Source organism: Mesorhizobium sp. M0601 (assembly GCF_040320845.1).
Taxonomy (GTDB): domain Bacteria; phylum Pseudomonadota; class Alphaproteobacteria; order Rhizobiales; family Rhizobiaceae; genus Mesorhizobium.
Map to the genome: position 1 here is coordinate 1 of NZ_JAMYQK010000002.1, position 113,978 is coordinate 113,978.

At 63.3% G+C, this 113,978-nt stretch carries 103 protein-coding genes, 1 tRNA gene, 1 other RNA gene and 1 pseudogene (1 of these 106 running past the window's edge); 36 read left to right on the forward strand and 70 right to left on the reverse strand.

Features of this window, described 5'->3' with window-relative positions:
- Nucleotides 1–86: 86 nt before the first annotated feature.
- Nucleotides 87–416: pseudogene (locus NKI41_RS02505) on the forward strand (GNAT family N-acetyltransferase); the annotation flags it as partial.
- Between the two features lie 64 nt (nt 417–480).
- On the opposite strand, the gene NKI41_RS02510 reads toward NKI41_RS02505, so the two are convergent.
- Entirely contained in the window at nt 481–1,482 is a 1,002-nt protein-coding gene (locus NKI41_RS02510) for a 2-hydroxyacid dehydrogenase (protein ID WP_352470076.1), read from the reverse strand.
- A 156-nt stretch (nt 1,483–1,638) separates the two neighbouring features.
- Between NKI41_RS02510 and NKI41_RS02515 the strand changes: the two genes are divergently transcribed.
- Nucleotides 1,639–2,196: an SH3 domain-containing protein gene (locus tag NKI41_RS02515; protein ID WP_352681227.1), complete on the forward strand. Its 558-nt coding sequence runs from the start codon at nt 1,639–1,641 to the stop codon at nt 2,194–2,196.
- A 78-nt stretch (nt 2,197–2,274) separates the two neighbouring features.
- On the opposite strand, the gene NKI41_RS02520 is transcribed toward NKI41_RS02515, so the two are convergent.
- Complete coding sequence (locus tag NKI41_RS02520) at nt 2,275–2,634, reverse strand: DUF4260 domain-containing protein (RefSeq protein ID WP_352680480.1); 360 nt, start codon at nt 2,632–2,634, stop codon at nt 2,275–2,277.
- 9 nt (nt 2,635–2,643) lie between these two features.
- The gene (gene irrA / locus NKI41_RS02525; protein ID WP_023676913.1) at nt 2,644–3,075 is read right to left on the reverse strand and encodes an iron response transcriptional regulator IrrA; all 432 of its coding nucleotides are present in this window, start codon (nt 3,073–3,075) and stop codon (nt 2,644–2,646) included.
- A gap of 240 nt (nt 3,076–3,315) precedes the next feature.
- On the opposite strand from irrA, the gene fabA reads away from it, so the two are divergent.
- From fabA to fabI, 3 genes are all read left to right on the forward strand, one after another.
- Nucleotides 3,316–3,834: a 3-hydroxyacyl-[acyl-carrier-protein] dehydratase FabA gene (gene fabA, locus NKI41_RS02530; RefSeq protein ID WP_352470073.1), complete on the forward strand. Its 519-nt coding sequence runs from the start codon at nt 3,316–3,318 to the stop codon at nt 3,832–3,834.
- Nucleotides 3,835–3,954: 120 nt separating this feature from the next.
- Nucleotides 3,955–5,175 carry a beta-ketoacyl-ACP synthase I gene (fabB, locus tag NKI41_RS02535; RefSeq protein ID WP_023676911.1) on the forward strand — a complete coding sequence of 407 codons (1,221 nt, stop codon included), beginning with the start codon at nt 3,955–3,957 and terminating at the stop codon, nt 5,173–5,175.
- A 13-nt stretch (nt 5,176–5,188) separates the two neighbouring features.
- Nucleotides 5,189–6,001 carry an enoyl-ACP reductase FabI gene (fabI, locus tag NKI41_RS02540; protein ID WP_352613887.1) on the forward strand — a complete coding sequence of 271 codons (813 nt, stop codon included), beginning with the start codon at nt 5,189–5,191 and terminating at the stop codon, nt 5,999–6,001.
- A 36-nt stretch (nt 6,002–6,037) separates the two neighbouring features.
- Here fabI and NKI41_RS02545 read toward each other — a convergent pair whose 3' ends face one another.
- The 11 genes from NKI41_RS02545 to rimP all read right to left on the reverse strand — a co-directional run bounded on the left by NKI41_RS02545 (nt 6,038) and on the right by rimP (nt 18,990).
- Nucleotides 6,038–7,051: a class I SAM-dependent methyltransferase gene (locus NKI41_RS02545; RefSeq protein ID WP_352455121.1), complete on the reverse strand. Its 1,014-nt coding sequence runs from the start codon at nt 7,049–7,051 to the stop codon at nt 6,038–6,040.
- Nucleotides 7,052–7,140: 89 nt separating this feature from the next.
- On the reverse strand, nt 7,141–9,288 hold the full coding sequence (gene pnp / locus NKI41_RS02550) for a polyribonucleotide nucleotidyltransferase (RefSeq protein ID WP_352681230.1): 2,148 nt from the start codon (nt 9,286–9,288) through the stop codon (nt 7,141–7,143).
- 408 nt (nt 9,289–9,696) lie between these two features.
- Complete coding sequence (rpsO, locus tag NKI41_RS02555; protein ID WP_280940423.1) at nt 9,697–10,008, reverse strand: 30S ribosomal protein S15; 312 nt, start codon at nt 10,006–10,008, stop codon at nt 9,697–9,699.
- A gap of 140 nt (nt 10,009–10,148) precedes the next feature.
- The gene (gene corA / locus NKI41_RS02560; RefSeq protein ID WP_352681232.1) at nt 10,149–11,243 is read right to left on the reverse strand and encodes a magnesium/cobalt transporter CorA; all 1,095 of its coding nucleotides are present in this window, start codon (nt 11,241–11,243) and stop codon (nt 10,149–10,151) included.
- A gap of 146 nt (nt 11,244–11,389) precedes the next feature.
- Nucleotides 11,390–12,343, reverse strand: coding sequence for a tRNA pseudouridine(55) synthase TruB (gene truB, locus NKI41_RS02565; protein WP_352681234.1), 954 nt, complete (start codon nt 12,341–12,343; stop codon nt 11,390–11,392).
- On the reverse strand, nt 12,343–12,768 hold the full coding sequence (gene rbfA / locus NKI41_RS02570; RefSeq protein WP_352681236.1) for a 30S ribosome-binding factor RbfA: 426 nt from the start codon (nt 12,766–12,768) through the stop codon (nt 12,343–12,345). Before rbfA ends, truB begins: the two co-directional genes overlap by 1 nt.
- A 104-nt stretch (nt 12,769–12,872) precedes the next feature.
- Nucleotides 12,873–13,445 (reverse strand): hypothetical protein, encoded by a 573-nt coding sequence (locus NKI41_RS02575; RefSeq protein ID WP_352681238.1) that lies wholly within the window; start codon nt 13,443–13,445, stop codon nt 12,873–12,875.
- Between the two features lie 16 nt (nt 13,446–13,461).
- On the reverse strand, nt 13,462–16,029 hold the full coding sequence (gene infB, locus NKI41_RS02580) for a translation initiation factor IF-2 (protein ID WP_352613882.1): 2,568 nt from the start codon (nt 16,027–16,029) through the stop codon (nt 13,462–13,464).
- Nucleotides 16,026–16,676 (reverse strand): RNA-binding protein, encoded by a 651-nt coding sequence (locus NKI41_RS02585; protein WP_352681240.1) that lies wholly within the window; start codon nt 16,674–16,676, stop codon nt 16,026–16,028. Before NKI41_RS02585 ends, infB begins: the two co-directional genes overlap by 4 nt.
- A gap of 38 nt (nt 16,677–16,714) precedes the next feature.
- Nucleotides 16,715–18,310, reverse strand: a complete 1,596-nt coding sequence (gene nusA / locus NKI41_RS02590) for a transcription termination factor NusA (RefSeq protein WP_352681242.1) — start codon at nt 18,308–18,310, stop codon at nt 16,715–16,717.
- Nucleotides 18,311–18,357: 47 nt separating this feature from the next.
- A complete protein-coding gene (rimP, locus tag NKI41_RS02595; RefSeq protein WP_023676900.1) occupies nt 18,358–18,990 on the reverse strand; it encodes a ribosome maturation factor RimP in 633 nt (210 codons plus the stop codon).
- A gap of 281 nt (nt 18,991–19,271) precedes the next feature.
- On the opposite strand from rimP, the gene NKI41_RS02600 reads away from it, so the two are divergent.
- Nucleotides 19,272–19,436, forward strand: coding sequence for a hypothetical protein (locus tag NKI41_RS02600; RefSeq protein WP_352448601.1), 165 nt, complete (start codon nt 19,272–19,274; stop codon nt 19,434–19,436).
- Between the two features lie 60 nt (nt 19,437–19,496).
- Here NKI41_RS02600 and trmB read toward each other — a convergent pair whose 3' ends face one another.
- From trmB to NKI41_RS02690, 18 genes are all read right to left on the reverse strand, one after another.
- Nucleotides 19,497–20,198, reverse strand: a complete 702-nt coding sequence (gene trmB, locus NKI41_RS02605; protein ID WP_352448600.1) for a tRNA (guanine(46)-N(7))-methyltransferase TrmB — start codon at nt 20,196–20,198, stop codon at nt 19,497–19,499.
- An 11-nt stretch (nt 20,199–20,209) separates the two neighbouring features.
- Nucleotides 20,210–21,499 (reverse strand): methionine adenosyltransferase, encoded by a 1,290-nt coding sequence (gene metK, locus NKI41_RS02610; protein WP_023676896.1) that lies wholly within the window; start codon nt 21,497–21,499, stop codon nt 20,210–20,212.
- Nucleotides 21,500–21,828: 329 nt separating this feature from the next.
- A complete protein-coding gene (locus NKI41_RS02615) occupies nt 21,829–22,248 on the reverse strand; it encodes a helix-turn-helix domain-containing protein (RefSeq protein ID WP_023676895.1) in 420 nt (139 codons plus the stop codon).
- Nucleotides 22,249–22,385: 137 nt separating this feature from the next.
- Nucleotides 22,386–23,972, reverse strand: coding sequence for an apolipoprotein N-acyltransferase (lnt, locus tag NKI41_RS02620; RefSeq protein ID WP_352681244.1), 1,587 nt, complete (start codon nt 23,970–23,972; stop codon nt 22,386–22,388).
- A gap of 87 nt (nt 23,973–24,059) precedes the next feature.
- On the reverse strand, nt 24,060–24,530 hold the full coding sequence (locus NKI41_RS02625) for a VOC family protein (protein WP_352681246.1): 471 nt from the start codon (nt 24,528–24,530) through the stop codon (nt 24,060–24,062).
- Nucleotides 24,531–24,547: 17 nt separating this feature from the next.
- Nucleotides 24,548–25,621: a hemolysin family protein gene (locus tag NKI41_RS02630; protein WP_352681248.1), complete on the reverse strand. Its 1,074-nt coding sequence runs from the start codon at nt 25,619–25,621 to the stop codon at nt 24,548–24,550.
- A gap of 28 nt (nt 25,622–25,649) precedes the next feature.
- A complete protein-coding gene (ybeY, locus tag NKI41_RS02635) occupies nt 25,650–26,147 on the reverse strand; it encodes an rRNA maturation RNase YbeY (RefSeq protein WP_352470060.1) in 498 nt (165 codons plus the stop codon).
- 17 nt (nt 26,148–26,164) lie between these two features.
- On the reverse strand, nt 26,165–27,214 hold the full coding sequence (locus tag NKI41_RS02640) for a PhoH family protein (protein WP_352541253.1): 1,050 nt from the start codon (nt 27,212–27,214) through the stop codon (nt 26,165–26,167).
- Between the two features lie 26 nt (nt 27,215–27,240).
- A complete protein-coding gene (miaB, locus tag NKI41_RS02645; protein ID WP_352681250.1) occupies nt 27,241–28,650 on the reverse strand; it encodes a tRNA (N6-isopentenyl adenosine(37)-C2)-methylthiotransferase MiaB in 1,410 nt (469 codons plus the stop codon).
- Nucleotides 28,651–28,713: 63 nt separating this feature from the next.
- Nucleotides 28,714–29,514: a lyso-ornithine lipid O-acyltransferase gene (gene olsA, locus NKI41_RS02650; RefSeq protein WP_352613878.1), complete on the reverse strand. Its 801-nt coding sequence runs from the start codon at nt 29,512–29,514 to the stop codon at nt 28,714–28,716.
- 21 nt (nt 29,515–29,535) lie between these two features.
- Nucleotides 29,536–30,030, reverse strand: a complete 495-nt coding sequence (gene rimI / locus NKI41_RS02655) for a ribosomal protein S18-alanine N-acetyltransferase (RefSeq protein WP_352470057.1) — start codon at nt 30,028–30,030, stop codon at nt 29,536–29,538.
- Nucleotides 30,030–30,722, reverse strand: a complete 693-nt coding sequence (tsaB, locus tag NKI41_RS02660; protein ID WP_352681252.1) for a tRNA (adenosine(37)-N6)-threonylcarbamoyltransferase complex dimerization subunit type 1 TsaB — start codon at nt 30,720–30,722, stop codon at nt 30,030–30,032. Before tsaB ends, rimI begins: the two co-directional genes overlap by 1 nt.
- Nucleotides 30,723–30,881: 159 nt before the next feature.
- Nucleotides 30,882–31,988 (reverse strand): DUF1513 domain-containing protein, encoded by a 1,107-nt coding sequence (locus NKI41_RS02665; protein ID WP_352470055.1) that lies wholly within the window; start codon nt 31,986–31,988, stop codon nt 30,882–30,884.
- Nucleotides 31,989–31,990: 2 nt separating this feature from the next.
- Nucleotides 31,991–33,064 carry an imelysin family protein gene (locus NKI41_RS02670; RefSeq protein WP_352681254.1) on the reverse strand — a complete coding sequence of 358 codons (1,074 nt, stop codon included), beginning with the start codon at nt 33,062–33,064 and terminating at the stop codon, nt 31,991–31,993.
- Complete coding sequence (locus NKI41_RS02675) at nt 33,064–34,671, reverse strand: di-heme oxidoreductase family protein (RefSeq protein ID WP_352681256.1); 1,608 nt, start codon at nt 34,669–34,671, stop codon at nt 33,064–33,066. The genes NKI41_RS02670 and NKI41_RS02675 overlap by 1 nt, the downstream gene beginning before the upstream one ends.
- A 12-nt stretch (nt 34,672–34,683) precedes the next feature.
- The gene (gene bfr / locus NKI41_RS02680; protein ID WP_023676883.1) at nt 34,684–35,169 is read right to left on the reverse strand and encodes a bacterioferritin; all 486 of its coding nucleotides are present in this window, start codon (nt 35,167–35,169) and stop codon (nt 34,684–34,686) included.
- On the reverse strand, nt 35,135–35,446 hold the full coding sequence (locus NKI41_RS02685) for a (2Fe-2S)-binding protein (RefSeq protein WP_023676882.1): 312 nt from the start codon (nt 35,444–35,446) through the stop codon (nt 35,135–35,137). Before NKI41_RS02685 ends, bfr begins: the two co-directional genes overlap by 35 nt.
- Before the next feature lie 56 nt (nt 35,447–35,502).
- Nucleotides 35,503–36,795, reverse strand: a complete 1,293-nt coding sequence (locus NKI41_RS02690) for an imelysin family protein (RefSeq protein WP_502901194.1) — start codon at nt 36,793–36,795, stop codon at nt 35,503–35,505.
- Nucleotides 36,796–37,218: 423 nt separating this feature from the next.
- On the opposite strand from NKI41_RS02690, the gene NKI41_RS02695 reads away from it, so the two are divergent.
- Nucleotides 37,219–38,472 carry an NAD(P)/FAD-dependent oxidoreductase gene (locus tag NKI41_RS02695; RefSeq protein WP_352681258.1) on the forward strand — a complete coding sequence of 418 codons (1,254 nt, stop codon included), beginning with the start codon at nt 37,219–37,221 and terminating at the stop codon, nt 38,470–38,472.
- Between the two features lie 9 nt (nt 38,473–38,481).
- Here NKI41_RS02695 and NKI41_RS02700 read toward each other — a convergent pair whose 3' ends face one another.
- The 12 genes from NKI41_RS02700 to ffs all read right to left on the reverse strand — a co-directional run bounded on the left by NKI41_RS02700 (nt 38,482) and on the right by ffs (nt 51,467).
- Entirely contained in the window at nt 38,482–39,759 is a 1,278-nt protein-coding gene (locus NKI41_RS02700) for a 4-aminobutyrate--2-oxoglutarate transaminase (RefSeq protein WP_352681260.1), read from the reverse strand.
- Nucleotides 39,760–40,113: 354 nt separating this feature from the next.
- On the reverse strand, nt 40,114–40,863 hold the full coding sequence (locus NKI41_RS02705) for an ABC transporter ATP-binding protein (RefSeq protein WP_352470049.1): 750 nt from the start codon (nt 40,861–40,863) through the stop codon (nt 40,114–40,116).
- Entirely contained in the window at nt 40,860–41,693 is an 834-nt protein-coding gene (locus NKI41_RS02710; RefSeq protein ID WP_352681262.1) for an ABC transporter ATP-binding protein, read from the reverse strand. Before NKI41_RS02710 ends, NKI41_RS02705 begins: the two co-directional genes overlap by 4 nt.
- Nucleotides 41,694–41,703: 10 nt before the next feature.
- Entirely contained in the window at nt 41,704–42,624 is a 921-nt protein-coding gene (nikC, locus tag NKI41_RS02715; protein ID WP_352448584.1) for a nickel transporter permease, read from the reverse strand.
- Between the two features lie 13 nt (nt 42,625–42,637).
- The gene (locus NKI41_RS02720) at nt 42,638–43,705 is read right to left on the reverse strand and encodes an ABC transporter permease (protein ID WP_352681264.1); all 1,068 of its coding nucleotides are present in this window, start codon (nt 43,703–43,705) and stop codon (nt 42,638–42,640) included.
- Nucleotides 43,706–43,736: 31 nt separating this feature from the next.
- The gene (locus NKI41_RS02725; RefSeq protein WP_352681266.1) at nt 43,737–45,380 is read right to left on the reverse strand and encodes an ABC transporter substrate-binding protein; all 1,644 of its coding nucleotides are present in this window, start codon (nt 45,378–45,380) and stop codon (nt 43,737–43,739) included.
- Nucleotides 45,381–45,581: 201 nt separating this feature from the next.
- Entirely contained in the window at nt 45,582–46,859 is a 1,278-nt protein-coding gene (locus NKI41_RS02730) for a lytic murein transglycosylase (RefSeq protein WP_352681268.1), read from the reverse strand.
- A gap of 138 nt (nt 46,860–46,997) precedes the next feature.
- Nucleotides 46,998–47,603, reverse strand: a complete 606-nt coding sequence (gene recR / locus NKI41_RS02735) for a recombination mediator RecR (RefSeq protein WP_023676872.1) — start codon at nt 47,601–47,603, stop codon at nt 46,998–47,000.
- A 241-nt stretch (nt 47,604–47,844) separates the two neighbouring features.
- Entirely contained in the window at nt 47,845–48,783 is a 939-nt protein-coding gene (locus tag NKI41_RS02740; RefSeq protein WP_352470045.1) for a cell wall hydrolase, read from the reverse strand.
- Nucleotides 48,784–49,072: 289 nt separating this feature from the next.
- Nucleotides 49,073–49,396, reverse strand: coding sequence for a YbaB/EbfC family nucleoid-associated protein (locus NKI41_RS02745; RefSeq protein ID WP_352470044.1), 324 nt, complete (start codon nt 49,394–49,396; stop codon nt 49,073–49,075).
- Nucleotides 49,397–49,427: 31 nt separating this feature from the next.
- Nucleotides 49,428–51,266 carry a DNA polymerase III subunit gamma/tau gene (locus tag NKI41_RS02750; RefSeq protein ID WP_352681270.1) on the reverse strand — a complete coding sequence of 613 codons (1,839 nt, stop codon included), beginning with the start codon at nt 51,264–51,266 and terminating at the stop codon, nt 49,428–49,430.
- Nucleotides 51,267–51,370: 104 nt separating this feature from the next.
- An RNA gene (gene ffs / locus NKI41_RS02755) (signal recognition particle sRNA small type) lies at nt 51,371–51,467 on the reverse strand.
- A 359-nt stretch (nt 51,468–51,826) separates the two neighbouring features.
- Between ffs and NKI41_RS02760 the strand changes: the two genes are divergently transcribed.
- From NKI41_RS02760 to NKI41_RS02770, 3 genes are read left to right on the forward strand one after another with little or no spacing between them, the layout of a single operon-like run.
- The gene (locus NKI41_RS02760; protein WP_023676868.1) at nt 51,827–52,246 is read left to right on the forward strand and encodes an HIT family protein; all 420 of its coding nucleotides are present in this window, start codon (nt 51,827–51,829) and stop codon (nt 52,244–52,246) included.
- A gap of 38 nt (nt 52,247–52,284) precedes the next feature.
- Nucleotides 52,285–53,226 carry an NAD(+) diphosphatase gene (nudC, locus tag NKI41_RS02765; protein WP_352470042.1) on the forward strand — a complete coding sequence of 314 codons (942 nt, stop codon included), beginning with the start codon at nt 52,285–52,287 and terminating at the stop codon, nt 53,224–53,226.
- Between the two features lie 25 nt (nt 53,227–53,251).
- A complete protein-coding gene (locus tag NKI41_RS02770; RefSeq protein WP_292662251.1) occupies nt 53,252–53,554 on the forward strand; it encodes a Dabb family protein in 303 nt (100 codons plus the stop codon).
- A 17-nt stretch (nt 53,555–53,571) separates the two neighbouring features.
- On the opposite strand, the gene NKI41_RS02775 is transcribed toward NKI41_RS02770, so the two are convergent.
- The 7 genes from NKI41_RS02775 to NKI41_RS02805 form a co-directional block, all read right to left on the reverse strand.
- The gene (locus tag NKI41_RS02775; protein WP_352681272.1) at nt 53,572–54,513 is read right to left on the reverse strand and encodes a 2-hydroxyacid dehydrogenase; all 942 of its coding nucleotides are present in this window, start codon (nt 54,511–54,513) and stop codon (nt 53,572–53,574) included.
- A 95-nt stretch (nt 54,514–54,608) separates the two neighbouring features.
- A complete protein-coding gene (locus NKI41_RS02780; protein ID WP_352681274.1) occupies nt 54,609–56,240 on the reverse strand; it encodes an ABC transporter ATP-binding protein in 1,632 nt (543 codons plus the stop codon).
- A complete protein-coding gene (locus tag NKI41_RS02785) occupies nt 56,237–57,376 on the reverse strand; it encodes an ABC transporter permease (RefSeq protein ID WP_352681276.1) in 1,140 nt (379 codons plus the stop codon). Before NKI41_RS02785 ends, NKI41_RS02780 begins: the two co-directional genes overlap by 4 nt.
- Nucleotides 57,376–58,470 (reverse strand): microcin C ABC transporter permease YejB, encoded by a 1,095-nt coding sequence (locus tag NKI41_RS02790; protein ID WP_352681278.1) that lies wholly within the window; start codon nt 58,468–58,470, stop codon nt 57,376–57,378. The genes NKI41_RS02785 and NKI41_RS02790 overlap by 1 nt, the downstream gene beginning before the upstream one ends.
- Nucleotides 58,471–58,749: 279 nt before the next feature.
- A complete protein-coding gene (locus tag NKI41_RS02795; RefSeq protein WP_352613862.1) occupies nt 58,750–60,618 on the reverse strand; it encodes an extracellular solute-binding protein in 1,869 nt (622 codons plus the stop codon).
- Complete coding sequence (locus tag NKI41_RS02800; protein WP_352681280.1) at nt 60,618–62,501, reverse strand: extracellular solute-binding protein; 1,884 nt, start codon at nt 62,499–62,501, stop codon at nt 60,618–60,620. Before NKI41_RS02800 ends, NKI41_RS02795 begins: the two co-directional genes overlap by 1 nt.
- A 173-nt stretch (nt 62,502–62,674) precedes the next feature.
- Nucleotides 62,675–63,328: a c-type cytochrome gene (locus tag NKI41_RS02805; RefSeq protein WP_352681282.1), complete on the reverse strand. Its 654-nt coding sequence runs from the start codon at nt 63,326–63,328 to the stop codon at nt 62,675–62,677.
- A gap of 192 nt (nt 63,329–63,520) precedes the next feature.
- Between NKI41_RS02805 and NKI41_RS02810 the strand changes: the two genes are divergently transcribed.
- Both NKI41_RS02810 and NKI41_RS02815 read left to right on the forward strand, forming a co-directional pair.
- On the forward strand, nt 63,521–64,249 hold the full coding sequence (locus tag NKI41_RS02810) for a 3-deoxy-manno-octulosonate cytidylyltransferase (RefSeq protein WP_352681284.1): 729 nt from the start codon (nt 63,521–63,523) through the stop codon (nt 64,247–64,249).
- A gap of 30 nt (nt 64,250–64,279) precedes the next feature.
- Nucleotides 64,280–65,143 (forward strand): prephenate dehydratase, encoded by an 864-nt coding sequence (locus tag NKI41_RS02815; protein WP_023717847.1) that lies wholly within the window; start codon nt 64,280–64,282, stop codon nt 65,141–65,143.
- 7 nt (nt 65,144–65,150) lie between these two features.
- On the opposite strand, the gene NKI41_RS02820 is transcribed toward NKI41_RS02815, so the two are convergent.
- Both NKI41_RS02820 and NKI41_RS02825 read right to left on the reverse strand, forming a co-directional pair.
- On the reverse strand, nt 65,151–65,507 hold the full coding sequence (locus NKI41_RS02820) for a hypothetical protein (protein ID WP_352681286.1): 357 nt from the start codon (nt 65,505–65,507) through the stop codon (nt 65,151–65,153).
- Between the two features lie 55 nt (nt 65,508–65,562).
- Nucleotides 65,563–66,507 carry a methyltransferase domain-containing protein gene (locus tag NKI41_RS02825; RefSeq protein WP_352681288.1) on the reverse strand — a complete coding sequence of 315 codons (945 nt, stop codon included), beginning with the start codon at nt 66,505–66,507 and terminating at the stop codon, nt 65,563–65,565.
- A 107-nt stretch (nt 66,508–66,614) separates the two neighbouring features.
- On the opposite strand from NKI41_RS02825, the gene NKI41_RS02830 reads away from it, so the two are divergent.
- Complete coding sequence (locus NKI41_RS02830) at nt 66,615–67,625, forward strand: ligase-associated DNA damage response exonuclease (RefSeq protein WP_352470029.1); 1,011 nt, start codon at nt 66,615–66,617, stop codon at nt 67,623–67,625.
- 73 nt (nt 67,626–67,698) lie between these two features.
- Nucleotides 67,699–69,300: a cisplatin damage response ATP-dependent DNA ligase gene (locus NKI41_RS02835; protein ID WP_352540485.1), complete on the forward strand. Its 1,602-nt coding sequence runs from the start codon at nt 67,699–67,701 to the stop codon at nt 69,298–69,300.
- 99 nt (nt 69,301–69,399) lie between these two features.
- On the opposite strand, the gene NKI41_RS02840 is transcribed toward NKI41_RS02835, so the two are convergent.
- Nucleotides 69,400–70,551: a hypothetical protein gene (locus NKI41_RS02840; protein ID WP_352681291.1), complete on the reverse strand. Its 1,152-nt coding sequence runs from the start codon at nt 70,549–70,551 to the stop codon at nt 69,400–69,402.
- Nucleotides 70,552–70,905: 354 nt separating this feature from the next.
- On the opposite strand from NKI41_RS02840, the gene NKI41_RS02845 reads away from it, so the two are divergent.
- A tRNA-Thr gene (locus NKI41_RS02845) sits at nt 70,906–70,981 on the forward strand.
- Between the two features lie 35 nt (nt 70,982–71,016).
- Here NKI41_RS02845 and NKI41_RS02850 read toward each other — a convergent pair.
- The 3 genes from NKI41_RS02850 to NKI41_RS02860 all read right to left on the reverse strand — a co-directional run bounded on the left by NKI41_RS02850 (nt 71,017) and on the right by NKI41_RS02860 (nt 75,376).
- The gene (locus tag NKI41_RS02850) at nt 71,017–71,637 is read right to left on the reverse strand and encodes a LysE family translocator (RefSeq protein WP_352681293.1); all 621 of its coding nucleotides are present in this window, start codon (nt 71,635–71,637) and stop codon (nt 71,017–71,019) included.
- 108 nt (nt 71,638–71,745) lie between these two features.
- On the reverse strand, nt 71,746–72,423 hold the full coding sequence (locus NKI41_RS02855) for a hypothetical protein (protein ID WP_352681295.1): 678 nt from the start codon (nt 72,421–72,423) through the stop codon (nt 71,746–71,748).
- A 268-nt stretch (nt 72,424–72,691) separates the two neighbouring features.
- Nucleotides 72,692–75,376, reverse strand: a complete 2,685-nt coding sequence (locus NKI41_RS02860; protein ID WP_352681297.1) for an ATP-binding protein — start codon at nt 75,374–75,376, stop codon at nt 72,692–72,694.
- A gap of 330 nt (nt 75,377–75,706) precedes the next feature.
- Between NKI41_RS02860 and NKI41_RS02865 the strand changes: the two genes are divergently transcribed.
- A complete protein-coding gene (locus tag NKI41_RS02865) occupies nt 75,707–75,877 on the forward strand; it encodes a hypothetical protein (RefSeq protein ID WP_352681299.1) in 171 nt (56 codons plus the stop codon).
- A gap of 26 nt (nt 75,878–75,903) precedes the next feature.
- Here NKI41_RS02865 and NKI41_RS02870 read toward each other — a convergent pair whose 3' ends face one another.
- The 5 genes from NKI41_RS02870 to NKI41_RS02890 form a co-directional block, all read right to left on the reverse strand.
- Nucleotides 75,904–77,493 (reverse strand): indolepyruvate oxidoreductase subunit beta family protein, encoded by a 1,590-nt coding sequence (locus tag NKI41_RS02870; RefSeq protein WP_352681301.1) that lies wholly within the window; start codon nt 77,491–77,493, stop codon nt 75,904–75,906.
- Nucleotides 77,486–79,639 (reverse strand): thiamine pyrophosphate-dependent enzyme, encoded by a 2,154-nt coding sequence (locus NKI41_RS02875; protein ID WP_352681303.1) that lies wholly within the window; start codon nt 79,637–79,639, stop codon nt 77,486–77,488. Before NKI41_RS02875 ends, NKI41_RS02870 begins: the two co-directional genes overlap by 8 nt.
- Before the next feature lie 42 nt (nt 79,640–79,681).
- Entirely contained in the window at nt 79,682–80,161 is a 480-nt protein-coding gene (locus tag NKI41_RS02880) for a MarR family winged helix-turn-helix transcriptional regulator (RefSeq protein WP_352455076.1), read from the reverse strand.
- Nucleotides 80,161–81,732 carry a phytoene desaturase family protein gene (locus NKI41_RS02885; protein ID WP_352681305.1) on the reverse strand — a complete coding sequence of 524 codons (1,572 nt, stop codon included), beginning with the start codon at nt 81,730–81,732 and terminating at the stop codon, nt 80,161–80,163. The genes NKI41_RS02880 and NKI41_RS02885 overlap by 1 nt, the downstream gene beginning before the upstream one ends.
- 131 nt (nt 81,733–81,863) lie before the next feature.
- A complete protein-coding gene (locus NKI41_RS02890; protein ID WP_352540480.1) occupies nt 81,864–82,655 on the reverse strand; it encodes a cyclase family protein in 792 nt (263 codons plus the stop codon).
- Between the two features lie 117 nt (nt 82,656–82,772).
- On the opposite strand from NKI41_RS02890, the gene NKI41_RS02895 reads away from it, so the two are divergent.
- From NKI41_RS02895 to NKI41_RS02970, 16 genes are all read left to right on the forward strand, one after another.
- A complete protein-coding gene (locus NKI41_RS02895; RefSeq protein WP_352540479.1) occupies nt 82,773–84,347 on the forward strand; it encodes a phytoene desaturase family protein in 1,575 nt (524 codons plus the stop codon).
- 107 nt (nt 84,348–84,454) lie between these two features.
- On the forward strand, nt 84,455–85,981 hold the full coding sequence (locus NKI41_RS02900; RefSeq protein WP_352681307.1) for an ABC transporter substrate-binding protein: 1,527 nt from the start codon (nt 84,455–84,457) through the stop codon (nt 85,979–85,981).
- 64 nt (nt 85,982–86,045) lie between these two features.
- Nucleotides 86,046–87,053, forward strand: coding sequence for an ABC transporter permease (locus NKI41_RS02905; protein WP_352448553.1), 1,008 nt, complete (start codon nt 86,046–86,048; stop codon nt 87,051–87,053).
- On the forward strand, nt 87,046–87,894 hold the full coding sequence (locus tag NKI41_RS02910; protein WP_352681309.1) for an ABC transporter permease: 849 nt from the start codon (nt 87,046–87,048) through the stop codon (nt 87,892–87,894). Before NKI41_RS02905 ends, NKI41_RS02910 begins: the two co-directional genes overlap by 8 nt.
- Nucleotides 87,891–88,781, forward strand: coding sequence for an ABC transporter ATP-binding protein (locus NKI41_RS02915; protein WP_352681311.1), 891 nt, complete (start codon nt 87,891–87,893; stop codon nt 88,779–88,781). The genes NKI41_RS02910 and NKI41_RS02915 overlap by 4 nt, the downstream gene beginning before the upstream one ends.
- Nucleotides 88,774–89,604, forward strand: a complete 831-nt coding sequence (locus NKI41_RS02920) for an ATP-binding cassette domain-containing protein (RefSeq protein WP_352681313.1) — start codon at nt 88,774–88,776, stop codon at nt 89,602–89,604. Before NKI41_RS02915 ends, NKI41_RS02920 begins: the two co-directional genes overlap by 8 nt.
- A gap of 80 nt (nt 89,605–89,684) precedes the next feature.
- Complete coding sequence (locus tag NKI41_RS02925; RefSeq protein ID WP_352623230.1) at nt 89,685–90,284, forward strand: VOC family protein; 600 nt, start codon at nt 89,685–89,687, stop codon at nt 90,282–90,284.
- A gap of 143 nt (nt 90,285–90,427) precedes the next feature.
- Nucleotides 90,428–92,722: a bifunctional salicylyl-CoA 5-hydroxylase/oxidoreductase gene (locus tag NKI41_RS02930; protein ID WP_352681315.1), complete on the forward strand. Its 2,295-nt coding sequence runs from the start codon at nt 90,428–90,430 to the stop codon at nt 92,720–92,722.
- Nucleotides 92,719–93,492, forward strand: a complete 774-nt coding sequence (locus tag NKI41_RS02935) for an SDR family NAD(P)-dependent oxidoreductase (protein WP_352470008.1) — start codon at nt 92,719–92,721, stop codon at nt 93,490–93,492. Before NKI41_RS02930 ends, NKI41_RS02935 begins: the two co-directional genes overlap by 4 nt.
- Entirely contained in the window at nt 93,486–93,956 is a 471-nt protein-coding gene (locus tag NKI41_RS02940; RefSeq protein ID WP_023676834.1) for a MarR family winged helix-turn-helix transcriptional regulator, read from the forward strand. Before NKI41_RS02935 ends, NKI41_RS02940 begins: the two co-directional genes overlap by 7 nt.
- Entirely contained in the window at nt 93,953–94,765 is an 813-nt protein-coding gene (locus NKI41_RS02945; RefSeq protein ID WP_352681318.1) for an enoyl-CoA hydratase family protein, read from the forward strand. The genes NKI41_RS02940 and NKI41_RS02945 overlap by 4 nt, the downstream gene beginning before the upstream one ends.
- A 218-nt stretch (nt 94,766–94,983) precedes the next feature.
- The gene (locus NKI41_RS02950; RefSeq protein WP_352470006.1) at nt 94,984–96,132 is read left to right on the forward strand and encodes an acyl-CoA dehydrogenase family protein; all 1,149 of its coding nucleotides are present in this window, start codon (nt 94,984–94,986) and stop codon (nt 96,130–96,132) included.
- Nucleotides 96,133–96,203: 71 nt separating this feature from the next.
- On the forward strand, nt 96,204–96,599 hold the full coding sequence (locus NKI41_RS02955) for a RidA family protein (RefSeq protein ID WP_352681321.1): 396 nt from the start codon (nt 96,204–96,206) through the stop codon (nt 96,597–96,599).
- Between the two features lie 177 nt (nt 96,600–96,776).
- Nucleotides 96,777–97,568: an ABC transporter substrate-binding protein gene (locus NKI41_RS02960; RefSeq protein WP_352613846.1), complete on the forward strand. Its 792-nt coding sequence runs from the start codon at nt 96,777–96,779 to the stop codon at nt 97,566–97,568.
- Nucleotides 97,569–97,677: 109 nt separating this feature from the next.
- Entirely contained in the window at nt 97,678–98,352 is a 675-nt protein-coding gene (locus tag NKI41_RS02965) for an amino acid ABC transporter permease (protein WP_292656040.1), read from the forward strand.
- Between the two features lie 29 nt (nt 98,353–98,381).
- Entirely contained in the window at nt 98,382–99,674 is a 1,293-nt protein-coding gene (locus NKI41_RS02970; RefSeq protein ID WP_352681323.1) for a cysteine desulfurase-like protein, read from the forward strand.
- Here the strand turns inward: NKI41_RS02970 and NKI41_RS02975 are convergent.
- Nucleotides 99,605–100,477, reverse strand: a complete 873-nt coding sequence (locus NKI41_RS02975; protein WP_352681325.1) for an NAD(P)H-dependent oxidoreductase — start codon at nt 100,475–100,477, stop codon at nt 99,605–99,607. The two genes, NKI41_RS02970 and NKI41_RS02975, sit on opposite strands and share 70 nt — an antisense overlap.
- A 93-nt stretch (nt 100,478–100,570) precedes the next feature.
- Between NKI41_RS02975 and NKI41_RS02980 the strand changes: the two genes are divergently transcribed.
- Nucleotides 100,571–101,491 carry a LysR family transcriptional regulator gene (locus tag NKI41_RS02980; protein ID WP_352681327.1) on the forward strand — a complete coding sequence of 307 codons (921 nt, stop codon included), beginning with the start codon at nt 100,571–100,573 and terminating at the stop codon, nt 101,489–101,491.
- A gap of 22 nt (nt 101,492–101,513) precedes the next feature.
- Here NKI41_RS02980 and NKI41_RS02985 read toward each other — a convergent pair whose 3' ends face one another.
- From NKI41_RS02985 to NKI41_RS03005, 5 genes are read right to left on the reverse strand one after another with little or no spacing between them, the layout of a single operon-like run.
- Entirely contained in the window at nt 101,514–102,344 is an 831-nt protein-coding gene (locus tag NKI41_RS02985; protein WP_352681329.1) for a dipeptide ABC transporter ATP-binding protein, read from the reverse strand.
- The gene (locus NKI41_RS02990; protein ID WP_023676824.1) at nt 102,341–103,216 is read right to left on the reverse strand and encodes an ABC transporter ATP-binding protein; all 876 of its coding nucleotides are present in this window, start codon (nt 103,214–103,216) and stop codon (nt 102,341–102,343) included. Before NKI41_RS02990 ends, NKI41_RS02985 begins: the two co-directional genes overlap by 4 nt.
- Nucleotides 103,217–103,220: 4 nt before the next feature.
- Nucleotides 103,221–104,138 carry an ABC transporter permease subunit gene (locus NKI41_RS02995; protein ID WP_023676823.1) on the reverse strand — a complete coding sequence of 306 codons (918 nt, stop codon included), beginning with the start codon at nt 104,136–104,138 and terminating at the stop codon, nt 103,221–103,223.
- A 1-nt stretch (nt 104,139) separates the two neighbouring features.
- On the reverse strand, nt 104,140–105,147 hold the full coding sequence (locus NKI41_RS03000) for an ABC transporter permease subunit (protein WP_023676822.1): 1,008 nt from the start codon (nt 105,145–105,147) through the stop codon (nt 104,140–104,142).
- Between the two features lie 58 nt (nt 105,148–105,205).
- Nucleotides 105,206–106,798 carry an ABC transporter substrate-binding protein gene (locus tag NKI41_RS03005; RefSeq protein ID WP_352448537.1) on the reverse strand — a complete coding sequence of 531 codons (1,593 nt, stop codon included), beginning with the start codon at nt 106,796–106,798 and terminating at the stop codon, nt 105,206–105,208.
- Between the two features lie 477 nt (nt 106,799–107,275).
- Here NKI41_RS03005 and NKI41_RS03010 point away from each other — a divergent pair, with 477 nt between their 5' ends.
- Both NKI41_RS03010 and NKI41_RS03015 read left to right on the forward strand, forming a co-directional pair.
- Nucleotides 107,276–109,237: a long-chain fatty acid--CoA ligase gene (locus NKI41_RS03010; RefSeq protein WP_352681331.1), complete on the forward strand. Its 1,962-nt coding sequence runs from the start codon at nt 107,276–107,278 to the stop codon at nt 109,235–109,237.
- Between the two features lie 85 nt (nt 109,238–109,322).
- Nucleotides 109,323–109,979, forward strand: coding sequence for a class I SAM-dependent methyltransferase (locus NKI41_RS03015; RefSeq protein ID WP_352681557.1), 657 nt, complete (start codon nt 109,323–109,325; stop codon nt 109,977–109,979).
- Here the strand turns inward: NKI41_RS03015 and NKI41_RS03020 are convergent.
- Nucleotides 109,963–110,685 (reverse strand): HAD family hydrolase, encoded by a 723-nt coding sequence (locus NKI41_RS03020; RefSeq protein WP_352448533.1) that lies wholly within the window; start codon nt 110,683–110,685, stop codon nt 109,963–109,965. The genes NKI41_RS03015 and NKI41_RS03020 overlap by 17 nt on opposite strands.
- A gap of 5 nt (nt 110,686–110,690) precedes the next feature.
- Complete coding sequence (gene pgi, locus NKI41_RS03025) at nt 110,691–112,334, reverse strand: glucose-6-phosphate isomerase (RefSeq protein ID WP_352613841.1); 1,644 nt, start codon at nt 112,332–112,334, stop codon at nt 110,691–110,693.
- Nucleotides 112,335–112,589: 255 nt separating this feature from the next.
- Here pgi and pdxR point away from each other — a divergent pair, with 255 nt between their 5' ends.
- A protein-coding gene (gene pdxR / locus NKI41_RS03030) for a MocR-like pyridoxine biosynthesis transcription factor PdxR (RefSeq protein WP_023676815.1) crosses the window boundary here: on the forward strand, nt 112,590–113,978 show its 5' portion. The gene runs 105 nt beyond the window's last position; the window shows 1,389 of its 1,494 coding nt (coding positions 1–1,389); the start codon lies at nt 112,590–112,592; the stop codon falls past the right edge of the window.

Below are 113,978 nucleotides of genomic sequence, written 5' to 3' on the forward strand. Positions count from 1 at the left end.
AGGGTTTTTTGTCCCTCTTGATCGCTCTCTTCCAACTCCGGCCCAAGCCGGTCGCCGCTTAGGGGCCGGATTGTTCACGGTCGACTAGAGCGCTGGAGGAGACAGCATTCCTGGCACTGAAGGGAAACGAGATCGTCGGTTGCGTCTTCATCCTGAAGCGCGCAGACGAGCTCTATGTTGGAAAGCTCGCGGTCGAGCCGGTTCTTCAGGGACAAGGCATTGGAAAACAGCTGATGCAGGCCGTCGAAGATCTTGCCCGCAGCCGCAACAGGACCGCCATCGAGCTCCAGACCCGGGTCGAACTGACTGGAAACCACGCTGCCTTCGCCCGCCTCGGCTTTCGCGAAACCGAACGGACAGCACACAAAGGTTACGACCGGCCGACCTCAATCACCATGCGCAAGGTGCTTTTGTAAGCAAACGCTATCCAAAAGCGAGCCGGCAGCTGCCGCGACCAGAATTCGCTGCCACGATGGCCGGTCACGCCCGCAGCGGCAGCACGCGGTCGGGCGGGCGATGACCGTCGAAGAAGGCGCGGATGTTGATGATTACCTTCTCGCCCATGTCGATACGGCCTTCGAGCGTCGCCGAGCCCATATGCGGCAACAGCACGACCTTGCCTTTGTGGGCGAGTTTCAGCAGCTTGCTGTTCAGCGCCGGCTCGTGCTCGTAGACGTCGAGGCCGGCGCCGGCGATCTTGCCGTCATGGATGAGCTTGACCAGCGATTCCTCATCGATGATATCGCCGCGCGCGGTGTTGACTATGTAAGCTGACGGTTGCAGAAGCGCCAGCCGCCGCGCCGAAAGCAGGTGGAAGGTTGCCGGTGTCGATGGACAATTGACCGAGATAATGTCCATGCGGGCGAGCATCTGGTCAAGGCTTTCCCAATACGTGGCTTCCAACTCGTCCTCGATTGCCGGCAGTACGCGGTGGCGGTTGTGGTAGTGGATCGAGAGGCCAAACGCCTTGGCACGCCTGGCGACGGCGGTGCCGATGCGACCCATGCCGACAATGCCGAGCCGTTTGCCCCAAATGCGCCGGCCGAGCATCCAGGTCGGCGACCAGCCCGCCCATTTCTTATCGCCGGTCAGCACGTTGGCGCCTTCGGCCAGCCGCCGCGGTACGGCCAGCATCAGCGCCATGGTCATGTCGGCCGTATCTTCGGTCAGCACGTTCGGCGTGTTGGTCACGGTGATGCCTTTCTTGGCCGCTGCCGCAACGTCGATCTTGTCTACCCCATTGCCGAAATTGGCGATCAGCTTGAGGTTGTCGCCGGCCTGGGCAATCAGCGCCGCGTCGATATTATCGGTGACGGTCGGCACCAGCACATCGGCCTCCTTGACCGCAGCCACCAGTTCCGGCTGCGTCATCGGCCTGTCCTCCACATTCAAGCGGGCGTCGAACAACTCGCGCATGCGGGTCTCGACCGGGTCGGGCAATTTGCGCGTGATGACGACGAGGGGCTTCTTTTTGCCTGCCATTGTTTTCCTCGAACCCGATCTCGTTGAGACCTCTTTAACCAAGAACGGCGAAACTGAGAGCCGATCGCGGTACCGGTCATTCATGTAACAAGCGGTTCCGCCGAAGACAAAGAAAAAGGGGCGAAGGCCGATGGGCCGGTGCCGAAAGGAACGAAAGTGTCTGGTTTCGCGTCGCTCCGCCTGACCCTCAGTGCAGCATTCCTCGGCGCTCTCATCCATAGCCCACTGGTGATGGCGCAAAGTGCCGCCGCACCCGCCCAGAGCATCACGCTCGGACCAAGCGGCTTGCCGCTGCCGCGCTTCGTCAGCCTGAAATCCGGCCGCGTCAACTCGCGCGTTGGGCCGGGCGTCAATTATTCCGTCGACTGGATGTATATGAAGCCAGGCCTGCCGATGGAGATCATCCAGGAGTTCGATACGTGGCGCCGTGTGCGTGATGCCGACGGCTCGGAAGGCTGGATCAATCAGTCGCTGCTTTCGGGCCGTCGCACGGCGATCGTCGCCCCCTGGCAGCGCGGCAAGGACGCTCGCGTCAACCTCCTAGACGACCCGGCAAAAGACGCAGGCGTCATCGCGATCCTCGAACCGGGGGTGATGGGCACGATCAAGACCTGCGATGGCCAGTGGTGCGAAATGACCTTCGACGGCCATACCGGCTGGCTCGCGCAGTCGCTGGTCTGGGGTGCCTATCCCGGCGAAAAGGTCAAGAACTGACTTTCCGAACTGGAGGTTGGCCAGCGCTGCAGCACCGGATCCGGCATTTGTTTCGCTGGTCTTCGGTTCGGGGATGGTTTAGCGGCCGATGCGGCCGAGATGGGTATCCTGGAAACTGCTTGACAGCTTCAAACCATAGCCCAGAGCGCGGTCGATGGCGATGTGGGCGATCCAGATCAGCGCGACAGCTACCGCCATTGCATTGTCAAAGACGCTGCCGACAAGCGCCAGCAGAACGGGCAAGATCAGTATGTGCAAGGCGTTGTAGGCGACCGCCCCGACGCGCGGCCCGGCCATGTAACCCAGCATCGACAGGTCGGGCGCCAGAATGAGCACGGCAAACAGCCACCAGGAAACACCGGCGATCGCATAGAAGACAAGAGCCGCCACCGCGACGGCGACCCATTCGAGCCGGAGCGTCAAATCCAGGAATTTCATAAGTGCCGGTCAGTCGCAGCGTTTCGGACGCAGTCTCACCACTATATCGACATTGGCGATCTCCATGCCCTCCGGCGGCTCCGGCAGGTTGGAAACCGTCACCGGGCCGCTGTCGATATCGAAGATCCTGTTTTCGCCCTCGATATAGAAATGATGGTGATCGGAGGTGTTGGTGTCGAAATAAGTCTTCGATCCCTCGACGGCAAGGATGCGCAGAAGACCGGCCTGGGTAAACTGGTGCAGAGCATTGTAGACGGTGGCCAGAGACACCGGCACGCCGGCGGCAAGCGCCTCCTCGTGCAGTTCCTCGGCCGAAAGATGGCGGTCGCCCTTGGCGAAAAGCAGATCGGCCAGCGCGATGCGCTGGCGTGTCGGCCTCAGACCGGCCTCACGAACCCGCTTGTCCACAGCGACATTATCCTTCCGGCAACCCAGATCCATCTATCCGTCGCGCTCACAGTTCCGCCTCAGACAGGTCCAAAATGGCAGAAATTGAGCATCTGCCGAAACTGGACGTGTCCTGACATATATTCTGTCGACCGAATGCGATCAATAGCGCGCATTGACCCGGGCAGACGGGCAGGTTAAGCGCAAACGCCGGTTTCCGGCCTGAAACAGATTGTGTTAGGAAACCACCGACAAGGGCTCCTTTCGCGCGGGACGATCACGGGGACGAGATTGATGGCGGATCCGAAATCCAGCTACGGTTACGAGGAATTGCTTGCCTGCGCCCGCGGCGAGCTGTTCGGACCGGGAAATGCGCAGTTGCCCTATCCGCCGATGCTGATGTTCGACCGCATCACCGAGATCAGCGAGACCGGCGGTGCGTTCGACAAGGGTTTCATCCGCGCGGAATTCGACATCAAGCCGGATTTGTGGTTTTTCGCCTGCCATTTCATCGGTAATCCGATCATGCCGGGATGCCTGGGCCTGGACGCCATGTGGCAGTTGACGGGGTTCTATCTCGGATGGCTCGGTGAACCCGGCAAGGGGATGGCGCTGTCGACCGGTGAGGTGAGGTTCAAAGGCATGGTCACGCCTTCGGTCAAGAAGGTGGAGTATGGCGTCGACTTCAAGCGCGTGATGCGCGGTCGGCTTGTGCTTGGCATCGCCGATGGCTGGCTGAAGGCAGATGGCGAGCCCATATACGCGGCAACGGATCTGAAGGTCGGTCTGTCCAAGCAATCGGCCGCCGTCTGAACGAAGACCCTGCAGTACGACGTCTTGGACGTCTGATGAACGCTGTAGCACTTTAATTTTGCGCATGGTTCCATTCCGGAAATTGATTTCAGGTTCGGGGTCCGCTGGAAGGAGTTGCGAATGAGACGGGTCGTAGTCACAGGTCTCGGCATCGTGTCGTCGATAGGCAACAATGCCAACGAGGTGCAGACCTCGCTGCACGATGCCAGATCCGGCATCAGCTTCTCCGACTCTTTCGCCGAGCATGGCTTCCGTTGCCGGGTGTGGGGTGCGCCGACGCTGGACCCATCGGGCATGATCGACCGTCGCGCCATGCGCTTCCTGTCGCAGGGTGCTGCCTGGAACCATGTCGCAATGGACCAGGCGATCGCAGACGCCGGCCTCGACGAGGCCGACATCACCAATGAGCGCACCGGTATCGTGATGGGCTCCGGCGGACCGTCGACCCGTGCAATCGTCGAGGCGGCCGAGACCACGATCAAAAACGGCAGCCCCAAGCGGATCGGGCCGTTCGCGGTGCCAAAAGCGATGTCGTCGACCGCGTCGGCGACGCTTGCCACCTGGTTCAAGATCCACGGCGTCAACTATTCGATCTCATCGGCCTGCTCGACGTCTGCGCATTGCATCGGCAATGGCTACGAGCTGATTCAGTGGGGCAAGCAGGACATCGTCTTCGCCGGCGGCCATGAGGATCTCGACTGGACGATGTCGGATCTCTTCGATGCCATGGGCGCCATGTCGTCCAAGTTCAACGACAGGGCGTCGGTCGCCTCACGCGCCTACGACGTCGATCGCGACGGTTTCGTCATTGCCGGCGGCGCCGGCGTGCTGATTCTTGAAGAGCTCGAGCATGCCAAGGCACGCGGCGCCAAGATCTATGCCGAGATCGTCGGCTATGGCGCGACATCGGACGGCTACGACATGGTGGCGCCGTCGGGCGAAGGAGCGGCGCGCTGCATGAAGCAGGCGCTCGCAACGGTGTCCTCGCCGGTCGACTACATCAATACGCACGGCACCTCGACGCCGGTCGGCGACTCCAAGGAAATGGGCGCCATCCGCGAGGTGTTCGGCGAGAAGATGCCTTTCATCACGTCGACCAAATCGTTAACCGGCCATTCTCTGGGCGCCGCCGGCGTGCAGGAATCGATCTACTCGATCCTGATGATGCAAGGCGGGTTCATCGGCGAGAGCGCCCACATTGAGAACCTCGATCCGGAATTCGAGGGCATGCCGATCGTGCGCAAGCGCATCGACGATGCAAGGATCGACACCGTTTTGTCCAATTCGTTCGGTTTCGGTGGCACCAACGCAACGCTGATTTTCCAGCGCTATTCCGCATAAGGATTTGCCGACCATGGACGGATTGATGAAGGGCAAGCGCGGGCTTGTCATGGGTGTTGCCAACGATCATTCGATCGCCTGGGGTATCGCCCGCAAACTGTCCGAACATGGCGCGGACCTCGCCTTCACCTATCAGGGCGAGGCCTTCGGGCGCCGGGTCAAGCCGCTCGCCGAGAAATTGGGCGCATCCCTGGTGGTGCCTTGCGACGTCGAGGACAGCGTGTCGGTCGCCGCGACTTTCGAGACTTTGGGGAAGGCGTGGGGCGGGCTGGATTTCGTCGTCCATGCCATCGGCTTTTCCGACAAGAACGAGCTGAAAGGCCTCTACGCCGACACGAGCCGCGACAACTTCATCCGCACCATGGTGATCTCCTGCTACTCCTTCACCGAGATCGCCCGTCACGCCGCCACATTGATGAAGGATAGCGGTTCGATGGTCACGCTGACCTATGCCGGTTCGGTCCGTGTCATGCCGAACTACAACGTTATGGGTGTCGCCAAGGCGGGGCTGGAGGCCAGCGTCCGTTATCTCGCCAACGACTACGGCCCGCGCGGCATCAGGGTGAACGGCATATCGGCGGGACCGGTACGGACGCTTGCGGGCGCCGGGATTTCCGACGCACGCCACATGTTCTCCTACCAGCAGCGCAACTCGCCGCTACGCCGTACAGTGACGATCGATGAAGTCGGCGGCTCCGCGCTCTATTTGCTGTCCGACCTGTCCTCCGGCGTCACCGGCGAAATCCATTATGTCGATTCCGGCTATCACATCGTTTCCATGCCGACGCTTGACGAATTGAAGCAGACCGACGGCGGGCGGGAATAGCGCGAGCGACGTATCGCCGGCTTGCCCCGCAGGATTTCAGCGTCGCGCCGATAAGACCTTGAACATGCCGTCGCGGGCGAGCTCCGCATGGCTGGAGAAGGCGGCCGCCAGCACCGGTTCGTAGGGAAGCTGGCGGTTTGCCACCATGAACAGCCGGCCGCCGGGCTTCAGCGCCTTGCCTGCCGCGCGGATCATGCCGGCACCGATTTCCGGCTCAGTCGCCCGGCTGCGGTGAAAGGGCGGGTTCATGACGACCACGTCGTAGCGGCGCTCGACCGGTTCGCTCAACAGATCTATCCAGAAGAAACGTGGCTCCACGCCTGTGTTGCCGACATTGGCCTTGGCCGCCTCCAGCGCCTCGAAATCCGCTTCGTAAAGGTCAAGCGCCGATATGCCGGGTGAGCGGGCGGCGACTTCGGCGGCGACATAGCCCCAACCGGCACAGAAGTCCGCAACGCTGCCACGCAGATCGTTGGGCAGATTTTCGACTAGCAGCTTCGATCCGGCATCGATCTTGTCGAAGGAAAACATGCCTGGGGCCGTGCGGAAGCGGTCCTCGACCACCAAGTCCGGATTGGCGGCGCGAAGCGTTGCCGCGGCAACGGTATCGGCCGGCCGGCGAAACCAGAAGGCAATGCCGTGATGCTTCGGCAGGTGGCCTTCGAGCGGCACAAGGGCGCCGACATGCTTGCGCAGGCTGGCGATTCCATCGTCCTTGCTGCCGGCGACGACGATCAACCCGCCTGGTGCTGCGCGTTCGACCGCTTCGGCAACGCGCAACTCGTTTTGGCCGCGATGGCGGCCAGCGAGCACAAATGCCGCGTCGAAAGCCTCGCCTTCGACCTGCGGCGTGACCGCGAAGCCGGACGCCTGCAAGGCGCGAAAGTGCGGCCTGAAGCCTTGGACAAGATGAAGCTTGGCATCAAAACCTTCCGGCAAGCGAAAGCCGGGCTCGGCACCGAGAAAGAGTATGCGTTCATCCTTTCGTGGCAGGGAGACAGCACCGGCCTCGAACGGATGGAAAAGCGTTTTCAGCGGCTCGGCGGACATTCACCACTCTTGAACTGCAAGGCTGTTGTTGAAACGCAAACGGGCGCGACCTTCCGGCGCGCCCGCTTCGATTGCATAGTTAGATCAGCTTAGGCGGCGTTTTCTTCGCCTTCGCTCTTCTTGTCGCGCACGATTTCCTTGCCGGTGGCCTGGTCGACGACCTTCATCGACAGGCGGACCTTGCCGCGCTCGTCGAAGCCCATCAGCTTGACCCAGACCTTGTCGCCTTCCTTGACCACATCGGAGGTCTTGGCGACGCGGTCATTGGCGAGTTGCGAGATGTGGACGAGGCCGTCACGCGGACCGAAGAAATTGACGAAAGCGCCGAAGTCGGCGGTCTTGACGACCGTGCCTTCGTAGATTTCACCGACTTCCGGCTCGGCGACGATGGTGTGTATCCACTTCTTCGCCGCCTCGATCTCCTTGGCATTGGCCGAGGCGATCTTGACGGTGCCGTCGTCCTCGATGTTGATCTTGGCGCCGGTCTTTTCGACGATCTCGCGGATGACCTTGCCGCCCGAGCCGATCACGTCGCGGATCTTGTCGGTCGGGATGTGCATGACCTCGATGCGCGGCGCGAACTCGCCGAGCTCGGCACGTGCGCCGGACAGCGCGTGGGCCATTTCGCCGAGAATGTACTGACGGCCATCCTTGGCCTGGTCGAGGGCGATCTTCATGATCTCCTCGGTGATGCCCTCGATCTTGATGTCCATCTGCAGCGAGGTGATGCCGTAGGCGGTGCCGGCAACCTTGAAGTCCATGTCGCCGAGGTGGTCCTCGTCGCCAAGGATGTCGGAGAGCACGGCGAAGCGCTCGCCTTCCTTGATCAGGCCCATCGCAATGCCGGCGACCGGCTTGGCAAGCGGCACGCCCGCGTCCATCAGAGCCAGCGAGGTGCCGCAGACGGTAGCCATCGACGACGAGCCGTTGGACTCGGTGATCTCCGAAACGACGCGCAACGTATAGGGGAACTGGTCGGCGGTCGGAAGCATCGGCCGGATGGCGCGCCAGGCGAGCTTGCCATGGCCGATTTCGCGGCGGCCCGGCGAACCCATGCGGCCGGTTTCACCGACCGAATAGGGAGGGAAGTTGTAGTGCAGGAGGAACTTCTCCTTGTACATGCCGGTCAACGAATCAACATACTGCTCGTCCTCGCCGGTGCCGAGCGTGGCGACGACCAGCGCCTGGGTCTCGCCGCGAGTGAACAGCGCCGAGCCGTGCGTACGCGGCAGGACGCCGACTTCCGAGACGATCTTGCGGACCGTCTTCAGGTCGCGGCCGTCGATGCGCGAGCCGGTGTCGAGGATGTTCCAGCGCACGACCTTGGCCTGGAGCTCCTTGAACACGGTGCCGATCTGTTCGGACGTGTATTTGGCCTCTTCGCCTTCTGCCGGCGCGAACGCGGCCTTGACCTTCGCCTTGACGGCGTCGACGGCGGCATAGCGCTTCTGCTTGTCGGTGATCTTGTAGGCGTCGCGAAGCTCGCCTTCGACGATCTTGAGCATCTCGGCTTCAAGTGCGGAATAGTCCGGCGCGGTGAAGTCGCGCGGGTCCTTGGCCGCGACTTCAGCCAGCTTGATGATCGCGTCGATCACCGGCTGGAAGCCCCTGTGGCCGAACATGACGGCACCAAGCATAAGGTCCTCGCCGAGTTCCTTGGCTTCGGACTCGACCATCAGCACGGCGTCGGCGGTGCCGGCGACGACCAGGTCGAGCTTCGATTCCTGCATCTCGTCGACATGCGGGTTGAGCACATATTCGCCGTTGATGTAGCCGACACGGGCGCCGCCAACCGGGCCCATGAACGGCACGCCGGACAAGGTCAGGGCGGCGGAGGTGGCGACGATCGACAGGATGTCCGGGTCATTTTCGAGATCGTGCTGGACGACGGTGACGACGATCTGGGTGTCGTTCTTGTAGCCTTCGGCGAAGAGCGGGCGGATCGGGCGGTCGATCAGGCGGGAAACCAGCGTTTCCTTCTCGCTCGGACGGCCTTCACGCTTGAAATAGCCACCCGGGATCTTGCCGGCGGCGTAAGTCTTCTCCTGGTAGTTGACCGTCAGCGGGAAGAAATCGAGGCCGGGTTTCGGCTCTTTCATCGAGACTACGGTGGCGAGAACCTTGGTTTCGCCGTAGGTGGCCAGCACCGCGCCATCAGCCTGACGCGCGATCTTGCCGGTTTCGAGAATGAGCGGACGGCCGCCCCATTCGATTTCGACTTTGTGGTAATTGAACATGTCTTGTCCTTCGTATGCGGAAAGGGCCGCGCCGTTTCAGCGTGCGCGGATGCCCCTTTCCCTTGGCTTCCTTTCTCGGGCAGCCACGGGCAAGACAACGGGAGGCTCGGCTTATTCGGCGCGGTGCCGCACGAGCGTCCTGCAATCCTGCCCCATGACCGTCCATGGGCGGTTTCGAGTAGCCCTCTGCTGTTTCGAAACCGGGTTGGCCAATCGATCCGACTGGCCTTGCGCGTGAACCCGAAAACCAGGTTTTCGGAAAGTATCCTGCGCAAATCTAAACTTCAGAGCGTCCTTTGCGCGTCCAAACCGGTGCGCGGCGCTCTGCTTTCTTCATTGGAGCCTCGGATGATCCGATGCTCCAATGCGCGACCGGCGGGCTCTCGAAAGAACCCGCCGGTCAATTCGTCAACGGCGCAGACCGAGCTTCTCGATCAGCGTCTGATAGCGCGCGTCGTCCTTGCGCTTGAGATAATCAAGCAGGCTGCGGCGCTGGGAAACGAGAGCGAGCAGACCACGGCGGGAATGGTTATCCTTCTTGTGGTCCTTGAAATGATCGGTCAGGTTCTTGATGCGCTCGGAAAGGATGGCCACCTGGACTTCCGGAGACCCGGTATCGCCCTTGGCGGTTGCGAATTCGCCCATCAATTCTTTCTTGCGTTCGGCAGTAATCGACATCGTGTTTTTCCTTGTCTGTTTGAGGAAACGGGACGCCCTCAGCCGGGATGTCGTCCAGCAGGGGCCGGCGCAAGCAACGCGTCAAAGCGCGAGGCTGCGGCGCATATAGTGCAATTCCGACAAAAAGGCCAGCCTAATTCACAAGCCGGCTTTTTGCTGCGTAAACGGGCACTTCCGCCTAGTCAGAGCCATTTCTTCCATTTGAAGTACGCAAAGAGCCCGACCGCCACAAGCGCCATGAAGGCGAGCGACAGCGGATAGCCGTAATAGGCCTTCAGCTCCGGCATGTTCCAGGGCGAGGTGTCGGGGTCGAAATTCATGCCCCATACGCCGACGAGAAAGGTAAGCGGCATGAAGATCACCGAGACGATCGTCAGATAGCTGATGACGTCGTTGGTGCGCGCCTGGCTGAGCGACAAGTGCATCTCGATCAGGCCGGTCAGCATGTCGCGCTGGGTTTCGACCAGTTCGATCAATCGCAGCGAATGATCGAGCGTGTCGTTCAGAAATATCTTGGTTTCGGCCTTCACATAAGAGACGTCATTGCGGATCATGGTCGCCAGCGCGTCGCGCATCGGCCAAAGCACGCCCTTCAGCACATTGGCATCGCGCCGTAATTCATGAAGCTGCCGCATCTGATGCTTGTGCGCCTGGTTCAGCATCTGGTCCTCAATGCTGTCGACCAATTCGCCGGCAGTCTCGATCGGCGGGAAATAGCTGTCGACGATAGCGTCGATCAAGGCATAGGCGAGATAGTCGGCGCCGCGCGAGCGCAAGCGGTTGGGCACCGAGCTTGCGATCCGCTTGCGCACGGGATCGAACGGGTCGCCTTCGCGCTCCTGGAAGGTGACGACGAAGGTCTTGCCGAAGAAGACGGCGATCTGTTCGTAACGGTGCGCGGTGACGTCGTCGATCATCCTGACGACGACAAAGGCGTGGTCCTCGAAGAAATCCACCTTCGGTCGCTGACCGGTGTTGACGACATCTTCCAGCGCCAGCGGATGCAGGTTGAAGATCCGGCCGATCTCCTCGATCAGCTGGATGTTGGCGAGGCCTGTGCAATCGAGCCAGATAACCGGCCAATTGTGGCAATGGGTGTTGACGTCGTCGATGCTGGCATTGTCGATGGTCTTGAACTTTTCGGGCGAGATCAACGTCAGCCTGAGCTCGGAGCGGCGCGCCGCCGGGTCGGCGATCAGCGTGCCCGGCGAAGCCCCGACCGGCGGCCTCCGTGTTTTGAGCGCCGCTCGTTTGTTGACCGTGTCAGCCTTTGCCATGTGCCCCCTCGAGTGCAGCGTCGAACGGCACTACAGCGCAGCGCATCCTTTCGGACGGCAAACGACGCCGTAGGCCTGTTGATTTAGCGCATGATCCTTTCCCAAAATAGAATCCGGTTTGGAGATCATGCGCCGGGCGACAGCTGTTACCCGACAAAGACCCGCTTTGGCTTGAACATGCCTTGCTCGATGGCGCCGATGGCGACCAGCTTGCCGCGCGCGGTGGCGCAGGCCTCCTCAGCTGCAACCGGCGCGTCACGGCCGCGAATGATGACCGGATTGCCGAGGCGGATTTTGGTTGCCGCATCGTCGCTGATCGCAACCTGCGGCAAGCATTCGAGCGCCGCGGCGGTGTCGACCAGAAGTGCATCGATGGTACCGAAGTCGATCGGCGCGTCTGCTGCTTGCGGCTCGCCCTGCTCGCCGAAGCGGGCGGCCTCCAACTCGGCCAAGGTGACGAAATCTTCCTGCGTGAACGGCTCGACCTCGACCCGCCGCAGCTCGGCGATGTGACCAAAGCAGCCAAGGTCGCGCCCCATGTCGCGCGCCAGCGAGCGGACATAGGTGCCCTTGCCGCATTCGACCTCGAAGATGGTGCGATCGGCCATGTGCTCGACCAGATCGAGCCGGCCGATCTCGACCTCGCGTGCCGGAATGTCGATCGTCTCGCCATCGCGGGCAAGGTCGTAGGCGCGCTCGCCGGCGATCTTGATCGCCGAAAATTGCGGCGGCGTCTGCATGATGACGCCGGTATATTTCGAAAGCAGCGCCCGTACGTCGGCTTCCGCCGGACGGCGGTCCGAGCTTTTGGTCGCCGGGCCTTCGAGGTCGTCGGTCGAACGCTCCTCGCCCCAGGCAACCGTGAAGCGGTAGACCTTGGCGCCGTCCTGGACGTATGGCACGGTCTTGGTCGCTTCGCCGAGCGCGATCGGCAGCATGCCGGACGCCAGCGGGTCGAGCGTGCCGGCATGGCCGGCCTTTTCCGCCTGGAACAGCCATTTGATCTTGGAGACGGCTTCAGTCGAGCCCATGCCGACCGGCTTGTCCAGTACCAGCCAGCCCGAGATCGGGCGGCCCTTCTTCTTACCGCGACGCGCCACTATTCGCTGTCCTTCCGGTCGTCTTTGTCTTTGTCGTCGGCGCTGAGATCGCGCGCGACTTCGGGCGAGTGCAGCAATTCGTTGATCTTCTGGAAATTGTCGTAGCTGGTGTCGAGCCGGAAGCGGAATTCCGGCATGTACTTCATCTGCCGCAGCGCGCCGGAGACGCGGCCGCGCACGAACTTCGCATGCTTGTTGAGCGCCTCGATCACCGCCCCGGCACCCTTGGCGCCGAGCGGCGAAACGAAGGCGGTGGCGATCTTGAGATCGGGCGACATGCGCACTTCCGAGACCGAAACCACCGTGTTCTCGATCAGCGGATCGAGGATCTCGCCGCGCTGCAAGGTCTCGGACAGCGCATGGCGCACCTGCTCGCCGACGCGCAGCATGCGCTGGGATGGGCCAGCCGTTGATGGTCTAGGCATGAAAATTCTTCCTTCGCGCGGGTTCGAACCGCCTCAAGCCGCCCACTTAGCGCTGTTGAACTGGCTTGGCTACCCTTGGGAACCTGCGTTAATTGGTCCTCATTCTATGACCGAGCGTCAGCTACCCAGATTTTTATTTTCGCAAGCGCATCGGCGGTAACGACATCTCTCGGGACAAAAACGAAACGGGTGCCGTCGTCAATAACGAAGAATAAATAATCGTGGCTGAGATGCATCCGTTCTATCTTTCGATTCTTTATCGAGCTCTCATCCAAAAACTGGATAATATACCCGTCGAAAATCTTAACTGATTCAGCGATATTGCCAAGCTTCTTATTACCTGCCTTCCTTTTTAAAGGAACCAAAAAACTACGAGCTATTATTATATATATTGTCCCCATAGCAATTGGGGCCAGAGCGTAAATTGTCTCACTGGAAACCACGCCCTTTGCAAGGTACTCCAGCAGAGCGACGGCCAACGCAGATGTCCAGATAATCAAAAGAATTGCGGCTATCAAAATCAGCCAAGCAAGCCCTGTAAGAATCCAACGCCTGGATCGACCATACCTCAGATCGGAAAACGAACGCGCAGCACGTTTAAGCTGCGTATCATTTGTCTGGAAGGTATACTCCCATAGAGGGAACATACCTTCCAAATTTGGAACGTCCTGGCCCATATCGGTGCCAAGCGCTTTATAGTGTCCTGGTCACCATCTCGACGCGGAAGCACTCGATGACGTCACCGACGCGCATGTCCTCGTAGTTCTGGAAGGCCATGCCGCATTCCTGGCCGCCCGGAACTTCCGAAACCTCGTCCTTGAAGCGCTTCAGGGTCTTCAGCGTGCCTTCGTGGATGACGACGTTGTCGCGGATCAGGCGCACGCCCGCACCACGCTCGACCTTGCCTTCGGTGACACGGCAGCCGGCGATCTTGCCGACCTTGGTGATGTCGAAGATCTCGAGGATCTCGGCATTGCCGATGAAGGTCTCGCGACGCTCCGGCGAGAGCAGGCCGGAGAGCGCCGCTTTCACATCATCGACCAGATTGTAGATGATCGAATAGTAGCGGATCTCGATGCCTGCCGCAGCCGCGGCTGCGCGGGCCTGCGCATTGGCGCGAACGTTGAAGCCGATGATCGCAGCCCCCGAAGTTTCCGCCAGCGACACGTCGCTTTCGGTAATGCCGCCAGCCCCCGCATGGACGATGCGGGCGCGCACCTCGTCGGTGCCGAGATTGTCGAGCGCGGCGTTGATCGCCTCGATCGAGCCCTGCACGTCGCCCTTGATGACCAGCGGGAATTCCTTCAATCCGCTGGTCTGCAACTGCGACATCATCTGTTCAAGCGAGCCGCGCTGGCCGGCATGCCTGGCCACCGCCTTCTCACGCGCCAGACGCTGGCGATATTCGGTGATCTCGCGGGCGCGGGCTTCGTTGTTGACCACGGCGAAGCGGTCGCCGGCCTGCGGCGTGCCTTGCAGGCCGAGCACCTCCACCGGCATTGCCGGCGGCGCTTCCTTGACCTGCTCGCCGCGATCATTGACGAGCGCGCGTACCCGGCCCCATTCGTTGCCGGCGACGAGAATGTCGCCCGGCATCAACGTGCCGGTCTGCACCAGCACGGTAGCGACTGGGCCGCGGCCCTTGTCGAGCTGGGCTTCGATGACCACGCCTTCGGCGGTCCGGTCCGGATTGGCCTTCAGGTCGAGGATTTCGGCCTGCAGCAGGATCGCTTCGAGCAACTTGTCGAGATTGATGCCCTTGGTCGCCGACACCTCGACATCCAGCACCTCGCCGCCCATGGATTCGACGAACACCTCGTGGCGCAGCAGTTCCGAACGCACCTTCTGCGGGTCGGCGTCATGCTTGTCGATCTTGTTGATCGCCACAATGATCGGAACGCCGGCCGCCTTGGCGTGATTGATCGATTCGATCGTCTGCGGCATGACGCTGTCGTCAGCTGCCACCACGAGGATGGCGATATCGGTCGCCTGGGCACCGCGGGCACGCATCGCCGTGAAGGCGGCGTGGCCGGGCGTGTCGATGAAGGTAACCTTGTGACCGTTCTTCTCGACCTGATAGGCGCCGATATGCTGGGTAATGCCGCCGGCCTCGCCGGAGACGACGTTGGCATTGCGGATGGCATCGAGCAACGAGGTCTTGCCGTGATCGACATGGCCCATGATCGTTACCACCGGCGGACGCGGCCGCAGGTCCTCGGGACGATCGGCGATGTTGAACAAGCCCTCTTCGATGTCTGACTCGGCGACGCGGCGGACCGTGTGGCCAAATTCGGTGGCGACGAGTTCGGCCGTGTCGGCGTCGATGACGTCACCAGGCTTCAGGATCTGGCCCTGCTTCATGAAGAACTTGACCACGTCGACAGCGCGCTCGGACATGCGCTGCGCCAGCTCCTGGATGGTGATGGTTTCGGGCAGGATCACTTCACGCATGACTTTCTCGCGTGGCTCGTTATGCAACGCGCGCTTGAATTTCTCCTGACGGCGGCGCATCGACGAGAGCGAGCGGGCGCGCGCATCCTCGTCGGAAAGCGCCGAATTCAGCGTCAGCTTGCCGCGGCGGCGGTCTTCCTCGCCCTTGGTCGGTTTGGCCGGACGCGCCACTTCCGGCGTGACCAGACGGCGCACTGGTGCGCCGGCACCGGTCCGCTTCGGTTTGACCTCTTCCTCGTCATCGACTGTTGCCAGTTCGGCGGCGAGCGGCGCACGGCGGCGCGCCTCTTCCTCGGCACGGCGGCGGGATTCGGCCTCGGCTTGCAGCCGTGCCTCTTCCTCGGCCTGACGGCGAGCCGATTCCTCGCGCTCGCGGCGGCGGCGCTCTTCGTCCTCGCTGCGGCGCTTGGCTTCCTCGATGGCGCGCTGGCGATCCTCGACATCGCGGACCTTCGAGCCCTCGAGAGCCCGGCGGCGCGCTTCCATTTCCTGGCGCGACAACTCGTTCAGCACCATGCCGCCGCGTTCGACCGGCGGCGGAGGGGGAGGCGCCTTGGGAGCTTCCTGCACGGCAGGCGCTGCCGCGACCGGCTTCGGCGTGAAGACGGAAACAGGCGCTGCCGCCGGCTCCGGCTTGTCGCCGGGCAGCGAGAACTTGCGCTTCTTGGTCTCGACGACCACCGACTTGGTGCGGCCGTGCGAGAAGTTCTGGCGCACCGTGCCCTGTTCCATACCGGGGCGCTTCAGCGTCAAGGTCTTCTTCGGCGTAACACTCAGCGTCTTGTCGTCGCCCGATTTCGTATCGCTCATTCCATATCCTCTGCGGCATCATCTTCGTCAGCAACGGCCGCAAGCATTGCCAGATCGTCCGGGGAACCGCCCCGATATCGGTCGAGCGCAACCATGCGCTTCTGGACCGCCCTGCCCGCGTCTCCCGCGAGAACGGCAGCATGTATCACATTTGTACCCCCCAATGCCAAGCTCAACTCGGCCTCGGAGAAAAGTTTGTAAGCGCGGATCGCAGGCCCGCCGAGGTGGACGGTTGCCCGTCGCGCCTGGCTTATCTTGCGGACGCCATCGTCGGAAGCCTCGGTCGCGTGGAGCACGAAAAGTGCAAGTCCGCCGCGCACGGCGCTCTCGACCTTGGTCGCTCCGAGCGCTATGGCGCCCGCCTTGCGGGCCAGGCCAAACATGCCCAGAGCGGACCTGGAAAGCAGCGCGTCGACCATGCCGCCAAGATTGGCCGGCACGCTCACCTGCGCCTTAAAAGCACGGGCAAACAGATTTTTGGCCGCTGCCTTTTCTATATGTAGGCGGTCGGCCGTCACCCAGCAACCGCGGCCGGGCAGGTTTCTCTTGATGTCCGGAACGACGGCCGAATCCGGGCCGACGACGAAACGGATCAGTTCATCCGGTTCGGCTTGCCTGCGGGTGACGATGCAGGTGCGATCGTTCATCTCGTCCAAGGGCGGGTTCGGTGCGATGCGGTTTCACCTCACGCACCGACGGTTTCGTCAGCCGGCACGCCCTCGGCGGCAAGCTCGTCTTCGGTGATCCAGCCAGCCTTCAGGCGAGCGGCCAGGACCATCTGCTCGGCATCGGCGCGTGATACGCCGTGGTTGGCGAGCACACCCGGGAATACCTTCGTCTCGCCGTCCTTGCGTTCCTTCCAACCGGTCAGGTCGTCGGCGGCGTAGCCGGCGAAATCCTCGATCGTCTTCACGCCGTCCTCGCCGAGCGTCACCATCATGGCGGTGGTGATGCCGGGGATCTCGCGCAGCTCGTCCTTGACGCCGAGCGCCTTGCGCTTCTCGTCATGCTGGGCTTCGATCTTCTCCAGATATTCGCGGGCGCGGGTCTGGATTTCCGAAGCCGTGTCCTCGTCGAAGCCGTCGATCGACGCGATTTCGCCGGAGTCGACATACGCGACCTCCTCGACGCTGGTGAAGCCTTCGGAAGCGAGCACCTGGCCGACCATCTCGTCGACGTCGAGGGCTTCCATGAACAGCGACGACCGTTCGACGAATTCCTTCTGGCGGCGTTCGCTCTCTTCCTGCTCGGTCAGGATGTCGATATCCCAGCCGGTGAGCTGCGAGGCAAGACGGACGTTCTGGCCGCGGCGGCCGATGGCCAGCGACAGCTGATCGTCGGGAACGACGACCTCGATGCGCTCGGCATCCTCGTCGAGCACGACCTTGGCGACTTCCGCCGGCTGCAATGCATTGACAATGAAGGACGCCGCCGAAGGCGACCAAGGAATGATGTCGATCTTCTCGCCCTGCAATTCACCGACGACCGCCTGGACGCGGCTGCCGCGCATACCGACGCAGGCACCGACCGGATCGATGGAGCTGTCGCGCGAGATGACAGCGATCTTGGCGCGCGAACCCGGATCGCGGGCGACCGACTTGATCTCGATGATGCCGTCGTAGATTTCCGGCACTTCCATGGTGAACAGCTTCGCCATGAACTGCGGATGGGTGCGCGACAGGAAGATCTGCGGGCCGCGCTGTTCGCGGCGCACGTCATAGACATAGGCACGGACGCGATCGCCATACTTGTAGTTTTCGCGCGGAATCAGCTCGTCGCGGCGGATGATCGCTTCGCCGCGGCCGAGATCGACGATGACGTTGCCGTATTCGACGCGCTTGACGGTACCGTTGACGATCTCGCCGATACGGTCCTTGTATTCGTCATATTGCCGGTCGCGCTCGGCCTCGCGCACCTTCTGCACGATGACCTGCTTGGCCGACTGGGCGGCGATGCGGCCAAAATCCATCGGCGGTAGCTGTTCGGCAATGAAATCGCCGAGCTGGGCGTCCGGATTGCGCTCGCGCGCCGAGGAAATGGCAATCTGCGTCGCGTAGTCATCGACCTTCTCGACCACTTCCATCAGCCGCTGCAGCTTCATCTCGCCGGTGTTGGCATTGATGTCGGCGCGGATATTGGTTTCCTGGCCGTAGCGCGAGCGCGCGGCCTTCTGGATCGCATCGGCCATGGCGGCGATGACGATCGACTTGTCGATCGACTTTTCACGCGCGACCGCATCGGCGATCTGCAGCAGTTCAAGCCTGTTGGCGCTTACAACCATCTTCTTTCTCCCGAGCTTGTTGCCGACCTTTACGGCCGGCAGCCCAATCACATTTCCTGTTCGGTTTCGTCTTCCGCACCCTCTGGTGCGTCTTCGGGTTCGCCGCGGCGTTTCCTGGCTTCCTTGCGCGCCCGATTGTCCTTCGACAGCGCATCGCGGATAAGGTCGTCGGTCAGAATCAGCCGCGCTTCGGCAATCGCATCGTAGGGAACACGTACCGTCGGCTCCTCGCCGTAAGCGGCCTTGTCACGCTCGATCAGCACACCGTCCGCGTCGCTTTCGGCGATCTTGCCCTTGAAGCGCTTACGGTCGGCGACGAGAACCGACGTTTCCATCTTCACCAGATGGCCGGTCCAGGCTGCAAAGTCCGATTTGCGGACCAGCGGCCGGTCGATGCCCGGCGACGACACTTCGAGATGATAAGCCTTCTCGATCGGATCATCGACATCGAGCGCCGGCGATACCGCCCGGCTGACCTCTTCACAATCCTCGACCGTCATGGTGCCGTCCTCGCGCTCGGCCATGATCTGCAGCGTCAGCCCGTTCTGGCCCGACAAGTGCACACGTACCAAGCGGAAGCCAATGGCGCGCAGTACCGGCTGAACGATCAGCGCGATGCGCGCATCGATGCCGCTTTCGCGGATGATGCGGTCGTCGCCTTCGCTTGCCGTCACTGTCATTCGGTCCCGTCACTCGATTTCTGTCGGTCGGCAGGTAATAAAAAAGAGCGGGACCGGGTGGACCCACTCTTCGTCATACCGACCAAGAATTTGAAGCTGATATAGACGATCGTGGTCCTCGTTTCAAGCCCGTCCTGCATGACGGCAAGGCTCCGAGTCCGCAGCGCTGCTCCAAATGCATGGCGCCCATGCAGTGATCACCGTTTGAGCACCGGCCACGCACGACTATCTACGTTGCATTGCACAATTGGAGCGCTCACTGCGCTCGAAAGGGTCCCATCATGAACAATCGTGGATTTTTTTCAGCCATAGGCGATGTCTTTAGCGTGTTCGGCAGCGCCGTAGCCGCGTCGCGGGCTGTGGAAAGCGGTCGCAAGCCGCGTGCGCATGATCTGCGCAATCTCGGCATGGAGCCGGCAGCCTTCGACAAGATCCGTCGCTTCTGAGCCAAGTGAGCGCCGAGAGCCTTCGGCCGGCTCGCCTTGTGCTCAGCTCTAATTTCCCGCTTATTTCCGCACGAAGGTGAGATAGGCGGGCCGTCGGCCTTCGCGAATGGCCTTGGCCTCATAGCGCGTCCCCGGCCAGCCATCATAGGGCCGGTGCCAGTCGGCTGCTTCGCTTGCCTGCCACGTGAAGGCGTCGTGCGCCCGGCAATGCAGGAGCGTCCAGTTCACATAGCTATCGATATCGGACGCAAAGTGGAACTTTCCGCCGTGCTTCAGGACGCGCGCGAAGCGGTTGAGATTGACCGGGCTGACGAAGCGCCGCTTCCAGTGCTTCTTCTTCGGCCACGGATCCGGATAGAGAAGGTCAATGCCGTCAAGCGAAGCCTGCGGCAGCCAGTCCAGCAGACGTGTGGCGTCGTCGTCATAGACGCGCAGATTGGCAAGCGGCCGCTCCCGGACCGCCATCATCATCTTGGCCATGCCGTTGACGAAAGGCTCGACGCCGATAAAGCCGGTCGCCTGGCTGGCCGTAGCACGGTGCAGAAGATGTTCGCCGCCGCCAAAACCGATTTCGAGCTGGACAGCCGAAACTTCGGCTTCGAAAAGGCTGCGCAAGTCGGCCGGCGGTTCAACCGTCAGATCGAGCCTGTAGGCGGCGAAGCCGCTCTCCAGCGCCGCTGCCTGTTGTGGTCGAATGGCCTTGCCGCGCCGGCGACCGAAAAAGGCCTCGGTCGCACGGCTTGGCCGGTCCTTCGGATCCATAGGCGCCGCGGTTAGGCGGCGACTGCTTCGGCGACCGGTTCGGCGAGAGCGTCCTTGAGCGCCTTGGCGAGATCGGTCTTCTCCCAGGAGAAGGATCCGTCGCGGCCGGCCTTGCGGCCAAAATGGCCGTAGGACGACGTCTTGGCATAGATCGGCTTGTTGAGATCGAGGTGGCGGCGGATGCCGGACGGCGACAGGTCCATCACGGCGCGCAGTGCACGCTCGAGTTTTGCCTCGTCGACCTTGCCGGTGCCGTGCAGGTCGACGTAGATCGACAGCGGCTGGGCGACACCGATCGCATAGGAAAGCTGGATGGTGCAGCGATCGGCGAGCTTTGCGGCAACCACGTTCTTGGCGAGATAACGCGCCGCATAGGCCGCCGAGCGGTCGACCTTGGTGGTGTCCTTGCCAGAAAAAGCGCCGCCGCCATGAGGCGCAGCCCCGCCATAAGTGTCGACGATGATCTTGCGGCCGGTCAGGCCGGCGTCGCCATCAGGCCCGCCGATGACGAACTTGCCGGTCGGATTGATGTACCAGTTGCAATTGTCGGCAATCTTCAGGTCGCCCAGTGCTTCGCGAATATAGGGCTCGACGACGTTGCGCACCTTCTTCGAATCCCACGTCTCATCGAGATGCTGGGTCGACAGCACGATCTGCGTCACTTCCGCCGCTTTGCCGTCGACATAGCGGACGGTGACCTGGCTCTTGGCATCCGGCCCGAGCCTGCCGGCATCACCGCTGCCTTCATGGCGCGCAGCCGCCAGCAATTCGAGGATCTTGTGGCTGTAATAGATCGGCGCCGGCATCAAGTCCGGGGTTTCGCGGCAGGCATAGCCAAACATGATGCCCTGGTCGCCGGCTCCCTCCTCGCCTTGCCGGTCGGAGGCGTTGTCGACGCCTTGGCCGATATCCGGCGACTGGCCGTGCAGCAGGACCTCGATCTTGGCTGTCTTCCAGTGGAAGCCGGCCTGCTCGTAGCCGATTTCGCGGATCGCCTTGCGAGCGACCGACTTGAACTTGGCCGGGTTGACGATCGGATGGCCGGCCGCATCCTTCAGGACGTTGCCCTCCTTGTCCTTCTTGAGCAGCGTCTCGGGGACGCGCACCTCGCCGGCGATGACAACGCGATTGGTCGTCGCAAGCGTCTCGCAGGCAACGCGGACCTTCCACGGGTCCATGCCGGTCTTTCTGGCTTCGCGATAGACGAGATCGACAATCTCGTCGGAGATGCGGTCGCAGACCTTGTCGGGATGGCCCTCGGCAACAGATTCCGAGGTGAAGAAGTAATTGTGCCGCGTCACGGGTGTCCCCTCTTGAAAAAAATATCGGCAGGCCGCCGATTTTGGCGCGCCAGTTGTTAACGGTGCCGGGCGTCGCTCGTCAAGCCATGCAGCCGTTCTGGCATGAATTTTGACGTTATTATCCTTGCATCCCGAGACGGCGGCAGGGCGCACTGCGATCAGCCCTTGCGCAACAGACTGAGGAAAACGGCTTCCAGGAAGCGAGTCGAGCGAAATCGATCTGCGCTTTAGCGCATCTGCGGAATGAACATCCCTCAATGCGCGCAGCCGCGAGAAATTGCATGCCCAGCTACGACGAGCCCTTCCTTGTTGAACTCTTCACGGGCCAGTCAATCGACTTCGTCGGTGGAAAGCGACTTCACCAACTCGATGATCTTGCGGCGCACTTTCACATCGGCGATCTTGACGAAGGCGCGATTCAGCTGGAGGCCTTCCGGGCTGCCGCAGAATTCGACGGCGGAGGTCATCGAAGCATCCTCGGCAAATCCACGGTTGCCCACGGGCTCCTGACCGGGCGCATCCTCGAAAAAGAAGGCGACGGGGACGCCGAGTATGGAGGCGATTGCCTGCAAACGGCTGGCGCCGACGCGATTGGTGCCCTTTTCGTACTTTTGGATCTGCTGGAACGTTATGCCGAGGTTTTCACCCAGTTTTTCCTGGCTCATTCCCAGCATATTGCGGCGAAGCCGGATGCGGCTTCCGACGTGGATGTCGATCGGATTCGGCTTTTTCTTGTTTTCTTCTGTCATTTTTTCCTCGCCGAATTTTTCCGGCTTTTTCTATTTTGCTGCCCAAACGACGCCGCGGCCCGTGCCCCAACAGAACGACCTTATCGACTTCGAAAATTTTCAGGCGCTTACAGTATGAGTTTCTAATGTGTCGGCTGTCAATTCGCCCGTAGCCTTTGCCTTACGTTCAAAATGCATGCCGCAACGGCAAGCAAAAACATGATCAGCATTCCGTTAATGCGTCGTTGGCCGGAGGAAACGATGGCTTGGTCGGAGATCGGCACACGCACATCGATCGCGCCGCGTGCATCGATTGCCAGCGCGTCGACGATGCGACCGCGCGGGTCGACAACGGCCGAAATGCCGTTATTAGCCGCGCGCAACAGGGGCACCCCATTCTCCACCGCCCGGATCTGCGCCTGCCTGAAGTGCTGGTACGGCCCCGGCGTGTCGCCGAACCAGGCGTCATTGGTGACGTTCACAATAAGCTCGGCTGACGTTGCGTCAACTGCGACCAGATCGGGAAAGATGACCTCATAGCAAATAAACGGCAGCGCCCGGATACCGCCGGGCAGCGCGATCGGATGCCGCTCATTGCCCGCCGCGAAGGTCATTGGACCGGCAACAAGCTGCTCAAGGCCGAAGCGGCCGAGCAGATCGGCGAAAGGCAGGTATTCGCCGAAGGGTACCAGGTGGACCTTGTCGACGGCATCGACGATTTCGCCTTTTTCGTCGATCGCCACCACAGAGTTGTAGTAACGGCTGCCGGCCGCCGAGCCGCCTTCTTCGCGAACGACGCCGGCGACCAGCATCTGGCCATCGCCGAGCATCTCTCCGATCGCAGGCAGGGCATCCGGACGTTCGGTGAACAGAAACGGCACGGAGGTCTCCGGCCACAGGATCAATTGCGGCCTGTCATGGCCGGGTTCCGGCGCCTTGGCCGAAAGCCCCATCATGGTGGCGAAGATGCGGTCACGCACCGAGGTATCCCATTTTTCCGTAAGGTCGACGGCAGGCTGCACGATACGGACGTCAAGGCTGCGGGCGGCCGGCTTTTCGGGGGCGGCGAGCCGGATATAGCCGAAGCCGGCATGGGCGGCGACGAGCACGACAAGCAATGCCGCGCCGAGGCGGAGATGCCGGCGCGCCGCAAGCAGCGCCGGCAGCGCAAAGACGAAGACCGCAAGCGCGTCCATGCCGACCATGCCGGTCACCGAGACGCTCTGCATCAGCAAAGGTACCGGCATCGCCGCATAGCCGACGGCATTCCACGGAAAGCCGGTGAACAGGAAGCCGCGCAGCCATTCCGCCAGCGCAAAGCCGAAGGCGAGCGCGGCGATGCGGCCGATGTCGTTGCTCCACAACAGCCGGGCGACCACGGCGGCGAAACCGTAAAAGAGGGCCAGCGCGAGGGGGATGCCGACCACCGCGAACGGCAAGGCCCAGGCGAAGCTGTCGGCCTCGACCAGAAGCGCCGAGCCGACCCACCAGAGACCGGCAAGAAAGTAGCCGAAACCGAACCACCAGCCGATGGCGAAAGCCGGCAGCAAGCGCCGCAGAAAACCGTCCGAGGCTTCGCCGGTCGCGCCGTCGAGTAGCCACACCAGCAGGGGAAACGAAACGAAACAGACGGCGAAGAAATCGTACGGCGCCTGGGCAAGAACCGCCAGCGCCCCGGCAAGAAACGCCACCAGCGCGCGCCGCCAGCCCCAAAGCAGAATTATCCGGCCGGCCTGGCGCTCCATCTATGCTTCCGAGTCGTGCGAATCAGGAAGCAAGATTTATCAGGCCGCGGGCTTGGCTCCAAACCGGGCGACGTAGTCCGCTCATAGCTATCGATGCCAGCCTTGTATCTTCAGCCCGCCCAGCCGCTCAGCTTCTTCGCGTGGGACAGCGCCGACAGTCTGGGAAAAGGTCCAGACATGGCCTTCAGGATCGCGCGCCCTATACTGCCGTTCACCGTAGAGCTGGTCGGCAGGCTCCTCGACGATCTCGGCTCCCGCCGCCCTTGCACGATCGCAGTGGGCATCTATCCCGTCCTTCAGGCGTACATAGACCGACTGCGTGTTCTTGCCTGCAACTGAAGCCGGGCTGGCTATATGGTCGGCCCATTCGGAATCGACGATGATATAGCCGTCGCCGAACCGCATCTCGGAATGGACGAGCCTGCCATTAGCATCGCTGACCACCATGCTCGGCTCGAAGCCGAAAGCCTTTTCAAGCCATGTCAATGCGGCCCGCGGATTCTGGTAGAAGACACCCGAGCCCAAGGTTGAGTGCTTGAACGGGTCCTCAACCGGCATCGGGCAAGCCGCGTCCTTCAAGCCTGCTCGGTGCGGACGGCGCGGCGGCGGCGCTCGCCCTTCAGGGTCTCGACGATGCGCACGCGCTTGACGCGGCGCGGATCGGCGTCGAGCACATGGAACTCGAAGCCGGGTATGGCCTGCACCACTTCGCCGCGCGCCGGCACCCGGCCAAGCGTGTTGAAGATCATGCCGCCGATCGTGTCGACATATTCGCCGTGCTCGCCGGCGGCGAAATCCTCGCCGATCATCTTGGCGACATCGTCGATCTCGGCCTTGCCGTCGACGATGAAGACGCCTTCACCGGCCTGGGTGATCATCGGCTCGTCTTCGTCGTGCTCGTCCTCGATGTCGCCGACCACCATCTCGACGATGTCCTCGAGCGAGACGAGACCGTCAGTACCGCCATATTCGTCGATGACCAAAGCCATCTGGGTCCGCGTCGTCTGCATCCGCCCCATCAGGTCGGAGGCGAGCATCGACGGCGGCACGAACAGCACCGGTCGGATCAGGTTGAGATCGCCGATGGTGCGCGCCAGATCGACCTGGGCGAGATCGAGAACAGCCGCGACCGGGGTTTTCCTGGTCGTCCTGCCCTTTCTGACGCGGGCGACCTTGGTGATGTGCGCCAGCACGTCGCGGATATGAACCATGCCGCGCGGATCGTCGAGCGTCTCCGAATAGACCGGCATGCGGGAATGGCCGGACTGCTCGAACAGCCCCAGAAGATCACCCAGCTTGGTGGTGATCTCGACCGCCTCGATGTCGGCGCGCGGCACCATGACGTCCTCTACGCGCACTTCGCGCAGGCGCAGGATGTTGTTGAGCATGGCGCGTTCGCCGGGCGAGAAGGATTCTGCATCGCTCGCCGTTTCGGCAAGCGCACCGGCAATCTCCTCGCGCAGGCTGGTGCCGTTGCGGTGCCTGAAAAGCCCGAGCACGCGATCGAACAGGGAAGGACCGGCAGGCGATGCCTCGCTGGCGAAGCTGCCGGTCGTGGTACTCGGACTCGAGCCCTCTTCCGTCGTTTCGGAAGGCTTGATCACACTGCCGGCGTCGGAGCGGGCGGCAGTCTCTGGTTTGTCGTTCATCATCGTCCGGTCAATTGGTCTTTTGTAATTACGTGTAGGGATCGGGAATGGCAAGCCTCGCAAGTGCTGCGCGCTCTGTCGCTTCCATCAGTTCCGCTTCGGCATCCGTTTCGTGATCATAGCCCAGCAAATGCAGCAGGCCATGGATGACGAGATGGGAGATATGGTCCTCGATGGGCTTGTCTTCCAGTGCCGCCTCGCGCGCGACAGTCTCGGCGGCCAGCACGATGTCGCCGAGCATCGGCGGCAGAGGCCCGCCCCTGGCAAACGGAAAAGCCGGAAAAGACAGGACGTTGGTCGGCTTGTCCTTGCCGCGCCAGCCGGCATTGAGCGTACGGATATGGGCATCGTCGGAAAAGACGATGCTGAGCTCGGAACGGCCGTCCGCACCGGTTTCGGCAAAGGCGGCCGAGACGGCACGGTCGACAAGCCGCATCAGCGCCGCCTCGTCAGGCCAGTCGCCCGCCTCGATCGCGATATCGATCTCGACGGGAAGCGGTCCCCCCGCCTTTTGCTCCTCAGCCATGCGGCCGCATAATCGTATCAGCTTTCGACACCCAAGCCCCTGGCCAGCTTGCCGTCACGGTCGTAGGCCTTGACGATCTCGGCGACCAGCGGATGCCTGACGACGTCGCCTTCGTTGAAGCGTACGGTCACCATGCCGGTGACGCCGTCGAGGATTCTCAGCGCCTCGACCAGGCCGGACTTGGTGTTTGGCGGCAGATCGATCTGGGTCGGATCACCGGTGACGATCATGCGCGAGTTCTCGCCGAGCCGGGTCAGGAACATCTTCATCTGCATCGGCGTGGTGTTCTGCGCCTCGTCGAGGATGACGGCAGCGTGCGCCAGCGTACGGCCGCGCATGAATGCCAGCGGCGCGATCTCGATGACCTCAGCAGCAATCGCCCGCTCGACCTTGTCGGCCGGCATCATGTCGTAGAGCGCGTCATAGAGCGGCCGCAGATAGGGATCGACCTTCTCCTTCATGTCACCCGGCAGAAAGCCAAGCCGTTCACCGGCCTCGACCGCGGGGCGCGACAGCACGATCCGTTCGACCATGCCACGTTCGAGCAGCATTGCCGCATGCGCCACCGCCAGATAGGTCTTTCCGGTGCCGGCCGGGCCGATGCCGAAGACGAGTTCCGACCGCTCCAGCGCGCGCATATAGGCGTCCTGGTTGAGCGAGCGGGCATAGATGGTCTTCTTGCGCGTCGATATCTGGGCGGCGGACACCTTGCCCTTGCGCTCCAGCGTCGGCAGCGTCAGCTGGTCGTCGGTGGCGATCGCCATGCGCACGGCGCCGTCGACATCGGACTGGCCGATATCGGTGCCTTTCTGCAGAATGCCGTAAAGATTGTCCAAGGCGCGGCGCGCCTGCTCGGCGGCCGAGGAAGAGCCCTTGATGGTCAATTGGTTGCCACGCGAGCGGATATCGACGCCGAGCTTCTGCTCGAGCCTGGCCAGATTCTCGTCGAACTGGCCGTAAAGGGCGCTGGCAAGCTTGTTATTGTCGAAAGTCAGTACGATGTGCGCGATATCCGAGGCCCCGGAGGGTAGATTCTGGGGCAGGTTCTTGACTTCAGCAGCGCTCAACCGTCTCTCCTCATCTGCCGAGGCCTTCAGGCCAATTCGGCGAACAGGCTGTTGTAGCCCGTCTTCGTGATTCGTACCTGGATAATGTCACCGATTTCGCCGGCCTTTTCATCAACAATAACCGGCTGCAGCCACGGCGAGCGGCCAACCTTCTGGCCGGCCTGGCGGCCAGGCTTTTCGATCAGCGTGTCGATAGTCCTGCCGACCAGGCTTGCGCCGAAATGCTGCTGCTGTTTCAGAAGCAGCGCCTGCAGCCGCTGCAGGCGCTCGTCCTTGACGGCCTCCGGCACGTGATCGCCCATCTCCGCGCCCGGCGTGCCGGGGCGCGGAGAATATTTGAACGAGAAGGCCGAGGCATAGTTGACGTCTTCGACCAACTGCATCGTCGCCTCGAAATCCGCTCCCGTCTCACCGGGAAAGCCGACAATAAAATCGCCGGACAGTGCGATGTCGTTCCGTGCGGCACGGATGCGGTCGATCAACGTCAGATAGTCCTTGGCCATATGCCTGCGGTTCATCGCCTTGAGTATGCGGTCGGAGCCGGATTGCACCGGTAAATGTAGATAGGGCATCAGCGTAGGCAAATCACGATGGGCGGCGATCAATTCATCGTCCATGTCGCGCGGATGGCTGGTCGTGTAGCGCAGCCGCGCCAGACCTGGAATCTCTGCCAGCCTGAACAGCAGCCGGCCAAGGCCCCATTCCTCGCCGTCTTCACCTCTTCCGTGCCAGGCGTTGACATTCTGGCCGAGCAGCGTCACCTCGCGCACGCCGGCATCCGCCAGGCGCTCGGCTTCGGCGACGATCTGTGCCACCGGCCGCGAGACTTCCGAGCCGCGCGTATAGGGCACGACACAGAAGGTGCAGAACTTGTCGCAGCCTTCCTGAACGGTCAAGAACGCCGTCACGCCGCGCCTGATCAGTTCGGCGCGCTTCGGCTGCGGCAGATGCTCGAACTTGTCTTCGACGGCATAATCGGTCTCGACGATCTTTTCGCCGCTCCGCGCCCTCGCCAGCACCCCGGGCAGCCGGTGGTAGGTCTGCGGACCGATGACCAGATCGACAGCCGGCGAGCGGCGGATGATCTCGGCACCCTCGGCCTGCGCCACGCAGCCGGCGACGCCGACCAGCATTTCGCGCCCGGCCTTGGCACGTTCCGCCTTCAGCTCACGGATGCGCCCAAGTTCGGAATAGACCTTTTCCGCCGCTTTCTCGCGAATGTGACAGGTGTTGAGCAGCACCAGATCGGCCTCGCCGATGGCGTCTGTCGCGGCATAGCCGTCGGCCGCCAGAGCATCGGTCATGCGCTGCGAATCGTAGACGTTCATCTGGCAGCCATAGGTCTTGACGAAGACCTTTCTGGTCGCGGCAGGCGGAACGACCAGGTTTTCGGCGGCAGCGCCGATGTCGTCACGTTCTATCGTGTTCAATTCCATTTCGCGGCTTCTAGCGCCTTTCCCCGACAAAAAACAGACGAATCTGGCCGGAACCTGCTCAGCCTACCGGCTCGGACGCGGTTCGGCGAGCGCCGCTTGTACCATCTCGCGAACCTGGCGTTCCATCTGCTTTGCCGTCTCCTTGCGGCTCGAGCCCCTGGAGAAAGCAATCGCCTCGCCAAAATGCACCTCGACGTCGAGGGCGCCCTCGGCCATCAGCACCTTGAGGTGCGGCATCAGCTCCTCATCGCCGATCCAGGCGGCAACCGGCCGATGCCGGCGGCCGAGCGGCACGCCATGCAGGCGCGTATAGACGATCGCCACCGGTTGGATGAAGACCTGTTCGGTCGCCCCTTCCGCAATCGCCATTGTAGCGGCGCCGAACAGCGTGCTCTTGAACGGCAGGATCATGTTCCCGTCGCCGGTCGAGCCTTCGGCGAACAGCACCATGGCGTCGCCCTTGGCCATCCGGCCGGCGATCTCGCTCGCCTGGTCGCCCGACGAGCGTTTGCGCTCACGTTCAATGAAGACGGTGCGTTGCAGCTTCGACAGCATGCCGATCAGCGGCCAGCCTGCCATATCGGCCCTGGCGATGAACGTCACGTCGACCATCGACCCCAGCACCATGATGTCGGTCCAGGAGATGTGGTTGGCAGCAATCAGCAATGGGCGCTGGCCGGACAGCGCTCCCTTGACATGGATGCGCAGCCCCAGCGCCCTGACGATCATTCTGTGCCAGATCTTCAGGATGAAGGTCTCGCGCCAGAGTCCGGTCCTCATCGACAGTATCTGCAAAGGCACAAGCACCAATGAGCCGACGACAACCAGCCCCAGGGCCAGGAAAATCCTGATTTTTCCGATCATCCGCACCACCCCGGCGTTTGGCTAGCGAAGATCGCGGCGCATGACAAGCGCGCCGGTCGGGCCGTGCTCCGGCGACTTGTAATAGTTGGCGCGCTTGCCGACCTCGCGGAAGCCGAACCGCCGGTAGAGCGCGATCGCGGCGACATTGGTCTCGTCGACCTCGAGGAAAAGTGCCTCGGCGCGCTGTGCGTGCAGTTCACGCAGCACCGCATCCATCAATTGCCAGCCGAGCCCCCGGCGCCGATGCGAGCGTGCCACCGCGACCGTCAGGATCTCCCCCTCGCCGGCCGCCAGCCGAGCCAGCACGAAGCCGACCGGCGGCTTGGCACCCTGTCCGGTCTCGCGCGCGGCATAGCCGAACACCGTGTCCTGCTCGAGCAGCGCGGCGAATTCGTCGTCGGTCCACGGCCGCGCGAAATCCTCGCGATGCAGCACCGACATGGCCGCGCTGTCGGCAACCGTCAGCGGCTCGATCGCATAGTCCCTGCGACGCGGCTGGAGGAATGGAATGCGCATCAGTTTTTTTGCCTAGATAGAATAAAGCCGGCCTGCGGCTTGGCGTCGGCGCCGCGCAGATAGAGCGGTTTCGGCTTTTCGCCCTCGCCGTGTTTACCGGCACGTTGGGCGGCGGCCAGCCGGGCATAGACGGCGATGTCGGCGGTGGCCGCCGTCCCGCCGAGATCGAAGCTGCGCCCGGCCGCCGCGGCAATTTGGGTTGCCGCCGTGCCGGCGAGAACCGCAGATCTGTCGACCGCGATGGCGGCTGCTTGCGAGAGCGTGGTCACGGCCGGACCAAAGATCAGAACCGACCTCTCATCGTAAAGTGCCGCATGGATCTCCTCGCGACCTGCATCGAGCGCGGCGAGCACGGCGCGACCGGGAAATGCCGCTCTCGCTTGCGCCGCCAGGGCCTCCAGAGTCGTCACGCCGATCGCCGGGATTTTCAGCGCCAGCGCAAGGCCGCGCGCCGCCGAGACGCCGACGCGCAGACCGGTGAAGGAGCCCGGACCCGTCGAAACGGCAATGGCGCCGAGGCCGGAATAGTCGGTTCTGCTGGTCCCCAACGCCCTTTCGATGACACCCATCAGATGCTCGGCATGACCCTTACCGAGATCGAGCACCGAACGGCCGAGTTCTTTCCCGGCCGCCGCGTCGTAGACGCAGGCGGCGCAGAGATTGGCGGCACAGTCGATGGCAAGCAATTTCATGAAGCGGCCGGTTGAGACAGTTTCGAAAACAGCTTCCCTCTGCCCGCCAGGGCTGATCCCCGCAAGGGAATAATGGATAAATCGTCAGGCGACTTGGCTTCGGCGCGGGTCCAAGAATGTAAGTTCCAACGCACGCAATCGCCACAATAGGTATCGGGACTAGCCGACCTGCTCGATACGCAGCACGTGATTGTCCCAGACATAGTCAGGCTCGGAATGTATCGAGCCACCGGACTCGACGATATCGCCGGCGCCGGTCGTCGCCATGAAGCTTTCCCCATCGGCTGCAACGCCGCAAACCTCGACCAGCGCCTTGGTGGCGACGATGCGGCCGCTGGCCGCGTCGATCACGGCAAGCGAATTGCCCTCAGGCGAAGACACCGCGATGGTGCCGGCGGCAGGGTTGGCGGCGACCGAGCCGATATAGTTCCTGAAGGCGGAGAGCACGTCCTGCGACATGTCGAGTAATTTCAGGTCCATGCCGCGCGCCGCGCGGCCGAGCAGTGGGGGACGATCGGTACCCGGCCCCCTGTATTGACAGCCGAACCAGACGGTGCCGGAGCGGTCGGCATCCATATGGCGGATCGACAGTTGGTGTAGCGCCGGCGGTAATTCGTGCTTTTCGGTGAGATCGCCGGTAAGGCGGTCGACCAGAACATAGGAAGGCTTCATCGTTGCGATATTGAGCTCGGCGCGGCCATAATCCGGATGCGTTTCGATGCCGCCATTGGCGACAGCGATTGTCCTGCCGTCGGAGAGAAGCAGAAGTTCGTGCGGGCCCACGCCGTAGGTCGGGAACTCGCCGATGCGCTTGAATTTCGCATGCGCGTCATAGACGCCGACGACGCCGGCGGCATTGTCGAAATCGTTCTCGGTTGCGTAGAGCAGCGTGCCATCGGCCGAGAACACACCATGGCCGAAGAAATGCCGGCCGGCAACGCTGGCAATGGTGTGCGGTTTATAGCGGCCGGTATGGTCGAAGACGACAGCAAAGGTGCCCGGCTGCCTGGCAAACACCACCGAACGATTGGACACCGGGTCGAAGGTAACGTCGTGGCCCCGATCGGGCAGATCGATCGTGTGCAACAACTTGCCGGCCTCGGACAGGACGGCCGCGCCATAGCTGCCGTCGCGCTTGACGAAAGCGGTGGCGAAGACCGCGTCGGCGTCGATTGTCTTTGCCCAGGCCGACGGCGCCATCGCCGCTACGAAACCAGCGCCTGCGGCCCTCAGGAAATCGCGCCGATCGATCAGCGGCGTCCTCATGATCAGTCACCATCCAATGACGAGAACCCGGCGGTCAGGCCGAATTCGGCGGTCAGCCTGGTGCCGATCAGGGTCGTCAGGCTGGATGTCACCAGCGAGAAATAGTCGAGCTTCTGGCGCAGCGCCGGATCGGCAAGTGCCTTGTCGATCGGTCCCCTGATCGCCTTGGCCGCCTCGATCCCGTTGGTGAGCTGGATGTGGACCGATTCTGCCATCCAGCGCGCATCGGGCGGCAGCGCGTCGCCAAGCTGCGAGGCCTGGAACAGCGTGTCCATGCCCGCCAGATTCCCGGTCAGCGAGCGGGCGGTGTTTTGCGAGCGCCAATAGATCGCCTGTTTCGGTTTGTCGGCCTCCGGCTTGGCGCCCAGGAAGCCTTTCAGGCGTACGTCGCGGACCATTTCCAGCTCGTTGATGAAGACGCCGACCAGTTCGGTCACCGCTTCGGTGCCGTCGTGGTAGAGCGCGTTCTGCGGACCCGGATTGGCCCAGAGCGCGGCAAAGCCGTTGGGCTCGTTCCAGGCATCGCCAACCTCGCCGGCAATCGTCTCGACATTGCCGGCAATGGCCGCACCGTAGGCGCAGCGATAGGCGTCGTCCCTGCCGACCAATTGACCGGCTCCGTCGCCGTAGAGGACGAATTCCAGTGCGCCGAGCCCTTGCATGGCGACGCTCTTTGTAGCCAGCTGGGCCGGATCGGCGGCTGTCGGATCCTTGCCGGCAAGTGCTGCCTGCACCTGCTTCAGGCCGATGCTCTTGCGATCCGGCCAAAACAGCATGCGCTCAAGCCGGTTGTTTTCCGCGATCGGCCCGAAACGGATGATTTCCACCACCGACCAGGCATCCACGACGCCTGAGAATTCGTCGCGTGCCGCATCGAGATTGTCTCGCGAGGGCGCTTGGCAAAGCGCGTGCATGGTCTTGGCCAAGCTGTCCGCATGGTCATGCAATCTGGCATAGGCCGGGCGGACGAAGCCGTCGATCGCCCGCTGGATCACATCCGAAGCCTTCACCGTCGCGGATGCCGGCAGCGCACCGGCGAGGACCAGCATCAGAGCGAATGCAAGACGCTTCCGCATCAGAGCGACTCCAGAAACTTGATCAGCGCGGCGCGGTCGGCCGCATCGGCAGCGGCAAAGCGGTCACGCGCCTTCTGGCCCTCGCCGCCATGCCACAGAATCGCCTCGGCCGGGCTGCGTGCGCGCCCGTCATGCAGGAAGAAGGTGTTGCCGCTGACGGTCCGGGTGAGCCCGATGCCCCACAGCGGCGGCGTGCGCCATTCGCTTCCCGTGGCCTCGCCCACCGCCTGTCCGTCGGCAAGACCGGGTCCCATGTCATGCAGCAGGAAATCGGAATACGGCCAGATCAGCTGGAAGGCCTGCGCCTTGTTCGGGGTGCCGCGACGGGTGACGAATTTCGGCGTATGGCAGGAGATGCAGCCCATATCGTAGAACAGTTTTTTGCCGGCGAGCACGTCCGGTCCGTCGAGATCGCGCCGAGCCGGCACGGCAAGGTTTTGCGAATAGAAGGTCACGAGGTCCATGACCGGCGGTGGAGCTTCAACCGGACCGAGGCGCTCCTGTACACCGTTAGGTAGGGCAAGGCAGGTCTTTTCCGCGGCGCTGCAATCGCCCCAGTGCTTCGGCACTTCGGGCGTCGAAATGCCAATATCGCCGGCAAAAGCGTCCGCCGATTGCTGGCGGATCGATGCCGCCTGCGCCTTCCAGCCGAAACGGCCGAGCGCCAGTTCACCGCTGCTGGCGTCGCGTATTATGTTTGGCCTGCCGGAAATCCCGTCACCATCGCGGTCGGCCGCATCGGCACGCGTAAGGATGTCGGCAGGAGCGATCTGCTCGACCAGGCCAAGGCCGATCATCGGCGGTGTCATGCGCGGCGACAGCGTGGTGTGCGGATCGAGCGGCCCGTAGGCGAGACCCTCGACCGAATAGCTCGGCTTGCGCAGCGACACGACGCTGCCGTCCGCCAGTTTTACTTTTTGCTCCTGATAATCGACATGCATCCTGCCTTCGCCCTGCAGGCCGGGAACGGCTAGTTCCTGAAGTTGTGTGCCATAGACCGGGTCGGGAAAGTTGAGCACCTTGTGATCGGCGAGCGCGGCTTTCTCCTCCTCGGTACTGGCTTCCCTTGCCAGGCGCAGGAACATCGAGGTGGTGCCGCTGTCGCCTTGGGGCGGATGGCCGCGACCGTCCTTCAGATGACAGTTCTGGCAGGCGCGCTCGTTGAACAACGGACCGAGCCCATCCGAGGCTTGTGTCGAGGATGGCGAGGACACCCAGTTCTTGCGGAAAATGGCGTTGCCGAGCTTGAAGGTGCCCTCTTCCTCGAAGCTGATGTTGGCGGAGGATTGCGAGAAGGCGTCCTTGTTGACGTCCTTCTTCGAGGTGCCGGCGCCGCCCTGCATCAGCTCGAATTGCTCGGGCTTGGAGAAATCGCTGGTCGGCCTGGTGATGGCGATGACGCGCGCCAGATCCTTCGGCGTCAGATCCGTGCGGCTGGTGGCAAGCCCCGCCGGTTGCGGCGCCCCGGCCAGCGCCGAGGCTGTGAGCGTCGCCACCACGGCAAGAAAGGCGCCGCGAAGGATACCGCATCGCGGCTTCTTCTGAGACGGCAGGCCACAATGCTCGGCCGGCCGCAAGCGGCGCATCAAATCTAGGGGGCGCCGCATTCCGGCATGTCCTTATTCCGCCTCGTCGGCCGACGCTGCGTTGAGTTGACCGTACTTTTCTTCGCCGATCGAGGCGAGCAGGTCGAGTTGCGTCTCGAGAAAGTCGATGTGACCTTCCTCGTCAGCCAGCAATTCCTCGAACAGCTTCATCGTCACGTAGTCGCCTGCTTCGTTACAAACCTCGCGCGAACGCTTGTAGGCGGTGCGCGCGTCATATTCGCCGGCAAGATCGGATTCGAGCACTTCCTTGACATTCTGCCCGATGCGCAGCGGCGCCACGGACTGCAGGTTCGGATGGCCCTCGAGGAAGATGATGCGCGCCACGAGCCGGTCGGCATGGTGCATTTCCTCGATCGATTCAGCGCGTTCCTTCTTCGCTAGCTTGGCATATCCCCAGTCTTCCAGCAGCCGGAAATGCACCCAGTATTGATTGACCGCCCCAAGTTCCAGAAACAGAGCCTCGTTAAGCCGCTCTATGATCTGCTGTTCGCCTTTCATGGGTTCTGCTCCCGTATTGGACGCGCAGGCCTCTGACGCGATCCAGGTGTGAAACGATGTCCACGCCACTCGCCGCCGAGCGGGCATGGTAATTTTCGGTGACCCGAATGATCGTTTCGACCACATTTGGGAAGCAGCCGCAACAGCGACCGCGCTTGTGCATGGCGTGATAGACCTTCGCCGGCACGATCAGCTGCCAGGGGTCCTCATCCAGCAGTCCGACGATCGTCTGCTCTATCTCCTTTTCGGTGATGATGTTGCAATGGCAGATCAGCATTTGTCGCTCTGGCTAACGGCGCTTCGTTGCGTCGCGTGGCTGGTGGTTTCGATAGTCTATTGGAACACCTTGTCCGGTGAATCGAGGCTGTCCGAGCCCTCGAAGGCTATCGCATTGAGCTTCAGGGTACCGACGGCGCGTTCGATCGACTTGGTCTGATCGACCAGCGCGTCGCTCGCCGCCTGCACAGTGGCATTGCCTTCCGTGTTGCCTTCTCCGATCTGCTGGTCATAGGCCTCGCCGGCAAGCGCCCGTGCCTTGATGGCCTCCATCTTGGCGACGGTGACGTCCAGTTTGTCCGACAATTCCTTGTCAACCGCCGGGTCGGCCGCCTTGACCATGTCGGCGACCGACGGCCCCTCGACGACAGTGCCGTCGAGCCGCTTGTAGCTGCCGTGATAGGCGGCACGGATGCCGATCGCATCGTAAAGATGGGAGTTGTAGGTATTGTCGGAGAAGCAATCGTGCTCCTCTTCCGGGTCGTGCAACAAGAGGCCGAGCTTCATCCGCTCTCCGGCGAGCTCGCCATAGGACAGCGAGCCCATGCCGGTGAAGATGGTCGAAATGGCGGCGTTCGGCTCGCCATCGACAAGGTTCTTGCGGGCGGCGCCGCCTTCCTTCCAGTCGTCGACCATATCTTTTAGATCGGAAACCAGAAGGTCGCTCGCCGATTTCAGATACTGTCCGCGACGGTCGCAATTGCCGCCGGTGCAATTGGCGAGGTCGTAATCGGTGTAGGGCCGTTCGCCGGCGCCCGGACCGGTGCCGTGCAGGTCCTGGCCCCAAAGCAGGAACTCGATGGCGTGATAGCCGGTCGCCACATTGGCCTCGATACCGCCGGCCTCCTGCAGGGTGCCGGAGAGGAACTCCGGCGTCAGGTCGGTGGCGTCGATCTTCTTGCCGTTGATCTCGATCGACTTGTTGGCGATCACATTGGCGGTGTAGAGCGCGTTGGCGTCCGACTCGGTGCCGTAGCTCTTGGCGACATAGTCGATCAAGCCTTCGTCGAGCGGCCAGGAGTTCACCTTGCCTTCCCAGTCATCGACGATGGCGTTGCCGAAGCGATAGACCTCGGTCTGCTGATAGGGAACGCGCGATGCCTTCCAGGCCTCGCGGGCGGCGTTCAGCGTTTCGGCAGATGGCTTGGCGAGCAGCGCATCGACAGCCTTGTCGAGCGCCTCGGCCGCGATCAGCGAATCCTCGTATTTGGCGAGTGCAATGTCGGAATAGGTCTTGATGACCGCCTTGGCATCGGTTTGCGCCTTGGCCGGCAGCACGAACACGGCCGCCGTCAGCATCGCGGTGGCGCCGATCGCCGCAAGCCTGCCGCCATACCGCGCCGTGATCATCGTTCTCATGATTGTCTCTCCTCGGGAATCAATGAAATGCCGGCGCCTCGGCGGGCAGCTGCCAGCGGGCAAAGAAGGGTCGCGCCATCGCGCGGTTCGCGGAAGAAAGACACCGAAATGCCTCCAATCGAAAGGGTTCAAGGCCCAGACATCAAAGGGATGCGCTGACGCGCGAGCTTCCATAAAACGGCGAAGACGCCGGATGTCAACTGGTGGCGTAGAAAAAATTCAATTGAAACAATAGTTTAGAATTATTCTAAACTAGAACTGTCAACTTTAACACCGACGTATGAGGAATGCCGGCGCATGACGCAGTTGACAGGCGGCCGTTCCGGGTGCGACCCGGATCGGCGCTCTTGCGGCGGCGCCGGACAATCGCCACCTGGCGAGACGTCCTAGATTTGGATGAGGAATCGGGCTGTTATGAAGAACGGGGTCGTCATTGTCGGTGCGGGTCATGCGGGCGTGCAAGCGGCCGCCAGCCTGCGCGAAGAAGGCTATGACGGCCCGGTGATCCTGGTCGGCGACGAAAACGAATTGCCCTACCACAAGCCGCCGCTGTCGAAGACCTTCATCAAGGATCAGCAAGCAAAGCCGCAGCCGTTGCGCGGCGAGGCTTTTTATACCGGCAGCGCCATCGACTTCCGGCCAGGCATCCGGGTCGAGCGGATCGACGTAGGCGGCCGCAGGCTGGAGATATCGGGCGGCGGTGTGTTGCCGTTTGACCGGCTGATCCTCGCCACCGGCGCGCGGCCGCGCCTGCTGCCGCTGCCGGGTTCGGAGCTTTCCGGCGTTGTGTCGCTGCGCTCGCTCGGCGATGCCCGCCTGATCCGCGAATTGAGCGCGCAAAGCGAGGAGGTCGTCATCCTCGGCGGCGGCTTCATCGGCCTGGAGATTGCCGCGACGCTCACCGCGGCAGGCCGCAAGGTCACGGTGGTCGAGGCGGTCGACCGGTTGCTCGGCCGCGCCGTGGCACCGGTCATCGCCGGCCATGTGCGCCAGCGGCTGGAGGCCACCGGTGTGCGCATCCTTACCGGCACCACCATCGAACGGCTGGAGGACGAGAACGGCCGTGTTTCGGCTGCAATCACCTCATCCGGCGAAAGATTGCCGGCGCAGATGGTCGTCATCGGTATCGGCGTCGTGCCGAATGTCGAACTGGCCGAAGCCGCCGGCATTGTCATCGCCAACGGCATCCGCGTCGACCAGCAGATGCGTACGTCGGTGCCGGAAATCCTCGCCATCGGCGACGCGGCGTCTTACCGGCACTGGTTCACCGGCGGCGACGTGCGGCTGGAATCGGTGCAGAACGCCACTGACCAGGCGCGGCTCGCCGCACGCACCATCGCCGGCCACACCGACAATTACTCGGCGGTGCCGTGGTTCTGGTCCGATATCGGCGACATGAAGCTGCAGATGGTCGGCCTGATTTCGGGCGGCGACAGCCATGTCGTGCTGGGCGACGTGGCCGAGAACAAATTCTCCATCTACCACTATGCCGGAAGCCGGCTGCTCGGCATCGAGTCGGTCAACCGGCCGGGCGACCATATGCTTGGCCGCAAGATGCTCGGCGCCGGCTTTTCGCCGTCGCCGCAGATTGTCGCGACCGGGCCCGACGGGCTGAAGGCGGCTCTCGCCGCCTTCCAGGAAGGAGAGCCTGTCCGCGCTGCAGAATAATCGTATCGCTCAGGCGGCGCGGGCCTCGCGGATCGAACTTTCCAGAATGTCGAGCGCCTCGTTCATGACGCCATCCTGGATGGTGATCGGCGCGAGGAAGCGGATGACGTTGCCGTAGACGCCGCAGGTCAGCAGGATCAGGCCCTTGTCGAGCGCCTTCAGCCGGACCGCATTGGCGAGTTCCGGCGACGGCAGGCCCTTCGTCACATCGTTGAACTCGATCGCGTTCATGAAGCCGGGGCCTCTGATATCGACGATTTCCGGGACTTCGTCGCGGATCGCTTGCAGGCGCTGCTTCAGCCGGTTGCCCAGCGTGTTGGCCCGGTCGCAGAGCTTCTCCTCGTCGATGACGTCGAGCACGGCATGCGCCGCGGCGACGCCGATCGGGCTGCCGCCATAGGTGCCGCCGAGTCCGCCGGGGTTCGGCGCATCCATGACCTCGGCACGCCCGGTGACCGCTGCCAAGGGGAAGCCGCCGGCCAGGCTCTTGGCCATGGTGGTGATGTCGGCCGCCACTTCGTGGTGGTCCATGGCGAACATCTTGCCGGTGCGGGCAAAGCCGGTCTGCACCTCGTCGGCGATCAGCAGCATGCCATGCTGATCGCAGATCTTGCGCAATGCGGTCATGAAATCGCGCGGCGCCTCGTAGAAGCCGCCCTCGCCCTGCACCGGCTCGACGATGATGGCGGCAACGCGGGCCGGATCGACGTCGGCCTTGAACAGCCGGTCGAGCGCAGCCAGCGAATCGGCGACCGACACGCCGTGCAGTGCAACCGGGAACGGCGCATGGAAGACATCCGCCGGCATGGCGCCGAAGCCGACCTTGTAGGGCACAACCTTGCCGGTCAGCGCCATGCCCATGAAGGTGCGGCCGTGAAAGCCGCCGGAAAAAGCGATGACCGCCGGCCGGCCGGTGGCGTTGCGCGCGATCTTGATCGCGTTCTCGACCGCCTCGGCGCCGGTGGTGACGAAGATCGTCTTCTTGTCGAACTTGCCGGGCAGCATGCCATTCAGCCGTTCGGCCAGCCTGATATAGCTCTCATAGGGCACGACCTGATAGCAGGTGTGGGTGAAGCGGTCGAGCTGCGCCTTGACCGCTTCGATCACCCTGGGGTGACGGTGGCCGGTGTTGACGACGGCGATGCCGGACGAAAAATCGATATAGCGGCGGCCTTCCACATCCCAGATCTCCGAGTTTTCGGCGCGATCGGCATAGATCTGAGTGGTCATGCCGACGCCGCGCGAAATCGACTGGCTCTTGCGTTCGGAAATGGCTGAATTTGTCATCGTATCCCTCACCGGGCCGGCGCCCGCTCTCGTTGATGGCTGTTGAGACTCTTCTGGGCTTATTTCAGGTTTTCCTCAAGTTGGCACTGGCGGCGGGCGATTGGGCCTGCCCGTCCGGCGGGCGACCTGACACAAAGTTGCCAAATCCCGTTCCTTCGCGCCCCCCTCTGTCCTGCCGGACATCTCCCCCACAAGGAGGGAGATTGGCAGCTTCGTCGGCAGCGTTCCTTCTATAACGTTGGCGATTGGCGAAATCAGTGGTGACAGCCAATCTCCCCACCCGTGGGGGAGATGGCCGGCAGGCCAGAGGGGGGCGCGAAAGAACACGACGCGGGGAATTGAAAGCAAGCCTACTCACGCCGTCCGCACGAACCCCTCGCTGGCCCTCAGCAAATTGCGCGTATAATCCTTGGTGACACGGCGTTCGACAAGATCGTCCGCGGTCAGATTCTCCATCGCCTCGCCGTTCTGCATCACCATCAGCCGTTCGCACATGTGGGTGATGATGGCTAGGTCGTGGCTGACCATCAGGAAGGTCAGCTTGCGGCGGCGCCTGATCTCTTCCAGCAGGTTCAGCACCTCCGCCTGCACCGAAGCGTCGAGCGCCGAGGTCGGCTCGTCGAGCAGCAGGATCGACGGTTCCAGAATCAGGGCGCGGGCGATCGCCACGCGCTGGCGTTGACCGCCGGACAATTGATGCGAATAGCGAAAACGGAACCCGGTGCCGAGGCCGACCTCGTCGAGTGCCCGCTGGATGCGCTTTTCGCCGTCGGTGAAGCCGTGAATGGCGAGCGGCTCCTGCAGCAGGCGGTCGACGGTCTGGCGCGGGTGCAGCGAACCGTACGGGTCCTGGAAGACCATCTGCACCTCGCGGTAGAACGCCTTGTCGCGGCGCGCGCCGAGCGTTTTGCCGTTGACCGCGATGGTGCCCGAAGCGGCCGGCGCCAGGCCGGCGATTGCCCTGAGCAACGTCGACTTGCCGGAGCCGGACTCGCCGACCAGGCCGAAGGATTCACCGGATTCGACCTCGAGGCTGACGCCTTTCAACGCGCGGAAGCGGTCGAAGACCACCTCCAGCCTGTCGACGGAAAGCGCTGCCGTCATGCTGCCCACTCCGGCTTGCGGTCGAGCACCGGCAGCGGGTGACGGTCGGCGCCGATCTTGGGCATGCAGTTGAGCAGGCCGCGCGTATAGGGATGCTGGGCGCGGCCGAGCTCCGAGGCTTTGAGCTGTTCGACCACCTTGCCGGCATACATGACGATGACACGATCGCAGAAGGACGAGACCAGGCGCAGATCGTGCGAGATGAAGATCAGCCCCATGCCGCGCTCGCTGACCAGCCGGTCGAGGATGCCGAGCACGTCGAGCTGGACAGTGACGTCGAGTGCCGAGGTCGGCTCGTCGGCGATCATCATCTCCGGCCCGGCGATCAGCATCATGGCGATCATGGCGCGCTGGCCCATGCCGCCGGAAACCTCGTGCGGATGCAGGTCGAAGACACGGGCCGGATCGCGGATCTGCACCGCCTCCAGCATGGCCAGCGCGCGGTCGCGGGCTTCGGCCTTGGAGACCTTCTCATGCGTGCGCAGCGTCTCGACGATCTGGCGGCCGATGCTCATCACCGGGTCGAGCGAATATTTCGGATCCTGCAGGATCATGGCGATACGCTTGCCGCGCAGCGCGCGGCGCTCGCGCGCCGAGGCGGCCAGCAGGTCGATGCCGTCAAAAGCGAGCGTCTTCGCGGTCACCTCGGCCTGCGGCGGGGTGACGCCCATGATGGCGCGGCCGGTCTGCGACTTGCCCGAACCGCTCTCACCGACGATGCCGAGCCGCTCGCGGCCGAGCGAGAAGGAAACGCCGCGCACCGCCTCGATCAGGCCGGTGCGCGTCGGGAAGGTAACGCGCAGGTCGTCGACTTCGAGAAGCGTGCTCATTGGTCGCCACTCATTGGTCACCGCTTCGGGGATCGAGCGCGTCGCGCAGGCCGTCGCCGAGCAGGTTGAAGCCGAGGCTGACGATGAGGATGGCAAAGCCCGGCGCGCCCGCAACCCACCACTGGTCGAGCACGAAGCGGCGGCCCGACGCGATCATCGCGCCCCATTCGGGCAGCGGCGGCTGCGCGCCGAGGCCGAGGAAGCCGAGGCCGGCCGCGGTCAGGATGATGCCGGCCATGTCGAGCGTCACCCTGATGATCAGCGAGGAGATGCAGAGCGGCATGATGTGGCGAAGCACGATGCGAAACGGCGAGGCGCCCATCAATTGCACCGCCTTGATGTAATCGGAATTGCGCACCGTCAGCGTTTCGGCGCGGGCGATGCGGGCATAGGGCGGCCACGAGGTGATGGCGATGGCAAGCACGGCATTTTCGATGCCGGGGCCGAGCGCCGCGACAAAGGCCAGCGCCAGGATCAGCTTCGGAAAGGCGAGGAAGATGTCGGTGATGCGCATCAGGATCGCATCGGTCCAGCCGCCGGCATAGCCGGCGACGGTGCCGACCAGCAAGCCGATGGGCGCGGCGATAATGGCAACCAGAATGACGACGTAGAGTGTCCAGCGCGAGCCGAAGATGATGCGCGAATAGATATCACGGCCGAGATCGTCGGTGCCGAACCAGTGCGCGGCACTTGGCGCCAGGAGCCGCGAGCCCTTGAGGTCGCCGAATGTCGGCGAATAGGGCGCCAGCACATCGGCGAATGCCGCGACCACCAGCAGGGCGACGATGATGAGCAGGCCGGCAAACGCCAGCCGGTTGGCGGAAAAGCGCCGCCACGCCACATAGGCGCGGCCGAGCCTCGCCTGCACGCGCGACGCCGGCCGCTCGCTGAGCAGCCAGTCGCGGCGGGTTTGAATCGCTTCCGTGCTCATCCTGCCTTGGTCCTCATCCTGCCTTGGTCCTTGGATCGAGCAGCCGGTAGAGCAGGTCGGAGAATAGATTGATGGCGATGAAGACAGAGCCGATGATGATCGTGCCGCCAAGCACGGCATTCATGTCGGCGTTCTGCAGTGAGTTGGTGATGTAGAGGCCGATGCCCGGCCACGAAAACACTGTCTCGGTCAGCACCGAGCCTTCGAGCAGCCCGGCATAGGACAGAGCGATCACCGTGACCATCGGCACCGCGGCGTTGCGCAGCGCGTGACCCCAGATGATGCGCGTTTCCGACAGGCCCTTGGCGCGCGCTGCGACGATGTATTCCTGGGTGAGTTCGTTCAGCATGAACGAGCGCGTCATGCGGCTGATGTAGGCGAGCGAGAAATAGCCGAGTAGCGAGGCCGGCAGGATGATGTGGCGGAAGGCATCGGCAAATACGTCCCACTGCCGCTGCCAGAGCGCATCCAGCAGGTAAAAGCCGGTAATCGGCGTGAAGGTGTATTCGTAGACGACGTCGAGCCGGCCGGGAAAGGCGACCCATTGCAGCTTGGCGTAGAACAGCACCAGCGCCAGCAGCCCCAGCCAGAAGATCGGCACGGAATAGCCGACAAGGCCGATGATGCGCACGATCTGGTCGATGACGCTGCCGCGCCGCACGGCGGCCAGCACGCCAAGCGGCACGCCGATCACCGAACCGATCAATGTTCCTAACGTCGCCAGTTCGAGCGTCGCCGGAAAGGCGCGGCGGATATCGGTCATCACCGGATTGGTGGTCAGCACCGAGGTGCCGAAATCACCGTTCAGGGCATGCTTGACATAGATGTAGAACTGCTCGACCAGCGGCAGGTCGAGGCCCATCTCGCGGCGCGTTCGCTCGACGACGTTGGCCGGCGCCCGGTCGCCGAGCACCGCCAGCACCGGGTCGATTGGGATCACGCGGCCGATGAAGAAGGTCACCGCGAGCAGACCGAGATAAGTCGTTATCGCGATGACCAGGAACCGGGCGATCGATGAGGTCACGGCAACGGCGCGGGCGCCGCCGCGCCCTGCCGTCACTTCGCTTTCAACTACGCTCATACGGCGCGTCCGCCGGCGTCACTCCCCGGCATCACTCTTTCGAGACGGGGCCGACGAAGTTGGTGTCGAAGCTCGGGCCGAGCGCAAAACCCTTGAGGTTCTTGCGCAGGCCGGCCACTTCCAGCTGCTGGTGGATGATGACGAAGGGGCTGGTATCGAGGATCTTCTTCTCGAGATCCTGGTACATTGCGGCGCGCTTGGCCGCGTCCTTCTCGAGCAGGGCGGCTTCGGTCTGCTTGGTCAGGTCCGGAATGTCCCAGGCGTTGCGCCAGGCCAGCGTCTTGGTCTTGCCTTCATCCGAATTGTCCGGGTTGCTGGCAAAGGTCTGGGCATTGGAGTTCGGATCGAAATAATCCTGGCCCCACTGGCCGATATAGATGTCGTGGTTGCGGGCGCGGTATTTGGTCAGCGTCTGCTTGCCGTCGCCGGGGATGATCTCCAGCTTGATGCCGGCCTGTCCCAGCGTCTGCTGGATCGATTCCGCCATGCCCGTCGTCGGCTGCCCGGTACGCACGTCCATGGTGACGGTGAAGCCGTCGGCGAGGCCGGCCTTGGCGAGCAGTTCCTTGGCCTTGGCGACGTCGAGCTTGAACGGATTCTCGTCCAGCTCGCCAAGCACGCCTTTCGGCAGGAAGGTCTGATGGATCTCGCCGATGCCCTTGAGGATGGTCGAGCTCAAGGCGTCGTAGTCGACCAGATATTTGAACGCCTGGCGAACCTCGGGCTTGGCCAGGTTGGCGTTCTTCTGGTTGAGGCTGATGTAATAGACCGTGCCCTTCGGCGCGCTGGTGGTGGTGAGGTCGGCATTCTTGGCGATCGCATCGAGGTCGTTCGGTTCGAGATTGCGGGCAACGTCGATGTCGCCGGCCTCCAGCGCCAGGCGCTGGCCAGAGCTTTCCTTCATGTTGCGATAGATGACGCGGGCAAGCTTGGCCTTCTCGCCGTAGTAATTGTCGTTGCGCTCCAGCACGACGGCCTCGTTGGCGCGCCATTCGCGCAGTTTGAAGGCACCGGAGCCGGCATAGCCGGTCTTTAGCCAGGCATTGCCGAAATCATTGTCCCATTTGTAGTCGGCGCTCGGCGTGACCGCCGCGACATGCTCCTTGACCAGCTTGGCGTCGACGACCGAGGCGACCGTCGCCGACAGGCAGTTCAGCACGAAGCTCGGCGCATAGGCCTTGTCGACCGTGAACTGGAACGTGGTGTCATCAACGGCCTTGGCCTTCTCGGTGACGTTGCCGCCATCGATACCGAACTGGCCGATAATAAAGGCCGGGCTCTTGTCGAGCTTGATGGCGCGCTCGAACGAATAGGCGACGTCCGCCGCTGTGATCGGATTGCCGGAGGCGAATTTGAGGCCGGGCTTGAGCTTGAACGTGTAGGTCAGGCCGTCGTCGGAGACGCTCCAGCTTTCGGCGAGATCGCCCTTGACCTTGGATGTGTCGCTGAGGTCGAGGCGTACCAGAAGATCATAGGTGTTGCCGGTGACCTCTGCGGTCGACAATTCGAATGCTTCGCCCGGATCCATGGTGATGATGTCGTCGATGGCGAAACCCTCGACCAGCGTGTCGGCGGGCGTGACCGCGAAGGCAGGCGCACCGGCCAGAAGCAGCGCGGACATGGCCGCGCCCGCGAGCAAGAAGCGGGAGCGTAGAGCAAACTTTTCCATCATCATTTTAACTGTTCCCTGTTTTTATTGACCTGAGTTCCCGGCTCAGAGTTGTGGCATTTCTTGCCGCGTCGAACGGTGATCCCCGGACCGTTGTCTTGGCAATTTTTTGTGCGGTTCCGGTTCACCATATCCGGCGGTTTCGAGCGCGGCAACGAGCATTTGCAGAACGGTCGATTGGGCCAGACCGGCGGTGCGAAAATCCGGCTATTTCAGCGCGGTAACCAGGTCGGCGTCGGGAAAGCAGGTAGCGGAACGGCCGTTGCTTGCCTGCCATTTGCCGATCGAGCGGCGCGTCTTGAAGCCAGGCAGGCCGTCGGCGCTGCCGACATCGTAGCCCCTGGCTTCCAGCGCCCGCTGCAGGGCGGCGATGTCGGAGCGGTAGAGCCCGCCGACCGCGCCCCAATTGCCCGAGAAATTGCTGTCGCCATGGGCGATGCGATCGGCGCCATGGCCGATGAACAGGGCATAGAGATCGCTGGTGTTATACTGCTTCAGCACATAGAAATTGGGGGTGACGATGAAGGCCGGGCCGCTACGCCCGGCCGGCATCAAAAGAAAGCCCTCGGCTTTCAGTTCGCTCGCCGGGAACGGTTTACCCGACACACGCCTGATGCCCATATCAGCCCATTGGGAAATCTTCTTGCCCTGGTCCGGACCTTCGAGCGAGCACGAGACGCTGTCCGGCACAGTCACCTCGAAGCCCCAGCCGCGGCCCCTGACCCAGCCATAATGGACGAGATAATTGGCGATCGATGCCAGTATATCGGGCGTCGAATTCCAGATGTCGGTGCGGCCGTCGCCGTCGAAATCGACGGCATGCTTGAGGAACGATGTCGGCATGAACTGCGGCTGGCCAAGCGCGCCTGCCCAAGACGATTTCATCGCGCCGACCGGGGCAAGCCCGCGCTCGACGATCTCGAGCGCAGCCAAGAGCTCGGTGCGGAAGAATTCCTTCTTGGTCGACATGAACGCCTTGGTGCCCAGCACCTCGAAGGCGTCATAAGGCATCTTCGCCGCACCGAAGCCGCTCTCGCGGCCCCAGATCGCCAGCAGCACTTCGCCAGGCACGCCGTAGCGTTTCTCGATCGCGGCAAGAGTCCTGGCGTTGGTCGCCTCGCGGGTGCGGCCGCCGGCGGTCACCGCTCGGACTATCTTTTCAGCGAAATAGGCGCCCGGCGAACCGAATTCGGCCTGATGCTGCTTCTGCGGCGTCGTCGCCTTCTCGCCCGGCTTCACCAGGTCGGGCAGCTTCAGGTTCGGCTTGACGCCTTCGAAGGCGGCATCGAAGGTTTTCCTGGAGATGCCTTTGGCATTGGCTTCGGGCCAGAGGTCGTTGCTGAGCCAGGCGCGGAACTGGTCGTCGATCTTTGCGGCGGAGGCGGGGGTGGCGAGGATCAACCCAAGTAGGGCTGCTAGAAACGAGAGGCAGGCTAGTGTGCGAGCTCGGCGTTCTGTCGCGCCCCCCTCTGTCCTGCCGGACATCTCCCCCACTTGGGGGTGTTTGGACCGGAGACATCGCGAACAGGTGTGCGAGGACATCGCGAACAGTTTGGCGCGCTTTGGACAGAGGGGGGCGCGAAGGAACGCAGTCATCTCAAGAGCACCCTTCCCCCAACCTGCTCAAAACACTGTCCGCGACTTCAGTGCTGCGGCCAGCGTACCTTCGTCGAGATAATCGAGTTCGCCGCCGACCGGAACACCGTGCGCCAGGCGCGTCACCTTGATGTCGAAGCCGGAAAGCTGGTCGGTGAGGTAGTGCGCGGTGGTCTGGCCCTCGACAGTGGCGTTGACGGCGAGGATCACTTCCTTGACTTCGCCACCGGCGACGCGATCGACCAGCGAACGGATGTTTAGCTCATCAGGACCAATGCCGTCGAGCGGCGACAGCGTACCGCCGAGCACATGGTAACGCACGTTCATGGCTGTCGCCCGCTCCAGCGCCCAAAGGTCGGCCACGTCCTCGACGACGATGAGCGTAGTGGGGTCGCGGCGGGGGTCGGTGCAGATCATGCATGGATCCGAGGTATCGACATTGCCGCAGGTCGAGCAGATGCGCACCTTGTCGACCGCCTCGCCCATGGCGGCGGCGAGCGGCGCCAGCAGCTGTTCCTTCTTCTTGATGAGGTGGAGCGCGGCACGGCGTGCCGAACGCGGACCGAGCCCCGGCACCTTGGCCAGCAGCTGGATCAGGCGTTCGATCTCGGGACCGGCGATTCGCTTCGACATCGCACCGGTTTAGGATTTTTCCGCGCGCTTTGGAACAGTTGAGCGGCCAGGGGCTCCGCTCTTCCCTTCTCCCCTTGTGGGAGAAGGTGGATTGGCGCGCAGCGCCAAGACGGTTGAGGGGTGTTGGCCGGAGCGCCGTCGATGCCAAGCTGGAGCACCCCTCATCCGACCTCGCTCCGCGAGGCCACCTTCTCCCACAAGGGGAGAAGGGAAGGCCGACGTCGCGGCCAGTGCTGCCGCCTCAGTTTTCTTCCAGTGGTCGGGTCTGGCCGGCGATCATCGCGCCGATGGCGTCGGTGTTCTCGGGCGTCGCCTCGAACGACATTGTCGGCTCTGCCGGCGCGGCCTGGAAGGAGGTGACAGGCCGCTCGCTCGCGGTTCCGCCAAAACGGGCCGCATCCGGCTCCTGCATTGGTTCCTGCAGCGCCACAAGCATCGGCTTCTCCGCCGTCGCCTTCTCCGGGGTCGCCATTCCGGCGGTCACCCTTGTCTGCTTTGCCGGCAGCGATGCGGCGGCGGTAACATAGGTTGCCTTGGCAAATGTCGGCTTGACCTCGCGAGCCGGCTCCGCCGAGGCGACAAGTATGGCCTGAGCGGCAGGCGCTTGCGGCTTGGCCTGGGCCATGGCGACCACCGGTTCGTCCGGCAGCGGCTGCCAGTTGCGGCCGCGCTTTTCATAGAAGGCATTGCCGCCGGCGACCATGGTGTAGTGCATGTTCTTGTAGGGGAAGCGCAGGCCGGCGGTGTGGAAATACATGGTGTTCTTCAGCTTGGCTTTGCGCTCGCCCTTGAGCACCGCCTCGGCGGCTTCCTCGACGTCGGGCATCGCCTTCGAATTCATCGGCCGTGTCATGACGCCCGGCGCGAACTGCCCGCGCTCGCCGACGACCTGGCAGATGGTGTTGCCGTGATTGCCGGACCGCAGCCGGTTCATCACCACGGTGCCGACCGCAATCATGCCGTCACGGCTGGAGCGGTTGGACTCGAAGAACATCGCCCGCTCCAGGCATTCCTTCTCCTTCGGCGTGGAATTGTAGGAGCGCGAGCTCAGGAAACTCGGCGTAATGGCATCGGTCAGGCTGGACATGCCGTGCGAGGCGGTCTGACTGCAAGCGGCCAAAAACAGCGGCGAGATAACGACGCCGAGCCGCAACGGCGTCTTCCATCGGGTAGAGATCAACAGGTGTCCCCTCAATTCTGCTGCCAGCCCGCCCCTGGTTGCGGCAAGAATGAGACACTTTCAGGCAAAAAGATGGCTAAAGCGTTATTAAGTGTGGGGAGTTGCCCAATAGACACAGTTGGCGGTAGAGCGAGCACTGGGCCGCTGCACTCTTCGGCCACTGTAACGGCATACCGATTGACTAGCGCGTCGCGTTCGACCGGCCTCATGCGACGCGCTTTAGGTTCTTGTTTTGATGCATGTCGTTATCGCAAAACCGCTGCACTCTTTTGCGCGACATGCACTAGCCTTAGAACGGCAGTTTCATTCCCGGCGGGATCGGTAGGCCCGCGGTCAGCGCCCTGGTCTTCTCCTGCATGATCTGCTCGACCTTGGTCCTGGCGTCGTTGTGGGCAGCGAGAAGCAGGTCCTCGAGAATCTCGACCTCGTCTTCCTTGAACAGCGCCGGGTCGATCTTCAGCGACTTCATCTCGAATTTGCCGGTCAGCGTCACGCTGACCAGGCCGCCGCCGGCCTGCCCGGTGGCTTCCAGCGTGGCGATCTCATCCTGCATGGCCTGGAACTTGGCCTGCATTTCCTTTGCCTTGCCCATCATGCCGAGAAGGTCTTTCATCGCACTGTCCTTTGCAGCTGGTCCAGGTTGTTCAGGTTTCGTCGTCGTCGGCCGGCGGCTCGACCGGCACTTCGGCCTCGTCGGCTTCCGGCGCATCGGGAATGCGCACGTCGATGATCTTGGCACCGGGAAAGCGCGCCAGGATGGCGGCGACCGTCGGGTCGCTCTTGGCATCGAGGAAGGCGTTTTCGCGCTTTGTCGATTCCATCTCGGCCAAGGTCTGGCCGCCCTCGTCCTTCGACAGCGACACCAGCCAGTTGCGGCCGGTCCAGGCGCGCAGCTTGGCGGTCAAATCATTGAGCAACATCTTCGGCGCATCGTCGGTCAGGCTGACGTCGATACGACCGGGCTCGATGCGCACCAGGCGCACGCAACGCTTCACCAGCACCTTGAAGGCCATGTCGCGCTGGGCGTCGGCAAGGGCGACAATGTCGGCCAGCGATTTCACCGGCACCGGCGGCGCCTCGACCGCCGGCTCCGGCGGAGCAACGAAGTTGGTCGGCACGGGCTCGGCCTCGACCAGGCGCATCGTCTCGACCAGGCGCATTGTCTGGGCGCCGCCATTGGACGTCGGCATCCGCGCCTGCGCCACGGCGCCGGCACCACCGCCTGCAGGCGCATGGTTTGCGGGGCCGGGGCTTGCCGGCGTGCCATTCGCGCGCGGCGCGGCACCCGGCAGGGAAACGCCGTTCTCCAGCGATTTCAGCGCCTCGTCCAGCGTCGGCAGGTCGGCGGCATGGGCCAGCCGGATCAGCACCATCTCGGCGGCGCTGACCGGGCGGTTGGAGGTCTGCACCTCGGGAATACCTTTCAAGAGGATCTGCCACGTCCGCGACAGCACCTTGACCGACAGCGTGCTGGCGAAATCGGCGCCGCGCCGGCGCTCGTCCTCGGACAGCGAGGCGTCGTCGATGGCAGCCGGCACGAAACGCAGACGGGTGACCAGATGGTTGAACTCGGCAAGGTCGGTCAGCACCGCGGCAGGATCGGCGCCGGTATCGTACTGGGCACGGAATTCGGCAAGTGCGGCGGCGACGTCTCCCTTCATGACATGTTCGAACAGGTCGACGATGCGGGCACGGTCGGCAAGGCCGAGCATGGCACGCACCGCTTCGGCGCTGACCGCGCCGCCGCCATGGGCGATCGCCTGGTCGAGGATCGACTGCGCATCGCGCATCGAGCCTTCGGCCGCGCGCGCGATCATCGCCAGCCCATCGTCTTCGACTTCGATGCCCTCCAGACCGGCTATCCTGGCAAGGTCGGCCTTGATCATTGCCGCATCGATGCGCCTGAGGTCGAAACGCTGGCAGCGCGACAGGACGGTGATCGGCACCTTGCGGATTTCGGTGGTGGCGAAGATGAACTTGACGTGCGGCGGCGGCTCTTCCAGCGTCTTCAGCAGGCCGTTGAAGGCCTGGTTGGAAAGCATGTGCACTTCGTCGATGATGTAGACCTTGTAGCGCGCCGACACCGGGGCGTAGCGCACACGCTCGATGATGTCCCTGATGTCGTCGATGCCGGTATGCGAGGCGGCGTCCATCTCGATGACGTCGACATGCCGGCCCTCCATGATCGCCTGGCAATGCTCGCCGAGCACGGCAAGGTCGACGGACGGCTGGTCGACTGTCGATGTTTTGTAGTTCAGGGCCCGCGCGAGTATGCGCGCGGTCGTCGTCTTGCCGACGCCACGCACGCCGGTCAGCATCCAGGCCTGGGCGATGCGGCCGGTGGCAAAGGCATTGGTCAACGTGCGGACCATCGGCTCCTGGCCGATCAGTTCGGAGAAATTCGACGGTCGGTATTTGCGCGCCAGCACGCGGTAGGCGGCAGGCTTGTCCAATTTCCCGGCCTCGTTTCCGGCTTCGCTCATTCGCCCGTTAAGCTCCAAGGGCTGCCACTGGAGGCGGCCGATTCCTGCGCATAGTTTCGCCCGCACGGCTTGGCGCCGTCAATGTCGGGGCAAAAGGCGAAGAGGCGGGAGGCTGGAACAATGACCCGTTCCGGGCTCGTTAGGGCTGCTTCCTTCCGGACCTGACCCGGTTGGCGAGTGGACCGTCCACCACCAACCTCCCAGCCTCCATATCGGCAATCCGGCGATGAAATGCAAGTGCGGATGATAGGGGCCTTGAGCGACGGCGAAAGCTGAAACCAAAAACCCGCCTTGGCGGGCGGGTCGTTGGTGCGAATAATCACCATAGCGAGATTACTAGCATAGCTGCCGGCACAAAGCAAGAACAAAATGTGGCCGCGATCAAAATCGTCGACCTCGGCGGGGCAGCGCCAACCTGATGCAATTTGCCCGGGCCCTCACTTCTTCGCGCACAATCAGCGCCGCGACGGCCAATGTTGCTTGCTGCCCCTTGCGGCCCCTGGGAAGCCGCTCTAGCGTCGATGGAGTTCAAAAAACGTCAAAAAGTGAGGGAAACGCCGATGCTGCCGGGCCTCAAGGCCGGATTCACGCTTGACGCCCAGCTGGAAGCCGACAGCGAACAGCTGATGTGGCTCGGCCTGTGCGAATTGCGCGTCATGAACGACCGCCGCTGGCCATGGCTGCTGCTGGTGCCGCAGCGGCCGGGCATCGAGGAAATCCACGACATGACGCCGCTGGACCAGGCGATGCTGACCTTCGAGACCAACATGGTGGCGCTGGCGCTGAAGCGGGTGACCGGCTGCACCAAGATCAACACCGGCGCACTCGGCAACATCGTGCGCCAGCTGCATGTACACGTCATTGCGCGCTCGGAAGGCGATCCCGGCTGGCCCGGCCCGGTGTGGGGGCACGGCCTGCGCGAGCCCTATCAGCGCTCCGACCTTCGCAAGTTTGCGGAAAAGATCAAGGCAGCGCTATAAGCCTCTCCCGTGTCCACCTTGAACCTTCCCGAGTCTGCATGAGCTTTCGCCTGTTTGACGCGCCCTTGCGCGAGCCGAGCCAGTTCGTCGGCTTCGCCGGCAACATTATCGACCGGCAGTCCGAAAACCGCGCCGACGATTCCGTCGAAAAGGCACTCGCCGATCCCTCGGCGCGGCTTTTGCTGATGCGTGGCGGCCGGCTCTATCTGAAGCTTGCGCAAGGCGCATTCGACCCCTGGTTCGGCGTGGCCGAATGCCGGCCGCTCGAAGCATCGCTCGAAAACGGCGTCCTGCTCGGTTTTTCCGAAAGCGGCCCGGTGCTGGCGGTGCCGGCCGGGGTCGAGCCCGAGCAGCTTCCCGAGACGATCAAGGCGATCGACTATCGCTCGGTCTATATGCAGGGGCTGATCGACGAAGCGGCCGCCGGCGCGCTGGCGCAAGGGGCGGCGCTGCTCGCCTGGCATGCCAGCCATCGCTTCTGCAGCAAATGCGGCACCGAAGCCGAGATGCGGGCGGGCGGTTACAAGCGGCATTGTCTGGCCTGCGGTACGGAGCACTTTCCGCGCACCGACCCGGTGGCGATCATGCTGACGGCAACACGCGAAAAATGCCTGCTCGGCCGCGGCCGGCATTTCGGGCCCGGCATGTATTCGGCGCTCGCCGGTTTCATCGAGCCGGGCGAGACGATCGAGGCGGCGGTGCGCCGCGAAACGCTGGAGGAAGCCGGCATCAGGCTCGGCCGCGTCGTCTACCACGCCAGCCAGCCCTGGCCGTTCCCCTATTCGCTGATGATCGGCTGCTTCGGCGAACCGCTCAATGACGATATCCAGCCCGACCTCAACGAGCTGGAAGATTGCCGCTGGTTCTTTCGCGACGAGGTGCTGTCGATGCTGGCCAGGGAACATCCGGGCGGCCTGGTGACGCCGCCGAAAGGCGCGATCGCCTATAACCTCATCCGCGCCTGGGCCGACAGCGCGTGAGACGAAGACATCGCAGGAGCAGAAAATGATCCGTCACACCGTCGTGTTCACGCTGAAACACCCGCCGCATTCGCTCGAGGAAAAACGGTTCCTCGCCGACGCCAAGAGGATTCTCACGGCGATAAAGGGCGTCACGCATTTCGAGCAGTTGCGGCAGGTCAGTCCCAAGAACGACTACCGCTTCGGCTTCTCGATGGAGTTCGCCGATCAGCGGGCCTATTCCGGCTACAACGACCATCCCGACCACGTCGCCTTCGTCCGCGACCGCTGGATCCCCGAGGTCGCGGCGTTTATGGAGATCGACTACGTGCCGCTCGGCTGGGGCTGAGACTGGAAAGCGGCGCTCTAATACCCGGCGTTGCGGTCTACCACATTTTCCAGCGGTTCGCCGCGCTCGAAAGCGTGCATCTGGCGCAGCATGATCGGCGCCAGGTGGACCGGATCGGAAGTTGCCGCCGCATGCGGCGTCACGAACACTTTCGGATGGCTCCATAGCGGGCTGGTCTTCGGCAGCGGCTCGACCTCGAACACGTCGAGGCTGGCCTCCTTCAGCGTGCCGTCGTCCAGTGCGCGCAAAATGTCGGCGTCCTTCTGCAGCCTGCCGCGCCCGGCATTGATCAGCACTGAGCCGCCGAGGCCGTTGCGCTTGCGCAGCTCCTTCAGCACGCCGTGGTTGATGATACCGTGCGTCTGCGGCGTCAGCGGCAGCAGCACCACCAGGATGTCGGTGGCGTTTAGGAACGGGATCAGGCCGGCCTCGCCCGCGTAAGTCGAGACACCTTGCATCGGCCGATCGCTGCGCGACCAGCCATTGACGGGAAAGCCGAGCGACAACAGCACCGATGCCGCCGCGCGGCCAAGCGTGCCGAGCCCCATAATGCCGACCGAGATGTCGCTGGCCGGCCGCTGCTGCGGTTCATGCCAGATCTTCTTCTGCTGCTGGGCGCGGTAGAGCATGCCTTGGCGATGGTGATCGAGCACCCGCCAGACGACGTATTCGGTCATGTACTGGGTCAGGTTGTCGGCCACCACCTTGACGACCGGTACGTCGGGCAAGGTGGGATCGGCGAAGATGTGGTCGACGCCGGCGCCGATCGAGAAGATGGCGCGCAGATTGGGCAGCGACGACAACAGGTTCGGCCGCTGTTTCCACACCACAGCATAGGTAATCGAGGGATCGCCGGCGCCGTTCGGCTCGAGCACCACCTCGCGCTCCGCCGACAGCAGCTCGCGCCAGCGCAGCGGATGAATACCGGTGAGGGCAAGCAGGATGCGGCCTTTTTCCATTGCGGATTGTTTTTCCCTTTTTACCAACAGCGTTCGCGTCCCGACGCGCAAGGCGCGGCAGCGTTTTGATTTTGTGCATGATCTCTGGCGAAAATCTACTCGCTGACGATGCCGACCGGCGCCGTTTCGATCTTGAAGGCGGCCGAGATCAGCGCCTTTGTATAATCGGTCCGCGGGTTGCCGAAAATCTGTTCGGAAGGTCCGGCTTCGACGATCCTGCCGTTGCGCATGACAATGACTTCATTGGCGAGCGCGCGGATGACCCTCAGATCGTGGCTGATGAAGAGGTAGGCGAGGTCGTGCTTGGCCTGCAGGCTGCGCAAGAGGTCGACGACCTGTGCCTGCACGCTCATGTCGAGCGCCGAGGTCGGCTCGTCCAGCATGACGAAACGCGGGTTGAGCACCATGGCGCGCGCGATGGCGACGCGCTGGCGCTGGCCGCCGGAGAATTCGTGCGGATAGCGGTTGCGCGTCGCCGGATCGAGGCCGACTTCCCCGAGCACGTCGACGACTCTGCTGTCGCGCTCATCGGGCGACAGCTTCGGCTCATGGATCTTCAACCCTTCCTCGATGATCTCGGCGACCGACATGCGCGGACTGAGCGAACCGAACGGATCCTGGAAGACGATCTGCAACTCGCGCCGCAACGGCCGCATTTCGTTGAAGGACAGCTGATCGATGCCGCGTCCGTTGAACTGGATGGTCCCGGTCGACGAGATCATCCTGGCCAGCGCCAGGCCGAGCGTCGTCTTGCCTGAGCCGGATTCGCCGACGACGCCAAGCGTCTGGCCGGCCCGCACGGCGACGTCGATGCCGTCGACCGCCTTCACATTGTCGACGGTGCGCCGGAAGAAGCCCTTCTTGATCGGAAACCAGACCTTGACGTCCTTGCCGACCATCACCGGCTTGGCGGTCTGGTTGGCCGCCGGCGGCTTGCCTTTCGGCTCGGCGGCAAGCAGATGCCGCGTGTAGGCGTGCTGCGGATTGGCGAATATCTCCTTGGTCGGGCCGGTCTCGACGATCTTGCCCTTGGTCATCACGCAGACCCGGTCGGCGATCTTCCTGACGATGCCGAGATCGTGGGTGATGAACAGCATCGACATGTTCTTGCGGCTTTTCAGGCCGGCCAGCAATTCGAGGATCTGCGCCTGGACGGTGACGTCGAGCGCCGTCGTCGGCTCGTCGGCGATCAAAAGTTCAGGCTCGTTGGCCAGCGCCATGGCGATCATGACGCGCTGGCGCTGGCCGCCGGATAGCTGGTGCGGATAGGCGTCGAGCCGTTTTTCCGGTTCGCGGATGCCGACCTCGTGCAGAAGTTCCAGCGTGCGCGCCTTGGCTTTGCGATCCCCCAGGCCCTGATGCAGCTTCAATACCTCGACGATCTGCTGCTCGATCGTATGCAGCGGGTTGAGCGAGGTCATCGGCTCCTGGAAGATCATGGTGATCTTGTTGCCGCGCACGCGGCGCAGGTCTCTCTCGTCGGCGGCAAGCAGGTCGGCGCCGAGAAACAGTATCCTTCCCGACGGGTGGCTGGCGGTCGGATAGGGCAGCAGCTTCAGCACCGACAGCGCGGTGACCGACTTGCCGGAGCCGGATTCGCCGACCAGCGCCACCGTCTCGCCCTTGGCAAGGTCGAAGGAAATATGGTCGACGGCGATCGACTGGTCGCCGGCTTGCGTGAAGGCGACGCTGAGATCCTGGACCGAGAGCAGCGGGGTGTCGCTCATCTGAACGTCTTGCGCGGATCGAAGGCGTCGCGGGTGGCCTCGCCGACGAAGACCAGCAGCGACAGCATCAGCGAGATGACGACGAAGCCGGAAATGCCGAGCCAGGGCGCGTTGAGGTTGCGCTGCGCCTGCTTCAACAGTTCGCCGAGCGAGGCGGAGCCGGGCGGCAGGCCGAAGCCGAGATAGTCGAGCGAGGTCAGCGTCGAGATCGAGCCGCTGAGCAGGAAGGGCAGGAAGGTCAGCGTCGCCACCATGGCGTTGGGCAGCAGATGCCGGAACATGATGGTGACGTTGGACACGCCGAGCGCGCGCGCCGCATTGACATATTCGAAGTTACGGGCGCGCAGGAACTCGGCCCGCACCACGCCGACCAGTGCCACCCAGGAGAACAGCAGCATCAATCCAAGCAGGATGAAGAAGCCGGGCGGCAGGATGGCGGCAACGATCAAGAGCAGATACAGCACCGGGATCGCCGACCAGATCTCGATGAAGCGCTGGAACAGAAGATCGGTCCAGCCGCCGAAATAGCCCTGCAGAGCGCCGGCCGCCACGCCGATCAGCGCCGAGCCGGCAGTCAGGATCAGGCCAAACAGCACCGAGATCCTGAAGCCGTAGATGACGCGCGCCAGCACGTCGCGGGCCTGGTCGTCGGTGCCCAGCCAGTTCCAGTTGCCGACGTTGCAATTGGGGTCTGCCTCGCCTTTCGGATACTGGTTGCAGCGCGTCTTCTTGTCGTAGAGCCAGGACGGCTTGGTCGGTGCTGCTTCGGGAATAGCGTTGTTGACGGTCTGGTAGGAGTAGCGCACCGGCGGCCAGACCATCCAGCCATTGGCGTTGATCTCGTCCTGGATGACCGGGTCGCGGTAGTCGGTGACCGCATAGAAGCCACCGAACTTCTCCTCGGGATAGGCGACCAGGACCGGGAACAGGATCTCGCCCTTGTAGGAGGCGATGATCGGCTTGTCGTTGGCGATCAGTTCGGAAACCAGCGACAGCACGAACAGGAACAGGAAAATCCACAACGACCAGTAGCCGCGCCGGTTGGACTTGAAGTTCTGCAGGCGCCGCTGGTTGAGCGGCGACAGAAAGGGCCGCGCGATCCGAGGCGGCGCCGTTTCGGCTGTCACCTGCGCCATCAGACGTCTCTCCGCTCGAAGTCGATGCGTGGATCGACCCAGGTATAGATCAGATCGGACAGCAGCCCGACGAACAGGCCAAGCAGCGAGAAGATGTAGAGATTGGCGAAGACCACCGGATAGTCGCGCTGCACCACCGAGTTGAAACCAAGCAGGCCGAGGCCGTCGAGCGAAAAGATGTTCTCGATCAGCAGCGACCCGGTGAAGAATGCCGAGATGAAGGCACCGGGAAAACCGGCGATGACGATCAGCATGGCGTTGCGGAAGACGTGGCCATAAAGCACCTGCCGCTCCGACAGGCCCTTGGCGCGGGCGGTGACCACATATTGCTTGCGGATTTCCTCGAGGAAGGAATTCTTGGTCAAAAGCGTCGTCGTGGCGAAGGCCGACAGCACCAGCGCGGTCAGCGGCAGGGTCATATGCCAGAAATAGTCGACGATCCGCTGCGGCCAGGACAGCTGGTCCCAATTGTCGGAGGTGAGGCCGCGCAGCGGAAACCAGTCCCAGAACGAGCCACCGGCAAACAGCACCATCAGCAAGATGCCGAACAGGAACCCGGGAATGGCGTAGCCGACGATGACGACGCCGCTGGTCCAGACGTCGAAGGTGGAGCCGTCCTTGACCGCCTTGCGGATGCCGAGCGGGATCGAGATCAGATAGGACAAGAGCGTGATCCACAGCCCGATCGAGATCGACACCGGCATCTTTTCCAGGATCAGGTCGAGCACCGATATGTCGCGGAAATAGCTGTCGCCGAAATCGAAGCGGAGATAGTTCCACAGCATCATGCCGAAGCGCTCGAGCGGCGGCTTGTCGAAGCCGAACTGCTTCTCCAGCTTCTTGATGAATTCCGGATCGAGCCCTTGCGCGCCGCGGTATTTCGAGCCGACGTCGCCGGCGACATCGACATTGGCGCCGCCCGCATCGCCCCCGCCGCCGCCAAGGCGATCGCTGCCGCCCTGGTTGGTCAGCCTGGCGATGACCTGCTCGACCGGCCCGCCTGGAGCAAACTGGATGACGGCAAATGACACCGCCATGATACCGAACAGGGTCGGGATCATCAAAAGGATGCGGCGCAATATGTAGGCGCCCATCAGGCTTTACCCTCCTTGAGGACGACCATTGTGTCTGAAGGTGCCCCTAAGGCAATCGCCCCAGGCCAATTGCCGAAGACGGTGCCGCCCTTCATTGTCCTGCCGGACATTTCTCCCCGTATAGTGACGGGGAGAAAGGGGCTGGCCGTAGTCTCGGCGCTTCTATTGCGACGCTTATGATCGGCGAAACCATCGATGAAAGCGCCCCTCTCCCCGTCGCTATACGGGGAGAGGATGCCGGCAGGCAGGTGAGGGGCGGCGCCAGCGCTCGCAAGAAATTCAGGCTTTGCCAATCTTTGCCGCCTTGTCTTTATCGAACCACCACAGCGTCTCGACCGGAAAGTCGTAATCCGGCTTTTGAGCGGGAAAGCCGAACATGTCCCAGAAGGCTGCCCGGTGATTCGCCAGATGATATGTTGGAATCCAGTCTAGCCGCGCGCGCAAGACCCGATCGAGCGCGTTGAGCGCGGTGACGAGTTCGATCCGGCTCTGCGCCTTGCCGGCTGCCTCGATCAGCGCGTCGATGGCTTTGCTTTCCGTACCCGGATAGTTGCGCATCCCCGGCGTTTTCGCCATCCGGGAAGCATAGAGGATCTCCAAACCATCGGCGGTTGGCGTCGCTCCGATCGACCATGCGAGCATGTTGAAGTCGAAGTCGAAATTGCTCTGCCGCGCTTCAAACTGCGCCGAATCGACCTGCCGGACCGAAGCGTCGATGCCGATCGCCTTCATATTCTCGGACCACGGAAGGAAGATGCGAACGAGGCCATCGTCCTCGGCCAGCATTTCCACCCGCAGCCGGTCGCCCTTGTCATTGACGACGAAATTGCCCGTTCGCTTCCAGCCGGCTTCGGCAAGCAGTCTCGAAGCCTCGCGCAGCAGCTTGCGGTCGTGGCCCGAACCGTCAGAGACGGGTTGCATCACCGGATCGCCGAAGGTCTCCGGCGGCAACTCGGCTCGAAACGGCTCCAGCAGTTTCAATTCCTGGGGTGAGGGTAGGCCCTTGGCCTTGTAATCCGACCGCTCGAAGTTCGATTGCGAACGCTCGTAGGAGTCGAAAAACAGAACCCGCCTGGTCCATTCGAAGTCGAAGCAATAGGCGATTGCCTGTCTCACGCGAATGTCGCGGAACTGCGGACGGCGCTGATTGAGTGCGACAGCCTGCATGGATGGCGTTTTCTCGCCGGGAAATTCGCGTTTGACGACCCTGCCATCCTTCAGCGCTGGAAAGTCGTAGCCGGTCGCCCATACCCGCGCGGTGAACTCCTCGCGAAAATGCGTATCCCCTTTCTTGAACGCTTCAAAGGCTGCCTGGCGATCAAGGTAGAAATCGATACGGATACGGTCGAAATTATTAAGCCCGCGGTTCACGGCCAGATCGCGGCCCCAATAATCGGCGACGCGTTCATATTCGACAGTCTGCCCGGCCACCACCCGCCCCACTCTGTACGGTCCGGAACTGAGCGGTGGGGTCATCGTCGAGGCGTCGAAATCATTGGCCGTGTAGAAAACTTTGGACACGATCGGCATTACGACGATGGCGAGGATATTCTGCGCGGACTGCTGGCCGTTGAAGGTAAGGCTGACTGTAAGCGGATCGATTGCGACCGCATCCGTCATATGCCGCAGTGCTTGGGATAGGTTCGGATGTCCCCGGTCTTTGTAGAGGTTCAAGGCGAAGACAACGTCCTCAGCCGTCAGCGGCGAGCCGTCATGAAAGCGCGCTTGTGGCCGCAGGCTGAAGCGGAAGCCGTTGCGGTCCTGCGACAAGGTGACGGATTCGGCAAGCAGGCCGTAGACCGCATCCGGCTCATCGACTGCCCTTGCCATCAGGGAATCGAAGCAGAGCTCGGTGCGCGGCGGCGAATCCCCTTTCAACACCAGCGAGTTCAGCGTGTTGAAAGTCAGGAAGCTCTGATTGAGGGTGGAGTTCGGCGGGGCGAAATTCATCCGGCCGCCCTTGGGAGCGTCCGGATTGACATAGTCGAAATGCGCGAAATCCGGAGGATATTTGAGATCGCCGAAGGCCGACAGGCCGTGCAGTTTCACGCCGGTCGGGATCGTGGCGAAAGCCCGGCCGGGCAGCAGCGCCGCGGCCGCGGCGGCACCGCCCAGGGCGAGGAAGTCGCGACGGGGCAGCGCCGTCATCAATTGCCACTCTTGTATTTGGCCGCCAGCGCCTTTTCCTTGACCGGATCGACCCACCAGGAATTCTGGTCGACGCCACTATAGGCGGGCTGCTTCTCCGGCATACCGAACTTGTTCCAGTAGGCGAGCCAGACCACGGCACGGTAATATTGCGGCACGACGTAGAAATTCCACAACAGCACCCGGTCGAGCGCATGGGTGGCGGCAACCAGATCGTCGCGGTCGGTGGCATAGATGATCCGGTCGACCAGCGCATCGACGACCGGATTCTTGATGCCGGCGTAATTGCGCGATCCCGGCGAATCGGCGGCCTTGGAACTCCAGAAATCGCGCTGTTCATTGCCGGGAGAGTCCGACTGCCCGAGTATCGAAGTGACCACGTCAAAGTCGAAGTGAGTGACTCGGTTGATATACTGGGTCTGATCGATGAGGCGCAGCGTCGCGTCGACCCCGATCTTGCGCAGATTGGCGATGTAGGGGCTGGCGATGACCTGGTCGGTGTCGTTCCAGCCGAGGATTTCGAACTTGAACGGTTCGCCGGTCTTGGCGTTGACCATCTTGCCGCCTTTGATCACCCAGCCTGCCTTGGCGAACAGATCGACCGCGGTTTTCAGGTATTTGCGCTCCGCCTGGGCGGTGTCGTAGACCGGCAGCTTGAATTCCTGGGTGAAGACTTCAGGCGGCAGCTTGTCGCGGTACTGCTCGAGGATTTCCAGTTCCTTGCCTTGCGGCAGGCCGCTCGACGCCAGCTCAGTGCCCTGGAAATAGCTGCTGGTGCGGGTGTTGGAGCCAAAAAACAGCGTCCGGTTCATCGTCTCGAAATCGAACGGATACATCAGCGCGGCGCGCACCAGGCGATCCCTAAACAGCGGGCGCCTGGTGTTGAGCATGAAGGCCTGCATCGGTTCGGGCGACGCGGTCTTGAATTCCTTCTTGATGACGTCGCCGGCCTGAACTGCCGGGAAATTATAGGCCGTGTTCCAGCGCCTCGAACTGTTCTCCGGCTTGATGTCGTCCAGCCCGCCCTTGGTGAAGGCCTGCCAGGCGGCATTGTCGTCGAGAAAATAGGTGAAACGCTGCCTGTCGAAATTCTCACGGCCAACTTTCACCGGCAGCTTGGCCGCCCAGTAGTCCGGCACGCGCTGCCAGATGATTTCGGACCCCGGCTTGAAGCTGGCGATCTTGTAGGCGGCCGAGCCGAGCGGCGGCTCCTGCGTCGGCTTTGTGACGTCGCGCTTCTTGCCGTTGGCGTCGGTGCCTTCCCACCAGTGCTTCGGCAGCACGACGAGACCGCCGAGAATCTGAGGTAACTCCCGATTGCCCTTCTGGTTGAAATGGAACTCCACCTCGCGATCGGAGATCGCAACCGCGTCGGTGACGTTCTCGAAATAACGGCTGTACATCGGGCTGTTGGCCTTCAGCACCTGGAACGACCAGATCACGTCGTCGGTGGTGATCGGCTGGCCGTCATGCCATTTGGCGCGCGGGTCGAGCCGGTAGGTCGCCGAGGAATAGTCGGCCGGGTATTTGTAGGCATCGGCGATCAGCGGATGGTTGACGCTGCCCTCATCCGTCGCCTGCTCCATCAGCGTGTCGTAGAGCAGGCCGCCGCCGAACTGCGCGAAGCCGGCGGCCGGCGAACCCTGCACGATGTAAGGATTGAAGCTGTCGAACGTGCCGAGCACCACTGAGTTCACTGTGCCGACCTTCGGTGCATCCGGATTGACGTAATCGTAGTGCTGGAAATTATCGCCGTATTTGGATTCGCCGATCAGCGACGAGGTCGTGCGCCATTCGTCCGCGAAGGCCGCCTGCAGGCCGCCGGCAAAAGCAGCCACAAACAGCACTGATTTCAGAAGCGCCCGCGCTCGGCCAACCGTCATGCGTTCTCCTCTTCGCGATATAGCGCCGTCACCATAGCGTCTGGGCCCAATCTAGATCATTTGGCGGCGCTGAAAACCGCAACCGAGCGGCTTTGTCGTCGCATATGCATTTTTCCTAACGAAAAAGCCGGGCTGAACCCGGCTTTTTCAAGGATAATGTCATTACAGTTTTGTTATTTTGCGGGTGCCGCCGGGGCGGCTGGCGCCGCGCCTTCTGCCGGCTTGGCAGGGGCTGCACCTTCGGCCGGCTTGGCGGGGGCGTTTTCGGCCGAGGCGCCGGGCGCCGGCAGCGGCTTCGGATTGTCCGACAGCGTGCGCAGATAGGCGATGACGTTGGCGCGGTCCTCATCCTTCGGCAGGCCGGCGAAGCCCATCGCCGTGCCCTTCACGAACTTCTTCGGCGAGGTGATGAAGTGGTTGAGATTGTCGTAGGTCCACTTCTCGCTGCCGCCCTTGGCGAACTCCTTCATGCCGGCCGAATAGGCAAAGCCCTCATGCTCGGCGACCGGACGGTCGACGATGTCCCAGAGATCGGGCCCAACCTTGTTGGGGCCACCCTTTTCGCCGGAGTGGCAAGCCTGGCATTTCTTGAAGATGGCGGCGCCCGCTTCGGCGTTGGCAGTGGTCAGCAGCTCGGCGATCGGCTTCACGGCCGCGGCGGGAGCGGCCGGGCCGCCTTCGGCGGGCTCGGTCGCCTCGATGGCGAAGCCGGGCTTTTCCGGCGCCGGCGAGGCAAACAGCGCGTCGGATACGATGCCAACGGAAAAGACGATGAACACCGTGCCGAGAAAGCCGGCGAGCAGCTTGTTGACTTCGTTGGAATCCATACGCCCCAGGCTCCCTTTTCCGGCGGACCGATCCGTCCACTCCGTCCGTCGGTATCGTGAACCACCCTGCGAGGCGGTCAAATCGCGCGGAAACTAGGTCTTTTGCTCCGGCGTTGCAACACCTATAAGGGCGCTGCCAGTGAGACCTTTTGCCACTTTTGTCCCCCTCTTTTTCGAGCCCCTGCCCGCCTCATGTCCACGCTCATCCTGATCCCGGCCCGCATGGCCTCGACGCGCCTGCCGGGCAAGCCGCTGGCCGACATCGCCGGCACTCCGATGATCGTCCACGTCGCCCGCCGTGCTGCCGAGGCCGGGCTCGGCCGGGTCGTCGTCGCCACCGACACGCAAGGCGTTGCGGAGGCGGTCCGCGCGCATGGTTTCGAGGCGGTGATGACGCGGGCGAACCACGAAACCGGTTCCGACCGCATCTTCGAAGCGCTGACCATTCTCGACCCTGGCAACAGCGTCGAGACGATCGTCAATGTGCAGGGCGATCTGCCGACCATCGACCCCCTTGTTATCGGCGCCGCGCTGAAACCTTTCGAGAACGCAGCGGTCGACATCGCCACGCTATGCGTCGAGATCGTACGCGGCGAGGAAAAGACCAATCCGAACGTCGTCAAGCTGGTCGGCTCGCCACTCTCGACGACGCGGCTCAGGGCGCTCTATTTCACCCGCGCCACCGCCCCTTGGGGCGAAGGCCCGCTCTACCATCATATCGGCCTCTATGCCTATCGCCGCGCCGCGCTCGAACGCTTCGTTGCGCTGAGGCCGTCGCCGCTGGAGCGCCGCGAGCGGCTGGAGCAGTTGCGGGCGCTTGAGGCCGGCATGCGCATCGATGCGGAGATCGTGCAGTCGGTGCCGCTTGGCGTCGACACGCCGGACGATCTCGAACGCGCCAGGGCGCTCCTTTCCGACTAAGAAATTCCCTCAATTCCCGAGACTCCGCGCATGCCTGAAAAGACCAACAAAATATCCTTCCAGGGCGAGCCGGGCGCCAATTCCGACACCGCCTGCCGCAACATGTTCCCGTCAATGGAGCCGTTGCCGTGCCCGACCTTCGAGGACGCCTTCAACGCCGTCGAGACCGGCAAGGCCGATCTGGCGATGATCCCGATCGAGAACACCATTGCCGGCCGCGTCGCCGACATCCATCATCTCTTGCCGGAATCGAAGCTGCACATCATCGGCGAATACTTTCTGCCGATCCACTTCCAGCTGATGGTGCTGCCCGGCGTCAGGCGCGACGAGATCAGGACCGTGCACAGCCACATCCACGCGCTCGGCCAATGCCGCAAATACATCCGCAAGAACGGCTGGAAGGCGACGGTGGCCGGCGACACCGCGGGCGCCGCCAAGATGGTCGCCGCGATGAAGGACCGCACCATGGCCGCGCTGGCGCCGGCGCTGGCCTCGACGCTCTACGGGCTCGACATCATCGAGGAGAATGTCGAGGACACCGACAGCAACGTCACCCGCTTCGTCGTGCTGACCAAGAACAAGCAATGGGCCGAACGTCCCTCGGCTGACGCCAGGATGATGACGACCTTCATCTTCCGCGTCCGCAACGTGCCGGCGGCGCTCTACAAGGCGATGGGCGGGTTTGCCACCAACGGCATCAACATGACCAAGCTGGAGAGCTACCAGCTCGGCGCGTTTACAGCGACGCTGTTCTACGCCGACATAGAGGGCCATCCCGACGATCCGCTGGTGAAGCTGGCACTCGACGAGTTGCGCTTTTTCTCGCGCGAAATGCGCATTCTCGGCGTCTATCCCGCCAGCGCCTCGCGCGAGCAGTGGAAGGTGGCGGATTAGGATCCGGTCAGGTCAGGCCGAGCTTGTTCTGTTTGGCCGGCTTGCCGCATTCGCGCCGGCTGATCGACCGGTTCATGGCGTCGATCTTGCCGCTTGCCTGGTCGGCGTCGCGTTTGGCTTTCGAGCGCATGTCCGGCGTGAACGGGCCAAAGCCCGTCGCCGGGTTGGAGAAGGACGGCTTGGCGTCCACCGGCAGATGATATTGCTGCGCCAGGCCGTTTCGTTGCGCCAGCAATTGATCGCAGGGCACTTTGTCATATAGCAGCGAGGACTGGACGTTTTCGTCCTGCCGTTCGGACATCGAATTGCCGACGCAGCCGGCCATCGCCAGGCAAGATGCCAAGACCGTCATGTTCCAGCGCATGAACGTGCTCCTTGTCTTTCGCAGCTGCGGCTTCTCATGCGCAGCGGCAGAAGTCTTAGCCAGATTTTACGCTGCCGGAAAGCAAGCTTGCCACTACGGCCAGCCCTTCGACCGGTTCGCGGCGATCCTGCCGGATGATCGTTGCCTGCAGCGACAGGATCGAAAAGCCGTCGGCATCCAGAACCCGCTCTACATAGCCTTGCGAATGCGCGTAGCGGCGCGACGGCTGCAAGGCGAAGCCGGCGCTGTCAGACGATTCTCCGCCCGGGAGCGTCTCGACGGAGAACGCAAACAGACCGCCCCCGGCAAGCATTCCGGCAATCTTGTTCACCACCCTGTCGAGTGCGCCGGCATAGATGAACACATCGGCCGCCGTCACCAGATCGGCTTTCGGGCCAGAATAGCAAAAATCCTGCAGGTCCGTCTTGACGAGCAGATCGTAGACGCCTTTGGCGCGCGCCTGCCTCAGCATGCCGGCCGAGATGTCGTAACCCTCCAGCCGGTCGGCGATCGGCCGCAGCTTTTGGCCCATGAGGCCGGTGCCGCAGCCGAGATCGAGCGCCAGCGAAAACCGGCCCGGCCGTGCTGCCCGGATGGCGCGGTCGAGGCATTCGGGCAGACGGTAGCCGAGCCTGTCGACCAGTTCACCCTCGAAACTCCCGGCATAGTGGTCGTACAGCGTCTCGACGAAGGCGCTGGGCGGCGCCTGGGCCGCCGCCGCCCTGCCGATCAATTGCAGCTTGAGCACCGCGCCGAGCCTGTCCGCCGGGTCCAGCCGCAGCGCCATCGTCCAGGCCTGCGCGGCACGATCGCGCGCGCCCGCCGCTTCCTGCATCTCGCCGAGGCGGAACCAGCCGGCTGGCCATTGCGGCGCCAGTTCGAGCGCGCCGAGCAGCAATTCCGCCGCTGCCGCATGATCGCCGGATGCATAAAGCATTTCGGCATAGTCGGCGCGGCGGTCGGCGGTCAAATCGCCGGACGAGGTCTGGAGCGGTTTCATGCGATCGGGTTCCGCCGGGTGTTTGCAGCCGGCTTGCGCTCTATGCTGGAGTCAGCAGTGACTTACAACAGGCTTCCCGCGCCGGAATTAGCGCCTATCTTGGGGCCATGCGCGCCAGCGACCTGCTTCATCCCCGGCCGGAAGGGCTGTATTGCCCGCCCGGCGATTTCTTCATCGACCCGGTGCGGCCGGTCAACCGGGCGCTGATCACACATGGCCATTCCGACCATGCCCGCTCCGGCCACCGCTCGGTGATGGCGACGCAGCAGACGCTCGACATCATGGGGCTGCGCTACGGCGACAGTTTTGCCGGAACGACGCAAGCCGCCGTGCTCGGCGAGACGATTGCGCTCGACGGCGTCACCGTCAGCTTTCACCCGGCCGGCCATGTGCTGGGCTCGGCCCAGATCAAGGTCGCGCACCAGGGCACGTGCATCGTCGCGTCCGGCGACTATAAACGCCAGAAGGACGCGACCTGCGAGCCGTTCGAGCCGCTCAAATGCGATGTCTTCATCACCGAGGCGACGTTCGGCCTGCCGGTGTTTCGGCATCCGCCCGATTCCGAAGAGATCGCCCGGCTGCTGAAATCGACCGAACAGTTTCCCGAGAGAACGCATCTGGTCGGCGCTTATGCGCTGGGCAAGGCGCAGCGCGTCATGCGGCTGCTGCGCGATGCCGGCTACGAAAAGCCGATCTACATCCACGGCGCGCTGGCCAAGCTCAGCGAATATTACCAGAGCCAGGGCATCGATCTCGGCACATTGGAACCGGCGACCGTCGAGACCGGCCAAAAAAGCGACTTTGCCGGCGCCATCGTCGTCGGCCCGCCATCCGCCTTCGCCGATCGCTGGGCGCGGCGTTTTCCCGATCCGATGTCGTGCTTCGCCTCAGGCTGGATGCGCATCCGCCAGCGCGCCAAGCAGGGCGGCGTCGAGCTGCCGCTGATCATCTCCGATCACTCCGACTGGGACGAGCTGACGGCGACGATCAAGGAGACCGGCGCCGAAGAAATCTGGGTAACGCATGGCCGCGAGGAGGCTCTGGTGCGCTGGTGCGAACTCGAAGGCATTGCCGCCAGGCCGCTGCATCTCGTCGGCTACGAGGACGAGGGCGATTGATGGTGTTTTTGGATCCAGCAATCGCCGGTACGGCGCTCTGCGGCAAGCCTTTCTCATTGGCGTCGCCCCTTCCATGAACCGCTTCGCCGAGCTTCTCGACCGGCTGGTGCTGACGCCGTCGCGCAACGGCAAGCTGACGCTGTTGACCGACTATTTCCGCAGCGTCGAGGATCCGGACCGCGGGCTGGCGCTGGCGGCCATTACCGGCGATCTGTCCATCGCCGCGGTCAAGCCGGCGATGCTGCGCACACTGGTGATCGAGCGCATGGATCCGGTGCTGTTCGGCTATTCCTACGACTATGTCGGCGACCTGGCCGAGACCGTGTCGCTGGTCTGGCCGCAAGCGCCGGTCGACGTTGCGAACCACGAGCCGACGCTGGCCGAGGTGGTGGCCAAGCTGCAGGCGGCGAGCCGTTCCGACGGGCCGCAGGTGCTGGCCCGGCTGCTCGACAGCGCCAGCACGTCGGCGCGCTTCGCCATCATAAAGCTGGTCACCGGCGGCCTGCGCATCGGCGTCTCGGCGCGGCTGGCCAAGCAGGCACTGGCCGATTTCGGCAAGGTCGATATCGCCGAGATCGAGGAACTCTGGCACGGGCTGACGCCGCCCTATATCGGGCTGTTCGCCTGGCTGGAGGGTAAAGCGGAAAAGCCCAGGAAAACGGCGCTGGCGCTGTTCAGGCCGGTGATGCTGTCGAATGCCGTCGGCGACGGCGACCTCGAAAGGCTCGACCCGGCCGACTACGCGGCCGAATGGAAATGGGACGGCATCCGCGTCCAGGCGGCTTGCGAAGGCGGCATTCGCCGGCTCTATTCGCGCACCGGTGACGACGTCTCCGGCGCCTTTCCGGATCTTGCCGAGGCGATGGATTTTTCAGGCGCCCTCGACGGCGAGCTTCTGGTCGGAGACCCCAGGCAGGCGACGGGCACGTTCTCGGACCTGCAGCAACGGCTGAACCGCAAGAGCGTGTCGCCCAAGATCCAGCAGCAATACCCCGCCTTCATGCGGTGCTACGATGCGCTGCAGATTGGTGACGAGGATTTGCGCGGACTTCCCTTCCGCGAACGGCGCGGCCGGCTCGAGGCCTTCGTCAGGACGCTCGATCCGAGCCGCTTCGATCTGTCGCCGCTGGTCGAATTCACCAACTGGCAGGCACTCGAGGAATTGCGCCGCAAGCCGCTGCATCCGGTCATCGAAGGCGTCATGCTGAAGCGCTGGGATTCGCCGTATGTGGCCGGTCGGCCGAAGGGCCCGTGGTTCAAATGGAAGCGCGATCCGCACACGGTCGACGCCGTGCTGATGTACGCCCAGCGCGGCCACGGCAAACGCTCGAGCTTCTATTCCGACTACACATTCGGCGTCTGGTCCGGGCCGGAAGGATCGGAGGAGCTAGTCCCGGTGGGAAAAGCCTATTTCGGCTTCACCGACGAGGAACTGAGGCAGATCGACAAATACGTCCGCGACAATACGATCGAGCGCTTTGGCCCGGTCCGCTCGGTGCGTGCCGACCGCAGGAACGGGCTGGTGCTTGAGGTAGCATTCGAAGGGCTCAACCGCTCGACGCGGCACAAATCCGGCGTCGCCATGCGCTTTCCGCGCATTTCGCGGCTGCGCTGGGACAAGCCGGCGGCCGAAGCCGACCGCATCGAGACGCTGCAGGCGCTGCTCGATAGTTAATGCATGTCGCGCAAAAAAGAGTGCAGCGGTTTTGCGGTAACGACATGCATCAAAACAAGAACCTGAAGCGCGTCGCATGAGGCCGGAACGCGACGTGCTTTAGGGAACGACAGAAACGCGGATCTCGTAGATGTCGACCGACTTGCCCTGCTTGTCGAAGTCGGAATTAATGGCGATGGTGCCGGCAGCGCCCGGACGCTTGTTGGGAAAGCGCACGTCGAACAGATATTCATTGCGCTCGCGACCGACGGCATAGCGCTTGCGGCCGCAGTCGCCGAGTTCGCCGAAATTGCAATCGACGGAAATCTGCGTCTCCTGGCCCTCCTCGGAGCGCGCGATGATGTCGAATGTGGCATGCTTGCCGGCTAGCTTTTCCAGCACGCCTTGTCCGACGTCGAAGCTGATGGCCGAGCCGGATGCCCCCGAGCGGATGCGCAGGAAGGAACCGCTTTCGTCCTGGATGACGTCGGCCTTGGCGTCCGACGGTGCATTGACCTGCGTCGGGTCACCCGGCGAAAAGACGTTGATCCAGTCGTGCGCCTGGTCCGCCTCGCCCTGCTTCGGCGGCGAAGCGGTGTCGTCCGGCGTGAAATCATCGCCGTCGACCGTTGGCGGCGCTTCCGGCGGCGCCGTGTCGAGCTCGGTCGCCGATTTGAAGACGCCGGTCTGGTTGGCGAAATAAAGGCCGATGCCGGCGGCTGCGAGCAGCGTCACACCGAAGAAGATCGCGGTCAAGGGCAGGCGCCGCCGCCTCGCCCGCCGGTCGTCGCGGTCGGGCGTCACTTCCGCGTCGTCGGTTTCGACGTCGGCTTCGGTCGGAACCGAGGCCCCCATGTCGATCACCGGCGCCTCGGCAACAGGCGCATCGGGCATGATGTCGGGAACGACCGGCAGGACGCGCGACCGCGGCGCATCGGATTCGGGCGGCTGCGCCGGACCGTCAACGACGACATCGGGCGACGGCGCGGCTTCAGCTTCGGCCGGGGGCTCCACCTCCGGTGCTGCCTCCAAACTGTCGGTCGGCGCGGCGACGTCGGCAACCGCCGGCAGGAATTCCGATTCGATTTCGGTGATCTTCGCCTGGACCGCCTTGCGCCGCTTGATGGCGACTTCCACCGTGACGTTTGGATTAGCCTGCAGGGCACGGTCGAGTGCCGCGAAAGCCGATCGATAGACCCGCTCGCGAAACGCCCGGTCGTCGGCATTGCCTTTCTCGAAGGCACTGCGGATCGCTTTTTCGATCGCGTCCAAGCGAATTCCCTCTGCAATTTCACTCACATTGCCATGATCGTTAGCCGCAGGCGACCAATCAATCAACAAGCGAGCGGCCGCATTCTGCCTTGCCGAGGGGCACAAAGCTCATTTCGGCGGTTTTGGGTAAAGGAATCAACATTTTTCGCTGATTTTCCCGTCACGGCCAACGTGGCGGATGGGACGGCCTGCCGATACGGCATCACGCGGCCAACGGCAGATCCGCGCGGCGGCTGCCCTTGCGCCCGGCCGGAGGCGGCACGAATTGCCTCGTCCTGAAATCGCGACTGCCATCTTGAATTCGCGGCCGGTTGCGTCTATCACGCAGCCCATCTTGGAAGCTCGGCTTCCCGGGCCGCTTTAGCTCAGTTGGTAGAGCACATCATTCGTAATGATGGGGTCAGGTGTTCGAGTCACCTAAGCGGCACCAAATGACTTATCCCGCGCGCCTGATTCAACCAGCGCTCAGCCGAGTGGAAAAGCTGACGCCGCCGAGACGAGGGCGAGCATTGCCAGCACGATCCCCGCCGCCCGACAGATGACGCGATGATGCCGCACCGCGGCAGCGCGCACGAGCGGACGCGAAAGCGCGACGGCCAGGAATCCGTACCAGCCTATGTCGATGATGGCGACGATGGCCGCGACCATCAGCATCTCGTTCGAGGTCCGGATCGGCAGCATCAGCCCCATGAAGGCGACGGCGAAGAAAGTGGCGGTTTCAGGCGAGAGAATGCTGATGAGAAACCCTCCGGCAAACAATCCGGCCTGCCGAGGCGCTTCGCCGATCGCCGGCGGCGCCGTTCTGGCGATGCACAGGGCCATCCAGCCAAGGACGGCCGCACCGGCGATCTTGACCGCCGGCACCGACAGCGACCCGGAAAGATGAACGGCGCCAAACGCCACCAGGACCGCCAGCACGGCGGTACCGGCGCCGATCCCGGCCACCAGCGGGATCGTCCTGCCAAAGCCGTGCAGGGAGGCAAGGCTGCCGGTCGCGAGGCCAATAGGGCCTGGCGTGATCATGATCACCGTGTATGCCGCCAGGAATTGCAGCATCGCCGTCGACAGAATAAGCGAACTTGACATGCCAGTCTCCCGTTTGCTGCGTCGGTTACAGATTAGAGAAGAATCCCTGTCGCGCGCCCACTCCTGTTTCTCACCATATGGCGCGAAAATGCTTAGATGTTTCCAGATTTACTTTCTAAATAGAAGAATATCCCCGCGCGCCCAAAGCAGGTAACAGACGAGAAGCGTCGCAGGGATTGCGAGAGCCTGGATCTGATCGGTGCGAGCGTCAGCAATGACGCGGGCGACTTCGGTCGCGGTGACGATGATTGCCGGAAAGCGGCTGAGCAGTACCGAAAGGCGGAAGAGCTCCGGCACTTTAAGGCCGAAGAGCACCACGCCATGCGCGCCGAGCCTGAAGGCGCTGCCGAACTTGCCCACGGCATGGAGCAACCCCGATGTCACGACCAGGATTGGATTGCCGACGAGCAGCAGACTTGACCCGAGCACCAATGACCCGGTGCCGGACAGAAAATCTGCGCGCTGTATTGCCGACGGGTCGAGATGTCCGTTGCTGAGGGCGCGATGATACTCCTCGCCGCTGCGCAAGAAGATGGCGCTCGCCACCAGCAGCGCCAGTGAGTTCCAGCCGCCGGCGAGGTCGTGGCCGAAAATTAGAGGCGCGGCGAAAGTGCTGCTCGCCTCGGTTAACGCCAGCCGAATCTGCATGAACATGGCCATGCCGAGGCCCAGCACATTGCCGGCAATATAACAGCCTCCGGGTCCTGAAAGCCGCACCGCGACCGGTTGTGCCAATCGTTGTCCTGGCCAGCGCCGCTGGGCATCCGCTTTTTCGCTTGCCGACATCGCCCCTGCTCCTGGTACGATCCGCCCCAGCGACGGACGCCGGCGGCGGCCCCCGTTCCGCCGCCGTTGCCCGCCTTCTCCCCCGGATCGTGAAGGCGTCGTGGTGTTGGGAGGTCCATCCACGCTGCGAGCAGAAGCCTACGCGGAGCGGCGGGCGTGCAAATCGGTACCGCCACCCATTTTTAGGCGGTCGATTTCCCAGTTTTCGCGGAAATTTTGCTGCGGGAACTACCCAGAGCCTGTTCCATCACGACAGAATCGGCTGGGATCATGATCCAGTCTGGTGCGGTTCCAGCGGATGGGTGCCCGTCAGCAGCCACGGCTCGCCGCGCAGGCGCAGGAGGATTTCCATGCGGTTTGCGGCATTGAGCTTGCCGAGCAGCGAGGAGACGTGATGCTCGATCGTGCGGGGCGAGCGCGACAAATGTCGCGCGACCTCCTTGTTGCTGATGCCCTGGGCGATCAGGGCGAGCACCTTCTGCTCGTGCCGTGTCAGGCCGAGCGGATGGCGGCGGGCTGCCGCATAGGGTCCGCGCTGCACCTTCGGCAGCAGGCCTGACAGGCCCTGACGCTGCGCAAGCTTGCGCGCGAGCGCCGCGGCCGCGGGCGCGTCGATCTGGTCGAGCATCGCCACGGCGCGAGCGAGCGCCGCCCCCGCATCCGCCCCACGAACCTGCATGAGGGAAAGCGCTGCCTCGTAGGGCAGCGACAAACGCGTCCACTCCGCCGCGGCGGCCTGCGGATCGCCGAGAAGCTCGGCGGACCAGGGCGAGGGAATCGGCGCCGATTGCGCCGGCAGCGACCCGGGCATTCCGCATCGACGCCACCAGACCGACAATTCGCCAAGGTCCCGGGGGCGGAAATTGTCGAGGTTCATAGCCGCCAGCTCGGTAAGCTGCGCGTGGCTGGCGCCGACATCCTCGGCAAGCCAGGCCGCCTCCGCCAGCGCCAGGCGAACCGGGACGATACGCTGCGGCTCGCCGGTCGTCTGGCCCTCCACAAGCGCGCGCTGCAAAAGGTCGACGCCGTCGGTCTCGCCCAGCCTTACGCGGACCGTGCCAAGCACGGTGAGCGCCGGCAAGTGCATCACCATCGGCAGGCGTTCCACATTCATGACGCCCTGAGCGATGGTTGCGGCCTCGCGAAACCGGCCCTGTTCCATGCAAAGCTGCGCCTGCCGGCCGAGCAGGTATTGCGCCGCCGAATCGAGGTCGTGCCTGGTGCAGAATGCGATGCCTTCGGCCAGCAGCCGCTCCGCCAGCTCGAAGTTCTTGGCCACCACCGCGCATTCCGCAAAGTTCGTATAGGCCCGCGCCGCATGGTCGTGGAGCCCGTGCTCGAGCGCCAGGGCAAGGCTTTCCTCCAGCCGCTCAACGCCGCCGGGGCGGTTGGCAAACATGAGCGCGGTTCCGACATTGTTGAGGGCGTGAACACGCGTCTCGACCTCGCCCAGCCGATCGGCCAGACTGATCGCGCGCTCGCCCCATTCGATCGCCTCATCGAAACGATAGTGCAGCATGTGGAGCTGCGAGCGCGTGCTGTAGGCCATTGCCACCTCGGGACCGGGCGGCAGGCTTTCCACCTCACGCACGGCCTGGTCCGCATATTCCTCCGCCTGCGGGCCTTCGCCGCGCCGCCAGTGCAGCCGCGACAGCCAGCGTAGATTAAGGCCTACCTTGTCGATCCGGCCCAGCTGCCGCCAGATAGCGATGGCGCGATGCCGGGCCGCGATGATGGCGTCATAGACAAGCAGCGCCAACCCGGCCTCGTATGCCCAGTCCTCATGGAGCTGCGCGGCCAGCTCCGGCGGGGCCTGGTCGACATATCTGAGTGCGGTCGCCAGATGCGAGGCCGCCTCCCGATGCGCCCCCAGGCGCGCGGCTTGGCTGGCGGCGAGCGGCGCAAGTTCGAGCACGCGTTCGCCATTGTCGGCGCCGCCGGCGTGGTGCACGCGGCGCGAAAGCAGAGCGCTTGCCTGCGAGGCCGGAACTTCCGAGAGTGCCGCTTCGACCTTCGCATGGAGCGAGCGTTGCACAGAGGGGGAGAGCCGGTCGAGCGTCGCTTCCCTGGCAAGCTCGTGACGAAATGTCAGCGCGCCCTGGTCGTCCCGCCGCAGCAATCCGCGCACGACACATCGATCGACGAGCACTTCGGCCTCGGCCCCGAGAAGGGCCCGGATCAGCCACGGCTCAACGCTGCCCGGCATGATGCTCATGACCTCCAGGACGTCGCGCTCTCCCGGCGTCAGGCGCGACAGGCGCGACCACACCGCGTCGCGTATGGAATCGGGCACACGCGCCGATTCGGTCTCGCTGCTGGACAGGAGCTCGGTAACGAAGAAGGGATTGCCCTCGGTAATGCGATAAAGCCCATCGGCGGAGCGGCCGGCCTGTTCGGCCAGCATTGTCACCGCCTGGGGAGACAGCGGTCTAAGCGTCACGCGGCGTACCGAGGCGGCGGGAAGATCGCCGAGCACGTGGGTCAGCGGGTGATCGGCGTTCAAATCCTCTCTGCGCATGCTCAGCACCAGCATGGTGCGGAGCAGGGAGACGCGGCGCCCGAGATATCTTACGAGGTCGAGCGTCGCATTGTCCGCCCAATGCATGTCCTCGAAGATGAGCACGGTCGTGCCCTTGGCGCGCTGCAGCGCATTCAGCAATGCCGGGAAAAGCCGCTCCGGCGCAGCGGTCTCCTCAAGCAGCGCCGCCACGCGCGGGTCGAGCAAGTGCGCCATGTCCTGGAGAGGGCCCAATGGGCGCGGCGTGAAGAGCGCCTCGCACCAGCCCCACAGCACCCGGCAGTCCCGGTGGGCGTTTTCCGCGAATTCGCGCAGCAGAGAGGTCTTGCCCAGGCCCGCCTCGCCGTGCACCAGCACGGTCCCGCCATGTCCGGCAGCAGCTCTCTCGGCCGCGGCCAACAAAGCTCCAAGTGGGTCCTCTCGCTCAAGCAGCATCAAGCCCGCGCCTCCAGAATATTGAAGGTACAACAGCAGGCAATGAGTGCAACACAGTCGTTTCACATGGCCGGGGATGTTTGGCAAATAGCCGCTCGGAACCGGGCGTCATTTGTCCTGGAGCAGATATGTTTGCTGCTGCCGTAGGCACGAAGGCCACAGAACAGGCAGACCGCCACGGCTGCAAGCCGTCGGCAGACCTGGCGAAGCGGACAGGATAGCCTTCACTTCCTTGGTGACAGTGGCGAAAGAAACGCGTTCCATAGATCCAGCCCAAGCCCATCTCATCGTCGGCTGTTCCGGCCTGACGTTCAACAGGGGAAGAAAATCATGGAAGAGGAAGACGACATCCTGAGCGACCTGAGCTATGTCGCCGAAAATTTCGACGATGTGGGAAAGGAAACGATCATTCTGGTGCTGGAAGCCGCGATCGCCGAGATCATCGGCCTCAGAATCACCGTGCAGACTGCCGCGTCGAAGGCGAAATGGGCGCCAGACTGAGTTGCAGCCGGGGTTGAACGAGCGCCTCAGCTCACCGGATTGTCGCCCAGCGACGCCACAGTCTTCAGCGCGCCGTCGAGCATGTCACCCTTCTCGTCCTTCAGCGCCGCTTCGCGCAGGCGCCGGATCCAGTCTGCGGCGTCCGGGCGGCCCTTGAGCTGGTCGAGCGCCGACAGCACCCGGTCGAATTTCGACTGGGCGCGGGCGTGGGTGTCGCTGTAACCCTTGATCAGCCGGCGGCAGTTGAGGATCTCCGTACCAAGCGCGTAGTCCTGGCCGACTTGGCCCAGCGCCAGCGCATACCAGCGCTCGAGATGCGCGGTCTCGACCTTGTGGCGCAGCAGGCGGCGGCGCCAGCGGCGCAGGCCGCCGATGAACCACAAAGCGGCAAAGCCGGCGAAACTGTCGGTGCGGATGCGGCGGCCGCGATTGATGCGGCGGTCGAGAAAGGCGGCGAGCTTCGGCCGGTCCTCGATGTAGCTGCCGAGCCCGGCCGGCAGCGTGCCGCAGAATTCCTCGATGCGCGGGTGGAAATATTCGGTCACCTGCAGGACCGAGCCGTCCTTGACGCCGACCTCACGGCGTACGCGTCGGTCGCGGCTCGAGCGCGTCTTCAGGTCGGCGACGCGGATCATGTCGTCGTAGCACATGGCGTTGGCCAGATGCTTGGCGGCGGCGATCGACAGAGCGTAGGCGTGTTCGGCATCGTCCAGCGCGACTGCCTGGTCGAGCCTATCGAGATACTCGCCGCCATAAGCAACGTCCTGATAGTCGACCACTTTTTTCAGGCCGCGAAGCGCCATGTCGCGGACAGGAGCCGGCAAAGCATCGACCCGGGCGGCCAGCGATTGCCAGCCTTTTAACAGGCTTTCCGGGCCGCTGACTTCTGTCGCGGCGCCCGAGCCGGTTTCAGCGGCCGCCGGCCCTGCAGTCTTGTCGCCCGAAGGCGCACTCGCGAAGCCGCGCGCCCGATCGTAGGCGACGCCGAATGCGGCGAGGCTGGCCTTGACGCCGCGGCCGCCGGCGCCGATCGCCTGCTCGTAGCTCTCGCGTGTAAACGGCAAGGCGTCGGAGCCGGCCAGCGCGCCGAGCAGGCTGGCCGAGATCATCGAGCCATTGTCGGCGGCGATCTTCTCCATATCGAAGGCGATGAAGCGCTTGGCCGCGGCTTCCGCCGTGGCATGCACCTTCGAGGACGAGGCGCGGCCATCGCCGGGCTCGATCTTCTCCGAGACCGCGGCGATGCGGTGCGACGAGGCGATCAGCGTCGTGCGCTCGGGCGTGACGAAGCCGCGGATGATGGCGCGGCCGGCCTCCATCAGTTCGGCCGCAATCAGGATGTCGACGTCGCCCTGCGACGGCGACAGCGCGAAGACCGGCAGGCGGCCGGTGTCGCGGCACATTTCGACATAATAGATGGTGGCGCCGGTGCGCTGGGCGACGCCGGCGACCGAGGTCGATTGCGCGACGTAGCCGTTGCGCTCGGCGACGTCGGTGATCCAGTCGGCCAGCACGCCACCGCCCTGGCCGCCGACAGCCAGCACGGCAAGCTTGATGACGCGCTCGTCTTCGGGGGCGCCGGCTTTCGAGCGCGATGAGGGCACGGCGTCAAGCATCGGCGAATGTCAGGCGCCGGTTTTCACGGCGCCGCTGCAAGAGACCGATCATGGCGCGACGCGCGGCTTCAAGGAAACGGTCCCAGCGGCTCGGATTGTGGACGACATCGGCGCGGTAGAAGGACGGGCAGAGCACCGCCGCATCGGCGACCTCGCCGCAATTGCCGCAACCGACGCAGCTTTGGTCGATATGCGCCACCGGATCGTCGCGCAACGGATCGTCGAGCGACTTCACCGAAAGCGACGGACAGCCGGACAGCCGCATGCAGGCATGGTCGCCGGTGCAGATATCTTCGTCGACACCGAATTTCGGCTTGACTATGCGCGTCCCGCCCTTGATCGCCTTGTCGACCAGCGGCTTTTCGCGGCGCTGCCGGTTGAGCATGCATTCGGACGACGCGACAATGACTTTCGGGCCCTTCTCGTCCGTCGTCAGCGCCTCGCGCAGCGTGTCTTGCATTCTGGTTACGTCGTAGGTGCGGTCGATGTGGCGCAGCCATTTGACGCCCATGCCCTTCACCGCCTCGGTGATCGGGTGCTTGGTCGACTTGGTCTTGTTGCCGGCGCGGGACGACAGGATGTCCTGCCCTCCGGTCGCGGCCGAATAGAAATTGTCGACGATGACGATGACGCCGTCATTCTTGTTGAACACGGCATTGCCGACCGAGGAGGTCAGGCCGTTGTGCCAGAAGCCGCCGTCGCCGACGAAGGAGATCGAGCGGCGCTTGGCATCGGGCGAATTGAACGCCGAAGCCGAGGCCGGCCCCAGCCCGTAGCCCATGGTAGTGGCACCTAGCTCGAAAGGCGGCATGATCGAGAACAGATGGCAGCCAATGTCGGAGGCGATGTGGTGCTTGCCCAGCTCCTGCTCGACCAGCTTGGTGGCGGCGAAGATCGGCCGCTCCGGGCAGCCGACGCAGAAGCCGGGCGGCCGGCCCGGGACGACGTTGATCAGGTCGGCGGTGTCGAGCCCGTCGCCGATCTTGTTCGGCGCGCGGACCTCGCTTGGCAGCAGATGCGGGATGGTGGCACGCAGGAACGATCCGATGCCGTCGAGCATCACCTGGCCGGTATATTCGCCGGCCATAGGCAGATGTTCCTTGCCGACGAGCCTGGTGCCGCGGCCGGCCTTGTGCAGCATCGCGGCAAAGGCCTGTTCGATGTAGTTGGGCTGGCCTTCCTCGACGACGAGAACGGCGTCCTTGCCTTCGCAGAAGGACAGGAACTCGTCGTCGACTAAGGGATAGACGGCGTTGAGCACATAGAGCGGCACGTCGGTGTCGCCATAAGTGTCGGCGAGGCCGAGCCGCTGCAGCGCCCGGATGACCGAATTGTACATGCCGCCCTGCATGACGATGCCGACCGAGCCATGCTCCGGGCCGAAAAACTCGTTGATCTTGTTGGCGCGGATGAAATCCACCGCCGCCGGCCAGCGTTTCTGCACCTTTTCCTTCTCGTGCAGGAAGGACGCGGGCGGCAGCACGATGCGGCCGGTGTCGCGGCGCGGCGCCTCGAGCGCATCGGCCACAGTCATTGCCGGGCGCTTGTTGTCCTTGGCGATGAAATGGCCGTGGACATGGCAGCAGCGAATACGGACCTGCAGCATGACCGGCGTGTTGGAAACCTCGGACAGCTCGAAGCCGTCCTCCACCGCCTTGACGATCGACGGCAGGTTCGGTCGCGGGTCGAGCAGCCAGACCTGGCTCTTCATGGCAAAGGCGTGGCTGCGCTCCTGCATGATCGAGGAGCCTTCGCCGTAATCCTCGCCGACGATGATCAATGCACCGCCGGTGACGCCGCCGGAAGCGAGATTGGCGAGCGCGTCGGAGGCGACATTGGTGCCGACCGTCGACTTGAAGGTCGCCGCGCCGCGGATAGGATAATGCACGGATGCCGCAAGCATAGCGGTGGCGGTCGCCTCCGAGGCGCTCGCCTCGAAATGCACGCCGAGCTCGCCCAGGATATCCTGCGCGTCGGCCAGCACGTCCATCAAATGGCTGATCGGCGCGCCCTGATAGCCGCCGACATAGCCGACGCCGCATTGCAGCAGCGCCTTGGTGATGGCGAGAATGCCTTCGCCGGAAAACTCCTCGCCGGCGCCGAGCCTGAGCTTTTCGACTTCCTTGGCAAAAGACCGTTCGGCCATTTTGGGCTCCTTCCGTTACCGCCCCGATGGCGGCGCGTAAGATCAGATGTCGTGCTTGCGAATGTTCTTCAGCATCTTCTGCAATGTCGCGATCAGCGCCGCGTATTCGGCATCGTCCACATCGTCGAACATTGCCTCGAAAGCGTCGTGCATGGCCGGCCAGGCGCGCGCGAACTCGGCGCGGCCATCGTCGGTCAGGAACACATGGCGGATACGGCTGTCGGTGACCCCCTGCTCGCGCCGCACAAACCCTTGCCCCTCCAGCGTGTCGAGCGTCCGGCTCAAGGTCGACTGCTCGATGACGGTATAGACCGAGAGATCGTTGACGGTGACGCCATCGGTGACCGACAACACAGCCAGCGTGCGCACCTGCGGAATGGTCAGACCCTGCTTGCGGAAATTGTCACGTAAGGTGGCGTTGTAGCGGCCCATGATACGGTTCATCAGATAGGGCGCGAATTGCTGCAGGCCGATCTGGCCCAAAGTCGAGATGCGCTGGCGCTTTTCAACCTTCTGTTCCATCACAGCCTCCCCGCCAGGAGAAAGCCGGAGCCGCCGCCCAAGCCAGCACCCGGATGGGTCGAGGCACCGATGTGGTAGAGACCCCTGACCCCGGTGGCGTGATTGCGGCTCGTCTTGAACGGCCGCCACAGAAACGACTGGTCGATAGCCGAGGAACCGCCATAGGGGTCGCCGCCGACCAGATTGATGTTCATCGCTTCCAGGTCGGCCGGCGAACAGGCGCGGCGTGCGATGACGCTGTCCTTGAACCCATCGATATGGCTGGCAAGGATCGCTTCGGCACGGTCGGCATAGGCTTCGCGCAGCGCCTCGGTCCAGCGACCGTCTGCCGGTGTTTGCAGTTTGCCGGCGGCATCGCCCTTGATATGCCGTGGCGCCTCGGGCAGTTGCAGCCACAGGACCGCCTTGCCGTCCGGGCAGCGCGATGGGTCGAGCGCGTGCGGCTGGCCGATGCACATGGTCGGCACCTCCGGCAGCATGCCGCGCACGGCTTCGTTGCAGGCCTTCGAGACGCCGTCGAGCCCCGGCGTCAGATGCAGCAGCGCGACCTTGTCCAGGCCCTCGCCGCGCCATGCCGGCGGCTTGTCCAAGGCATAGTGGATCTGGAAATTGCCCTTGCCGTAGCGGTATTTTTGCGCTGCCTCGACGTCTGCTTTCGGCGCCGCGTCGCCGAGCAGCCGCTCGTAGAGCTGGGTCGGCGTGACCGAGCAGATGACGCTCTTGTTCACGTTGATCGTTTCGCCCGAAGCCAGCCGCACGCCGGCGGCGCGGCCTCCGCTTTGGACAATAGCCGCGACGTCGGCGCCGGTGCGGATTTCGCCGCCACGTTCCCTGATCAGGGCCTCGAAGGCGGCCAGCAGATTCCTGGCACCGCCCTTGACGATCGGCGCGCCGGCCGCCTCAAGCGCGAAGGCGATGACCTTGGCGATCTGGCCGGAGAACGCGTCCTCAGGCCCGAGGCCGGCATGCAGCACCCAGGGCGCCCACAGCGCGCGCATCGTTTCCGACTGGTAGGTGCTTTCCAGCCAACCGCGCGCCGGCACCAGCGCGCTGCCGAGAAAGGCGGCAAGGCCACGCGGGCCGCCCCGCCAGGCTTCACCCGCCAGCAGCCTGGCCGTCGGGTAGGACCACAGGCTGCCACCGAGCAGTCCGAACAGCAGACCGGCGTTGCGCTCGATCTCGCCGACATCGTTTGCGTGCCGGTTGCCGTCGCCCGCGGCAAGCGCATTGATCGCCGCTACATTGGCGATACGGTCGGTGCGCAGGACGGCATGGCTGCCGTCCGGGCGCAGCACACCGGTCGGCGTGGAGCTGTTGCAAAACTCCAGGCCGTGCCGCGCCAGATCCTTGCCCAGCGCCGCATAGGCCGGCGAGGTGATGAACAGGACAAAGGTCGTCGCCATCACGTCGTGGATGAAGCCGGGCGCGGTGATTTCTTCGGTGCGCATGCAGCCGCCGATGCGGTCGTTGCGCTCGAGCACCAGCACCTTCGCCCCCTTGCCGCCAAGCATCGCCGAGCAGACCAGCGCGTTGATGCCGCTGCCGACGACGATGTGATCGGGAGCGCTCATCGATGCGTGCTCCTAGCAGAGATTGGCGCTCTACGGCGCCGTAGAGCCGCAGCTTTGCAAGGCTGCCGCTCCCACTCCGTCACCACAGTGCCACTTCCGCACATGATCTTCTCCCGAAGACCGCAGCTACCCTATTGCCTTGGCACCAACGCCAACGCGCGGATCGGGCTGCCGGTGCCGTGCTCGATCTTGAGCGGCGCCGCGATCAGGATCGCGCCTTTCGGCGGCAGCCGGTCGAGGTTGCAAAGGCTGGCGAGACCGTAGCGGTTAGCCTTGTGCATCAGGCTATGCGCCGGGAACGGCGGCTCCATTCCCCCTGCTTTTCCAGCATCCGTGCCGATCGTCTCGCTGCCCCAGCCCTTGATGTCCTTGCTAATCAGATACTGGATGGCTTCGGCGGTCGGGCCAGGCGTGTGCGGTCCGGTCTCATTGGCGTTGAGGAACTCGGCTTCCGAGCCGTTGCGCTTATACCAGTCGGTGCGCATCACCACCCACTCGCCGGGGTTGATAGCGCCATGTTCGGCTTCCCATGCCTTGATGTGATCGACGGTGAGCAGGAAATCGTGATCGGCTGCCGCTTGCTTGGAACAGTCGATGACGTTGACGGGTCCGACGAAGTTCTGCGCCGGAATGGTGTCGGTGGCGCCGTCCGGATAATCCTTGCCGGTGATCCAGTGGTTGGGCGCGTCGAAATGCGTGCCCGAATGCTCCCCGAGCTTGAGCCAGTTCCACGCCCACCACGGACCGTTCTTGTCATAGGCGGAGATGGCGTGGATCTCGATCTTCGGCGTGTCGACCGCCAGTTCCGGCGGCAGCTTGATCAGCGGTGTGTCGGGCCCGAGCGGCGCCGTCAGGTCGACCACCTGAATGGCGCCTGAAAGCAGCTGGCCGGCGACTTCGCCTAAAAGTTGTTGTGTGTCCATGGTCTCTGTTCCCTCTTTCTCGATGGTGCTGAAGGCTCTCGCGGCCCTTAATATCCTACTAGACGAAAACATATGCATCTGCAATTATCTTTAAGCATAAAGGAAATGGGACGGGGCGTGAGCGAGTTCGACGCCATATTTGTCGGGGCAGGCCACAACAGTCTGGCATGCGCCGCGCATCTGGCGCTCAAAGGCTGGAAAACCGCAGTTTTCGAGCGTAATGCAACGATCGGCGGCGCCGTTCAGACGCGCGAATTGACGCTTCCGGGCTTCCGGCACGATTTCGGCGCGATGAATCTCAGCCTGTTCGCCGGCTCGGCCTTTCACAAGAAATATGCAAATGAATTGAAAACCCACGGGCTGGAATTCGTGCCGGTGGCCGACTGTTTTGCCAGCGCCTTCCCCGACGGTCGCTGGTTCGGCGTCAGCAGCGACCTGGAAGTGACCGCCTCGCGCATGGCCGCTTTTTCCGACGCCGACGCACAGACATGGCGCCGTCTGGTTGCGGCATTCCCGGCGGAGGCCGAGCATCTGTTCCGGCTGCTGGGCTCGCCGATGAGCGGCCGTGCGCTCGCCGGCACCGCCTGGAACCTCTGGCGCAAGAAGGGTTTTGCCGGCGCGCTCGATACAGGTCGGTTGCTGCTTTCGTCACCCCGCGCCTGGCTCGAGGATACTTTCGAGTCACCGCATGTCAGGGCGACGCTGGCCACCTGGGGCATGCATCTCGATTTCGCGCCTGACATCGCCGGCGGCGCGGTGTTCCCTTACCTCGAATCCATGGCCAACCAGTGCTTCGGCATGGTGCTCGGCAGAGGCGGCGCCGACACGATTATCCGCGCTTTGTCGGGCATGCTCACGGCCGCCGGCGGCAAGATCGTCACTGGGGCTGATGTCGCCGAGATCACGGTTTCGGCCGGCAAAGCGACCGGCGTGCGGCTCACTTCCGGCGAGACCCACACCGCCACCAAGGCCGTCATCGCCGGTGTCGCGCCCAAGGCGCTGACCGGGAAACTGTTGCCTAACGGATCCGGCGACACCGGCTTCGACACGGCCGTGAAGAAATTCCGCCACGCGCCGGGGACGTTGATGATCCATCTGGCGCTCGACGACCTGCCGGACTGGCGCGCCGGTGCCGAGCTTCGGCAGTTCGCCTATGTGCATCTGTCGCCGTCGCTCGATGCCATGTCCTGGACCTATCAGCAGGCGATGTCAGGGGTGCTGCCGGACGAACCGGTGCTGGTCGTCGGCCAGCCGACGGCCGTCGATCCCTCGCGCGCGCCGGACGGCAAGCACGTACTTTGGGTGCAGGTGCGCATGCTGCCAGCCGAGATTGCAGGCGATGCGGCGGGCACGATCGCGGTGGCTCACTGGGACGAGGCTAGGGAGCACTACGCCGAGCGCGTCCTCGACATTATCGAGCGCTATGCGCCCGGCCTTCGTCGGAAGATCCTCGGCCGCGCCGTGTTCTCGCCCATCGACCTCGAACGCGAGAACCCGAACCTTGTCGGCGGCGACCAGATCTGCGGCAGCCATCATCTGGCGCAGAATTTCCTGTTCCGGCCGGCGCGCGGTTACGCTGGCTGGAACACGCCGGTCGGCAATCTGCACCTGACCGGGGCGGCAACATGGCCCGGCGCCGGCACCGGGGCGGCGTCGGGCTTCATGCTCGCGCAACAACTTGGCGGGAGGTAGGCTCCATTTTTCATCTAGGGTGAAGGAGGACAAGGCGCGGTTGCCCAAGGAGCCTGAACCCACCGATTGACAACGACACCGCGCATAAAAGCAACAGGGGAACGACCATGACAATCAACAGACGAGAATTGCTCGGATATGGCGCGGCCGCACTTGGCGCCACGGCGCTCGGCCTGCCGCAAATCGCCAGGGCTGCCGGCGAACTGACCATCGCCTACAATGTCAATTTGCCGTCCTGGGACCCGACCACCGGGCCTTCAGCGGTCAACCCGACCATCCAGGGTCTGTACCAGTCGGTGTTCGACCAGTTCATCCCGCAGAAGCCGGATCTTTCTTTCGCGCCCGGCCTGCTCACCGAATGGGGCTGGAACGAGGGTCGCAGCAAGATCATGATGACGGTGCGCGAGGGCGTTACCTGGCATGACGGCTCGCCATTCACGGCCGAAGACGTGGTCTGGTCGCTGCAGCGGGCGGGCGATGAAAAAACCGGCAACCCGATCCAGTTCGTCTGGAAGAACGTCAACAACTTCAAGATCGACGGCAACAAGATCACCGGCGACGTCGTGCAATTCGACCCGGTGTATTTCAAGTGGATGTCGTTCCTGACCGGCTACATCATGCCGAAGGCCTATTACGAAAAGGTCGGCGCCGAGGGTTTTGAGAAAGCCCCGATCGGCACCGGGCCCTACATGGTCGACAAATTCGAGCGCAACGCCTTCCTGCGGCTCAAGGCCAACCCGAACTACTGGGGCGGCAAGCCGGCCTTCGAGAACGTAACCATCAAGTTCGTCACCGATGCGGCGAGCCGCGTCGCCGAGATCGAGTCCGGTTCCTCGCAGGTGACGCTGGAAATCCCCTATGAGGAATATGACCGCCTGACCGCCAAGGATGGACTTGCCGGCTCGTGCAAGAACGTTTCCGACATCGGCATGATCTTCTTCAACGACATCGACGTGATGCTGGACAAGAACGTGCGCCAGGCAGCGGTGATGGCCGTCGACAAAAAGCTTTTGGTCGACCGGCTGCTGCGCGGTTACGGCCAGCCCATCGATACGCTGGAGACGCCGGAATACGCGGCCTACGATGCGTCGATCAAGGTGGAGCACAATCCGGACAAGGCCAAGGAACTGCTGGCCGCCTCCGGCTATTCGCCGGAAAAGCCGGTCAAGTTCACGATACAGACGACCAAGGGCTTCAAGCCCAAGGACTACGAGATGATCCAGGCGATCGTCGGCATGTGGCGCAAGGTCGGCATCGAGGCGACGATCGAGGTCTACGAGATCGCCAAGCACTACGAGCTGCGCGCCGCCGACAAGCTGGCGCCGGCGGCCTTCTACAATTGGGGCAACGCCATCGGCGACCCGACCACCTCGACCGGTTTTGCCATGTATGGCCCGAGCCCGCATTCGGTGTGGGACAGTCAGGATCTGATCGACATGATCAATCCACTATGGGGCGAGAAGGACGAGGCCAAGCGCATTGCCGGCTGGAAGGCCGTCGACAAATACATCGCCGAACAGGCCTATGTGCTGCCGCTGATCCAGTATGCGCAGCCGATCGTGCATGCCAAGGGCGTCAATGTCGTGCAGCATGTGTCGGGCGCACTTCTGCCGGCGCTGATGAGCCCGGCCTGAGACAGTCTTCGGCTTGTCGCGCGCCGTCCGGAATGACGGCGCGCATTTTCCGCCACGGGCGACCATGCTGCTGCAAAGATTCCTGATCCGTCTTCTGACGATGGCGATCACGCTGTTCGGCGTGGCCGTCGTCGTCTTCGTCGTCATCCGTGTCGCGCCAGGCGATCCGATCGCGATGATGCTGCCGCCCGGTGCAACCGATGCCGACATCGCGCGTCTGCGCGCGCTTTACGGGCTGGACAAGACCATCGTCCAGCAATTTTTCATCTGGCTGGCAGGTGTCGTCAGGGGCGATTTCGGCACTTCGATTTCGCTCCGGCAGGATGTTCTGGGCCTGGTCTTCAACCGCCTGCCGGCGACGCTGGAACTCGCGATCGTCGCGCTTGTGATGGCGCTGGCGATCGGCGGCACGACGGCGATCCTCGGCGCGCGCGAACGCGGCACCGCGGTCGAAGCTGGCATCGACATCGCCAGCGGTGCGGCGCTCTCGATTCCCGATTTCCTGTGGGGTTTGGTGCTGATCCTTTTGTTCGGCGTGCTGGTGCCGGTTTTCGACATTTCCGGCCGGGTGTCGCCGCAACTCGATCTGCCCTTCGTCACGCAATTCTATCTGTTCGAAAGCATCGTACGGCTGCGCTTCGACCTGACCAGGGACCTGCTGGCACACATGCTGATGCCGGCGATTGCGCTGGCGCTGCCACTGGCCGCGATCATCTCGCAGCTGCTGAAACAGTCGCTGAAGGAAGTGCTCGACCTCGACTACGTCGTGCTGGCGCGGGTAAAGGGCTTTTCGGAAACGCAGGTCATCCTGCGCGAGGCGCTGAAGAACGCGGCCCTGCCGACGCTGACGCTGGTCGGCGTGCAGTTCACCTTCCTCATCGGCGGCACGGTCATCGTCGAACGGCTGTTTTCCTATGAAGGTCTCGGCAACATGGCGATCGATGCCGTCATCAACCGCGACCTGCCGCTGATCCAGGGCATCGTGCTGGTCTTCGCGCTGCTGTTCGTGCTGATCAACCTTGCCGTCGACATGATGTACGCCCTGCTCAATCCGAGGCTGCGCCATGGATGAGGCCCGCATTTCGAGACATGGCTCGCGGGCACGCCTGTGGCTGGCCGGCGGCTGGCTGCTGATTGCGCTGCTGGCCGCGATTTTTGCGCCGTTGGTCGCGCCGCAGGACCCACTGGCGCAGGATTTGATGCTGGAGCGGCTGCCGCCGTTCTGGCTGAGCGGTGCTGAGCCCGGCTACTGGCTCGGCACCGACAGCCTCGGCCGCGATCTTCTGTCACGGCTGATCTTCGGTGCCCGCATCGCCTTCATCGTCGCCTTCGCGGCAGCCCTTGCCGCCTGCCTGGTCGGCTCGACGCTGGGGCTGATCGCCGGCTATTTCGGCGGCTGGGCCGACCGCATCATCTCGCGCATCGTCGATGTCTGGATGGCGTTTCCGCCGGTGCTGTTTGCCATCCTTTTGGTCGCAGTGCTCGGCACCGGCTTGAGCTCGGTTATCATTGCCATTGCCGTCATCGACTGGACGCGCTTCTGCCGGGTGATCCGCGCCGAGACGTTGGGCCAGTCGCGCATGGACTATGTCGAGAACGCCCGCATCGCCGGCTACGGCCGCATCGGCATCATGCTGCGCGAAGTGCTGCCCAATGTGGTGCCGTCGATCGTCGCGCTGCTGTCGCTGGAGATGGGCATTGCCGTCATCGTCGAGGCGATCCTGTCCTTCGTCAATCTGTCGATCTCGACCGACGACCCAACCTGGGGCGGCATCATCGCCGAGGGCCGCCTGTCGATCCATCAGGCCTGGTGGGTGCTGGTGTTCCCGCTGGTCACGCTGATCCTGACAGTGCTGTCGTTCAGCCAGTTCGGCGAAGGTCTCAGGGCACGTTTCGATCCGGTGCTGCGATGAACGCGCTGGCGAAACCCTGCCTTGACATACGCAGCCTTAGCGCGGTGCTGCCTAATGGCTTGCGCGTGCTGCGCTCGGTGTCGCTCGCCGTCGAGCCCGGCGAGGTGCGCGCGCTGGTCGGCGAGAGCGGCGCCGGCAAGACGATGATCGGCAAGGCGGTGCTTGGCGTGCTGCCCTCGAGCGTGCGCATCGTCGAAGGCGACATGCTGCTGGAGGGCGAGGACCTCGGCAAGCTTCAGCCAAAGGCAAGGCGCACGCTGATCGGCGCGCGCACCGCGCTGATCCCGCAAGACCCGCTGACCGCGCTCAACCCGTCACGCCGCATCGGCCCGCAGATGACCGACCGGCTGGTGCGCATCCTCGGCTGGAGCGGTGAGAAGGCCGATACACGCATTCGCCAATTGCTGGACGAGGTGCAGATCCGCGACCCCGAGCGTGTCCTCAAATGCTATCCGCACGAGCTGTCCGGCGGCATGCGCCAGCGCGTGCTGATCGCCGCGGCGTTTGCGGCCGAACCAAGGCTGATCGTCGCCGACGAGCCGACCACGGCGCTCGACGTGACCGTGCAGAAGCAGATCCTGCGGCTGATCGCGCAGCTGCAGCGCGAGCACGGCACGGCGATCCTGTTCGTCACCCATGATCTCGGCGTCGTCGCCAAGATCAGCCAGAAGGTCTCGGTGCTCTATGCCGGCAAGGTGGTCGAGGAGGCCGAAACGGCCGCTCTCTTCGCCGCTCCGCAGCACCCCTACACACGAGCTCTGATGGCCGCGACGCCACGCTATACCGACCCCTTCGCCTCGCTGAAGCCTCTGGACGAGGCGGTGCTGGCCGGGCTTGCTTCGGAGATCGCCGCCGCCGATCAGGCCTGGAGACGCCCGCATGGCTGAGCCGCTGTTTTCCGTACGTGGGCTGAAGGTTGCCCTACCCGATATGACGCGCAAGCCGCTGTTTGGCCGCGCGCCGCTGGCCCAGATCCTGAACGGCCTCGATTTCGACCTGCCCAAGGGCTCGGTGACCGGCATCGTCGGCGAATCCGGCTCCGGCAAATCAACGCTTGGCCGCACGCTGGTGCGCCTTTTGGAGCCCAGCGCCGGCAATGTCATTTTCGACGGCCGCGACATCACGCATCTGCCTGAGGCGGAACTCCGGCCGCTGCGCCGCAATCTGCAGATGATCTTCCAGGACCCAATGTCGTCGCTCAACCCACGCCGCACCATCGCCAGCATCATCGCCGCACCGCTCAAACAGAATGGCCTCGGCGACAATTTGAAAGCCCGAGTTGCTGAAGCGCTTCAGCGCGTCGGCCTGCCGCAAGGCTTCGCCAGCCGCTATCGTCATGAATTGTCGGGCGGCCAGCGCCAGCGCGTCGGCATTGCCCGAGCGCTGGCGCTGTCGCCGAAATTCGTGCTGGCCGACGAGATCGTCTCCGGCCTCGACGTGTCGACCCAGGCGCAGATCCTGACGCTGCTGGAAAAGCTTGCAGCGGAGATGGGCCTGACCGTTGCCTTCATCAGCCATGACCTGTCGGTGATCCGGCGGCTCTGCCGGCAAGTGATCGTCATGCGCGAAGGCGCGATCGTCGAAGCCAGTGCGACGGATACTTTGTTCGAGCAGCCGCAGCAGGCTTACACGCGCGACCTGCTCGCCGCCATTCCGCTGCCCGAGATCGATGACGCCTGGCTGCTTCCCGCCGCAAAGGCGCTGGCATGAACACATTCCTATTCGCACGCCGAAGAGCGGGCCTCGGACGTGCGCCGACAAGTCAGCTCGCGAAACGGAGGAGAACTGGAATGAAATACGCAATCAGAAACACGATGCTTGCGGCCGCTCTAGTCGGCTCGATGGGAGCAGCCTCGGCTGATTCGATACCCGGCATGCGAGGCCACGACCACACCGGCGTCACCGTCCCCGACATGGAGCAGGCGGTCGATTTCTTCACCGAGGTGGTTGGCTGCAAGAAGGCGATGTCGTTCGGCCCGTTCGCCGACGACAAGGGCACATTCATGCAGGATCTGCTGGGCGTCGATCCCAAGGCGGTGATTGAGGAGATCACCCTGGTCCGCTGCGGACACGGGTCGAACATCGAGCTGTTCAAATACACCGCGCCGGACCAGAAGGACTTGACGCCTCGCAACAGCGACATAGGCGGCTTCCATATCGCCTTCTATGTCGACGACATCGCCGCCGCAAAAGCCTATCTTGACGGCAAGGGCGTCAAGACGCGGATGGGGCCGCTGCCGGTTACCGAAGGCCCGGCCGCCGGCCAAACCATCCTCTACTTCCAGGCGCCCTGGGGCTTGCAGTTGGAAGCGATCAGCTATCCCAATGGCATGGCCTATGAAAAAGATGCGGAGACAGTGCTGTGGAGCCCGAAGAACCCGGAAAAATAGCCCGGGGCGTCCCTGGCCTGCGCAAGCCGACTGCCGGCAAGCTGGGTTTCTGGGGCGGATTGTTTCAATCCTGAAACTTCAAGCTTGAATTAATCCGCCTCAGGCGTAAACTCGACAAACAGAAGCGAAGAGGAGATCGCACGATGAAAGTTGCGGTTCTCGGCGGCGGACCAGCCGGGCTCTACTTTGCAATCTCGCTGAAGCTCAGGGATGCCGCGCATGAGGTCACGGTGTTCGAGCGCAACCGTGCCGATGACACGTTTGGCTGGGGCGTCGTGCTGTCGGCCGAAACGCTGGAGAACCTGACCAAAAACGACCCGGTCAGCGCCGTCTGGATCCGCAAGCATTTCGCCTATTGGGACGATATCGCCGTCATCCATGACGGCGTGCGCACGGTCTCGACCGGTCACGGCTTTTGCGGCATTGGCCGCAAGCGGCTGCTCACATTGCTGCAGCGGCGCGCGCGCGAACTCGGCGTCAAGCTGGTCTTCGAAACCGACATCGCCGATCCCAAGCCATATATGGAGACGCACGACCTGGTTGTCGCCGCCGACGGGTTGAACTCGAAAGCGCGGAGCACCTTCGTCGACGTGTTCAAGCCCGATATCGACATTCGTAGATGCAAGTTCGTCTGGCTCGGCACCCACCAGAAATTCGACGACGCCTTCACCTTCATCTTCGAAAAGACCGAGCATGGCTGGGTGTGGGCGCATGCCTACCAGTTCGACAGCGATACCGCGACCTTCATCGTCGAATGCAGCGAGCAGACCTGGCAGCGCTTCGGCTTCGGCGCGATGTCGCAGCAGGAATCGATTGCCGTCTGCGAGCGCATCTTTGCCCGTCATCTCGGCGGCCACGCGCTGATGACCAACGCCAATCATATCCGCGGCTCGGCGTGGATCAATTTCCCGCGCGTCTTGTGCGAACGCTGGTCCTACAAGAACCTGGCGCTGATGGGCGACGCGGCGGCGAGCGCGCATTTCTCGATCGGTTCCGGCACCAAGCTGGCGCTGGAAAGCGCGGTGGCGCTGGCCGACTATGTCGAGTCCGAGCCAGACCTCGAGGCCGCCTTTAGCAAATATGAGGACGCCCGCCGCACCGAAGTGCTGAAGCTGCAGTCGGCGGCGCGCAATTCGCTCGAATGGTTCGAGGAGGTCGAGCGCTATCTCGGCCTCGATCCGGTGCAGTTCAACTATTCGCTGCTGACGCGTTCGCAACGCATCAGTCACGAAAATTTGCGGCTGCGCGATGCCGAATGGCTGGCCGGCGCCGAGGAGTGGTTCCAGCGCCAGGCCGGCGCCGGGGGCAACAATCTGCGTCGCGCGCCGATGTTCGCGCCGTTCCGGCTGCGCGGCATGGCGCTGCAGAACCGCGTCGTCGTCTCGCCGATGGCGCAGTACAAGGCGGTCGACGGCTGTCCGACCGATTGGCATTTCGCCCATTACGCCGAACGGGCCAAGGGCGGCGCCGGTCTCCTCTACATCGAGATGACGTGCGTCAGCGCGGAGGGCCGCATCACGCCTGGCTGCCCCGGTTTCTATGCGCCCGAGCATGAGGTCGCCTGGAAGCGGCTGGTCGAGTTCGTCCATGCCGAAACCGAGGCCAAGATCTGCGCCCAGATCGGCCATTCCGGTGCAAAGGGGTCGACCAGGCTCGGCTGGCAGGGAACCGACGTGCCGCTGCCCTCAGGCAATTGGCCTGTCATGGCAGCGTCTTCCGTGCCGTGGTCGCGGGAAAACCAGGTGCCGAAGGCGATGGACCGCGCCGACATGGATATGGTGCGCGGCCAGTTTGTCGCTTCGGCCGAGATGGCGGCGCGCTGCGGCTTCGACATGCTCGAAATCCACGCCGCGCACGGCTATCTCCTGTCCTCCTTCATCACGCCCTTGACCAACCGGCGCACCGACTCCTATGGCGGCTCGCTGGAAAACCGCATGCGCTACCCCTTGGAAATCTTTCATGCGGTGCGCGCCGCGTGGCCGGCCGAGAAGCCGATCTCGATGCGCATCTCCGCCAATGACTGGCTGGGCATCGAAGGCGTGACGCCGGCCGATGCCGTAGAGATCGCGCGGCTGCTGCATGAGGCCGGCGTAGACATCTGCGACGTATCGGCCGGCCAGACGTCGGCCGTGGCAAGACCGGTCTATGGCCGCATGTTCCAGACGCCGTTTTCCGATCGCATCCGCAACGAGGTCGGCATGGCGACGATGGCGGTCGGCAATATCTATGAGCCGGACCACGTCAACTCGATCCTGATGGCGGGCCGCGCCGATCTCGTCGCGCTGGCTAGGCCGCATCTTGCCGATCCGTATTGGACGCTGCACGCAGCTGTCACGCTTGGCGATCGCGGCGTCAAATGGCCGGATCCCTATCTGCCCGGCCGCGACCAGCTCTACCGGGTGGCCGAACGCGAAGCGGCAGCGGGGTTGAAAGTATGAGTGCCGCGGTGACGATTTCGCGGCGTCATGCGCTGGTCACCGGCGGCGGCTCCGGCGTCGGCCGCGCGATCGCGCTGGCGCTGGCCGGCGCGGGCGTTGACGTGACCATCTGCGGCCGGCGCGTGGAGCCGCTTGCCGAGGTCGCCGCGGAGAACAAGTCCATCTTCGCCATTGCCGCCGACGTCACCGACGAGACGTCGATGGCGTCGCTCTACGAGGCCGCGGAAGCGGCACGCGGAGCGTTCGACATCGTCGTTGCCAATGCCGGCATGTCCGGCAGTGCCCCGGCGCAGCGGACCTCGCTGGCAGACTGGCAGCGCACGCTCGACGTCAACTTGACCGGTGCGTTCCTGACGGTGAAGCCGGCGTTGGCCGGCATGGCAGTGCGCAAGACTGGCCGTATCATCTTCGTCGCTTCCACCGCCGGACTGAAAGGCTATCCCTATGTCGCAGCTTACGTTGCCGCCAAGCATGGCGTCGTCGGCCTGATGCGGGCACTCGCCGTCGAGACCGCCAAGTCCGGCATAACAGTGAATGCCGTGTGCCCAGGGTTTGTCGAAACCGAGATGCTGGAGAGCACCGTCCAACGCATCGTCCAAACGACCGGCCGTTCGTCCGAGCAGGCACGGACGAGCCTAGCCGCGACCAACCCGCAAGGCCGCTTCATCCAGCCGGAAGAAATTGCGGCCGCGGTACTTTATCTGTGTGGCGACGCCGCCCGGTCGATTACCGGACAGACGATTTCGATCTCCGGAGGTGAGACATGGTAGCCGGTCCCCTGCCCGCCCCGTCCGGACCCGGCAAGGACCGCCTGCGGCTGTGGATACGCCTGCTGCGCGCCTCGCGCACCATCGAGGCCGAGCTGCGCGAACGACTGCGGCAAGAGTTCAACACAACGCTGCCGCGCTTCGACGTGATGGCCGCGCTCTACCGCGCGCCGGAGGGCATGCTGATGAGCGATCTTTCGCGCTTCCTGCTGGTGTCCAACGGCAATGTCACCGGCATCATCGACCGGCTGGTCTCGGAAGGGTTGGTGATGCGGGCCCGACGCAATGGCGACCGCCGCACCTCGATGGTGCGGCTGACGGAAGAGGGATCGAAGATTTTCGCCGTGATCGCCGCCGCGCATGAGAAATGGGTCGGCGAGTTGCTGGGCAATGTGAGCGAGGATGAGGCGCGCCGGCTGACCGGCATGCTGACCTCCTTCCGCAGCAATTGGGAGGGACGGGAATGACGAAGCTGGCCGGCCGCAAGCCGAAGCATTTCCACTGGCAGGTCGAAGGCAAGATCGCAAAGATCCGGCTCGATCGACCGGAGCGCAAGAACCCGCTGACTTTCGACAGTTATGCCGAATTGCGCGACATATTTCGCGACCTTGTCTACGCCGATGATGTCGATGCTGTGGTGTTCCTGCCCAATGGCGGCAATTTCTGCTCGGGCGGCGATGTCCACGAAATCATCGGCCCACTGGTCAAGATGGACATGAAGGCGCTGCTCGCCTTCACCCGCATGACGGGCGATTTCGTCAAGGCGATGCTGAATTGTGGCAAGCCGATTATTGCGGCGGTCGATGGCGTGGCGGTCGGCGCCGGCGCGATTATCGCCATGGCCTCCGATATCCGCATCGCCACGCCCCAGGCCAAGACAGCATTCCTGTTCACCCGCGTCGGCCTTGCCGGCTGCGACATGGGGGCCTGCGCGATCCTGCCGCGCATCATTGGCCAGGGCCGCGCCGCCGAGCTGCTCTATACCGGCCGCACGATGAGTGCCGAGGAAGGCGAGCGCTGGGGCTTCTACAACCGGCTGGTCGATACCGCAACGCTTGAGGCCGACGCGCTCGACATGGCCGCGCGCATCGTTTCCGGCCCGACCTTCGCCCATGGCATGACCAAGACGCAGCTGAACCAGGAATGGTCGATGGGTCTCGACCAGGCGATCGAAGCGGAAGCGCAGGCGCAGGCGATCTGCATGCAGACCCGCGATTTCGAGCGGGCGTACACGGCTTTCGTGGCTAAGGAGAAGCCGGTGTTCGAGGGAAATTGAGATGATCGCTTCCACGCTGGCGGGACAGCACCCCCCTCTGGCCTGCCGGCCATCTCCCCCTCAAGGGGGGAGATTGGATATCAGGCCCGCTTTCGCCAATCTCCAACATCGCAGGGAGAGCCGTGGCAGCGAAGCCGCCAATCTCCCCCCTAGAGATGTCCAGCAGGACAGAGGGGGGCGCCGTGGAGCGCCAGGGCCGGAGAATTGTGGAGGCAGCAATGCCTGACCGTTCCTTCCTCTCCTGGCCGTTCTTCGAGGATCGCCACCGCGATCTGGCGGAGCGGCTGGAGGCATGGTGCGCCAAGAACCTGCCGGTCGCGCATCACGATGTCGACGCCGCCTGCCGCGAGCTGGTGGCCAAGCTCGGCCAGGACGGCTGGCTGAAGCCGACGGCGCTCGACACCGAAAACCCCTCGCCGCTCGACGTGCGCACGCTCTGCCTCACGCGCGAGACGCTGGCCCGGCATGATGGGCTGGCCGATTTCGCCTTCGCGATGCAAGGGCTCGGCACTGGCGCGCTCAGCCTGTTCGGCTCGCCCGACCAGCAGCACTGGCTGGCGAAGACACGGGCCGGCAAGGCGATTTCGGCTTTCGCGCTGTCGGAGCCGCGCTCGGGCTCGGACGTTGCCAATATGGAAATGACCGCCGCGCGTGACGGCGACAGCTATCTCCTATCCGGCGAAAAGACCTGGATCTCCAACGGCGGTATCGCTGACTTTTATGTTGTCTTTGCCCGTACCGGCGAGGCGCCCGGCGCCAAGGGGCTTTCCGCCTTTATCGTGCCTTCCGAAACCGAAAGGCTGATCGTTGCCGAGCGGCTGGAGGTGATTGCGCCGCACCCGCTCGCCCGGCTGTCCTTCGACAATGCACGCATTCCAGCCTCGGCGCTGATCGGCAGACCCGGGGACGGTTTTCGCATCGCCATGTCCGTGCTCGACGTGTTCCGTTCGACCGTCGGCGCAGCGGCGCTCGGCTTTGCCCGGCGCGCGCTGGACGAAAGCATCACAAGAGTGGCCGAGCGCAGGCTGTTCGGTGCGCCGATGGCCGAGCTGCAGATGGTGCAGGGCCACATCGCCGACATGGCGCTGGATGTCGATGCCGCCGCGTTGCTGGTCTATCGCGCCGCCTGGACCAAGGACATGGGCGCGGCTCGGGTTACCCGCGAAGCCGCCATGGCCAAGCTGTTCGCTACCGACAAAGCGCAGGAGGTGATCGACAAGGCTGTGCAGCTGCATGGCGGCGACGGCGTCCGCAAGGGCCATATCGTCGAAAGCCTGTATCGCGAGATCCGGGCGCTGCGCATCTACGAGGGAGCGTCCGACGTGCAGAAGGTGGTGATTGCACGGCAAGTGATGGGAGCGGCCTGAGACGAGAGTTTGCGTGAAATTATTGTCTTCGAGTTTTGAGCGACCGGATTTGAGCATTGGGAGGTTTTGACATGCACACCATCCTGCAGCCGGAAGGCTGGGCGAAACCCGTCGGCTACGCCAATGGCGTCGCCGCGCGTGGGCAGCTTGTCTTCGTCGGCGGGCAGGTCGGCTGGAACGGACAGGGCCGCTTCGAGACCGATGATCTTGTCGGCCAGGTGCGGCAGACGCTGGCCAATATTGTTGCTGTGCTCGCCGAGGCCGACGCCAAGCCGGAACATATCACCTCTATGACCTGGTACTTTACCGACAAGGCGGAATATCTGACCAATCTCAAGGGGATCGGCGAGGTTTATCGCGAGGTGATCGGCCGGCATTTTCCGGCGATGGCCGCCATGCAGGTGATGGCGCTGGTCGAGGATCGCGCCAAGGTTGAGATCCAGGCGACGGCGGTTATTCCGGAGTGACGGCAACACGTGGCAATTTTTTAAGCTTAAAACTTTCGCCTTGAAAAGCGCGGTACTTTGGATAGCATTCGATGTCTTGCGACTGCCGTGCCGGGAGGGCTTTCCGGCAGTCCCGTCACTTGGCGCATCAAAACCGTGCGGGCCAAACCCGTCCGATCACAACCAGAGGGAACGAAAATGAACTTCACCCGTCGCAACCTGCTGCTTCTTGCTGCCGCCATCGGCATCGCCGGCGGCCCGGCCTACGCCGAAGGCACGCTGAATGTCGGCGCCTATCCGACCAATCCGCCTTTTGAATACAAGAACGAGAGCGGCACGTTCGAGGGTTTCGAAGTCGACATCATCAATGAGGCGGCAAAGCGTATCGGCATGACCACTGATATCGCCGATCTCGGTTTCCAGGCGCTGTTCGCCGCCACCACCTCGAAGCGCATCGACGTCGCCATCTCGTCGATCACCATCACGCCGGAGCGGCTGAAGTCTCAGTCGTTCACGCAGCCCTACTATGATTCCGACATGGGCATCGCCGCGAAGGCCGACAGCCCGATCAAGGCCGAGGCCGACCTCAAGGGCAAGATTGTCGGCGTGCTGTCCGGCTCGACCGGCGAAGCCTGGGTCAAGGCCCACCAGGAAGCGGACGGGTTCAGTGACGTCAAGGGCTACGACACGCAGCAGAATTTGCTGCTCGATCTCAGCTCCGGCCGCGTCGATGCGGCGGTCAGCGATATTCCGGGCCTGGAATATTCTTTCACCAGGATGAAGGATCTCGCCGTAAAAGAGCGCATCAAGACCGGCGAGCAGTACGGTCTGATGATGACCAAGGACCACCCGCTGCTCGGCAAGCTGAACGACGCGCTGACCGCGATGAAGAAGGACGGCACGCTGGCCGCGATCCACAAGAAGTGGTTCGGCAGCGACGCACCTGCCGATTCCTCGACCGTCAAGGAAACTCCTATGCCGAAGGCCTGAGCGGCAGTTCACGCTTAAATGTCGTGCCGGCTTTCGATGCCGGCACGATTTCGGATTTCGGGCTCGGGCTCGAGCGTCGCGGGACGCCAAACGTTTCGGAAATGCTGCGATGTCGCTGCTGGACACCTTCTTCAACGCCGACGTCATGGTCTCCAGCCTGCCGGCGCTGTTGCGCGGCTTCCTGAACACCCTGCTGCTCGGAATCATGAGCATCGGCATCGGTATTCCCGTCGGCCTCGCGATCAGCCTGGTGCGGCTCTATGCGCCAAAGCCGCTTCGGCTGCTGGCTGTCGGCTACATTGACATTTTCCGGGCGATGCCGGTGCTGGTCGTGCTGATCCTGATCTACTATGCGCTGCCGTTCCTCGGCATTCGCCTGTCATCGTGGACGTCCGCGGTGATGGCCTTCGCCATCATCATGGCGGCCTATTCGGCCGAGGTGTTCCGCTCCGGTATAGAGAGCATTCCGCGCGGCCAGTTCGAGGCGGCGCAGGCGCTCGGCCTGCCGTTCTTGCTGACCTTGCGCAAGGTAGTGCTGCCGCAGGCGATCCGCGTCGTCATTCCGCCAATGACCAGCAATTGCGTTTCGATGTTCAAGGATACTTCGCTCGCTTCCACCGTGGCGCTGCCCGAACTGCTGAAAGAAGCGACCAACGCGCAATCGCTCTATGCCAATCCTTCACCGCTGATCGGCGCGGCGCTGGTCTATCTCATCTTTCTCTGGCCGATGGTCCGTCTCGTCAGCCTCCTTGAACGCCGCTTTCAAACCGAAAAGACCCGCTAATCTGTCAGCGCACTTCGCAGGAGACGACCTTGAACCAGCATCAGATTTCGAAAACCGGCGATGCCGCAGCTTTCCCGGTCGAGACGATCCGCGCCATGTTTCCCGCCTTGCAGCAAGCCGGGGACTTCGTCTTCATGGACAATGCCGCCGGCGCGCAGATCCCGCAAAGCGTGCTCGATGCGGTCACCAACCATTTGGTCGCGCATAATGTGCAGCGCGGCGGCCGCTATGGCCGCAGCGTCACCGTCGACCAAGCCGTCGCCGGCGCTCGCGAAAGTGTGGCCTTGCTGATCAACGCCACCAACCCGGCGGAGATCTGCTTCGGCATGAACGCCACTTCGTTCATCCGCCTGGTCAGCCTCGGCATCGGCCAGATGCTTTCCGAGCGCCCAAACGGGGAGCGTGACGAGTTCGTCATCACCGATATGGATCACGACGCCAATATCGCGACGTGGCTGGCGCTGGCGCCCGCCGGCGCCAAGTTCAAATGGTGGCGGATGCGCGACGACGGCAATCTGCATGTCGACGATTTGCGCCCGCTGGTCTCAGAGCGCACCCGGCTCGTCGCCTGCACGGTAACGGCGCATTCGATCGGCTCGATTGTCGACGTTGCCTCCGTGGCTGGGATTGCGCATGCGGCAGGCGCCGAAGTGTTCCTCGACTGCGTGCATTACGGGCCGCACGGGCTGATTGATGTGCAGGCCTGGGATTGCGATTATCTGGTCTGCTCCGGCTACAAGAATTTCTCGCCGCATATGGGCTTCCTGTGGGGCCGCTTCGAAACACTGAAGCGCCTGCCGACCTTCCGCGAGGATTTCATCCCCGACGAGCCGCCCCACAAAATCGAAGCCGGCACGTTCATCTACGAGAACGTCTCCGGCATGGATGCCGCGGTGCGCTACCTCGAATCGATCGGCCGCAATTTCTTGTCAGAGAATAACCGGTCGCGCCGCGACAACATCGTCGCCGGCATGAATGCCATCCGCGACTACGAACAGGTGCTGGCGCGCGAAATGCTGGCGGTGCTCAAAGATTGCGGCGCGACGATCTACGGCGTGGCCGACGAGGCACGCCTCAGCGAGCGCGTGCCGACCTTCTGCTTCAATGTCGGCACGCTGTCGCCGCAGAGGATCGTCGAGGAAATGGCCGAGATGCAGATCGGCATTCGCGACGGCCACATGTATGCGCCGCGCCTGATGAAGCGGCTCAACCTCAGCATGGACAGCGGCGCCGTGCGCGCCTCGCTGGTGCATTACAATACGATCGAGGAAGTCCGGCGCTTCGGCGAGGCGCTGCGCACCATCATCGCCCGGCTGTCCTGATCGGACTGGGCGGCGGCGCCGGCGCGATCCTCGTGAAGCGCAAAGGCGGTCGCACCCGGGTTCTCCAAGCCGGGGCGCAATTGCATGCTTGGGATCAGGTAATCGCCGCCATTCTGCTGCCGATAACGAATGGGCCGGATTGTCTCGAGCGTTCGCATCCTTTCGCGCAGTCGCTCCGCGACAGGCTCGAAATCCGCCTCCCCGAAACGGTCCACCCTGTAAACCACGAACGGCGGAAGCACGTCGTAGCCCGGATAGTATAGAATCCCGTGATTGATCGGGAACAGCAGGTCGTCGATCGGGCCGTTGACGCCGCGGGCGGAGTAATGCTCTTCCCAGCCGCCTGCGGTCACGATCAGCATTGCGCGCTTGCCGGCGAGCGTTCCCTCACCAAAGCGGTCACCCCACCGCTTGTCGCTGTGCTCGCCAACGCCATAGGCGAAGCCGTAGGCGTACACGCGATCGACCCAGCCCTTGAGGATCGCCGGCATGGCGTACCACCACAGCGGGAACTGGAGGATCAGGGTGTCGGCCCATAGCAGCTTGTCGATCTCGGCTTTGACGTCATCGGTCAGAGTGTTGGTCGCAAAAGCCTTTTTGGAGGCGCCGGCCGGCAGGAAGCGTGCTTCGGGCGGCCACGACGGAAAGTCGGCACGGTCCACCTTGGCTTTCCAGCCGTCGGCGTAGAGGTCAGACACCCGCACCTCGTGGCCCTGGGCCTCGAGTTCCCTGATGGCGACGTCACGCAGCGCACCGTTGAGCGAACGCGGTTCAGGATGAGCAAAAACAAGCAGGACTTTCATGGGTCTACTCCGAAGAAGGACGATAGACACCAAAGGTAGCCAGCCGCGGGCTGATCCACTATATGTAGGAAATGTATAAGATAATGCCGAATAATGGATAGATCGGACGTCACTCTCGAGCGCATGCGCACCTTCGTTCGCGTCGCCGAGCGCGGCAGCCTCTCGGCGGTGGCGCGCGAGCTCGGAGTTGGGCAGTCGACGGTCACACGGCATTTGCGAGAACTCGAGGAGGCCGTCGGCGTGCCCTTGCTCAGCAGGACCACCCGGCGCGTCACGATGACCGATGAAGGCAGCCGTTACTATGCCGACAGCGTCCAGATCCTGCGCCTCGTCGAGCAGGCCGGCGATGAGGCGCGGGGCACGCGCGGCGCGTCGGCCGGCACGATCCGGATATCCTGCACGGCGGCGCTCGGGGTCTTGCATGTCAGCCGGCTGATCTTCGCCTTTCAGGACCGCTATCCCGATATCGGCATCGATCTCAGCCTTACCGACGAGCGCATCAACCTTGTGCGGGAGGGCGTCGACATCGCGCTTCGCCTCGGCCCGCGCACCGACAGCTCAATGAAACTGCGGGCGCTCGGGCAATCTCGGCGTCTGCTGGTGGCGGCGCCGGCCTATCTGGCGGCGCGGGGCAGACCGGCTGTCCCGCAGGATCTGCCTGGCCACGAAGGCATCCGGATGTCGAACATCGCGGGAAGCGACACGCTCACCTTGCAGGGGCCGGGCGGCGAGACCTTTGCGGTGCCCTTTGGCGGCAGATTTCTGGTCGACCATGGGCTTGCTGCGCGCGAAGCCCTTGTCGCCGGACGCGGCATCGCACCCGCCCACCACTGGCTTGTCGACGATCTTCTGGCGGCCGGCCGGCTGGAAGTGGTCCTGCCGGGCTATTTTCCGCCTCCCGTCCCGCTGAGCATGCTGATCGTTCCGGAGCGTGCGGGCATTGCCCGGGTGCGGCTGCTGGTCGACTTTCTCGCCGAGCAGATCTCCGGCATTCCGGGGATCGAGAAGCGGTAGCCGGCCGGCAAACCTCGCCGGATCAGGCGGCCTTCTTCTTCGCCAACCGTGCCTTGATGCTGGCAACGTCGGCACGCGGCGTCGACGCGAACAGCGTCCTGGTGTAGCTGTGCTTGGGGTCGGCGAAGACCTCGTTGCGCGAGCCGTATTCGACCGCTTCGCCGAAATACATCACCATCACGTCGTCGGCGATGTAGCGCACCACCGACAGGTCGTGGCTGATGAAAACATAGGTTAGCTGAAACTCGTCCTGCAGGTCGGCGAGCAGGTTCAGCACCTGCGCCTGCACCGAAAGATCAAGTGCCGAGACCGGCTCGTCCAGCACCAGAAGGCTGGGGTTGAGCATCAGCGCGCGGGCGATGGCGATCCGCTGGCGCTGGCCGCCCGAAAACATATGCGGGTAGCGATTAAAGTGCTCGGGGCCGAGACCGACCTTCTTTAGCATCTTCATGGCAAGATCGCGCCGCTCGTCGGCCGTGCTGTCGGTGTTGATGAGCAGCGGCTCGCCAAGCACGTCGCCGATCTTCTGGCGTGGATTGAGCGAACCATAAGGGTTCTGGAAGACGATCTGGACTTTGCGGCGCATTTCCTTCGACAGGCCGTTCCTGCCGATGTCTACCTTCTTGCCGTCGATGAAAAGCTCGCCGGAGGTCGCCGGGTCGATCAGGGTGATGATGCGGGCGAGTGTTGACTTGCCGCAGCCGCTCTCGCCGACGATGGCCAGCGTCTTGCCCTTGTCGACGCTGAACGAAACACCCTTGACCGCATGAACCGTACGGGAGGGGCGGAAAAGCCCGCCACCGACATGATAGTCGCGCACGATGTTCTTGCCTTCGACTACCGTCACGCTCATGAGGCGGTTCCTCCTGCGGACCGGGCTGCGACTACAGATGGGGCCGGCTCGAACAGCATGTCGGAAACAGTAGGCAATCGGTCGCCGACGGCATTTTCCGGCAGCGCCGACAGGAGCGCGCGCGTGTAGTTGCTCTTGGGGGACTCGAACAGCGACAGCACGTCGGCCTCTTCCATCTTGCGGCCCTTGTACTGGACGATGACACGGTCGGCGGTCTCGGCAACCACCCCCATATTGTGGGTGATCATGATCAGGCCCATGCCATATTTGGCCTGCAGGCCGACCAGCAGATCGAGGATCTGCTTCTGGATGGTGACGTCGAGCGCCGTGGTTGGCTCGTCGGCGATCAAAAGCTTGGGATTGCAGGCGATGGCGATGGCGATCATGACGCGCTGACACTGACCACCGGACATCTGGTGCGGGAAGGAGCCCAGCCGTTCCTCGGGGTCGGCGATGCCGACCAACTTCATCAATTCGATGGCACGCGCCCGGCGCTGGGCGCGGTCCATGCCCATATGGAAGCGCAGCACCTCCTCGATCTGGAAGCCGACGGTGAAGCACGGGTTGAGGCTGGCGACCGGCTCCTGGAAGATCATCGAAATGTCCTTGCCGACGATCTTGCGCCGCTCGGATGGGCCGAGCTTGAGCAGGTCGATGCCGTCGAAGGCCATGCGGTCGGCCCTCACCGTCGCGGTGTTGGGCAAAAGCCCCATCACCGCCAGCATCGCCACCGACTTGCCCGAACCGGATTCGCCGACGATCGCCAGCACCTCGCGCGGTTCGACCGACAGGTCGATGCCTTGTACCGCCATGAATGGTCCAGCGGCGGTGTCGAAGGAAACGGTCAGGTTCTTGATCTCGAGAAGAGGCATTGGATTATGACCTCTTCAGCTTGGGATCGAAGGCATCGCGCAAGCCATCGCCGATCAGATTGATGGCAAGCACAGTGATCAGGATAGCAAGGCCGGGGAAGGTCACCACCCAAGGCGCGCGCAGGATGAACTCGCGCGCCGAGGCGAGCATCGTGCCCCATTCCGGCGTCGGCGGCTGCGCACCGACACCGAGGAAGCCGAGCGCCGCAGCCTCGAGAATAGCGTTGGAGAAGGACAACGTCGCCTGCACGATCAGCGGTGCCAGGCAGTTCGGCAGGATCGTCCTCACCATCAAGCGAAGATGACCGGCACCAGCCACCTTGGCGGAGATGACATATTCGCGGTTCTTTTCGGCCATCACGGCAGCGCGGGTGAGGCGCGCAAAATGCGGCTGCAGCACCAGCGCGATCGCCAGCATGGCATTGAAAAGGCCGGGGCCGAGGATCGCCACCAGCACCAGCGCCAGAAGCAGCGACGGGAAGGCCAGGATGATATCCATGATGCGCATGATCAGCGTGTCGACCCAGCCGCGGAAATAGCCGGCGAGCACGCCAAGCACGATGCCGCTGGTGAGCGAGAAGACAACGACCACCAGACCGATGAACAGCGAGAAACGCGCCCCGAAGATCAACCGTGAAAGCATGTCGCGGCCGACCGCGTCGGTGCCGAGCAGGAACATCGATTTGCCGCCTTCCTGCCAGGCAGGGGGTGCCAGCAGCGCATCGCGAAACTGCTCGTCGGGCGAATGTGGGGCGACGAACGGCGCAAAGATCGCCACCAGCACCAGCGCCGAAAACACGACAAGGCCGATGACCGCGCCGGTGTTCATCGAGAAGTAGTGCCAGAACTCGGCGAAAGCCCGTTGCCTGCCGCCTGTCGGGATGGAGGCGGCGGTAGCTTCGGCGGCGGATTCGTCGGTCATCTCACTGCACCCGGATGCGCGGATTGATGACGGCGTAGAGCACGTCGACGATCAGGTTCACCGCCATGACGATCAGCGCGATGATCAGCAATCCGCTCTGGACGACGACATAGTCGCGCTTGCCGATGGCATCGATCATCCATTTGCCGATGCCCGGCCAGGAAAAAATGGTCTCGGTCAGAATGGCGCCCGCCATCAAGGTGCCGACCTGCAGTCCAATGGTGGTGACTACCGGGATCAGCGCGTTGCGAAAAGCGTGCAGACCGATGACGCGGCGCGGCGCCAGGCCCTTGGCGCGCGCGGTGCGGACATAGTCCTCGCCCAGCACCTCGAGCATCGCCGAGCGCGTCTGGCGCGCTATGACGGCAAGCGGGATCGTCGCCAGCACGATCGACGGCAGGATCAAATGGCTGACGGCAGATTTGAAAGCGCCGCTCCTGCCGGAGATCAGGCTGTCGATGAGCATGAACCCGGTCGTCGGCCTGAAGAAATACTGCAGGCCGATGCGGCCGGAAACCGGCGTCCAGCCGAGATAGCCGGAGAAGAAGATAATGAGCAGCAACCCCCACCAGAAGATCGGCATCGAATAGCCGGTCAGCGCGACACCCATCGTCGCCTGGTCGAACCACGAGCCGCGCTTGACCGCGGCGAAGATACCGGCAGGAATGCCGAGCAGGACGGCGATGATCAACGCCACTGTCGCCAGTTCCAGCGTGGCTGGAAACAGCGCCTGGAATTCGCCGAGCACTGGCCGCTTGGTGGCAATAGATATGCCGAAATCGCCGGTCAGGACCCTGCCGATATATTCCAGGTATTGGATGACATAGGGCCGGTTGTAGCCAAACTGCTCGATGAGCTGGGCGTAGCGCTCGGGGCTGACGCCGCGCTCGCCCGCCAGGGCCAGGATAGGATCGCCGGGCAGAAGCCGGACGAAAGCAAACGCCGCCAGCGATATGCCGAACACGGTCGGGATGATCAAAGCGAGCTTGTGGAGGAGATAACGGAGCATCTTGCTTCATAGAACGGCGGCGCGGGAAGTCCAGCGCCGCCGTTCAATTTCTCAGGACTTATTCGGTGACGTCGACGCCGTCAAACCGATGAATGCCGAGCGGGTCCATAACGAAGCCCGACACCTTCTTGTTCATCGGCATGAAGACCTTGGAGTGGGCGATGGTCAGCCACGGAGCCTCACGCTTGAACACCACCTGAGCTTCCTCGTAGATCTTGGTGCGCTCGGCGACGTCCGTCGTCGCCTTGCCTTTTTTCAGCAGGGCTTCGAATTCCTGGTTGCACCAGATCGCATAATTGGACTGGCCGATGGCATCGCAACCGAGCAGGAAAAAGAAGTTGTCCGGATCGCCATTGTCACCGGTCCAGCCCAGTTGGAAGGCGCCGTCGCGATCCTTAGCCTTGCCGCGCTGGCGATACTCGGTCCATTCGTAACTGACGATCTCCGCCTTGACGCCGACGGCGGCATAGTCGGCCTGGATCAACTCGGCGACGCGCTGGGCGTTCGGGTTGTAGGGGCGGCTGACCGGCATAGCCCAGATCTTCATCGACAGATCCTTGACGCCTGCATCGGCCAGCATCTTCTTGGCCGCCTCCGGATCATAGGGATCGTCCTTGATGTCCTTGTTATAGGACCACATGGTCGGCGGGATCGGGTTGATGGCCGGCGCGCCGGCGCCCTGATAGACCGCGTCGATGATCGCCTTCTTGTTTACCGCCATGTTGAGGGCCTTGCGGACCTCGACCTTGTCGAAGGGCGGCTGCGTCGTGTTGTAAGCCATGTAGCCGATGTTCAGGCCTTCCTGCTCGTCGACCTTGAGGTTCGCGTCAGCCTGCAGTCCGGCAATGTCGGCCGGCGCCGGGTATGACATGATATCGCACTCGCCCGCCTTCAGCTTCTGCGCGCGTACGGCCGGATCGGGCGTGATGGCGAAGATCAGATCGTCGATCTTCTGTCGCCCGCCATAGTAGCCGTCCCATGCTGCATAGCGCACGACCGCATCGACCTGATAGTCGACGAACTGGAACGGACCAGTGCCGACCGGCTTCTGGGTGAACTGCTGCCTGGTGCCGGCCTTGTCGAGTTGGTCGGCATATTCCTTGGAGACGATCGAGGCGAAATCCATGCCGAGGTCCGGCAGGAACGCGACTTCAGGCTTGTTCAGCACGAATTTCACCGTCAGGTCGTCGACCTTGACGATTTCCTTCAGGAGATCGGGAAAGCCCATGCCGGTGAAATATTCCCAGCCGGTGCCTTCCAGATAGCTGTACCACGGGCTTTCTTTCTTCCACTGGCGTTCGAAGGAAAAGATCACGTCGTCGGCGTTGAGGTCGCGCGTCGGCGTGAAATAATCGGTCGTCTGGAATTTCACACCCGGGCGAAGCTTGAAGGTGTATTCGAGACCGTCGTCGGAAACCGTCCAGCTCTCGGCCAGGCCGGGCGATATGGTGGTCTTGCCATGCTCGAACTCGACCAGGCGCGAATAGATGGTGCGCGACGAGGCGTCGAAGTCGTTGCCGCCGCTCCATGGCGACGGGTCGAAGCCGGCCGGCGAAGCCTCCGAGCAATAGACCAGTTGTTTTGCATTGGCCATGCCGCCGAGGACGCTTGCAGCCAGCAACGCGGCTGCAAAAGTCAGTTTCTTTTTCATTGAGCACTCCCTGATGTTCTTCCAAGCCCCTCTATCAGGCTCGCGAAGGCCGCATATAAGCACCGTTTTTCTAGCTTTGGAACTGCTTGTTTGCCTAACCCACGGGAAGCAGAAAAAAATTCCGGCACGCGGCAAATTGTGGAAAAAACGAGCCGAATCCGCAGATCACGACATTATTAGCGACTTCAATTTTTTGTTGATCGGCGATGCCGCCAATTGTGGGAATCGAGCCGTTCGGTTCAAGAGATGCGCATCCGAAAACCGGTCGCGGCCGAGAGGTTTGACGGCAAGTCTTACCGCACTCCAGGTGGCGAGGCTTGCACGGCCGTCGCTTGTGGCAATACATAGATAGGTGGGCAGCGTGCCGGATTTTCCCACGTTCCGGACATTGCGGCAAGCGTGGGATATCTTTGTTGATCAGGGCGGTGGTGGCGCGCAAGCATGCCGAAACAATAAGAACGATTGAGGGAGCGACAGGTGGCAAAACCGGCAAAGACAACCAACGCGGCGAAAGCAAAGGCCGAGGCAACATCGAAAGCGGCCAAGCCAAAAGCGGCCGCCGCCAAGCCGACGGCTACCGCGAAGGCAAGCGCGAAGCCGGCGGCGAAGACCACGGCTGGAACGGCTGCTAAACCGGCAACCGGCAAGACTGCGCCTGCTGCAAAATCTGCCGCCAAGCCGGCGGCGAAGGCAGTGCCGACAGCGCCACGACCGCCGGCAGGTCCGGCCAAGAGATTACCGAAGGCGATCACCGCACTGGCCGCTGGCCTGCCTGAAAAACCGTGGCTCCAGAGTTACCCAAAGATCGTGCCGGCCGAGATTGGCGACCTGCCCTCCAGCTCGATCGGCGACTTTCTCGTCGCCGTGTGCAAGCAGTTTGCGAATCGGCCGGCCTTCGTCTGCATGGGCAAATCGATCACCTATGCCGACCTCGAGCGACAGTCGGCCGCCTTCGGCGCCTATCTGCAATCAACGGGGCTGCAGAAGGGCGCGCGCGTCGCCCTGATGATGCCGAATGTGCTGCAATATCCGGTGGCGATGATGGCAGTGCTTCGCGCCGGCTATGTCGTGGTAAACATCAATCCGCTCTACACGCCGCGCGAGCTGGAGCACCAGCTCAAGGATTCCGGCGCTCAAGCCATTGTCATCCTCGAAAATTTTGCCTGCACCCTGCAAGCGGTGATCGCCAGGACCGCGGTCAAGCATGTCGTGGTCGCCTCGATGGGCGACATGCTCGGCGGGCTCAAGGGAACGATCGTCAACTTCGTTGTACGCCGCGTCAAGAAGATGGTGCCGGCATGGTCGCTGCCCGGCCATGTCAAGTTCAACGCCGCGCTGAAGGCGGGCACCGGCAAGGCCTTCAGGCCCGCAAGGGTCACGGCCGACGACATCGCCTTCCTGCAATACACGGGCGGCACGACCGGCATCTCCAAGGGCGCGATGCTTTTGCACAGCAACATTTTGGCGAACGTCGCGCAGAACGCGCTGTGGGCCGAAGACGCTTTTACCGTCAAGCCGAAGCCGGCGCATCTGAACTTCCTCTGCGCGCTGCCGCTCTATCACATTTTTGCGCTGACGGCGAACGTGCTGGTAGGCATGCAGCAAGGCGCGCAGAATGTCCTCATCCCCAATCCGCGCGACATTCCCGGCTTCGTCAAGGAGCTGCAGAAATACCCGATCCACATCTTTCCGGGCCTCAACACGCTGTTCAATGCGCTGCTCAATAATGAGGATTTTCGCAAGCTCGATTTCAAGCCGCTGATCCTGACGCTGGGTGGCGGCATGCCGGTGCAGAGGGCCATCGCCGAACGCTGGAAGGTGCTGACCGGCTGCCCGATCAGCGAGGCCTACGGGCTCACCGAGACCTCGCCGGGAGCAACGATCAACAAATTCAGCGACGGCGTTTACACCGGCACGATCGGCCTGCCGCTGCCCTCGACCGAGATCGCGATCCGCGACGACGACGGCAACAATTTGCCGCTCGGCGAAGTCGGCGAAATCTGCATCCGCGGACCGCAGGTGATGGCCGGCTACTGGAACCGGCCGGACGAGACCGCCAAGGTGATGACCGAGGACGGCTTCTTCAAATCGGGCGACATGGGCTTCATGGACGAGCTTGGCTACACCAAGATCGTCGACCGCAAGAAGGACATGATCCTGGTTTCCGGCTTCAACGTCTATCCGAACGAACTCGAGGAAGTGGTGGCGCAGCATCCAGGCGTACTCGAAGTTGCCGCGATCGGCGTGCCGGACGAGCATTCGGGTGAAGTGCCGAAGCTGTTCGTCGTCAAGAAGGACCCGGCACTGACCGCCGACATGCTGATGGCTTATTGCCGTGAGAACCTGACCGGCTACAAGCGTCCCAGGTATATTGAGTTCCGCACCGAGCTGCCGAAGACACCGGTCGGCAAGATCCTGCGCCGGGCGTTGCGGGGCTAGGCGCAGCTTGAGCGATTGCATCGCCGGCGCCAACGCCGTGAGCATAGGTTCGCGCCCGGACCCGGCACAGTTCATCCGGGCGAACATGCGGATCGCCCCCGTGCCCGCGCTTCCCGAAATTCGGCTTTACACCGCCCATCCGGGAAGCGGGCTCAGGCGGCTTCTCGAATGGAACCAACATGCGACCGAAGAAGACGGACCTGAACCGGAGCCACCGTACTGGGCCTATGTCTGGGCCGGCGGCGCGGTGCTCGCCCGCTACATATTCGACCGGCCGGAGACCGTGGCCGGCCGTCGCGTGCTCGACCTCGGCGCCGGTTCGGGTCTCGTCGGCATTGCAGCGGCAAAAGCCGGGGCAAGCGCGGTCGTCGCGGCCGAGATCGATCGCAACAGTGTGGTTGCGCTCGGCCTCAACGCGACTGCGAACGGCGTCGCTATCATGATCATTGGCGAAGACATCACCAGCGGTCCGCCGCCACCGGTGGATGTCGTGGTGGTCGGCGACCTGTTCTACGCCCATGATCTCGCCGGCCGGGTCGTCCCCTTCCTCGACCGCTGCCTTGCAGCCGGCATCGCCGTGCTGATCGGCGATCCGGGCCGCGCCTATCTGCCCCGCTCGCGGCTTCGCCTGCTGGCCGAATACGAGGTGCCGGATGTCGGCGAAGGCAGGAATGCGGCGATGAAACCGAGCGGCGTGTTCTCGTTCGGACCAGCTAGCTGCGAGTCTAGACTGTCTCGCTGACCCGCGCCGAAAGAAAATCAGGCAGGTCGGCCACCGAATCCAGAATGACGTCGGCTATCTGGGACAGCGATTCACGTGTGCCGGTGCCGGACAGCACGCCGACCGCCAGACCGCAGCCGCCCGCCCGCGCCATTTCAAGATCGTGACGGTTGTCGCCGACCATGGCGATTGCCGAGGGCCTGAGCCCCGTCAGATCAGAGAAGGCAAGGATCGTATCCGGCGCCGGTTTTGGATTGGCCACCGCGTCGTAACCATAGGCGGCGTCGAAAAGCTGCGCGACGCCCAGCGTGACCAGGGTCTTTTCCGCGCCGCTGGTCGAGTCGTTGGTGGCGACACCAAGCCGGTAGGATTTTCTGTGAAGCAGGCCAAGCGTCTCGACCACGCCCGGCAGCGCCACCGCCATTGCCGATCCTTGCGCCGAGGTGATGGCGTTGAAGCGGGCGACGGCAAGCATCTGGTCCTCGTCGGACAGCCGTGGAAACCACAGCTCGACGACGTCCATGTTGGTGCCGGAGGCAAAAATCGAATCCGGCTTGAAGCGCTTGGTGGCGAAGTCGAAGCCCGCCGCCGCAAGCAGCCTGTCTGCTTTCCAGCGATCGCCTTCGGCCGCATCCATCGCCATGAAGTCGGCGATGCCCAGCCATGTCGCGTTGAAATCTACGAGCGTGCCGTCCTTGTCGAACAATATTCCCTTGATGTCCGCCAAGCTTTTCACTCCGGGCCGCGCAAGCGGTGGATGTATTCCACCAGTCCAGCAGTCGAGGCATCCCGCTTTGCGGCGTTCTCCTTGCCTTCAACGACGGGCAGCAGCCCGGTCGCCAGTTCCTTGCCGAGCTCGACGCCCCACTGGTCGAAGGAGTTGATGTTGAACAGCGTGCCTTCGACGAAGACGCGGTGTTCGTAAAGCGCAATCAGCCGTCCGAACGTGTGGGGGTCGAGTTTCCTGTAGAGGATCGTCACTGAGGGGCGGTCGCCGGAGAAGACGCGGTGCGGAGCAATCCTGTCGACATCGGCCGGCTTCATGCCTTTCGCCAGCATCTGCGCTCGGGCTTCCTCAAGCGTGCGGCCCTTCATGAAGGCTTCCGACTGCGCCAGGCAATTGGCAAGCAGAAGGTCGTGGTGATGCTTCAGTTCCGGCTCGTGGCCGACGGCAGCGGCGAGGAATTCGACCGGAATGAAATCGGTGCCCTGATGCAGAAGTTGGAAGAAGGCATGCTGGCCATTGGTGCCGGGCTCGCCCCAGACCAGCGGGCCGGTCGGCGTCGTTACAGCGCCGCCGTCCAGGGTGACGCTCTTGCCGTTCGATTCCATGTCGAGCTGCTGCAGATAGGCCGGCAGCCTGGACAGACGCTGATCGTAGGGGATGACGGCGCGAGCGGGGTATTTGCAGATCACGCGGTGCCACCAGCCAACCAGCCCCATCAGCGCCGGCAGGTTCTTCGCCAGCGGGGCGGTGCGGAAATGCTCGTCCATCTCATGGGCGCCGTCGAGAAAGGCGCGAAAATCCTTCGGGCCGATGGCGATCATCACCGGCAGACCGATCGCACCCCAGACGGAATAGCGCCCGCCGACCCAGTCCCAGAAGCCGAAGACGCGATCGGGCGCGATGCCGAATTTGGCGACCAGGTCGAGCGCCGTCGAGACGGCGGCGAAATGCTTGCCGACCGCTTCCTTGCCGAGCGCCTTCTCGACCCATCTGCGCGCGGTTTCGGCATTGGTCATCGTCTCGACCGTGGTGAAGGTCTTGGAGGCGATGATGAACAGGGTGGTTTCGGCGGAAAGACCCTTCAGCGTGTCGTGGATATGGGCACCGTCGATATTGGATACGTAATGCGCGCGCGGCCCGTCATGATAGGGCGCCAGCGCCAGCGTCGCCATGGCCGGGCCGAGATCGGAGCCGCCGATGCCGATGTTGACGATGTCGGTGATCTTCTTGCCGGTCGCGCCGGCCGCCTTGCCGGAACGCACCGCGTCGGCGAAGGCACCCATCGCGTCGAGTACGGCAAGGACTTCCGCCTTCACGTCCTGGCCGTCGAGCACGATGCCCTTGCCGGTCAGGTTGCGCAGCGCCGTGTGCAGCACGGCGCGGCCTTCAGTGACGTTGATCTTCTTGCCGGCAAACATCGCGTCGCGCCGGCCTTCGAGGTCAGCGGCCTCAGCCAGTTTCTCCAGCAACTCCATAGTCCGCGCATCGACCGCGCATTTCGACCAGTCGAGCAGCAGGTCGCCGTCACTGGCGGAGAATTTCTCGAAGCGCTGCGGATCGGCAGCGAAAGCCTCGCGCATCGAGCCCGATTTGGCCGCACGGTGATCGCGCAATGCGTCGAGCTGCTTTTGAAAGGACGATTGATCCACTGCTTCGCTCCGGTCTCTTGAGATGCATCTTATCAGGCCGGATGTTTCCGGCGCGTGTCGTCGCGGCAAACTATCGGGTCGAATCCCATCTGTTTCAATGCGCAGCGATGCCGCAGCGCAGCGTGGGCCGGCTCAAAGGATCACTGGCATAAATCCCAGCGATCAGAAAAATTGATTGGCGCAACACCTTGTGCCACCGGTACATTCGACTGGTCCAGCCATGTGAAAAAAGCTGGCCATCGAGGAACATCTCCCATGCCACAGCGAAACGACACGGCCATTTGGTCCGGCCTGTTCCGGATTTCGGCGGAATCCGGTCAGACCCTGCAGGCGCAGATCCGCCAGGCGATCGTCGCCGCCATCCTCGACCGGCAGATCGCGGCTTCCATGCCGCTTCCGTCCTGCCGGATTCTTGCCGAAAAACTCGGCGTGGCGCGCGGCACCGTGGTGCTGGCCTTCCAGCAACTGGTCGACCAGGGCTTCCTGGTGGCGCGCGAGCGCCGCGGCCATTTCGTCAATCCCGAAGTGCTGGCGACGCCGGCCAAGCCGCATCAGAAGGCGCCCGACCAGGCCAACGAGATCGACTGGAAGGCGCGTCGGCAGATCGCGGCGAGCGACATGCCGCCGCCGGCCAAGCACGACAACTGGATCAAGTCGTCATACCCCTTCGTCTATGGCCAATTCGACCCGGCGCTGTTCCCGACCGCCGAATGGCGCGAGTGCAACCGCATGGCGTTGGCGGTGCTCGAAATCCGCAACTGGGCATCCGACATGGTCGACCGCGACGATCCGCTCCTGATCGAGCAGATCCAGGCACGGCTGCTGCCGCGACGCGGCATCTTCGCCAATCCGGACGAGATCATCGTGACGTTGGGCGCGCAGAACGCGCTTTACATGCTGGCGACGCTGTTGATGACCAAGGGCTCCAAGGTGGCGATGGAGGACCCGGGCTATCCCGATGCACGTTCGATCTTCCGGCTGGCCGGCGCCGAGATCCAGCCGGTTCCGGTCGACCACTCCGGCATCGTAACCTCGGCCATTCCCAATGATTCCGGCTTCGTCTTCGTCACGCCCAGCCACCATTGCCCGACCATGGTGCCGCTGTCGGCAGAGCGGCGGCAGGAGCTTTTGGCGCGCGCCAACCGGCACAACCAGATCATCATCGAGGACGGATATGACAGCCAGCTCCTGGACGAGGCGCCGCAGCAGGCGCTGAAGAGCCTCGATCGCTCCGGCCGCGTCGTCTATGTCGGCTCGATGTCGAAGACGCTGGCTCCCGGCCTCAGGCTCGGCTACATCGTCGCCTCGGCCGGGCTGATCTCCGAGCTTCGGGCGCTACGCCGCTTCATGCTGCGCCATCCGCCGGCGAACAACCAGCGCGCCGTGGCGCTCTTCCTGTCGCTCGGCCATCACGAGGCGCTGGTGCGGCGGCTGTCGAGCGCCTTCGACGAGAGGCGCAAGCGTCTGGTCCATGCGATTTCCGCCTTCCTACCGGAGTGGCGCTCGACCGATTCGGCCGGCGGCACGTCGCTCTGGCTCGAGGGGCCGCGCGGCACCGATTCGCGCGGACTGGCGGAGGCCGCGGCCTCGCGCAGCGTCATCATCGAGCCTGGCGACCGCTTCTTCGACCGCACCGAAAAGCCA

Excerpts from the sequence above, each read along its gene's own strand:
- NKI41_RS02510 (WP_352470076.1), bottom strand. The coding sequence starts at position 1,482 with ATGGCAGGCAAAAAGAAGCCCCTCGTCGTCATCACGCGCAAATTGCCC.
- NKI41_RS02520 (WP_352680480.1), bottom strand. The coding sequence starts at position 2,634 with ATGAAATTCCTGGATTTGACGCTCCGGCTCGAATGGGTCGCCGTCGCG.
- irrA (WP_023676913.1), bottom strand. The coding sequence starts at position 3,075 with ATGGATCTGGGTTGCCGGAAGGATAATGTCGCTGTGGACAAGCGGGTT.
- fabA (WP_352470073.1), top strand. The coding sequence starts at position 3,316 with ATGGCGGATCCGAAATCCAGCTACGGTTACGAGGAATTGCTTGCCTGC.
- fabB (WP_023676911.1), top strand. The coding sequence starts at position 3,955 with ATGAGACGGGTCGTAGTCACAGGTCTCGGCATCGTGTCGTCGATAGGC.
- fabI (WP_352613887.1), top strand. The coding sequence starts at position 5,189 with ATGGACGGATTGATGAAGGGCAAGCGCGGGCTTGTCATGGGTGTTGCC.
- NKI41_RS02545 (WP_352455121.1), bottom strand. The coding sequence starts at position 7,051 with ATGTCCGCCGAGCCGCTGAAAACGCTTTTCCATCCGTTCGAGGCCGGT.
- pnp (WP_352681230.1), bottom strand. The coding sequence starts at position 9,288 with ATGTTCAATTACCACAAAGTCGAAATCGAATGGGGCGGCCGTCCGCTC.
- corA (WP_352681232.1), bottom strand. The coding sequence starts at position 11,243 with ATGGCAAAGGCTGACACGGTCAACAAACGAGCGGCGCTCAAAACACGG.
- rbfA (WP_352681236.1), bottom strand. The coding sequence starts at position 12,768 with ATGCCTAGACCATCAACGGCTGGCCCATCCCAGCGCATGCTGCGCGTC.
- NKI41_RS02575 (WP_352681238.1), bottom strand. The coding sequence starts at position 13,445 with ATGGGCCAGGACGTTCCAAATTTGGAAGGTATGTTCCCTCTATGGGAG.
- infB (WP_352613882.1), bottom strand. The coding sequence starts at position 16,029 with ATGAGCGATACGAAATCGGGCGACGACAAGACGCTGAGTGTTACGCCG.
- NKI41_RS02585 (WP_352681240.1), bottom strand. The coding sequence starts at position 16,676 with ATGAACGATCGCACCTGCATCGTCACCCGCAGGCAAGCCGAACCGGAT.
- nusA (WP_352681242.1), bottom strand. The coding sequence starts at position 18,310 with ATGGTTGTAAGCGCCAACAGGCTTGAACTGCTGCAGATCGCCGATGCG.
- rimP (WP_023676900.1), bottom strand. The coding sequence starts at position 18,990 with ATGACAGTGACGGCAAGCGAAGGCGACGACCGCATCATCCGCGAAAGC.
- NKI41_RS02600 (WP_352448601.1), top strand. The coding sequence starts at position 19,272 with ATGAACAATCGTGGATTTTTTTCAGCCATAGGCGATGTCTTTAGCGTG.
- trmB (WP_352448600.1), bottom strand. The coding sequence starts at position 20,198 with ATGGATCCGAAGGACCGGCCAAGCCGTGCGACCGAGGCCTTTTTCGGT.
- NKI41_RS02615 (WP_023676895.1), bottom strand. The coding sequence starts at position 22,248 with ATGACAGAAGAAAACAAGAAAAAGCCGAATCCGATCGACATCCACGTC.
- lnt (WP_352681244.1), bottom strand. The coding sequence starts at position 23,972 with ATGGAGCGCCAGGCCGGCCGGATAATTCTGCTTTGGGGCTGGCGGCGC.
- NKI41_RS02625 (WP_352681246.1), bottom strand. The coding sequence starts at position 24,530 with ATGCCGGTTGAGGACCCGTTCAAGCACTCAACCTTGGGCTCGGGTGTC.
- NKI41_RS02630 (WP_352681248.1), bottom strand. The coding sequence starts at position 25,621 with ATGAACGACAAACCAGAGACTGCCGCCCGCTCCGACGCCGGCAGTGTG.
- ybeY (WP_352470060.1), bottom strand. The coding sequence starts at position 26,147 with ATGGCTGAGGAGCAAAAGGCGGGGGGACCGCTTCCCGTCGAGATCGAT.
- miaB (WP_352681250.1), bottom strand. The coding sequence starts at position 28,650 with ATGGAATTGAACACGATAGAACGTGACGACATCGGCGCTGCCGCCGAA.
- olsA (WP_352613878.1), bottom strand. The coding sequence starts at position 29,514 with ATGATCGGAAAAATCAGGATTTTCCTGGCCCTGGGGCTGGTTGTCGTC.
- rimI (WP_352470057.1), bottom strand. The coding sequence starts at position 30,030 with ATGCGCATTCCATTCCTCCAGCCGCGTCGCAGGGACTATGCGATCGAG.
- tsaB (WP_352681252.1), bottom strand. The coding sequence starts at position 30,722 with ATGAAATTGCTTGCCATCGACTGTGCCGCCAATCTCTGCGCCGCCTGC.
- NKI41_RS02665 (WP_352470055.1), bottom strand. The coding sequence starts at position 31,988 with ATGAGGACGCCGCTGATCGATCGGCGCGATTTCCTGAGGGCCGCAGGC.
- NKI41_RS02670 (WP_352681254.1), bottom strand. The coding sequence starts at position 33,064 with ATGCGGAAGCGTCTTGCATTCGCTCTGATGCTGGTCCTCGCCGGTGCG.
- NKI41_RS02675 (WP_352681256.1), bottom strand. The coding sequence starts at position 34,671 with ATGCGGCGCCCCCTAGATTTGATGCGCCGCTTGCGGCCGGCCGAGCAT.
- bfr (WP_023676883.1), bottom strand. The coding sequence starts at position 35,169 with ATGAAAGGCGAACAGCAGATCATAGAGCGGCTTAACGAGGCTCTGTTT.
- NKI41_RS02685 (WP_023676882.1), bottom strand. The coding sequence starts at position 35,446 with ATGCTGATCTGCCATTGCAACATCATCACCGAAAAGGAGATAGAGCAG.
- NKI41_RS02690 (WP_502901194.1), bottom strand. The coding sequence starts at position 36,795 with ATGATCACGGCGCGGTATGGCGGCAGGCTTGCGGCGATCGGCGCCACC.
- NKI41_RS02695 (WP_352681258.1), top strand. The coding sequence starts at position 37,219 with ATGAAGAACGGGGTCGTCATTGTCGGTGCGGGTCATGCGGGCGTGCAA.
- NKI41_RS02700 (WP_352681260.1), bottom strand. The coding sequence starts at position 39,759 with ATGACAAATTCAGCCATTTCCGAACGCAAGAGCCAGTCGATTTCGCGC.
- NKI41_RS02705 (WP_352470049.1), bottom strand. The coding sequence starts at position 40,863 with ATGACGGCAGCGCTTTCCGTCGACAGGCTGGAGGTGGTCTTCGACCGC.
- NKI41_RS02710 (WP_352681262.1), bottom strand. The coding sequence starts at position 41,693 with ATGAGCACGCTTCTCGAAGTCGACGACCTGCGCGTTACCTTCCCGACG.
- nikC (WP_352448584.1), bottom strand. The coding sequence starts at position 42,624 with ATGAGCACGGAAGCGATTCAAACCCGCCGCGACTGGCTGCTCAGCGAG.
- NKI41_RS02720 (WP_352681264.1), bottom strand. The coding sequence starts at position 43,705 with ATGAGCGTAGTTGAAAGCGAAGTGACGGCAGGGCGCGGCGGCGCCCGC.
- NKI41_RS02725 (WP_352681266.1), bottom strand. The coding sequence starts at position 45,380 with ATGATGATGGAAAAGTTTGCTCTACGCTCCCGCTTCTTGCTCGCGGGC.
- NKI41_RS02730 (WP_352681268.1), bottom strand. The coding sequence starts at position 46,859 with ATGTCCGGCAGGACAGAGGGGGGCGCGACAGAACGCCGAGCTCGCACA.
- recR (WP_023676872.1), bottom strand. The coding sequence starts at position 47,603 with ATGTCGAAGCGAATCGCCGGTCCCGAGATCGAACGCCTGATCCAGCTG.
- NKI41_RS02745 (WP_352470044.1), bottom strand. The coding sequence starts at position 49,396 with ATGAAAGACCTTCTCGGCATGATGGGCAAGGCAAAGGAAATGCAGGCC.
- NKI41_RS02750 (WP_352681270.1), bottom strand. The coding sequence starts at position 51,266 with ATGAGCGAAGCCGGAAACGAGGCCGGGAAATTGGACAAGCCTGCCGCC.
- NKI41_RS02760 (WP_023676868.1), top strand. The coding sequence starts at position 51,827 with ATGCTGCCGGGCCTCAAGGCCGGATTCACGCTTGACGCCCAGCTGGAA.
- nudC (WP_352470042.1), top strand. The coding sequence starts at position 52,285 with ATGAGCTTTCGCCTGTTTGACGCGCCCTTGCGCGAGCCGAGCCAGTTC.
- NKI41_RS02770 (WP_292662251.1), top strand. The coding sequence starts at position 53,252 with ATGATCCGTCACACCGTCGTGTTCACGCTGAAACACCCGCCGCATTCG.
- NKI41_RS02775 (WP_352681272.1), bottom strand. The coding sequence starts at position 54,513 with ATGGAAAAAGGCCGCATCCTGCTTGCCCTCACCGGTATTCATCCGCTG.
- NKI41_RS02780 (WP_352681274.1), bottom strand. The coding sequence starts at position 56,240 with ATGAGCGACACCCCGCTGCTCTCGGTCCAGGATCTCAGCGTCGCCTTC.
- NKI41_RS02785 (WP_352681276.1), bottom strand. The coding sequence starts at position 57,376 with ATGGCGCAGGTGACAGCCGAAACGGCGCCGCCTCGGATCGCGCGGCCC.
- NKI41_RS02790 (WP_352681278.1), bottom strand. The coding sequence starts at position 58,470 with ATGGGCGCCTACATATTGCGCCGCATCCTTTTGATGATCCCGACCCTG.
- NKI41_RS02795 (WP_352613862.1), bottom strand. The coding sequence starts at position 60,618 with ATGACGGCGCTGCCCCGTCGCGACTTCCTCGCCCTGGGCGGTGCCGCC.
- NKI41_RS02800 (WP_352681280.1), bottom strand. The coding sequence starts at position 62,501 with ATGACGGTTGGCCGAGCGCGGGCGCTTCTGAAATCAGTGCTGTTTGTG.
- NKI41_RS02805 (WP_352681282.1), bottom strand. The coding sequence starts at position 63,328 with ATGGATTCCAACGAAGTCAACAAGCTGCTCGCCGGCTTTCTCGGCACG.
- NKI41_RS02810 (WP_352681284.1), top strand. The coding sequence starts at position 63,521 with ATGTCCACGCTCATCCTGATCCCGGCCCGCATGGCCTCGACGCGCCTG.
- NKI41_RS02815 (WP_023717847.1), top strand. The coding sequence starts at position 64,280 with ATGCCTGAAAAGACCAACAAAATATCCTTCCAGGGCGAGCCGGGCGCC.
- NKI41_RS02820 (WP_352681286.1), bottom strand. The coding sequence starts at position 65,507 with ATGCGCTGGAACATGACGGTCTTGGCATCTTGCCTGGCGATGGCCGGC.
- NKI41_RS02825 (WP_352681288.1), bottom strand. The coding sequence starts at position 66,507 with ATGAAACCGCTCCAGACCTCGTCCGGCGATTTGACCGCCGACCGCCGC.
- NKI41_RS02830 (WP_352470029.1), top strand. The coding sequence starts at position 66,615 with ATGCGCGCCAGCGACCTGCTTCATCCCCGGCCGGAAGGGCTGTATTGC.
- NKI41_RS02835 (WP_352540485.1), top strand. The coding sequence starts at position 67,699 with ATGAACCGCTTCGCCGAGCTTCTCGACCGGCTGGTGCTGACGCCGTCG.
- NKI41_RS02850 (WP_352681293.1), bottom strand. The coding sequence starts at position 71,637 with ATGTCAAGTTCGCTTATTCTGTCGACGGCGATGCTGCAATTCCTGGCG.
- NKI41_RS02855 (WP_352681295.1), bottom strand. The coding sequence starts at position 72,423 with ATGTCGGCAAGCGAAAAAGCGGATGCCCAGCGGCGCTGGCCAGGACAA.
- NKI41_RS02860 (WP_352681297.1), bottom strand. The coding sequence starts at position 75,376 with ATGCTGCTTGAGCGAGAGGACCCACTTGGAGCTTTGTTGGCCGCGGCC.
- NKI41_RS02865 (WP_352681299.1), top strand. The coding sequence starts at position 75,707 with ATGGAAGAGGAAGACGACATCCTGAGCGACCTGAGCTATGTCGCCGAA.
- NKI41_RS02870 (WP_352681301.1), bottom strand. The coding sequence starts at position 77,493 with ATGCTTGACGCCGTGCCCTCATCGCGCTCGAAAGCCGGCGCCCCCGAA.
- NKI41_RS02875 (WP_352681303.1), bottom strand. The coding sequence starts at position 79,639 with ATGGCCGAACGGTCTTTTGCCAAGGAAGTCGAAAAGCTCAGGCTCGGC.
- NKI41_RS02880 (WP_352455076.1), bottom strand. The coding sequence starts at position 80,161 with ATGGAACAGAAGGTTGAAAAGCGCCAGCGCATCTCGACTTTGGGCCAG.
- NKI41_RS02885 (WP_352681305.1), bottom strand. The coding sequence starts at position 81,732 with ATGAGCGCTCCCGATCACATCGTCGTCGGCAGCGGCATCAACGCGCTG.
- NKI41_RS02890 (WP_352540480.1), bottom strand. The coding sequence starts at position 82,655 with ATGGACACACAACAACTTTTAGGCGAAGTCGCCGGCCAGCTGCTTTCA.
- NKI41_RS02900 (WP_352681307.1), top strand. The coding sequence starts at position 84,455 with ATGACAATCAACAGACGAGAATTGCTCGGATATGGCGCGGCCGCACTT.
- NKI41_RS02905 (WP_352448553.1), top strand. The coding sequence starts at position 86,046 with ATGCTGCTGCAAAGATTCCTGATCCGTCTTCTGACGATGGCGATCACG.
- NKI41_RS02910 (WP_352681309.1), top strand. The coding sequence starts at position 87,046 with ATGGATGAGGCCCGCATTTCGAGACATGGCTCGCGGGCACGCCTGTGG.
- NKI41_RS02915 (WP_352681311.1), top strand. The coding sequence starts at position 87,891 with ATGAACGCGCTGGCGAAACCCTGCCTTGACATACGCAGCCTTAGCGCG.
- NKI41_RS02920 (WP_352681313.1), top strand. The coding sequence starts at position 88,774 with ATGGCTGAGCCGCTGTTTTCCGTACGTGGGCTGAAGGTTGCCCTACCC.
- NKI41_RS02925 (WP_352623230.1), top strand. The coding sequence starts at position 89,685 with ATGAAATACGCAATCAGAAACACGATGCTTGCGGCCGCTCTAGTCGGC.
- NKI41_RS02930 (WP_352681315.1), top strand. The coding sequence starts at position 90,428 with ATGAAAGTTGCGGTTCTCGGCGGCGGACCAGCCGGGCTCTACTTTGCA.
- NKI41_RS02935 (WP_352470008.1), top strand. The coding sequence starts at position 92,719 with ATGAGTGCCGCGGTGACGATTTCGCGGCGTCATGCGCTGGTCACCGGC.
- NKI41_RS02940 (WP_023676834.1), top strand. The coding sequence starts at position 93,486 with ATGGTAGCCGGTCCCCTGCCCGCCCCGTCCGGACCCGGCAAGGACCGC.
- NKI41_RS02945 (WP_352681318.1), top strand. The coding sequence starts at position 93,953 with ATGACGAAGCTGGCCGGCCGCAAGCCGAAGCATTTCCACTGGCAGGTC.
- NKI41_RS02950 (WP_352470006.1), top strand. The coding sequence starts at position 94,984 with ATGCCTGACCGTTCCTTCCTCTCCTGGCCGTTCTTCGAGGATCGCCAC.
- NKI41_RS02955 (WP_352681321.1), top strand. The coding sequence starts at position 96,204 with ATGCACACCATCCTGCAGCCGGAAGGCTGGGCGAAACCCGTCGGCTAC.
- NKI41_RS02960 (WP_352613846.1), top strand. The coding sequence starts at position 96,777 with ATGAACTTCACCCGTCGCAACCTGCTGCTTCTTGCTGCCGCCATCGGC.
- NKI41_RS02965 (WP_292656040.1), top strand. The coding sequence starts at position 97,678 with ATGTCGCTGCTGGACACCTTCTTCAACGCCGACGTCATGGTCTCCAGC.
- NKI41_RS02975 (WP_352681325.1), bottom strand. The coding sequence starts at position 100,477 with ATGAAAGTCCTGCTTGTTTTTGCTCATCCTGAACCGCGTTCGCTCAAC.
- NKI41_RS02980 (WP_352681327.1), top strand. The coding sequence starts at position 100,571 with ATGGATAGATCGGACGTCACTCTCGAGCGCATGCGCACCTTCGTTCGC.
- NKI41_RS02985 (WP_352681329.1), bottom strand. The coding sequence starts at position 102,344 with ATGAGCGTGACGGTAGTCGAAGGCAAGAACATCGTGCGCGACTATCAT.
- NKI41_RS02990 (WP_023676824.1), bottom strand. The coding sequence starts at position 103,216 with ATGCCTCTTCTCGAGATCAAGAACCTGACCGTTTCCTTCGACACCGCC.
- NKI41_RS02995 (WP_023676823.1), bottom strand. The coding sequence starts at position 104,138 with ATGACCGACGAATCCGCCGCCGAAGCTACCGCCGCCTCCATCCCGACA.
- NKI41_RS03000 (WP_023676822.1), bottom strand. The coding sequence starts at position 105,147 with ATGCTCCGTTATCTCCTCCACAAGCTCGCTTTGATCATCCCGACCGTG.
- NKI41_RS03005 (WP_352448537.1), bottom strand. The coding sequence starts at position 106,798 with ATGAAAAAGAAACTGACTTTTGCAGCCGCGTTGCTGGCTGCAAGCGTC.
- NKI41_RS03015 (WP_352681557.1), top strand. The coding sequence starts at position 109,323 with ATGCGGATCGCCCCCGTGCCCGCGCTTCCCGAAATTCGGCTTTACACC.